Source organism: Streptomyces griseobrunneus (assembly GCF_046713465.1).
Classification (GTDB): Bacteria; Actinomycetota; Actinomycetes; order Streptomycetales; family Streptomycetaceae; genus Streptomyces; species Streptomyces microflavus.
In genome coordinates, this window is the sequence record NZ_CP177080.1 from 6191478 (window position 1) to 6304982 (window position 113505).

A 113505-nucleotide genomic window follows, 5' to 3' on the forward strand; every position below is an offset into this window, starting at 1 on the left:
TGCTCGGCCCCAACGGCGCCGGCAAGTCCACACTGGTCCGCCAGCTCACCGGGCTGATGCGCCCCGACTCCGGCTCCGTCGAAGTCCTCGGCCACGACCTCGTACGCCACCCCGAGCGGGCCTCCCGGCTGATCGGCTACCTCGGCCAGGAATCCACCGCCCTGGACGAACTGACGGTCTCCCTGGCCGCCGAGACCACCGGACGGCTGCGCGGGCTCCACGTCCGCGAGGCGCGCGCCGAACGCGATGCCGTACTGGAGGAGCTCGGCCTCACCGAACTGGCCGGGCGGCCCCTGAAGAAGCTCTCCGGCGGTCAGCGCAGGCTCGCCTGCTTCGCCGCCACGCTCGTCGGGGACCGGCCCGTGCTGGTCCTGGACGAGCCGACGACCGGCATGGACCCGGTGGCCCGCCGGGCCGTCTGGGCCGCCGTCGACCGCCGCCGGGCGGAGCGCGGCGCCACCGTCCTGCTGGTCACCCACAACGTCATCGAGGCCGAGACCGTCCTCGACCGGGTCGCCGTCCTCGAACGCGGCCGGGTCATCGCCTGCGACACCCCCTCCGGACTCAAGGAGAAGGTCGCCGGCGAGGTCCGCGTCGAGCTCATGTGGCGCGAGCGCGCCCCCCTGGACGTGCCGGAGGTCGCGGCGCTGCGCCCGTCCGCCCAGGAGTCCGGGCGGCGCTGGGTGCTGCGGCTGGGCCCCGACGAGGCCCGGGCCGCGGTCGCCGCGGTGACGGGCGGCGCTGCCTTCGCCGCGCTCGACGATTTCACCCTGGCCACACCCAGCCTGGAAGATGTGTACCTGGCGCTCGGGGGAGACGCGGCCAATGCGACCAAGGGGCTGGTGAAGGCGTGAGGATCCACGGACGCGGGGTGCGGGCTCTGAACGCCGCGCAGGCGGTGCACGTAATGGTGGGCGCGGTGGATGTGCTGGACGGGTGCAAGGAGAGCGGCCACAGGTGACGAGCATCATTCCGGCCAGGACCGCACCGTCGCGCGTCCGGCCCCTGCCCCGCCCCTCCGGCCCCGGCTCCGCCGCGCGGACCGTGCCCGCCCCTCTCGCGCCGCGCGCCCGGCTGCTGCCCTCGCTGGCCGCCGTCTACCGCGCCCAGCTCTCCCGGGCGCGGGTCGCCCGGATCCCGCTGCTCTTCGTGGCGACCTTCCAGTCCGTCGGGATCATGGTCCTGATGCGGGGCGTCGTCGACGGCGGGGCCGAGGCCCGTGCGGTGGTCGCCGGCTCCAGCGTGCTGGTCGTGGCGTTCGTCGCGCTCAACCTGCTCGCCCAGTACTTCGGCCAGCTGCGGGCCGGCGGCGGGCTCGACCACTACGCCACCCTGCCGGTGCCGCCCGCCGCGGTGGTGCTGGGGGCGGCGGGCGCGTACGCCTCGTTCACCGTGCCCGGCACGGTCTTCACGGCGATCACCGGGAGCGTGCTGTTCCAGCTCCCGATGACCCACCTGTGGATCCTGGTCGCCGTGATCCCGCTCTCCGGCGCCGCGCTGGCCGGTCTCGGGGCGGCCCTCGGGCTGCTCGCCCCGCGCCCGGAGCTGGCCACCCTGCTCGGGCAGCTGGGCATGTCCGCCGCCCTGCTGCTCGGGGTGCTGCCGGCCGACCGGCTGCCGGGGCCGGTGGGGTGGGCGCGTGACCTGTTGCCCTCGACGTACGGGGTCGAGGCGCTGGCCCGCTCCTTCGACGCCCGTCCGGACTGGGGCATGATCGGCTTCTTCCTCGCGATCTGCGCGGTGGTGGGGGTGCTGTCGCTGGCCGTGGCCACGTGGGCGTACCGGCGGGCCGCCGTACGGTAGGTGGCGCCGGTGGTGGGCCCCGTACGCACGGGTGCGGCATCCGGTGAGGCGCGGCACAGGGTGGCCTGGCACGATGGCACGGTGACCGCACCTCTGACGCCGCCTCACCAGCCGAACCCCCACGATCCGTGGCAGGCCCCGCCCTCGGGCTCCCACCTCGCGCCCTCGTTCGGCTCGCCCGACGACCCGGACACGGCGACGGAGCTCCGCCAGGCCGCGGTGGTCACCGTGCTCGTGGCGATCGCCGGTATCGCGCTCGGGCTGCTGTGGCTGTGGCTCGCGCCCCGGGTTCCCCTGGTCTCCGACGGCAGCGCCGTCTTCCTGCGGAACAGTGAGGGCGAGGAGGCGATCGGGGCGGACGGAACGTTTGTCCTGCTGGCGGTCGGGTTCGGCGTGCTGTCGGCGGCCGCGGTCTTCTGGCGGCTGCGGCGGGGCGGTGTCTTCGTGGTGGTGGGTCTCGCGCTGGGCGCGGTGCTCGGCTCGCTGCTGGCCTGGCGGGTGGGGGTCTGGCTCGGGCCGTCCTCCGACGTGGTGGCCCGCGCGCGGGAGGCGGGCAAGGGGGTCGTGTTCGATGCGCCGCTGGAGCTGCACGCGGTGGCGGTGGCGGTGCTGGTGTGGCCGTTCGTGGCGCTGGCCCTGCATCTGCTGCTGACCGCGGCGTTCGGGCCTCGGGACCCTGAGCCGGACTGGGCGGCGGGGGCGGGGTGGTCGTCGTATTACGGGGGGCCGGGGGAGGGGTCTGAGGGTGGGCCGGGTGGACCTGCTGGGCAGGGCGGGTCTGGCGGGACTGCTGGGCCTGGCGCGTCGCCTGTGCCGCCTGGGGGTTCGGGGGTGTCCTAGCGGTGCGGGTGGGGGCGCCTGCGGCGGGCTTCTCCCCTACCCATCCCCAAGCTCTCGACTTCGTTCGAGCAGGGGAGACCCCACTCTTCCCGAAACCGGGGCTCCGCCCCGGACCCCGCTCCTCAAGCGCCGGAGGGGCTGGAAGATCGGGGCGCTGCCCCGGGTCCCCTTTGTCCTCAAACGCCGGAGGGCCTACGCGTTCCGTCCGATCTCCGCGAAAACCGCCCCCGTCAGCTCCGCCAGGTCCGGCGCCGCCAGTTCGACCTCCAGGCCCCGGCGCCCCGCCGACACGCAGATCGTCGCGTGCGACCGCGCCGACGCGTCCAGCACCGTACGCAGGCGCTTGCGCTGGCCCAGGGGGGAGATGCCGCCCCGGACGTAGCCCGTCGTGCGTTCCGCCGCCGCCGGGTCCGCCATCGTGGCGCGTTTGCCGTTCACCGCGGCCGCCAGGGCCTTGAGGTCCAGGGAGCCGGCCACCGGGACGACCGCGACCGTCAGTTCGCCGTCGACCTCCGCGACCAGGGTCTTGAAGACCCGGTCGGGGGAGACGCCCAGGGCCTCGGCGGCCTCCTCGCCGTAGGAGGGGGAGGCCGGGTCGTGGTCGTAGGCGTGGACAGTGAAGGCGGTGCCCGCCGCGGTCAGGGCGACCGTGGCGGGGGTGCCGCCCGACTGCTTCTTCGGCTTCTTCGCCACCGGTGGGGAGTCCTTGTTCAGTTGGGGTGGGTGGGGGCGCGGGTCAGGTCCGGCGCGGGCAGCGAGGGCAGATGGCGGATGACCGCGGCCTCCCGGCGCAGCAGCGTCAGCTCCTCGCGCAGGCGGGTCGCGGTGTCCGGGGCCTGGAGCAGCCGCTGTTTGGTGGGGACGTCCAGGACGGTGGCCGCCGCGACCAGGTAGGAGACGACGGAGGGATCGTCGGGGAGTTCGGAGCCGGTGGCGAGGGAGCGTTCGCTCGCCCCGGCCAGGCGCTTCTGGTACGAGCGGAACGCCCGCAGGACGCCCTCCGCGAGGGCCCCGGCCTCGTCGGCCTCGTCCTCGGCGGGCGGCTCCTCGGCCACCTCCTCGACCTCGGCGCTCAGATACGGGCCGCTCGCGTCGACCGAGAGCAGCCTGACCCGGGTGGTGCCGGTGGCCAGGACCTCGAAGCTGCCGTCCGGGCGCTCGCGGATGGTCGCCGCGTCGGCGATGCAGCCGACCCGGTGGAAGGTCTGGATGGGGTCGGGGCCGAAGCCCTCGGCGGGGGCGCGCTCGGCGGGGGGTGCGGAGGCGACGGGGTCCGGCATGCCGGTGCCCGTCACCGCGGTCTCGCGGCCGTCGCGGATCGCGACCACGACGAAGCGGCGAGGTTCGTCCTCGTCGCTCTTCAGCAGCTCCCGCATCATGGCGCGATATCGCTCCTCGAAGACGTTGAGCGGCAGCACGAGGCCGGGGAACAGCACCGCGTTGAGCGGGAAAAGGGGAAGACGGGCGGTGGTCACAACGCTCAAGCGTAATGGCCGCGCGGACGTCCGCGGTCTGCGCGGCTGCGCAAGGGGGTCGCGGAGGCCACCTGGAGCCGTGCGCCGTCCCGTGCGTCGAGGAACCGGCCGAGGGCGTCGTCGGAGACCGAGGACCACGGGAACGACGTCGCGTGCTGCCCGATCAGCGTGAACTGGTCCAGCGCCTCGGCCCAGCGGCCGCGGGCGAGGAGCACGTACACGAGGAGGTTGCGGACCTCGGCGGGCCAGGGGTCGCCGGGCCGGTAGGCGGCCGACAGCCTGATGGCCGCGTCGGCCGCCGCGTCGATCCGCTCCTCCAGGACGGAGGTGGTCCGGCCCAGCGCCTGGGTGTCCAGGAGCAGGTCGAAGGCGGCCCGGACCGGGAGGGCCTGCACCAGGGAGTCGGGCAGGGAGTCCTCGGCGGCCCGCTCGGCGAAGTCGAAGCACTCGCGGTGCGAGCCGTACCAGGCGGCGGAGAGGTAGCGCAGCGCCGCCACATGGCAGCCGTAGTGGTGCGCGGAGCGCCGTATCGCCTGCTCCCACAGCGACTCGAAGACCGTGTGCGTGGCGTGGGTGCCCCGGGCGTGGTCCAGGGCGAGCCGCCAGGGAACCGGGTCGCGCGGGTCCGCCTCGGCGGCGGCGGTGATCATCGGGCCGACCTCGTGGAGCCGCTCCGCGCGGGCGGGCGACTCCCAGGCCCGGCGGACCGCGAGCTCCGCCTTGACCAGCAGGGCGTCGGGGTCGCGCGGGTCGGCGGCCAGCCAGTCGGTGAGCCAGCCGTCCCGGTGGCGGGCGAAGGTGACGAGCCGGCCGAGGTAGCGGTCGCGGTTCTCCCAGTCGGCGGAGGACCGCGTGGTGGCGAGCAGCTTGGCGGCCGGTTCGTGGTCGCCCAGGGCGGCGGCCACCAGCGCCGGGGAGAGCTGCTCATCGGGGGCGTCGAGCAGCACGGCGTCATCCGCGGGCAGTCCGGCGGACAGCGGAGGGCTGTGCCGGATCATGCGCGCGGTACTGAGCAGAGCACGAAGGAAGGCCATGGTGCAGACCATTGAAAAGCGCTGGTGAGGGCCGCGCCAGGGATGTGCTGTGAAGCTTCTGTGCCGAGTGAATGGGTTGTATCGGGCCGGGTCAAGAAAAGGCAAAGGAAACGTCCGGGGGTGGCTTGAACCTGACCTGCCCGTCACCTCGTCACTGCCGGCCCAGGAGCCCCGTCCCGCCCGCGGATACGCCGGTCCCGGGCGGCCGAACCCGGTTCCAGCTGCCCTTTCCGTCAGCCCCTGCGCAGCAGCCTGGAGGCTCCGGCGGCCACCGTCGTGGCCAGAACCCACCCCACCAGCACCAGACCGGCCGCGGCCCACTGCCAGCCGCCCTCCATCCGCCAGTAGCCGTCCTGGCCGAGGTTGATCACGGGGATCAGGAGGTCCAGCGCGTAGAGCGCGGGATTCCACAGCGGGGACTCGTCGTTCTTGATCGACGCCGGGTCGTACTGCGAGAACGCCGCCGTGCCCGCCGCCCACAGCACCGCCATCCACACCGCCGCCCGCCCCGGCCGGTACCCGTACGCCACCGTCCAGTCCTGGAGGAACCCCCACGCCTTCGCGGCCGGCGGCAGCGTCTCGCGGCGGCGGCGCTGCTTGGCCAGCAGCACCTCACGCGCGTCCGCGTCCTCGCCGCTGCCCCGCAGCACCGTCGCGAGCCGCTCGTACGGCTCGGGGACGTACTCCGGGGTCGCCGCCAGCACCCACTCCAGCCGCCGCGAGAGCGGGAAGTGGCCGTACGGGACGAGGTTCTCGTAGACGAAGCCGCCCATCGCGAGGCCGCCCGGGCCCGGCCAGCTCGTCGACAGGTCGATCAGGGTCACCACCTTCGCGCCGTTCAGCACGACCCGGCCCTCCTCGGGGCGCTCCGCGTTGAACCGCAGCTCCGGCGTGACGATCCGGCGCAGCGACAGCTCCTCCTGCCGGGTCATCGTGAACCGGGCCTTGTGCAGGTCCACCGCGTCCCCGAACCGCCCGTCGTCCAGCCGCACCCCGCCCTTGCACTCGAAGATCTGCGACCGGGTCCCGCGCGCCGGGGTCGGGGCGTAGACCACGCCGTACGGGGGAGTCGTGCCCTGGTTCCCGGTGTCGACGCTCACCCACGCCTCGGTCATGTAGAGCGTGCGCTCCACCGTCAGCTGCGGCGCGTTCAGTGCGCGGCGGTCCGCCGCGGCGCGCAGATGGCTGCCGCGCAGACTCAGCGAACCGCCCACCTTCGCCCCGCGCAGGCTCAGCTCCCCGTGCGTCTCGATCATCTCGGCCTGGAGGTCCTGCGCGACCGACATGCCGTCCCCGACGAAGGCCCGGCCGTGCCGGTCGGGCCCGGCGCTGAGCTGGTTGATCAGCAGGTCCGTGCCGATCTGGGCGTCGGTGAGCCGGATGCCCCGGTCGATCCGGCAGCGCGGCAGATGCAGATCGCCCTCCGTGTGCAGCCGGGCCGCCTCCAGCCGGGGCAGCAGACAGCCCACCATCCGCAACGTCGTGAAGTGACACTCCGGGAGCACCACCTCCTGCTCGAAGCGGCACCCCGTCAGCTCCACGTACGGAGAGACCCGGCCGCCCGCCAGGTCCAGCTTTCCGGTGATCCGCACCCCCCGGAGCTTGAGCGCGGCCACCCGGCCCGGTCTCGCCGGTGGCCCGCTCAGCAGCAGCCGCGCCACCGTCCGCGCACCGACACTCCGCTCGGGGCCCCACACATGCGGGGCGAACGGATCGTTGCGGGCGGAGTCGTAGGTGCGTAAGTCGTAGGTCGTCCCGTTGCGGAAGGACTGCCACATGCCCAGCTCCGCTGCGCTGAGGCCGTCCGGGATATCGCCTTCGTGCGGCTCGGTCACGGCCGCTCCCTCCGTGCACACATGCTGTAGTGCTGTTCTTCCCTCTGTGTGACGGTATGAAAGCTATCGGTCAGCAGTGACAGCGGGAGTTGGCCGAGACATGTATCAGCCAGTGATACGGGCGACCGGGCGTCCTGAGCGGTCTGCGAGAATTGCGGTGTGATCTCTCGAATCGATCTGCGCGGCGACGCCCTCCCCGAGGGTGCTGCCCTGCGCGACCTGCTGCCCCGTGCCGAGTTCGACGTTGAAGCCGCCCTGGAGACGGTGCGGCCCATCTGCGAGGACGTACGCCATCGTGGCTCCGCGGCAGTGATCGAGTGGGGCGAGAAGTTCGACGGTGTCCGGATCCCGTCGGTCCGGGTGCCTGCCGACGCCCTGACCCGGGCGCTCCAGGAGCTGGACCCGGCCGTCCGCGCGGCGCTCGAGGAGTCGATCCGCCGGGCCCGCCTCGTCCACCGCGAGCAGCGCCGCACCACGCACACCACCCAGGTCGTCCCCGGCGGCACCGTCACCGAGAAGTGGGTCCCCGTCGAGCGCGTCGGGCTCTACGTCCCCGGCGGCCGCTCGGTCTACCCCTCCTCCGTCGTGATGAACGTCGTCCCGGCCCAGGAGGCGGGCGTCGAGGGCATCGCCGTGGCCTCCCCGCCGCAGAAGGACTTCGACGGGCTGCCGCACCCCACGATCCTCGCCGCCTGCGCCCTGCTCGGCGTGGACGAGGTGTACGCGGCGGGCGGCGCCCAGGCCATCGCGATGTTCGCGTACGGCACCGAGGACTGCCTCCCGGTCAACCTGGTCACCGGCCCCGGCAACATCTACGTCGCCGCCGCCAAGCGCCTCCTCAAGGGCCGCATCGGCATCGACGCCGAGGCCGGGCCCACCGAGATCGCGATCCTCGCCGACGCCGGCGCCGACCCGGTGCACGTGGCCGCCGACCTGATCAGCCAGGCCGAGCACGACCCGATGGCCGCCGCCGTCCTGGTCACCGACTCCGCGGAGCTGGCCGCCGCCACCGAGGCCGAGCTGGCCCCGCAGGTCGCCGCCTCCAAGCACATCAAGGACCGCATCGAGCCCGCCCTGGCCGGCCGCCAGTCCGCGATCGTCCTGGTCTCCTCCATCGAGGACGGCCTCAAGGTCGTCGACGCGTACGGCGCCGAGCACCTGGAGATCCAGACCGCGGACGCCGCCGCCGTCGCCGACCGGGTCCGCAACGCCGGAGCGATCTTCGTCGGCCCCTGGTCGCCCGTCTCGCTCGGCGACTACTGCGCCGGCTCCAACCACGTCCTGCCCACCGGCGGCTGCGCCTGCCACTCCTCGGGCCTCTCCGTGCAGTCCTTCCTGCGCGGCATCCACATCGTCGACTACACCCGCGACGCGCTCGCCGAGGTCACCCACCATGTCGTGACCCTCGCCGAGGCGGAGGACCTCCCCGCCCACGGCGCAGCGCTCAAGGCAAGGTTCGGCTGGAAGGTTCCGCAGCAGTGACGAACGGCAGCACCACCCGCAACGCAGGGGACGCCGGGGACGGGCTCCCCGACCGCAAGGCCCTCAACCCCTGGGACGAGCTCCCCATCCGCGACGAACTCCGCGGCCAGTCCCCGTACGGCGCACCCCAGCTCGACGTCCCCGTACGCCTCAACACCAACGAGAACCCCTACCCGCTCCCCGAAGCCCTGGTCGACCGGATCGCCGAGCGGGTCCGCGAGGCCGCCCGCGGCCTCAACCGCTACCCCGACCGGGACGCCGTCGAGCTCCGCACCGAGCTGGCCCGCTACCTGAGCCGCACAGCGGGCCACCCGGTCACGGCGGCCCACGTGTGGGCCGCCAACGGCTCCAACGAGGTCCTCCAGCAGCTGCTCCAGACCTTCGGCGGGCCCGGCCGTACCGCGATCGGCTTCGAACCCTCGTACTCCATGCACGCCCTGATCTCCCGGGGCACCGGCACCGGCTGGATCTCCGGACCGCGCAACGACGACTTCACCATCGACGTGGCGGCCGCCCGCGCCGCCATCGCCGAGCACCGCCCCGAGGTCGTCTTCATCACCTCGCCCAACAACCCCACCGGCACCGCCGTCGACGCCGGCACCGTCCTCGCGCTGTACGACGCCGCCCAGGCCGCCGGGCCGTCGGTCGTCGTCGTGGACGAGGCGTACGGCGAGTTCAGTCACCACCCCTCGCTGCTCCCGCTCATCGAGGGCCGCCGCAACCTGATCGTCTCCCGGACTATGTCCAAGGCGTTCGGCGCCGCCGGACTGCGCCTGGGCTACCTCGCCGCCGACCCCGCCGTGGTCGGCGCGGTCCAGCTGGTGCGGCTGCCGTACCACCTCTCCTCCGTCACCCAGGCCACCGCGCTCGCCGCCCTGGAGCACACCGATACGCTGCTCGGGTATGTCGCGCAGCTCAAGAGCGAGCGCGACCGGCTGGTGGCCGAGCTGCGCGCCACCGGCTACGAGGTCACCGAGTCGGACGCCAACTTCGTCCAGTTCGGCCGCTTCGACGACAGCCACGCCGTCTGGCAGCAGATCCTCGACCGGGGCGTCCTGGTCCGGGACAACGGCGTACCGGGATGGCTGCGGGTCACCGCAGGAACCCCGGCAGAGAACGACGCGTTCCTCGATGCGGTACGCGAACTGAAGAAGGAGCACGACGCATGAGCCCCCGCGTAGGCCGCGTGGAACGCACCACGAAGGAAACATCCGTGCTGGTCGAGATCAACCTCGACGGCACCGGAAAGGTCGATGTCGCCACCGGGGTCGGCTTCTACGACCACATGCTCGACCAGCTCGGCCGCCACGGCCTCTTCGACCTCACGGTCAAGACCGAGGGCGACCTGCACATCGACAGCCACCACACCATCGAGGACACCGCCCTCGCCCTGGGCGCCGCCTTCAAGCAGGCCCTCGGCGACAAGGTCGGCATCTACCGCTTCGGCAACTGCACCGTCCCGCTGGACGAGTCGCTCGCCCAGGTCACCGTCGACCTCTCCGGCCGCCCCTACCTCGTGCACACCGAGCCCGAGAAGATGGCGCCGATGATCGGCGAGTACGACACGACGATGACCCGGCACATCCTGGAGTCCTTCGTCGCCCAGGCGCAGATCGCTCTGCACGTCCACGTGCCGTACGGGCGCAACGCCCACCACATCGTCGAGTGCCAGTTCAAGGCGCTCGCCCGCGCCCTGCGGTACGCCTCCGAGCACGACCCGCGCGCCGCCGGCATCCTGCCTTCCACGAAGGGCGCCCTGTGACCGGCCTCAACACCATCCTGATCGTCGTCGGCCTCTTCCTGGCCGGCGGCGTCTACTCCTTCGCCAAGCAGGGGATGCCCAAGGGCGTCATCGTGCTGCTGTCGATCGGCTCCGTGATGTGCCTGGTGGCGGGCATCCTGCGGATCCAGGGCCTGTGGGACTGAGGGGCACGCTGTGACTGACACGAAAAAGGTCGTGGTCTTCGACTACGGCTTCGGCAACGTCCGTTCCGCCGAGCGGGCCCTCGCCCACGTCGGCGCGGACGTCGAGATCACCCGCGACTACGACCGCGCGATGAACGCCGACGGGCTGCTCGTCCCCGGCGTCGGCGCCTTCTCCGCCTGCATGGACGGGCTGAAGCGCGCCCGCGGCGACTGGATCGTGGGCCGCAGGCTCTCCGGCGGCCGCCCCGTGATGGGCATCTGCGTCGGGATGCAGATCCTCTTCGAGCGCGGCATCGAGCACGGCGTGGAGACCGAGGGCCTGGACGAATGGCCCGGTACGGTCGGACCCCTGAAGGCCGACATCGTCCCGCACATGGGGTGGAACACCGTCGAGGCCCCCGAGGACTCCCGGCTCTTCGCGGGCCTGGACGCCGACGCGCGGTACTACTTCGTGCACTCCTACGCGGCGCACGACTGGTCCCTCGAAGTCACCAACGCCAAGATCCGTGCCCCCAAGGTCGCCTGGGCCACGCACGGCGAACGGTTCGTGGCGGCCGTGGAGAACGGCGCGCTGTGGGCCACCCAGTTCCACCCCGAGAAGTCCGGCGATGCCGGCGCCCAGCTGCTGACCAACTGGATCGAGACGCTGTAATGCCGAAGCTTGAACTGCTCCCCGCCGTCGATGTCCGTGACGGCCAGGCCGTCCGCCTCGTGCACGGCGAGTCCGGCTCCGAGACCTCCTACGGCTCCCCGCTGGAGGCCGCCCTCGCCTGGCAGAGCGCCGGCGCCGAGTGGCTGCACCTCGTCGACCTGGACGCCGCCTTCGGCACCGGTGACAACCGGGACCTGATCGCCGAGGTCACCGGGGCCATGGACATCAAGGTCGAGCTCTCCGGCGGCATCCGCGACGACGCCTCGCTCGCCGCCGCCCTCGCCACCGGCTGCCGCCGCGTCAACCTCGGCACCGCCGCCCTGGAGACCCCGGAGTGGGTCGCCAAGGTCATCGCCGAGCACGGCGACCAGATCGCCGTCGGCCTCGACGTCCGGGGCACCACCCTGCGCGGCCGAGGCTGGACCCGCGACGGCGGCGACCTCTACGAGACCCTGGCCCGCCTCGACGCCGAGGGCTGCGCCCGCTACGTCGTCACCGACATCGCCAAGGACGGCACCCTCGAGGGCCCCAACCTGGGCCTCCTGCGGGACGTCTGCGCCGTCACCGACCGCCCGGTCGTCGCCTCCGGCGGCGTCTCCTCGCTCGCCGACCTCCGCGCGATCTCCCTCCTCGTCCCCGAAGGCGTCGAGGGCGCGATCGTCGGCAAGGCGCTGTACGCGAAGGAGTTCACGCTGGAAGAGGCGCTCAAGGCGGTAGCCGCATGACGGAGCCCACTGCTTCGGCCTCCGTACGCCGGATCTCCACCGGCGCCCCCTGGGAGGACAAGTTCGGCTACTCCCGCGCCGTCGAGCTCCCCAACGGCCTCGTCCTGGTGGCCGGCTGCACCTCCGTGGTGAACGGCCAGATCGCCGGAGGCTCCCCGTACGAGCAGACGGTCACCTCCTTCGACGTCGCGTTCGCCGCGCTGGAGCAGGTGGGACTCGGCCGCGAGGACGTCGTCCGCACCCGGATGTACATCACGCACGCCCGGGACGTGGACGACGTCGGCCGCGCCCACAAGGAGCTGTTCGACGCCGTACGCCCCGCCGCCTCCATGATCATCGTGTCCGGGTTCGTCGACCCGAGCCTGGTCGTCGAGGTAGAGGTAGAGGCCTACCGGGGAGGCTCCCAGTGACTCTCGCCGTACGTGTCATCCCCTGCCTGGACGTCGACAACGGCCGGGTCGTCAAGGGCGTCAACTTCCAGAACCTGCGCGACGCGGGCGACCCCGTCGAGATGGCCAAGCTGTACGACGCCGAGGGCGCCGACGAGCTGACCTTCCTTGACATCACCGCCTCCAGCGGCGACCGCGAGACGACGTACGACGTGGTCCGCCGCACCGCCGAGCAGGTCTTCATCCCGCTCACCGTCGGCGGTGGCGTCCGCACCCCCGACGACGTCGACAAGCTGTTGCGCGCCGGAGCGGACAAGGTCGGCGTCAACACCGCCGCCATCGCCCGCCCCGACCTCATCCGCGAGATCGCCGAGCGCTTCGGACGCCAGGTCCTGGTGCTCTCCGTCGACGCCCGCCGCACCCCGGAGGGCACCTTCGAGGTCACCACGCACGGCGGCCGCAAGGGCACCGGCATCGACGCCGTCGAGTGGGCCCACCGGGCCGCCGAGCTGGGCGCGGGCGAGATCCTGCTCAACTCGATGGACGCGGACGGCACGAAGGACGGCTACGACACCGAGATGATCGAGGCGGTACGCAAGCACGTCACCGTCCCCGTCATCGCCTCCGGCGGCGCGGGCCGGCTCGCCGACTTCGCCCCGGCCATCGAAGCGGGCGCCGACGCGGTACTGGCCGCGTCCGTGTTCCACTTCGGCGACCTGCGGATCTCCGAGGTCAAGGGCGCGCTGAGGGAAGCGGGACACCCGGTCCGCTGAGCGGGTGAGCAGTCGAGGCGGTATCACCGGTCTGCCGAGACCGGTGATACCGCCGATGCGTGACCACGGGACGCACCGTGAGAGTGGCGACCGCCGACGGACGACGACGGCAGCCACGCGGTGCACCCCCGACAGCCCCTGGACGACGGGCTCGTGGGCCTCGCGTGGTGTGGTTCCGCCACCACCGAGAGGATCCCCCCGTGCAGCAGCACCTCCTCCCCTCACGCCAGCACCCCCCACGCCCGAGCCGCCCCCGTACGCTCGCAGGCCTGCTGACCGCCGCCGCGGCCACCGCCGGCCTCCTGATGACCGCCCTGGTCCCGGGCGCCCAGGCCGCCGCCAACCCCTACGAGCGCGGACCGGCCCCCACCAACGCCTCCATCGAGGCGAGCCGCGGCTCGTACGCCACCTCCCAGACCTCCGTCTCCTCGCTCGCCGTGAGCGGATTCGGCGGCGGCACCATCTACTACCCGACGTCCACCGCCGACGGCACCTTCGGCGCGGTCGTCATCTCGCCAGGCTTCACCGCCTACCAGTCCTCCATCGCCTGGCTCGGGCCGCGCCTGGCATCGCAGGGCTTCGTGGTCTTCACCATCGACACCAACACCACGGTCGACCAGCCCGACAGCCGGGGCCGCCAGCTCCTGTCCGCGCTGGACTACCTGACCCAGCGAAGCTCGGTACGGACGCGGGTCGACGCCACCCGGCTCGGCGTGATGGGCCACTCGATGGGCGGCGGCGGCTCACTGGAAGCGGCGAAGAGCCGTACATCCCTCAAGGCGGCGATCCCGCTGACCGGCTGGAACACCGACAAGACCTGGCCCGAACTGCGCACGCCCACCCTGGTGGTGGGTGCGGACGGCGACACGGTCGCCCCGGTCTCCAGCCACTCCGAGCCGTTCTACCAGTCGCTGCCCGGGTCGCTGGACAAGGCGTACCTGGAGCTGCGGGGGGCCTCGCACTTCACGCCGAACTCGTCCAACACCACGATCGCGAAGTACAGCATTTCGTGGCTGAAGCGATTCATCGACAACGACACCCGCTACGAGCAGTTCCTCTGCCCGATCCCGCAGCCGAGCCTCACCATCGCGGAGTACCGGGGCAACTGCCCGCACTCCTCGTAGAACCGGCGTAGCCGGTACGGAACCGGCGCGGGACCGGTCTTCCCGGCGGCTCCGGCACTGTGCCCGTGCACAGCGCCGGAGCCGTCCGGCTGGGAGCCCGCACCGCCCCGGCCAGGCGGCCGGACGCGGACCTTCCGCCCCCGCTCGCACGGTCCTACCGTGCCGATGTGACCTCATCGACGACCGTGCACAGTCCGCTCCGGCTGTACGGCCGCAGCGGTGAACTCGCCTTCCTGCAAGGCATGCTGGCCCGGCTGCGGCAGGACGACGGCGGCGCCCTCGTGCTGACGGCACCGCCCGGCCTCGGCCGGACCGCACTGCTGCGCGAGGCCGCCGCCGCGCACCGGCCCCGGGGGCCGGTGCTGTACGCCACCGCCGCCCCCGACGAACGCGGTCTGCCCCACAGCGGACTGCACGCCCTGCTCTGGTCGGCCCCGGGCCCGCCCGGGCCGCGCCCCCTTTCCGGCCTCACCCCCGACGCGCTGCTCGCCCGCTTGCGGGAGCTGGGCCGGGAACGGCCGCTGCTGGTCTGCGCCGACGACGCCCACGCCTGGGACCCGGCCTCCCGGACCGCCCTCAACTTCGCGGCCCGCAGACTGGGCGCGGGCAGCCGGGTCGCGGTCCTGATCGCGGCGGACGACGGCCCCACCTTCGCCGGACTGCCCGCGCTCCGACTCGGCCCCCTGGACGAGGACGCGGCGGCCGCGCTGTTGGACCGGCTCACGGGGGGCGGGGAGGGACTTTCCGGCGTTACGGAGGGACTCGACCCGGTCGTCCGCGCCGAGCTCCTCCGGGAGGCGGCCGGCAACCCCCGCCTGCTCGCCGGGCTCACCGGCCGCCTCACCCCGGACCAGCTCGCCGGGCGCACCCCGCTGCCCTGTCCGCTGCCGGGCGCCGAGGGCGTGCTGGCCGCGCACGCGGACCGCCTGGACGGGCTTCCGGCGCACACCCGCGCGCTGCTCCTGCTGGCCGCCGCCGCCCAGGAGCACGAGCCGGCCGGGGCGGGGGCGGACGCCCTGCTCCTGCTGCGCGCGGGAACCCGGACCGGGCTGCCCCGGGACTTCCTGGACGGCGTCCTGTTCGGCTCCACCGCGACCGAGGGCCTGCTGCAACGGGCGGGCAGCCGGATCCACTTCGGCCACCCGCTGTTCGCCCGCGCGGTCCTGCACCACGCCCCGCCCGCCCGCCGCCGCGCCACCCACGAGCTGCTCGCCGCCCTGCTGGCGGAGACCGGCGACCGCGCCATCGCCCCTGCCGCGTCGGCCTTTTTCGGTGGCCACCCCGCCTCGCCGGGCGCGTCGGTGCGCCACGGCGAAGGGCCCGGCCCGACGCCGCACTCCGGCGCCCGTGCCGCCTCGCCCCGCGCGTCGGCGCACCCCGGCGACGGGCCCGACCCGACGTCGCAACCTGTCGCCCGTACCGCCTCGTCCGCCCGCCCGGCGCACCCCGGCGCCCGCCCGGCCACGTCGACCACCCAAGCGGCGACCTTCGCCGAACACCCCGCCCCGCTCGCCTCCCTCGTCCAGCTCTCCTGCGCGGCTCCCGGCCCGGACGCCCGCCTCGCCGCCCGGCTGGAGGCGGCCGCGACCAGTCCGTACCCGCATGCCGAACGCTCCTCGGCCCTGTCCCGCGCCGCCGCGCTCACCGCCGACCAGACCCTGCGCTCGGCCCGGTTCGCCGCGGCAGCCGAACAGGCCGCCCTCGCCGGCGACCCGGCCCGGGCCCGCGCCCTGCTGGCCCGGACCGGGTCGGCGGGGGAGCACACCACCGCGCCCGGCCTCGCCCCCTACGTGCACGGCCTGCTCGCCCTGCGTTCCGGGCCCGCCGCCGACGCCCATGAAGCCCTCCTCGCCGCGGCCGCGCTGCTCGGCCCGCACGACCCCCGGCGGGCCCTCGACGCCCTCCTCGGGGCGGCCGAGGCGGCCTGGGTGATGGGCGACGCGCCCGGCTACCTGGCGGCCATGGACCGCGTCGACCCCACCCCGTACGACCGTGCCTTCGCCTCCTACCGGGCTGGGATGCGTTCGGTGCTCGCCGGACGCACGGAGGCGGGGCACGCGCTGCTCCGGCAGTGCCTGGACCCGGCGGACGCGGTGGACCGGGCGGACCCTGCGTACCCGGTGAGTCGGAACGACCCCGCCGCCCTCCTCCGCGCCGGGGTCGCCGCCCTCGTCCTCGGGGAGGTCGCCGTCGCCTGCCGGACCGGGGCGCGGGCGCTCGCCGCCGTGCGGACGCGGGGGCCCGACGCCCTGTTGCCGCAGGCCCTGGAGCACCTCGCCTACGCCGAGCTGCGGGCCGGGCTCCACGCCGGGGCCCGCGCCCATGCCCTGGAGGGGCTGCACGCCGCACGCCGTACCGGGCAGCCCAACAGCTCCGTCCATCTCCACGCCGTACTCGCCCTCGCCGCCTCCGTGGAGGGGCCCGCCGAGGCCTGCACCGCCCACTGTGATGCCGCGCTGGCCGGTGCCGGGCCCCACGGCCTCGCCCAGCCCGCGACCCTCGCCACCTGGGCCCGGGCGCGGGCCGACCTGGCCGCGGGGCGGTCCGAGGAGGCCGTCGCCCGGCTCGGCCCGCTGGTGCGCCCGGGGCCCCGCCAGGGCCACTTCGCCGCCCGGATGCTCGCCGTGCCCTGCTACGTCGAGGCCGCCGTCCTCGGGGGCCGCGCCGTCGAGGACGGCGGTGAACTCCAGGCCGCCGTGGCCGAGTTCGCCGGGTGGACCGCCCGGACCGCCGACCCGCAGGCCCCCGCCCAACTGGCCCGCTGCCACGCCCTGCTGGCCACCGCGGAGGAGGCCGACGCCCGGTACGCGGAGGCCCTCGCCCACCACGACCGGGCGGGCGGCGACTTCGAACGGGCCCGTACCCAGCTCCTTTACGGGCAGTGGCTGCGCCGCCGCCGGCGTACCCGCGAGGCGCGCACCCCCCTGCGCGACGCCCTGGTCGCCTTCCAGCGGTGCTCGGCCCGCGCCTGGGCCGAGCGGGCGGGCGGCGAGTTACGGGCGGCGGGGGAGCCGGTCGGGGCGGTGCGGGACACGGAGGACGGGGCGCTCTCCGCGCTCACCCCGCAGCAGCAGCGCATCGCCCGCTGCGTCGCCGAAGGAGCCACCAACCGCGAGGTCGCGCTCCGGCTCTCGCTCAGCCCGCGCACGGTCGACCACCACCTCCGTAACGTCTTCGCCGCCCTCGGCATCCGCTCCCGCACCGAACTGGCCCGGCTCCTGGGTCCCGAGGGCCCGTGAAGGCCGGTGGTTGCGAGACCGTGATGACAAGTTCCGCGCAGACCTCTAGGTACCGACCGGGCGGTATGCCATTCTGCGGGCGTCAGGATCATTCGGCTGTGCTCGCGCCCTGCCGGGCCGGGTGCTCCGAGCCGGCCGATCGCGCAGCCGGCCGATTCCCGGTGGAGGCCGCCATGCCACAGGTCGTACGTCCGCGGATCGCGGTGCTGCACGGCACCCACCCCGCGTCGCCGTTGCCCCAGCGCTTCCGTTCCCTGGCCGACCGCGACGCCGTCGAGGTGCTGCACCGGGCCGCCCGGGTCCTCGTCGCGTCGCTCCCGGTCCTCACCGACCGGCTCGTCGAGGCCCTGTACGAGCAGGAGCCCGGCTACCGGGCGGCGATCGAGTCGGACCGGGCCGAGATCTGGCAGGAGGTCCACCACTCCCTGCGGCACAACGTCGGCTCGCTGATCCAGCCCCGGGAGTTCCGCGAGGCCGCCCACCGCACCTCCCGCCGGATCGGCGAGATCCGCGCCGAACAGGGCGTACCGCTCGACGCCGTCCTGCACGCCTTCCGGATGGGCGGCGCGATGGTCTGGCAGGACCTCGTGGACGAGACGGCCCGCCGCGACCCCGACGACGTACGGCTGCTCGTCCATGTCGCCGCCGACGTGTGGAACTTCGTCGACGAGCACTGCGGGATCGTCGGCGACGCCTACCGGCAGGCCGAGCGGCGGCTGTCCTGGCGGCGCGAGAACCAGCAGCGGCTGATGATCGCGGCGCTGCTCGACGGGACCGCCCGGATCGCGGACCTCTGCGAGGCGGCGGCCATGCTCGGCCTGCCGGAACAGGGGCGGTACGCCGTACTCGCGGTGGCCTCCGCACCGCGCGGGCCGCAGCGGCCGGGGCCCACCCGGCCATCGCTGAACCTGCCGGCCGCGCTGCCAGGCGCGGCTCCGCACGGGCAGTCGGGACCGGACGGCCTGCCCCACACGCGGCCGGACACCGCCCCGCTGCCGGGCGCGATTCCGGGCACCGCCCCCCTCTGGCACACCGGCCCCGACGCAGAGTTCGCCATCCTCCGGCTCACGCGCGGCCCCGGTGACCCCGGCGAGCTGCACGCCATCGCCGCCGCCCTGGACGCCCCCGCCGGAACCCGGGCCGGGATCGGCTCCGCCGTCGAGGGCCTGGCCGCGCTCGGCGACGCCCGGCGGCTGGCGGAGACCGCCCTGCGCGCCTGTCCCGCGTCCGGCGGCACGGTCCTGCTCGACGAGCACCTCCCCGACGCCCTCGTCGTCACCTCCCCGGCCCTCGGCTCCGCGCTCGCCGACCGGGTGCTGGGGCCGCTGGACCGGCTCGACCCCTCGGACCGGGACGTCATCCTGGAGACCCTGACGGCCTGGCTGGACGCGGACGGATCGGCGCAGCGGGCGGGCGCGCGGCTCTACTGCCACCGCAACACCGTCCTCAACCGGCTGCGCCGCTTCGAACAGCTCACGGGCCGCTGCCTCACCCGCCCCCGGGACGCGGTCGAGGTCTCCCTCGCCCTGGCGGCCCGGCGGCTGCTGGGAACGTAGAAGCAGCTACATCCCCAGCTCGGCTACATCCCCAGCTCGGCCCGGTTCAGCCGCTCCACCGCGTCCTTGTCGCCCTCCACCTGGACGTCCGCCCCGTCCTGCCGGCCGAACGCGAACAGCAGCAGCTCGGAGGGCTCCCCGGTCACCGTCACCACCGGGGTGCCCTTGTGGGCCACCGCCGTCCGGCCGTCCGGGCGGCGCAGCACCAGCCCCACCGGGGACCGGCGCCCCAGCAGCCGGGCCGTCTTCTCGGTGCGCGACCAGAGCACATCGGCGAAGACCGGGTCCAGCTCACGCCGCGACCAGTCCGGCTGGGCCCGGCGCACGTCCTCCGCGTGGACGAAGAACTCGACGGTGTTCGCCGCCTCGTCGATCTGTTTGAGGGACATCGGCGAGAACCGCGGCGGGCCCGTACGGATCAGCTGGATCAGCTCCTCGTACGGCTTCGCCGCGAACTCGGCCTGCACCCGCTCCAGCCGGTTCTTCAGAGCGCCGATCACCAGCCCGCCCGCCGCGTCGGCGCGGCGTTCACGGACCACCACATGGGCGGCCAGATCACGGGTCTTCCACCCCTCGCACAGGGTCAGGGCCTCGGGACCGGCCGCCTCCAACAGATCGGCGAGCAGAAGACGTTCACGCTTCGCATGGGTCGACATGCCCGCCAGCGTACGGCCGTCACCCGGGGTCCGCCCAGTGGACGTCCGCCCGGAAAGCGCCCGTCACCACGGCACAATGGGTCCATGACCAGCACGCCCGGCCCCACGCCGCCCTCCAGCAGCCTCGACCCCGCGATCGCCGCCCGCCTCAAGCGCGGCGCCGACGGTCTGGTCCCGGCCATCGCCCAGCAGTACGACACCGGCGAGGTGCTGATGCTCGGCTGGATGGACGACGAGGCGCTGCACCGCACCCTCACCACGGGCCGCTGCACCTACTGGTCGCGCAGCCGCCAGGAGTACTGGGTCAAGGGCGACACCTCCGGCCACATCCAGCGGGTGAAGTCCGTCGCCCTGGACTGCGACGCCGACACCGTGCTGGTCAAGGTCGACCAGACCGGCGCCGCCTGCCACACGGGCGACCGCACCTGCTTCGACGCCGACGTCCTCTCCCTTCTCGACCAGTAAGGTCACCGGCCATGGATCTCGACACCTTCCGCAAGCTGGCCGTCGACCGGCGCGTCGTCCCCGTCAGCCGCCGCCTCCTCGCGGACGGCGACACCCCGGTCGGCCTGTACCGCAAGCTCGCCGCGGAGCGCACCGGCACCTTCCTGCTGGAATCCGCGGAGAACGGCCGGACCTGGTCGCGCTACTCCTTCATCGGCGTCCGCAGCGACGCCACCCTCACCGCCCGCGACGGCGCGGCCCACTGGCTCGGCACCCCGCCCGTCGGCGTCCCGGTCGACGGCGACCCGCTGGACGCCCTGCGCGCCACCGTCGAGACCCTGCACACCCCCCGCGACCTGGTCGGCGACGCGGGCCTTCCCCCCTTCACCGGCGGGATGGTCGGCTACCTCGGCTACGACGTCGTACGCCGCCTGGAGAAGATCGGCGAGCACGGTGGCGACGACCTGAAGCTCCCCGAGCTGACCATGCTGCTCACCTCGGACCTCGCCGTCCTCGACCACCAGAACGGCACCGTCCTGCTGATCGCCAACGCGATCAACCACAACGACCTCTCCACCGGGGTCGACGAGGCCTACACGGACGCCGTCGCCCGCCTGGACGCCATGGAGCAGGACCTGCGCCGCCCGGTCGAGAACGCCCCGGCCGTCCTGCCCCCGTCCGAGCTGCCGCCGTGCACCGCGCTCTGGGGCGGCGAGGCCTACCAGGTCGCCGTGGAGGACATCAAGGAGCGCATCCGCGCCGGGGAGGCCTTCCAGGTCGTGCCCTCCCAGCGCTTCGAGACCCCGTGCACCGCGAGCGCCCTGGACGTCTACCGGGTGCTGCGGGCCACCAACCCGTCCCCGTACATGTACCTCTTCCGCTTCGACGGGTTCGACGTCGTCGGCTCAAGCCCCGAGGCCCTCGTCAAGGTCGAGGACGGCCGCGCGATGGTCCACCCGATCGCCGGCACCCGGCACCGCGGCGCCACCCCGCAGGAGGACCAGGCGCTCGCCGAGGAGCTGCTCGCCGACCCCAAGGAGCGCGCCGAGCACCTGATGCTCGTCGACCTCGGCCGCAACGACCTGGGGCGGGTCTGCGAGCCGGGCAGTGTGGAGGTCGTCGACTTCATGTCGATCGAGCGGTACTCCCACGTGATGCACATCGTCTCCACCGTCACCGGCCGCGTCACCGAGGACCGCACCGCCTTCGACGTCCTCACCGCCTGCTTCCCCGCGGGCACCCTCTCCGGCGCCCCCAAGCCCCGCGCCATGCAGATCATCGAGGAGCTGGAGCCGAGCCGCCGCGGTCTGTACGGGGGCTGCGTCGGCTATCTCGACTTCGCCGGGGACTCCGACACCGCCATCGCCATCCGCACCGCCCTGCTCCGCGACGGCACCGCGTACGTGCAGGCCGGGGCGGGCGTCGTGGCGGACTCGGACCCGGTCGCGGAGGACAACGAGTGCCGCAACAAGGCCGCCGCCGTGCTGCGCGCCGTCCATACCGCCAACCGCCTCCACGACCGCTGAGGCCGTAAGGGATAGTGGACGACGTGAGTGCTGTCCCCGTACCCCAGCCCCGTGCCCGAACCGCCGCCTCCGGCGCCGCGCCCGACGCGCCTTCCGGTTCCGCGCCGGACGCGACGCCCAGTTCCGTGTCCGACGTGCCTTCCGGTTCCGTGTCCGACTCCACGGGCGGCCGCCGGTCGCTCGCGGCCGGGCTGCTCCTGGGCGCGGTCGGTGCCACCGTCGTCCTCCTGGCCTCCGGCCAGGTCTGGGCCGAGGGCAGGGCGGCAACCGGCGGCGGCGCCCTGCCGCTGACCGCCGACGGCCAGGACGTCACCGGCGCCCCGGCCGCCCTCGCGATCGTCGGCCTGGCCGCCCTCGTCGCCGTCTTCGCCGTCCGTGGCGCGGGCCGCCGCGTCGTCGCCGCCCTGCTCGCGCTCAGCGGCCTCGGGGCCGGGCTCAGCGCCTGGGCGGGCGCGTCCGACAGCACTGCCCTCGACGAGGAGGCCGCCCGCACCACCGGTGACGCGGCGGCCACCATCGACGCCCTCACCCACACCGCCTGGCCGTACGTCACCGCCGCCGGGGGCCTGCTGATCCTGCTCGCCGGGGTGCTCGCCCTGCGTTTCGGCAGCCGCTGGCCCACGATGTCGGGACGGTACGAGCGCGACGGCACCCCGCGCCCCCGCAAGGCGCCCCGCACCGCCCCCGACCCGGACCGCCCCGAGGAGCTGTGGAAGGCCCTGGACCGGGGCGAGGACCCGACGAGCGAGGGGTGACCCCCCGCTCACCTCCCCCCGTCCCGTACGGGACAATGGAGGCGAGCCGTCCCCCGAGCGACAGCTGCAGCGATACCCCCAGCGCAACACCAACAAGGAGCAACTCATGGCGGGCACGAGCCACGGACACACCCCGGCCGCCTGGACCGGTGTCATCATCGCCTTTATCGGCTTCTGCGTCGCAGGCGTCTTCATGGTCGCGGCCAACCCGCTCGGCTTCTGGGCCGGTATCGCCGTCATCTTCGCCGGTGGCATCGTCGGTTACGCCATGAAGCTGGCCGGTCTCGGCATGCCGAAGGAGTCCTCCGAGCTGGTGGAGGCCCGGGCGCGCGCCGGAGAGGCGCAGGTCTCCCACTGACCCGCGCGGCCGACACGCAGCGAGGCGCAGCCCCACCAGGGCTGCGCCTTTCCCTATGAGCGGGGACAATCACCGGGTGGACGCCACCCCGACCCCCGCCGCCGCCCAGCCCCCGAACTCCGACCCGACCCCGGGGGCGGGTCCCGGTCCCGCCGACCAGGGCCGCCAGGAAGCCGCACCACAGGGCGTCGGCCCCTGGAACATGCCGCTGACGGTCTGCCCGACCCCGGACATGGCCCGGCCCATTTCAGCCGGTCCGTCTCCCGGGGACGAGACCCTCGCCACCCCAGCCGGCCCGGTGTCCGGGGACGAGACCCTCGCCACCCCAGCCCGTCCGGCGTCTGGGGACGGAGCCCTCGCCGGGGTGGGCCCGGCGCTCACAGGCCCCTCGGGCGAGGGGCCCTCGCAGGTGCCCGGCCCCCACGGCCACGTTTCCGTCCTCAAACGCCGGACGGGCTGGTTGGGCCGACTCGCCACCCCCCTCGGCATCCTCGCCGCCGTCACAGCCGCCTTCGCATACGTCGGCACCGTCGACCCCAACGAGCCCGGCCACTACCCCGTCTGCCCGCTGCTCAAGCTGACCGGCGTGTTCTGCCCCGGCTGCGGCGGCCTGCGCAGCGCCCACGCGTTCATCCACGGTGATCTCGGCGCGGCCCTCTCCGCCAACGCCGTCGCCACCGCCGGGTACGTCCTCTTCGCCGCCGTCTGGGGCCTCTGGCTGGTCCGGGCCTGGCGCGGTCGGCCGCTGCGGATCAGCCTGGCCCCCGCCTGGTGGTGGGGCATCGGGGCGCTGCTCCTGATCTTCACCGTCGTCCGGAATCTGCCGTTCGGCTCGGCGCTGGCGCCCTGAACGCCCAGGTAGTGGGATGCGGCGTGGCCTGATGCGGGCCCCGGGGCCTCCTGCGGATACCATCGGTATGGCTGATCCTGTTCACCGTCAACCGTTCCGGAAGGGGGCCGCTCGCGTGAGTGTGCTCGACGAGATCATCGACGGCGTTCGCGCCGACCTCGCGGAGCGGCAGACGCGCGTCAGCCTCGACGAGCTGAAGGAGCGCGCGGCCCGCGCTCCCCAGGCCAAGGACGGAGTCGCCGCCCTGCGCGGCGAGGGCGTCACCGTCATCTGCGAGGTCAAGCGCTCGTCCCCGTCCAAGGGGGCCCTTGCGGCCATCGCGGACCCCGCCGCGCTCGCCGCGGACTACGAGGCGGGCGGCGCGTCCGTCATCTCGGTCCTCACCGAGGAGCGCCGCTTCGGCGGCTCGCTCGCCGACCTGGAGGCCGTCCGCGCCAAGGTCGACACCCCGATCCTCCGCAAGGACTTCATCGTCACCTCTTACCAGCTGTGGGAGGCCCGGGCGTACGGCGCCGACCTCGCCCTGCTGATCGTCGCCGCCCTCGACCAGGAGGCCCTCGTCTCCCTGATCGAGCGCGCCGAGTCGATCGGGCTCACCCCGCTCGTCGAGGCGCACGACGAGGAGGAGGCGGAGCGGGCCGTGGACGCCGGAGCGAAGATCATCGGTGTCAACGCGCGCAACCTCAAGGACCTCAAGGTCGACCGCTCCACCTTCGAGCGCGTCGCCCCCGAGATCCCCGACCACATCGTCAAGGTCGCCGAGTCCGGCGTCCGGGGCCCGCACGACCTGATCGCGTACGCCAACGCCGGCGCCGACGCCGTCCTGGTCGGCGAGTCCCTGGTCACCGGCCGCGACCCGCGCGCCGCCGTCGCCGACCTGGTCGCCGCGGGCGCCCACCCGGCGCTCCGCCACGGCCGCGGCTGACCGGGAGACCGACGACCATGACCGACCGTCCCGTGCCCCGCACCCGGCCGGGCCTGCGCTCCGCCGGGGCCCCGGCCCGGGATCCGCACGCCCCGCTGGCGCGCGGCTGCCGCCCCCGTGGCTGCCGCGCCCCCGCCCGGCGTGTGCACGGCCGGCGGGTGCGGTACGTGATCGGTGACGAGCCCGGCCAGGTGAACGGGATGCGATGGCGCCCGGGGTCCGCGCTGTAGGCGAGCCCCGGCCGACGTACCGCACCACCCCCTTCTCCTCGTACGTACGACCGCACCGCCGCGACCGCATGCCGGTCCCGGTGGCGCTCCGCTCTCGGCGCATACGGTGAACCCACCCGTTGCCATGCCAAGGAGCACGTCCCATGACGTCCGAATTCTTCATCCCGGACCCCGAGGGTCTGATCCCCAGCGCCGAGGGCTACTTCGGCGCCTACGGCGGCAAGTTCATCCCGGAGGCGCTCGTCGCCGCCGTGGACGAGGTCGCCGTCGAGTACGACAAGGCCAAGTCGGACCCGGCCTTCGCCGCCGAGCTCAACGAGCTCATGGTCAACTACACCGGCCGGCCCAGCGCGCTGACCGAGGTCCCGCGCTTCGCCGAGCACGCGGGCGGTGCCCGGATCTTCCTCAAGCGCGAGGACCTGAACCACACCGGCTCGCACAAGATCAACAATGTGCTGGGCCAGGCGCTCCTCACCAAGCGCATGGGCAAGACCCGCGTCATCGCGGAGACCGGAGCCGGTCAGCACGGCGTCGCCACCGCGACCGCCTGCGCCCTCTTCGGCCTCGACTGCACCATCTACATGGGCGAGATCGACACCGAGCGCCAGGCGCTGAACGTGGCGCGGATGCGGATGCTCGGCGCCGAGGTCGTCGCCGTGAAGTCCGGCTCGCGGACCCTGAAGGACGCCATCAACGAGGCGTTCCGCGACTGGGTCGCCAACGTGGACCGTACGCACTACCTCTTCGGTACGGTCGCGGGCCCGCACCCCTTCCCGGCGATGGTCCGCGACTTCCACCGGGTCATCGGCGTCGAGGCCCGCCGCCAGCTCCTGGAGCGCGCCGGCCGCCTCCCGGACGCGGCGGTCGCCTGCGTCGGCGGCGGCTCCAACGCCATCGGCCTCTTCCACGCCTTCATCCCGGACGCCGGGGTCCGCCTGGTGGGCTGCGAGCCGGCCGGGCACGGTGTGGAGACCGGTGAGCACGCGGCGACCCTGACCGCGGGCGAGCCCGGCATCCTGCACGGCTCGCGCTCCTACGTCCTCCAGGACGACGAGGGCCAGATCACCGAGCCGTACTCGATCTCGGCGGGGCTGGACTACCCGGGCATCGGCCCGGAGCACTCCTACCTCAAGGACATCGGCCGCGGCGAGTACCGCGCGGTCACCGACGAGGCGGCCATGCAGGCCCTGCGCCTGCTCTCCCGCACCGAGGGCATCATCCCGGCCATCGAGAGCGCCCACGCGCTCGCCGGTGCGCTGGACCTCGGGAAGGAGCTGGGCAAGGACGGGCTGATCCTCATCAACCTGTCCGGGCGCGGCGACAAGGACATGGACACCGCCGCCCGCTACTTCGGGCTCTACGACACCGACGCCGCCGTCGAGGCGGACGCGGACAGCGACCGCGCCGAGATCGAGGGGGACGCCAAGTGAGCGGCAACATCGAGCTGTTGAACACCACCCTCGCCGCCGCCAGGGCCGAGGACCGGGCGGCGCTCATCGCCTACCTGCCGGCCGGCTTCCCGACCGTCGACGGCGGCATCGAGGCGGTCAAGGCCGTCATCGCGGGCGGCGCCGACGTGGTGGAGGTCGGGCTCCCGCACAGCGACCCGGTCCTCGACGGGCCGGTCATCCAGACCGCCGACGACATCGCCCTGCGCGGCGGCGTCCGCATCGCCGACGTGATGCGTACGGTCCGCGAGGCGTACGAGGCCACCGGGGTCCCGATCCTGGTCATGACGTACTGGAACCCCATCGACCGGTACGGCGTCGAGCGCTTCACCGCCGAACTGGCCGAGGCGGGCGGCGCCGGGTGCATCCTGCCCGACCTGCCGGTCCAGGAGTCCGCGCTGTGGCGCGAGCACGCCGACAAGCACGGCCTCGCCACCGTGTTCGTCGTCGCCCCCAGCAGCCAGGACGCCCGCCTCGCCACCATCACGGCAGCGGGCAGCGGCTTCGTCTACGCGGCCTCCCTGATGGGTGTCACCGGCACCCGCGCCTCCGTCGGCGCCCAGGCCCAGGAGCTGGTGGGACGCACCCGCGCCACCACCGACCTGCCGGTCTGTGTCGGCCTCGGCGTCTCCAACGCCGGGCAGGCCGCCGAGGTCGCCGGATTCGCCGACGGCGTCATCGTCGGCTCGGCCTTCGTCAAGGCCATGCTGGACGCCCCCGACGAGGCCGCCGGTCTCGACGCCGTCCGCTCGCTGGCGGGCGAGCTGGCGCAGGGCGTTCGAAAGCGGTGACCCTCGAAGTCACCTGAATGGGTGGAATATGGGCCGGGGAGGCGCGTACGTGCCTCCCCGGTTCGTTGCTGCGGGTGTGAGCGACAAGATTCCTGAGGGAAACCGAAGTGCGCGTGAGCGCCTGGCCCAGCAGCGCGAGCGGGAGAAGGGCCGCGAGAAGCGCCGCCGTACGCTGATCGTCTCCTCGGCCGTGGTCGGCGTCCTGGCGCTGGCCGCCGTGGTCGGCCTGATCGCGGCCAACGTGGGCAAGGACAGCGGCGGCGACAGCGCTTCCGGGCCCGCCATCACCCCGTCCGGAGCGACCGGCGAGGACTCCCTGACCCTCCCGGTCGGCGCCTCCGACGCCCCGTCCACGCTCACGATCTGGGAGGACTTCCGCTGCCCGGTCTGCGCCCAGTTCGAGAACGCCTTCCGGGACACCATCACGGAGCTGGTGGAGGCGGGGCAGCTCAAGGTGGACTACCACCTGGCCACGATCATCGACGGCAACCTCGGCGGCAAGGGGTCGCTGCGCGCCGCCAACGCCGCCGCCTGCGCCCAGGACGTCGGCAAGTTCGCCCCGTACCACGACGTCCTCTTCCGCAACCAGCCTCCCGAGCCCGACGACGCCTTCGCCAAGAACAGCCGGCTGATCGAGCTGGCCGGGGAGGTCGAGGGGCTCGACACGCCGGGATTCCGCAGCTGTGTGGAGGGCGGCGAGCACGACAGCTGGGTCCAGAAGTCCGACACGGCGTTCCGCGAGGGCGGCTTCCAGGGCACCCCGACCGCGCTGCTCAACGGCGAGTCGATCTTCCCGAAGAAGGGCGACGAGCAGATCTCCGTGGAGAATCTGAAGAAGTGGGTCCTGGAGGCCAACAAGGGCAAGAAGCCGGGTACCGCCACCCCGTCCGCGCCCGCTTCCTGACGGGGTCCGGGGAAGTCCCGGAAAGGGCGGGTGCAGGGGCCCGTGACCGTGCCCTCGTTACCCAGACGTTGCCGGGCGGCTTGCCGTACCCACCGCCCGGCAGGGTAGCGTCGACCCCGTCATGAACCTTGCCTCCATTCCCAGCCCGTCGACCGGCGTGATCGAGCTCGGCCCGATCCCGCTGCGCGGCTACGCGTTCTGCATCATCATCGGTGTCTTCGTCGCCGTCTGGATCGGCAACAAGCGCTGGGTCGCCCGTGGCGGCAAAGCCGGCACCGTCGCCGACATCGCCGTCTGGGCCGTGCCCTTCGGTCTCGTCGGCGGCCGGCTCTACCACGTGATCACCGACTACCAGCTCTACTTCAGCGACGGCCAGAACTGGGTCGACGCCTTCAAGATCTGGGAGGGCGGCCTCGGTATCTGGGGCGCGATCGCCTTCGGTGCCGTCGGCGCCTGGATCGGCTGCCGCCGCCGGGGCATCCCGCTGTCCGCCTGGGCGGACGCGCTGGCCCCCGGTATCGCCATCGCCCAGGCCATCGGCCGCTGGGGCAACTGGTTCAACCAGGAGCTGTACGGCAAGCCGACCGACCTGCCCTGGGCGCTGGAGATCAGCGAGGGCCCGAACCGGGTCGCCGGGACGTACCACCCGACCTTCCTCTACGAGTCGCTCTGGTGCATCGGCGTCGCGCTGCTGGTCATCTGGGCCGACCGCCGCTTCCGGCTCGGCCACGGACGGGCGTTCGCGCTGTACGTCGCCGCCTACTGCGCGGGTCGCGGCTGGATCGAGTACATGCGGGTCGACGAGGCCCACCACATCCTCGGCCTGCGGCTGAACGTGTGGACCGCGATCATCGTCTTCGTCCTCGCAGTCGTCCACATCGTGATCTCCGCGAAGCTCCGCCCGGGCCGCGAGGAGATCGTGGAACCGGACAAGGACGCCGAGGCCGCGAAGGCCGCGAAGAAGGACGACGCGGACGGCACGGACGCCACCGGGAAGGACGGCGACCCGCTGAAGAAGGACACGGCGGACACCGACGCCCCGGGCACCTCGGCCGACGACACCCCGGCCGAGGGCGCCGCCCCCGAGGCAGCCGACAAGAGCTGACCGCTCGCGCCCTGCAGCACGGCGCACCCGCACTCCCCCGATCGCCGGGCGGACCTGAGAAACCTCAGGTCCGCCCGGCGATCGCCAGTGTGCGGCGGGCCGAGGCCACCACCGCCGCGTCCACGAACCGGCCGTCCGGCAGCGCCAGCGCCCCCGCCTCCACCACCGACGCCGCGACGATCTCCTCGGCCGCCTCGATCTCCCGGTCCGTCGGCCGGAACGCCCGCTCGATCACCTCCAGCTGACGCGGATGGATCGCCGCCCGGCCCAGCAGCCCGAGCCCCCGCCCCCGTACGCACGAGGTCCACAGCCCGTCCAGGTCGCGGACGTCCGGGAACACCGACTGGGCGGGCGGTGGCAGCGCGGCCGCCCGGGCCGCCACCACGAGCCGGCTGCGCGACCAGTCGAGCCCGAAGTCCTCCCGTACGCCGAGATCGGCCCGCAGGTCCGCCTCGCCCAGCGCGATGCCCCGGACGGCGGGGTCGGCCGAGGCGATCGAGTACGCGTGCTCCAGGGCGAGCGCCGACTCCAGCAGCGGGTAGAGCGGTACGCCGGGGGCCACGGCCGCCACATGGTGAACGGAGACGGCATGGGTGATCTTGGGCAGCCGAAAGCCGGAGAGGCCCGGGAGTTCCATCAGCGCCCGGATGTCGTCCTCGCCGTGCACCCGGACATGGACCGGTACGGCATCGGAGGCGGCGGTCACCGGGTCGGCGAGGAGTTCGGCGGTGGCCGTGCGCGCGTACTCCTTGCGGTCGGGGGCGACCGCGTCCTCCAGGTCGACGATCACCACGTCCGCCCCGCAGCCGAGCGCCTTGGCCACCACCTCCGGCCGGTCCCCGGGGACGTACAGCCAGGTGAGCGGCGGTCGGCCGACCGGCGGAGGCGGTCCCTCCGGCAGCGGCGGGCCCGGGATCGGCCGGCCGGTCACAGCGCCCCCTGGTCACGCAGCGACGCGATCCGGGTCTCCGAGAGGCCGAGCCCGCCCAGGATCTCCTCGGTGTCCGCACCGTGCGGGCGCCCCGCCCACCGGATACCGCCCGGGGTCTCCGAGAGGCGGAAGAGGACGTTCTGCATCCGCAGCGGGCCCAGCTCCGGGTCGTCGACCTCGGCGAGGGTGCCCAGGGCCCGGTACTGCGGGTCCTCCATCACCTCCCGTACGTCATGGATGGGAGCCACGGCCGCCTCCGCCTTCTCGAAGCCGTTGAGGACTTCCTCACGGCTGTGCCGGGAGATCCAGTGGCCGACCGCCCCGTCCAGTTCCTCGGTGTGCTCGGCCCGGGTGGTGCCCGCGCCGAACCAGGGCTCGTCGATCAGGTCCGGGCGGCCGACCAGGCGCATCACCCGCTCCGCGACGGACTGCGCGGAGGTGGAGACCGCGACCCAGTGGCCGTCGGCGGTGCGGTAGGTGTTGCGCGGGGCGTTGTTGCGGGAGCGGTTGCCGGTGCGCGGCTGGACGTAACCGAGCTGGTCGTACCAGAGCGGCTGCGGGCCCAGCACGGTGAGGATCGGCTCGATGATCGCCAGGTCCACCACCTGCCCCTCGCCCGTCTTCTCCCGCCCGGCGAGCGCGGCCATCACCGCGTACGCCGTGGCCAGCGCCGCGATGGAGTCCGCGAGCCCGAACGGGGGCAGCGTCGGCGGCCCGTCCGGCTCCCCGGTGATCGCCGCGAACCCGCTCATCGCCTCGGCCAGCGTGCCGAACCCGGGGCGGTGCGCGTACGGGCCGAACTGGCCGAAGCCGGTGACCCGCGCCAGCACCAGCCGCGGGTTGACGGCGTGCAGCTCCTCGGGGCCCAGACCCCAGCGCTCCAGGGTCCCGGGCCGGAAGTTCTCGATGATCACATCGGTCTCGGCGGCCAGCTGGAGCAACACGTCCCGGCCGCCGGGCGCGGACAGATCCAGGGTGAGGGTGCGCTTGTTGCGGCCGAGCATCTTCCACCACAGGCCGATGCCGTCCTTGGCGGGTCCGTGCCCGCGCGAGGGGTCCGGTTTACGGGGGTGCTCGACCTTGATCACATCGGCGCCGAAGTCCCCGAGCATGGTGGCGGCGAGCGGTCCGGCGAAGAGGGTGGCGAGGTCGATGACCTTCAGCCCGGTCAGGGGTCCGGCTTCCGTGCTGGTCATGCTGCCTCGATCTCGCTGCGGTACGGCATGGACGTGGAGGCGCCGGGCTTCTGGACGCAGAGCGCGGCGGCCGACGAGGCGAAGGCCAGCGCCTTCGCCACCGGCCTCCCCTCACCGAGCGCCACCGCCAGCGCCCCGACGAAGGTGTCCCCGGCCCCGGTCGTGTCGACGGCGTTCACCTCGGGCGCCGCGAACAGCACCGGCTCGCCGCCCCGGGCCGCGTACAGGGACCCCTTCGCACCGAGCGTGATGATCACCTCGGGCACCTGCCGCAGCAGGATCTGCGCCGCCGCATGCGGCTCCGCCTGCCCGGAGAGCTCGGCGGCCTCGTGCTCGTTGGGGATCAACAGGTCGATGTGGTCCCAGAGTTCGTCGGGCAGTGGCTGTACGGGGGAGGGGGTGAGGATGGTCCGTACGCCCTGGGACCGGGCCGCGCGGGCGCCCTCCACGACGGCGGAGAGCGGGAGTTCGAGCTGCATCAGCAGCAGGTCGGCGGCGGCGATCGCCGCGATCTCCCCGGGGCCGATCGCGGTGACGACGCCGTTGGCGCCGGGGATCACCACGATGGCGTTGGACCCGGAGTCGTCCACCACGATGTGCGCGGTGCCGCTGGGGCACTCGGCGGTGTGCAGCAGGTCGGTGTCGACCCCGGCGTGTTCGAGGCCTTCGCGCAACTGTGTGCCGTACACGTCGTCGCCGACCGCGCCGATCATCGTCACCTCCCCGCCCGCGCGGGCGGCGGCGACGGCCTGGTTGGCGCCCTTGCCGCCGGGGATCGTCCGGAACTCCCGGCCGGTGACGGTCTCCCCGCGTTCCGGGGCGCGGGCGGTGTAGGCGACGAGGTCCATGTTGGTGCTGCCGAGCACCGCGATACGGGTCATGGGCGCAGAGCCTCCTGATGGGTCAGTGCGGCGAGGGTGTCGAAGCCGGTCCGGTCGAAGCCGGGTACGGAGGTGGCGAGGCGGTTCTTCAGCGGGGCCGTCCAGTGGTCGGGCAGGGCGGTCGGGGCGCCCGCGAGGAGTCCGGCGAGAGAGCCTGCGGTTGCCCCGTTGGAGTCGGTGTCCCAGCCGCCGGAGACCGCGCACCCGATCGACCGGGTGAAGTCGCCGTCGGCGTGGGTGAGGGCGGCGGCGAGCAGCGCGGCGTTGGGCAGCACATGCACCCAGTGGTGGGTGCTGTCGTACGCGGCGTGCAGCCGGTCCACCACCGCGTCGAACTCCCCCTCCGTGCGCGCTGTTTCGACCCCGAGCCGGACCGCGCGCGCGTACCGCGAGTGCGGCGGCACCACCCGCAGCCCGGCGGCCAGGCAGCCGTGCACATCGCTCTCCCCGCCCGCCGCCACAGCGAGCGCCGCCGCCGTGAACATCGCGCCGTAGACCCCGTTGGCGGTATGGGTGAGGACCGCGTCGCGGTGGGCCTGTGCGGCGGCCCCGGCCGGGTCGCCGGGGTGGGTCCAGCCGTGCACGTCGGCCCGGATCTGGGCGCCGATCCACTCACGGAACGGGTTGCGGCGGCGGGCCGTCCCCGGGGGCTCGACGCCCGCGAGGAGATTGCCGTACGCGATCCGCTCGGCGGTGAAGGTGCGGCCCGCCGGGAGTTCGTCGAGCCAGAGCCGGGCCAGGTCGGCCGTGGTGAAGGTGCGGCCGTGCCGCTGGAGCAACAGCAGCGTGAGGATCGGGTAGTTGAGGTCGTCGTCCTCCGGCATGCCGTCGATGTTCTCGGCCAGGGACGTGGGGGCCGAGCGGCGGTTCCAGGGGTGGGCGGCGAGCAGTTCCGGGGGCACCCCGTGTTCGGTGAACCAGGTGGCCAGGGGCCAGTTGCCGGCCGCGCGGGCGAGGGCGCGGATGCCGGTCAGTGGCAGCTTCTCCACGGGCTTCCCGAGCAGGCAGCCCGCCGCCCGGCCCAGCCAGGCGGCGTGCAGCCGGTCCCGGCCGACGGTGGCTGTGGCGTCGGGTGGGCCGGGCCAGTGCGGGCAGGCGGCCACGATCTCGGCCAGTCCGGTGGGCTCGTCGGCGGCCAACGGCGACTCCAGCAGGGCGAGTTCGTCGAGGAGCTGCCCGGCCATTTCGCGCAGGCGCGGCGACGCGGGCGGCTCGGACGCACCCGCGCGGTCCGGGGCGGGCGCGCCCCCGGCCGCGTACCACCGCTCCTCGATCTCCCGGGCGTCCCGGCCGTCCTGCGCGGCCTGCCGCAGCTCGTGCCCGACCAGATCCTCGGGCTGCACCCAGGTCAGGCGGACGTTCACCGCGTACCCGCCAGCGCGGCGAACGCCTCTTCGTGGGACCGGCGGCGCTCCAGGTCCCGGGCGAAGACCTCCCGGGCCACGCGCGCCAGCGTCCGGGCCGGGGCGTGCAGGTCCAGCCGGCTCGCCTCCGCGACCGTGGCCGCCCAGTCCGCCGGGACCTCACTGCCCAGAGCGCCCGCGATCGCGCCGCCCATCGTGGCGATGGAGTCGCAGTCCCGGCCGTAGTTGACCGAACCGAGCACCGTACGCCGGTAGTCGCCGCCCCCGACCAGCAACATGCCGAGCGCGATGGGCAGTTCCTCGATGGCGTGCAGCCGGGAGGGGCGGCGGGCGCCGAGCGAGGGGGAGCGGTAGTCGGGGCCGACGGTGTCGAACGGCTCCACGGCGGCACGCAGCGGGGCGAGCGCGGACTCGAAGTCGTCGTGGTGCGAGGCGACTTCGCAGACCTCCTCGATCGCGGACCGGGTGCCGTCCTTCGCCAGGGCGAGGGCGGCGCCGATCACCCCGTCGGGGGTCGCGCCCGGGTGGCAGGCGGCGGCGACGGCGGCCGCGAAGACCCCGGCGGCCTCCCGCCCGTAGGAGGACTGGTGGGGTGCGGCGATCTCCAGCGCCTCGGCGTACGCGGCCTCCGGGTGCCCGGCGTTGACCAGGCCGACCGGGGCCATGTACATCGCCGCCCCGCAGTTGACGATGTTGCCCGCACCGGCCTCGCGCGGGTCGACGTGCCCGTAGTGCAGCCGGGCCACGATCCACTTCTCCGCCAGGAAGATCCGCTGGAGCGGCAGCGCCTCGGCCTCCAGCTCCGGGATCCAGCGGGGGGAGAGCAGATCCGCTACGAGGTGGTCGGCGACGGCGTACGCGTCGAGGTGGTCGCGGACGCGGTCGTAGACCCGGACCAGGGCGTGGGTCATCAGGGTGTCGTCGGTGACGTGCCCGTCGCCCTTGTGGTAAGGGGCGATGGGGCGCGCGGTGCGCCAGTTCTCGCCGTGCCAGGGGCCGACGATCCCGGTCACCCGGCCGCCGTGCCGCTCGGCGATCTGCTCGGGGGTCCAGCCCTCGACCGGGCCGCCGAGGGCGTCCCCGACGGCGGCGCCGACGAGGGCCCGGGCGACGCGTTCATCGAGGCCGGGAGGGGAGTGCGGTGTCGAGGGGGCGGGGGCGGGCTCGGCTGCCGTGGCCGTTGTGGGCGTCATATCGGAATTGTCCACCCGGGGTGGCCGGTTCCGTGGCTGCCAGCAGCCCGGCGAGTTCGACCAGATCCGTGCCCGCGAGCCGGGGCAGCGCACAGCCCGCGAGTGTCCGGCACGCCTCGCGCCAGCCCGCCGGTACGGAGGTGACGGAGCCGATCGCCCCGGTCAGCGCCCCGGCCAGGGCGGGCGCGGAGTCCGCGACCCGGGACAGACAGGCGGCGGCCGGGATCGCCTGGGCGATCTCGCCCCGGGCGGCGGTGGTGAGGGCCAGGGCGACGGGCACGGTCTCGGCCGCCGCGATCCCGTAGCTGTAGACGTGGTCCACGATCTGGTGCTCCAGGACCGGGACCAGGGCGAATGCCCCCGCGGGCTCGTCCGCGAACTCCCGGGCGAGGCGGACCGCGTGTGCGGCGTTGCGGGCGATCTCGGTGCCCTCGGGGAGCTGGGCGAGGGCCGCGTTCACCACCGTGTCCACGTTCGCCCCCGCCAGCGCCACGGCGATGGCGGCGGCCATGGCCCGCGCCCCGTGCACCCCGTCGCCGTCCTGGGTGTAGCGGGCGTCGAACTCCGCGAGCGCCGCCGCCTCCTCCGGGTCGCCCGGATGTGCCACGGCGAGCACGGCGGCCCGTACACAGGCGGCGTCGTCGAAGTAGTGCGGGTTGTCGTGCCCGGTGGCGGGCGGCCGCAGCCCGGCGGCCAGGTTGCCGAGCCCGGCCCGCACCGAGATCCGGGCCCGCAGCGGGAGCACCGCCGCCTCCACCTCGGGGGCCCGGGCACTGGCGGCGGCGACGGTGGCGGCCAGCGCGTTCCAGGCCCGGTCCACCGCGTCCCGCATGTGGCGGCCGGGGGAGAGGCCGTCCGCGTCGTCGGCCGCCGCCAGCACCGTACGGGCGGCGAACGCGGCCCACTCGGCGTCGTCGGACGGGCCGAGCCGCAGTGGCTCGGGCGGCTGGTTGAGGGCGATGGGCACCGGGAGCGTGGTGGTGGCGTTCTGCTCGGCGAAGGTGTCCAGCTCCCGGGTGAGCCGCCGGGTCCACTCGGGCATCCGGGCCGCCCGGTGCCGGGCCGCCGGCCACCCGGCGGCGTCCCCGGAGGCGAGGCCGAGCAGCAGGCCCTCGATCCGGGCGCGGCGGGATGGGGCGGGGGCGGTGGCCCCTGGGACAGCGGCCGGGTCGGCCCGTCCGTGTGCAGTGGCCGCCACCGGTTCCTCCGTGGTGGTTGCGCGTCGGGTCGTCATCGCCGGTCCTCCCGTACGGGCTCGAAGGACGCGGACGCGGACACGGACGCCATGTCCCGTACGGCGGAAGGCTCACGCCCGCCGCCGCGCTCCTGAACGCTGTCCGCGCTGTCCGCGCTGTCCGTGGTCCCAGGGCCCTCCGTGCTGTCCGGGCCTTCCGGGTCCTCCGTGGCGTCCTGGCCCTCCGGCGTCAGAAGGTCCGCGATGTCCAGCACGTGGTAGCCGCGCATCGAGGGCAGGCAACTGCCCCGCACCGGCCCGATCGCCGCCGCCCACTCCGGCGGGATCGCGCCCGCCCCGTGCAGCGCCCCGGCCAGGGACCCCGCCACCGCCGCCGTCGTATCGGCGTCGCGCCCCATGTTCACGGCCGTCAGCACCGCCGTACGGAAGTCGCCGCGCGCCGCCGTGAACGCCCCGAACGCCAGGCCCACCGCCTCCGGCGCGAGGTCCGTCCACGGGTAGCCGCCGATCACCACCGCCGAACGCACCGCCCGCTCCATCGTGAGCCGGTCCGGGTACGGGCGCTGGGCCGCCGCCACCGCGCGGCGCAGCGAGCGGGCCGTCCAGGAGTCCATCGGGACCACCGACAGCGCGGCCGCGATCACCGAGGCGAGGCCCGCGCCGACCATCGCGGCGGCGACCCCGGCAGCCACCGCCTGGCCCCCGTAGATCCCCTCGCCCTCGTGGCTCACCCGGCCGTCCACCGCCACCAGCCGGGCCGCCTCGGCCGGGCGTCCCGCCGCGAACACCCCGAAGGGGGCCGCGCGCATCGCGAGACCGTCGCTCCAGGCGTGCCGGTGCTGGGCCGAGATCGGTGCCGCGAGGCCCCGGCGCAGGTTCTCCAGGGTGCCGCGCTCACTGAACCCGGCCCCCCGGAACGGCCCCTCGTCCAGATCGGCGATCCAGTGGTGCCAGGCCCGCTCCACATGGGAGACGGTGAGCGCGGAGCCGTGCCGGGCGAGCAGCAGCCCGGAGAAGATCGCGTACTCCGTGTCGTCGGTGCCGGCCGGATCCTCGCTCACGAACCCCTCGATCCGCCCCCACCGGCGGCGGATCTCCGAGGGCCGCAGATTCTCCGCCGGGGCGCCGAGCGCGTCCCCGACCGCAAGACCCAGCAGCGCACCCCTGGCCCGTTCCTTGCCGACGGCCGTGTCCATCGCGTCACCTTTCGCTCGTCGGGCGAGCTCGATCCTGAGTCCGGAGCCGAGCTCGATTCCGAGTCCGGGTCCGGGCTCTGTCCGCATCTGTGCCACGCGGAGGACGGCCGGAGGCCGGGCGGGGGCATAAAGGGGCCGGTCGGATGACGGCCAGGAAAGCTGAGCCTGTCCTTTCTTTGCAGGTCAGAGGGGTGGTAAGCCAGGCCTGCCTTGGTGGCGGAGGTCGCCCGGACGGCGTACTTTGGACTTTGTCGAAAGTTGTACGGATACCGCTCGGTGGGGGTGACAGCCCGCCGGGGGAGCAGGGGAGACGCAAGCCGTGGCCATCATCGAGACCGACGCCGTACTGCACGAGGCGCACCGGGACAACCACACCCACCGGGATGTGAACGGCGGCTGGCTGCGCCCCGCCGTCTTCGGCGCCATGGACGGTCTGGTCTCCAACCTCGCCCTGATGACCGGTGTCGCGGGCGGTGCGGTCTCCCAGCAGACCATCGTGATCACCGGTCTCGCGGGCCTGGCCGCAGGAGCGTTCTCCATGGCGGCGGGCGAGTACACCTCCGTCGCCTCCCAGCGCGAGCTGGTCGAGGCCGAGCTGGCCGTCGAGCGCCGGGAGCTGCGTAAGCACCCCAAGGACGAGATGGCCGAGCTCGCCGCCCTCTACGAAGCCCGGGGCGTCGACGCCCCGCTGGCCGGCGAGGTCGCCCGGCAGCTCTCGCGCGACCCGGAGCAGGCGCTGGAGATCCACGCCCGCGAAGAGCTCGGCATCGACCCGAACGACCTGCCCTCCCCGCTCGTCGCCGCCGTCTCCTCCTTCGGAGCCTTCGCACTCGGCGCCCTGCTGCCCGTGCTGCCCTACCTCCTCGGCGCGAGCGCCCTGTGGCCCTCGGTGCTCCTCGCCCTGGCCGGTCTCTTCGGCTGCGGCGCGGTGGTGGCCCGGGTGACGGCCCGCAGCTGGTGGTTCAGCGGGCTGCGGCAGCTCGCCCTCGGTGGCGCGGCGGCGGCCCTCACGTACGGGCTCGGCAGCCTGTTCGGCGTGGCGGTCGGCTGACGCTGGGCACGGTCGGGCGGTGTAACGGGACCGTCCGACCGGCTTAACGGTGCGGCAACCCGTGTGACGTACGTCTTGGGGCCGCCCACTGGGCGGAACGGGCCGCGCGGCCGTAAAATGAGACCCTATGCAGGGCTACACATAAGTAGCCGTTACCCGGTGGTTTCGTTTCCTTTGCCGCCGGGCATGAGCCGTAGGCACCGCAGGCAACGACGCCTGCTCTCTGCGGGTCCCCGGGCGCCGATCCATCCGACAGCGACCCACCCCCTGGTTCAGCCGGTCACCTCTGGTCACCCAGTCACTTCCGGTCACCACGGTGTCCGTATGTTGGAACAAGCCTTCCGCTTCTTGAGAAGCGCCCCATCATGTAACCTGCACGAAATTTCGCAGAGGGCCAACGTCGTCCCTCGGCACCGCAAATGCCACGACGACGACGGGAGAGCCGATGCGTATCGACGCCTGGTCGCCCATGGACGGTCGCCCCGCCCAGCAGGGGATGTACGACCCCCGTAACGAGCACGACGCCTGTGGCGTCGGGTTCGTGGCCACTCTGACCGGTGTGGCCAGCCATGAGCTGGTCGAGCAGGCGCTGACCGTACTGCGCAACCTCGAACACCGCGGCGCCACCGGCTCCGAGCCCGACTCCGGCGACGGCGCCGGCATCCTGTGCCAGGTCCCCGACGCCTTCCTGCGCGCCGAGACCCCTTTTGAGCTTCCCGAGGCCGGCGCCTACGCCGTGGGCATCGCCTTCCTCCCCGCGGACGACTCCACCGAGGCCGTCCGGACGATCGAGAAGATCGCCACCCAGGAGGGCCTGAAGGTCCTCGGCTGGCGCGACGTCCCGGTCACCCCGGCGCTCCTCGGCAACGGCGCCCGCGCCACCATGCCCACCTTCCGCCAGGTCTTCGTCGCCGACGGCGAGTCCACCGGCATCGTCCTGGACCGCAAGGCGTTCGTCCTGCGCAAGCGTGCCGAGCGTGAGGCCGGGGTGTACTTCCCCTCGCTCTCCGCCCGCACCATCGTCTACAAGGGCATGCTCACCACCGGGCAGCTGGAGCCGTTCTTCCCGGACCTCTCCGACCGCCGCTTCGCCTCCACGGTCGCGCTGGTCCACTCCCGCTTCTCGACCAACACCTTCCCGAGCTGGCCGCTGGCACACCCGTACCGCTTCGTCGCGCACAACGGTGAGATCAACACGGTCAAGGGCAACCGCAACTGGATGAAGGCCCGCGAGTCCCAGCTCGCCTCCGAGCTCTTCGGGCAGGCGCAGCTCGACCGGATCTTCCCCGTCTGCACCCCGGACGCCTCCGACTCCGCCTCCTTCGACGAGGTCCTGGAGCTGCTCCACCTCGGTGGGCGCTCGCTGCCGCACTCGGTGCTGATGATGGTCCCCGAGGCGTGGGAGAACCACGACTCGATGGACCCGGCCCGGCGCGCGTTCTACCAGTACCACGCGACGATGATGGAGCCCTGGGACGGCCCGGCCTGCGTCACCTTCACCGACGGCGTCCAGGTCGGCGCGGTCCTCGACCGCAACGGTCTGCGCCCCGGCCGCTACTGGGTCACCGACGACGGCCTCGTCGTGCTCTCCTCCGAGGTCGGCGTCCTGGACATCGACCCGGCGAAGGTCGTCCGCAAGGGCCGCCTCCAGCCCGGCAAGATGTTCCTCGTCGACACCGCCGAGCACCGCATCATCGAGGACGACGAGATCAAGGCGTCCCTCGCCGCCGAGCAGCCGTACCAGGAGTGGCTGGAGACCGGCGAGATCGAGCTGAGCGACCTGCCCGAGCGTGAGCACATCGTGCACACCCACGCCTCGGTCACCCGCCGCCAGCAGACCTTCGGCTACACCGAGGAAGAGCTCCGCGTCATCCTCGCGCCGATGGCCCGCACCGCCGGTGAACCCCTCGGCTCCATGGGCACCGACTCGCCGATCGCCGCGCTCTCCGCGCGCCCCCGGCTGCTCTTCGACTACTTCACCCAGCTCTTCGCCCAGGTCACCAACCCGCCGCTGGACGCCATCCGCGAGGAGCTCGTCACCTCGCTGCGCTCCTCGCTCGGCCCCCAGGGCAACATCCTGGAGCCGACCGCCGCCGCGGCCCGCAGCGTCACGCTGCCCTTCCCGGTGATCGACAACGACGAGCTCGCCAAGTTGATACACATCAACGCCGACGGCGACATGCCGGGCATGAAGTCCGCCACCCTCGCCGGCCTCTACCGGGTCGGCGGCGCCGGCGACGCCCTGGCCGCCCGGATCGAGGAGATCTGCACCGAGGTCGACGCCGCCATAGAGGACGGCGCCCGCCTCATCGTCCTCTCCGACCGGCACTCCGACGCCGAGCACGCCCCGATCCCCTCGCTGCTGCTCACCTCCGCCGTCCACCACCACCTCATCCGCACCAAGCAGCGCACCCAGGTGGGCCTGCTGGTCGAGGCCGGGGACGTCCGCGAGGTCCACCACGTCGCCCTGCTCATCGGTTACGGCGCCGCCGCGGTCAACCCGTACCTCGCCATGGAGTCCGTCGAGGACCTGGTCCGCGCCGGCACCTTCATCGAGGACATCGACGCCGAGCAGGCCATCCGGAACCTGATCTACGCGCTCGGCAAGGGCGTCCTGAAGGTCATGTCCAAGATGGGCATCTCCACCGTCGCCTCCTACCGCGGCGCCCAGGTCTTCGAGGCCGTCGGCCTGGACGAGGCCTTCGTCGCGACGTACTTCAACGGCACCGCCACCAAGATCGGCGGCGCCGGCCTGGACATCGTCGCCAAGGAGGTCGCCGCCCGGCACACCAAGGCGTACCCCGCCTCCGGCATCGCGGCCTCCCACCGCGCGCTGGAGATCGGCGGCGAGTACCAGTGGCGCCGCGAGGGCGAGCCGCACCTGTTCGACCCGGAGACGGTCTTCCGCCTCCAGCACGCCACCCGCAACCGGCGCTACGACATCTTCAAGCAGTACACCGAGCGGGTGAACGAGCAGTCCGAGCGCCTCATGACGCTCCGCGGCCTCTTCGGCTTCGACTCCGGCCGCGAGCCGATCTCCATCGACGAGGTCGAGCCCGCCTCCGAGATCGTCAAGCGGTTCTCCACCGGCGCCATGTCGTACGGCTCGATCTCCCGCGAGGCGCACGAGACGCTCGCCATCGCGATGAACCAGCTCGGCGGCAAGTCCAACACCGGCGAGGGCGGCGAGGACCCCGACCGCCTCTACGACCCGGCGCGCCGCTCCTCCATCAAGCAGGTCGCCTCCGGCCGCTTCGGTGTGACCAGCGAATACCTGGTCAACGCGGACGACATCCAGATCAAGATGGCGCAGGGCGCCAAGCCCGGCGAGGGCGGCCAGCTGCCCGGCCACAAGGTCTACCCGTGGGTCGCCAAGACGCGTCACTCGACGCCCGGCGTCGGCCTCATCTCGCCGCCGCCGCACCACGACATCTACTCCATCGAAGACCTCGCGCAGCTGATCCACGACCTCAAGAACGCCAACCCCGTGGCCCGTATCCACGTGAAGCTGGTCTCCGAGGTCGGTGTCGGCACGGTCGCCGCCGGTGTCTCCAAGGCGCACGCGGACGTCGTCCTCATCTCCGGCCACGACGGCGGAACGGGCGCCTCCCCGCTCACCTCGCTCAAGCACGCGGGCGGCCCCTGGGAGCTCGGCCTCGCCGAGACCCAGCAGACGCTGCTGCTCAACGGCCTGCGCGACCGCATCGTCGTGCAGACCGACGGCCAGCTCAAGACCGGCCGCGACGTCGTCATCGCCGCGCTGCTGGGCGCCGAGGAGTTCGGTTTCGCGACCGCGCCGCTCGTCGTCTCCGGCTGCGTCATGATGCGCGTCTGCCACCTGGACACCTGCCCGGTCGGCATCGCCACCCAGAACCCGGTGCTCCGCGACCGGTTCTCCGGCAAGGCCGAGTACATCGTCAACTTCTTCGAGTTCATCGCCGAAGAGGTCCGCGAGATCCTCGCCGAGCTGGGCTTCCGCACCATCGAGGAGGCCGTCGGCCACGCCGAGCTCCTCGACACCGACCGGGCCGTCACCCACTGGAAGGCGCAGGGCCTCGACCTCGCCCCGCTCTTCTATGTCCCCGAACTGCCCGAGGGCGCGGTCCGCCACCGGATCGTCGAGCAGGACCACGGTCTGACGAAGGCGCTCGACAACCAGCTGATCAAGCTGGCCGCCGACGCACTCGGTGCCGACAGCCCCGAGGCCGCCCAGCCGGTCCGGGCCCAGGTCGCGATCCGCAACATCAACCGGACCGTCGGCACCATGCTCGGCCACGAAGTGACCAAGAAGTTCGGCGGTGCGGGCCTGCCCGAGAACACCGTCGACATCACTTTCACCGGCTCGGCCGGCCAGTCCTTCGGCGCCTTCCTCCCGCGCGGGGTCACCCTCCGCCTGGAGGGCGACGCCAACGACTACGTCGGCAAGGGCCTCTCCGGCGGCCGCGTCGTCGTCCGCCCGGACCGGGGCGCCGACCACCTCGCCGAGTACTCCACCATCGCCGGCAACACCATCGGCTACGGCGCGACCGGCGGCGAACTCTTCCTGCGCGGCCGCACCGGCGAGCGCTTCTGCGTCCGCAACTCCGGTGCGACCGTCGTCTCCGAAGGCGTGGGCGACCACGGCTGCGAGTACATGACCGGCGGCCACGCCGTCGTCCTCGGCGAGACCGGACGGAACTTCGCCGCCGGTATGTCGGGCGGTGTCGCGTACGTCATCGACCTGAACCGCGACCACGTCAACGTGGGCAACCTCGGTGCCGTCGAGGAGCTCGGCGACACCGACAGGCAGTGGCTGCACGACGTCGTGCGCCGCCACCAGGAGGAGACCGGCTCCACCGTCGCCGAGAAGCTCCTCGCCGACTGGGACACCGCCGTGACCCGCTTCAGCAAGATCATCCCGACCACGTACAAGGCAGTGCTCGCCGCCAAGGACGCCGCTGAGCTCGCCGGTCTCTCCGAGCAGGAGACCACCGAGAAGATGATGGAGGCGGCGACCAATGGCTGACCCCAAGGGCTTCCTGACCACCGGACGCGAGGTCGCCAAGACCCGCCCTGTGGCCGAGCGCGTCAAGGACTGGAACGAGGTCTACGTTCCGGGCTCACTGCTCCCGATCATCAGCAAGCAGGCCGGCCGCTGCATGGACTGCGGGATCCCGTTCTGCCACAACGGCTGTCCGCTCGGAAACCTCATCCCCGAGTGGAACGACTACGCCTACCGCGAGGACTGGACCGCGGCCTCCGAGCGGCTGCACGCCACGAACAACTTCCCGGAGTTCACCGGGCGGCTCTGCCCGGCGCCCTGCGAGTCGGCGTGCGTGCTCGGCATCAACCAGCCGGCCGTCACCATCAAGAACGTCGAAGTCTCCATCATCGACAAGGCGTGGGAGAGCGGCGACGTCACCCCGCAGCCGCCCGAGCGCCTCTCCGGCAAGACCGTCGCGGTCATCGGCTCGGGCCCGGCGGGACTCGCCGCCGCCCAGCAGCTGACCCGGGCCGGCCACACCGTCGCCGTCTACGAGCGCGCGGACCGCATCGGGGGCCTCCTCCGCTACGGCATCCCCGAGTTCAAGATGGAGAAGTCGCACATCAACCGCCGCATCGAGCAGATGCGCCTGGAAGGCACCAAGTTCCGTACGGAGGTGGAGATCGGCAAGGACATCGACGCCGCCAAGCTCCGCCGCCGCTACGACGCGGTCGTCATCGCGGCCGGTGCCACCGTCTCCCGCGACCTGCCGGTCCCCGGCCGCGAGCTGGGCGGCATCCACTTCGCGATGGAGTACCTGCCGCTCGCCAACAAGGTGCAGGAGGGCGACCTCACGGTCGCCCCGATCCACGCCGGCGGCAAGCACGTCGTCGTCATCGGCGGCGGCGACACCGGCGCCGACTGTGTGGGCACCGCCCACCGCCAGGGCGCGGCCTCCGTCACCCAGCTGGAGATCATGCCCAGGCCGGGCGAGGACCGGAACGCCAACCAGCCGTGGCCGACCTTCCCGATGCTCTACAAGGTCACCTCCGCGCACGAGGAGGGCGGCGAGCGGGTCTACTCCGTCTCCACCACCCACTTCGAGGGCGACGAGGACGGGAACGTCGCGGCGCTCCACCTGGTCGAGGTCGAGTTCAAGGACGGTAAGCTGGAGCAGAAGCCCGGCACGGAGCGGCGCATCCCCGCGCAGCTCGTCACCCTCGCCATGGGCTTCACCGGAACCGACCAGTCCAACGGTCTGGTCCAGCAGTTCGGCCTGGAGCTCGACCAGCGCGGCAACGTCGCCCGCGACGAGAACTACGCGACCAACGTCGACGGCGTCTATGTCGCCGGTGACGCGGGCCGCGGCCAGTCGCTGATCGTCTGGGCGATCGCCGAGGGCCGTTCCGCCGCCCGCGGTGTGGACCGCTTCCTGACCGGGACCAGCGCCCTGCACGCGCCGATCCGCCCGACGGACCGGTCCCTGCTGGTCTGAGCACCACCCGGGTTCCCCCTGGGCCACGCGGCCCGGGGGCGAGCCCCACAGATACGTCCCGTACAACGGCGTACGGAACTGAACGCGGCGCCTGCCTGTCCCCGACCGGACACCAGCGGGCGCCGTGGCGCGTCCGGGGTCGGGCCCCTGCCCGGTAGGGGTCCTCAGCCGCCGGTCAGCGCAGAGGTCTTCACCACCACCGCCACGGCGAACAGACCCAGCAGCACCGCCCCGCCCGCGAGCTGCACGGGCCAGGTCCGCAGCTTCGCCGGGGCGTAGGCGAGCCCGTACGTCACCAGCGCCCCGGTCAGCAGCCCGCCCAGGTGCCCCTGCCACGAGGTGAACAGGGCCGAGAGCACCATCCAGAGCAGGAACCCCGCCATGAACCGGTTGACCGCCGCCATGTCACGGCCGAGCCGCCGGTTGATGATCCAGTACGAGGCGGCAAGACCGAAGACCGCACCGGAGGCGCCGACCGTCGAGGCGTCCGGCGCCAGCAGGTACACGACGACGGAACCGCCCACCGCCGACAGCAGGTACACCGCCAGATAGCGGGCCCGGCCCAGCTGCCCCTCCACCGTCCGTCCGATGTTCCACAGCGCGAACATGTTGAACAGCAGGTGCATCACCCCGAACGAGGTGTCCGGCGGCAGATGCAGAAACGCCCCGGTCACCAGCCGGTACCACTCGCCGTCCGCGATCCCCGTCAGCTCGTACCCGACGTACGTGTCGCCCCGGTAGTAGTACTGCTCCCCGTCCGGCCCGGTCAGCGCGGCACCGAGCACCGCGAACCGGTCCACGATCTCCGGCCGCACCACCTCGCCGAGGTAGGCCAGCACGTTCAGCGCCATCAGGACGTACGTCACCACCGGAGCCGTCGCCCCGGACACGGCACCGCCGAACACCGTCCGGGCCCGCCGCACCGAGCGCTGCCCCTCGTTCACGCACTCCACGCACTGGTAGCCGACCGAGGCCTCACGCATGCAGTCCGGGCAGATGGCGCGCTCGCAGCGGGTGCAGCGGACGTACGTCTCGTACGACGGATGGCGGTAACACGTGGTGGCGGCGGCCTCCATGACCGGCTCCTTCAGTGGGGGAGTGCGCGACAGGGCCGGTGTGGGCGGCGGCGATCAAGATAGCGAACCGGTGCGGGGGACCTCGGGGGCGGGGGCCCGGCCGTGGCCTACCCTCAAGGTCCGCAGTACGCAGAACGGGGGCCGTAATGCATGGTTCGAAGACGGCGGTGGGGCCGGGCCCGGCCATCAGCCTGACCAAGGTGCGGGAGACGGCTCCCGGCCTCGTCAGCCTCTACAAGAGCGCCGGCGTCTCGCTGGAGAAGCACGGACTGAACGGCCGACGCGCGGCCGTCTACCTCGTCCTCGACTACTCCGGCTCGATGCGGGACTACTACAAGGACGGCACCGTCCAGGCGCTGGCCGACCGGGTGCTGGGGCTGTCCGCCCACCTCGACGACGACGGCCGGGTGCCCGTCGTCCTCTTCTCCACCGACATCGACGGGTTCGGGGAGGCCGGGCTGAGCGACCATCACGGGATCATCGACAAGATCGTGGCGAACCTCGGGCACATGGGCCGGACGAACTACCACGTCGCCATGGACGAGGTCATCGACCACTACCTGGACAGCGGCTCCACCGAACCCGCCCTGGTCGTCTTCCAGACGGACGGCGGGCCCACCAGCAAGCTCGCCGCCGAGCGCTACCTCTGCAAGGCCGCGAAGCTGCCGCTGTTCTGGCAGTTCGTCGGCTTCGGCGACACCCGCAGCACCCAGTTCGACTTCCTGCGCAAGCTCGACGAGCTGGCCGCCCCCGCCGAGCGGGCCGTCGACAACGCCGGGTACTTCCACGCGGGCCTCGACCCCCGCAAGGTGCCGGACGCCGAGCTGTACGACCGGCTGGTCGCGGAGTTCCCGCACTGGCTGGCCGCCGCCGAGGAGCAGGGGATCGTCCGATGACCACACAGGTGCTGCGCGCCGCCGACCGTACGCCCGTCCCCTGGAGGAACGGCGGCGGGCTCACCCGGGAGGTCGCCACCGGCTCCGGAGGAGCCGACGGGTTCGACTGGCGGGTGAGCCTCGCGGACGTCACCGCCGACGGCCCGTTCTCCGTCTTCCCGGGCATCGACCGCACCCTGACCGTGGTCGAGGGCGCGGGCATGGACCTCGTCGTCGGCGGCGAGCACCACATCGTGGACGAGCCGCTCTGGCCGCACGACTTCCCCGGTGACCGGCCCACGGAGGGCTTCCTGCTGGGCGGGCCCGTCGTCAACCTCAACGTGATGTACCGCAGGGGGCGTACGCGGGCGGAGACCGCCGTGGTCTGCGGCACCGTACGGCTGATGGCACCCCCGGGCGGCGCGGTGCTGGCCCTCTCCCTGGACGACGGAGCCGTGCTCGACTCCACGGACATCCGGCTCGACCGCTACGACGCGGTGCTCTCCGAGGGCGGGGCGCCGGGGGTGCTGCGGACGATGGGCCAGGCGGTGGTGATCACGTTCTCGGACGTGTGAGCCGCCGGAGACCGACGGCGATACCGGACAGAAGATGTCGGGTATCGGGTGTTCGATGGCGCTCATGACGTCTTCCTCACCCCTCTCCTGGAGTGGCTTCGCCGCCGCCGAGCCCGTCTTCGCCGACACCGCGCGCCGGCGCTTCCAGCTCTACAAGCACCACGTCCTCGCCACCCTCCGGAAGGACGGATCGCCCCGGGTCACCGGTCTGGAGGCCGACTTCCGCTTCGGTGAGCTGCTGCTCGGCATGATGCCGGACTCCCGCAAGGCCCTGGACCTGCGACGCGACCCGCGCTTCGCCCTCCAGGCCAACCCGGGGCCCGACGCCGAGATGAACGACGGCGATGTCCGCGTCAGCGGCCGGGCCGTGGAGATCACCGACCCGGAGTTCCTCGCCCGCTTCGTCGAGGACGCCACCCCGCCGGAGCCCTTCCACCTCTTCCGGGCCGAGCTGACCGAGGTGGTCCGCATCGGTCTGGACGGCGACTCCCTGGTCATCGAGTCCTGGCGGCCCGGACAGCCGCTGCGGACCGTACGCCGGAAGTGACGGCGCTCCCTGGGCCGTAGCGTCCCCGGCCCAGGGCTGTTCACCCCGCCAGCACCCGCGCCCGGCAGGCCGACGGCGTCCCCCACGCGTCCCGCAGCGGCCGGGCCCGGCGCAGCCACCACGCCAGGTCCAGCTCCTCGGTGTACCCCACCGCGCCGTGCAGCTGGAGCGCGGTGCGGGCCGCCGCGTACCCCGCCTCGCCCGCCGCCACCTTCGCCGCCGCGACCGCCGCCCCGGCGCCGGGCGACCCCTCGGCCAGCTCCACCGCCGCCCCGTACAGCAGCGGCCGCGCGAACTCCAGGCCGAGCAGGGTGTCCGCGAGGCGGTGCTTGACCGCCTGGAAGGAGCCGACGGGCACACCGAACTGGGTGCGCTGCTTCACGTACGCCACCGTGGCCCGCAGCAACGCCTCCCCGCAGCCGAGCGCCTGGGCCGCCGTCGCGAAGGTGGCCCAGGCGCCCCCCGCCCGCGCCGCCTCGCGCACCCCGGGCCCGGCCGCCACCACCTCGCCGCCCGCCCCCGGCCGGAACAGCCGCCGCGCCGGATCCAGGGAGACCGTCGGCGAACCCGGGCCCGCCGGCGCGCGTTGGCCCGTAGACCCGCCTGGGCCCTTAGACCCGCCCGGGCCCGTCACCCCGCCCGGCCCCCGCGTCAGCCGCAGCTCGTCCCCTGTCACCGTGAGCACCGCGTCCGCCACGTCCGCGTCCAGCGCGTACGGCCCGTACCCCTCCAGGACCAGCGACACCACCGCCGTACCGGACGCGATCCCCGGCAGCCACTCCTTGGCCGCCGGGCCGCCCACCCCGCCCAGCAGCACCCCCGCCGCCACGCTCTCCACCACCGGCCCCGGCACCCCGTGGCGGCCCAGCTCCACGAACGCCACGGCCGTCTCCACCGGGAGCGGGCCGACACCCCCGTACGCCTCCGGGACCGCCAGCGCGAACACCCCCGCGTCCGCCAGCCGCCGCCAGAGGGTGAGCCCCGGGCCATGGTCGCCCGAGGCCCACCCCCGTACGACCGCAGGCGTCTCCGCCGCCGTCAGCAGCGCGTCCAGGGAGCGGGCGAACTCCCGCTGCTCGTCGTCCAGGAGGAAACGCATCAGCGCCGTCCCTTCGGCAGGCCGAGCAGCCGCTCGGCGATGATGTCCCGCTGGATCTCGTTCGTACCCGCGTAGACGGGCCCCGCCAGCGCGAAGACGTACCCCTCCGCCCACGGGCCGTCCGGTGCCTCCGCGTCCGGGCCCAGCAGATCGAGCGCCGTCTCGTGCAGCGCGATGTCGTAGTCCGACCAGAACACCTTGTTCAGGCTGGACTCCGCCCCGAGCACCGCCCCCGCCGCGAACCGGGACGCGGAGGCGGCCGTGAACAGCCGGTAGGCCCGCGCCCCGATCACCGCGTCCGCCACCCGGTCGCGCAGCGCCGTGTCCGCCGGGTCGCCCGCCGCCCGCCACAGTTCCGTCAGCCGGTCGGCGGCGGCCAGGAAACGGCCGGGGGAGCGGAGGGTCAGGCCGCGCTCGTCGCCGGTGGCCGACATGGCGATCCGCCAGCCCTGCCCCGGCTCCCCGATGACGTCCTCGTCCGGTACGAAGACCTCGTCCAGGAAGATCTCGGCGAACGCGGGCTTCCCGTCCAGCCGCCCGATCGGACGGACCGTGACCCCGGGGTCCCGCAGCCCGAACATCAGGTACGTCAGCCCCTGGTGCGGCTTGGCCGCCCCCGGGTCCGTACGGAAGATCCCGAACGCCCGGTCCGCGAACGCCGCCCGCGAGGACCACGTCTTCTGCCCCGACAGCAGCCAGCCGTCCTCCGTCCGCACCGCCCGCGACCGCAGCGCCGCCAGGTCCGACCCGGCCTCCGGCTCCGACCAGGCCTGCGCCCAGATCACCTCGCCCCTCGCCATCGGTTCCAGCACCCGGGCCCGCTGCTCCGCCGTGCCGTGGTGGAAGAGCGTCGGGGCGAGAAGGCTGATCCCGTTCTGCGAGACCCGGCCGGGGGCGCCCGCCGCCCAGTACTCCTCCTCGAAGGCCAGCCACCCGAAGAGATCCGCGCCCCGGCCCCCGTACTCCTCGGGCCAGGAGACCGCCGGCCACCCGCCCCCGTACAGCTCCGCCTCCCACTCCCGGTGCGCGGCGAACCCCTCCGCCGTCTCCAGGGAGGGGAGCGGCCGGGCGGGCACATGGTCCCGGAGCCAGGACCGGGCCTCGGCCCGCAGCGCGCCTGTCCGTGCTGTCTGCGCCAGATCCATGGGGCCTGCCTTCCGTGAGGCCGTTCCCTAACAAGTGTTTGGTAGGTTAACGTACGGCTCAAGCACCGTCGAGGAGCAGTGGGGATGGGCCGATGAGCGCACCGAACTACCTGCCGGGCCACGGCCTGCTGACCGGCCGCACCGCCGTCGTCACCGCCGCCGCCGGAGCCGGCATCGGCGGCGCCACCGCCCGCCGCTTCCTGGAGGAAGGGGCGCGCGTAGTCATCAGCGACGCCCACGCCCGCCGCCTCAAGGAGAGCGCGCACGCCCTCGCCGAAGAGTTCGGCGCCGACCGCGTCACCGCCCTGACCTGCGACGTCACCGACGAGGACCGGGTCCAGGCCCTTTTCGCCCACGCCGAGCGCACCCACGGCGGCCTCGACATCGTCGTCAACAACGCGGGACTCGGCGGCACCGCCGAACTCACCGAGATGACCGACGACCAGTGGACGAAGATCCTCGACGTCACCCTGAACGGCACCTTCCGCTGCACCCGCGCCGCCCTGCGCTCCCTCAAGGCCGCCGGCACCGGGGGAGTCGTCGTCAACAACGCCTCCGTCGTCGGCTGGCGCGCCCAGCGCGGCCAGGCCCACTACGCCGCCGCCAAGGCGGGCGTCATGGCCCTCACCCGCTGCGCCGCGCTCGAAGCGGCCGACTACGGCGTACGCGTCAACGCCGTCGCCCCCAGCCTCGCCATGCACCCCCACCTGGCCAAGGTCACCTCCGCCGAACTGCTCGCCGAACTCACGGAGAAGGAAGCCTTCGGCCGGTACGCCGAGCCCTGGGAGATCGCCAACGTGATCGTCTTCCTCGCCAGCGGCTACTCCTCGTACATGACCGGTGAGGTCGTCGCCGTCAGCAGCCAGCATGCGTGAACACCCGGGCCGCGGGCGGACAATGGCGGGGTGCCTACCAAGAAGAAGCCCCAGGTGACCCCCACCCCCGAACGGCGCAGCGAACTCCTCGCCACCGCCGCCGAGGTCTTCGCCGCCCAGGGATACAACGCCACCACCGTCCGCCGGATCGCGGACGAGGCGGGGATGCTCGCCGGCAGCCTCTACTACCACTTCGATTCCAAGGAATCGATGATCGACGAGATCCTCTCCACCTTCCTCGACGAGCTCTGGCAGGGGTACGACGCCGTCCTGGCGGCCAGACTCGGCCCCCGCGAGACCATCGAGGCACTGGTCACCGAGTCCTTCCGGGAGATCGACCGGCACCGCCCCGCCGTCGCGATCTACCAGAAGGAGTCCAGGCACCTCGCCACCCAGCCCCGCTTCGCCTACCTCGCCGACTCGCAGGCGAAGTTCGAGAAGGCCTGGCTCTCCACCCTGGAACGAGGCGTCGCCGAAGGCACCTTCCGCGACGACCTGGACATCCGCCTCACCTACCGCTTCGTCCGCGACACCGTCTGGGTCGCGGCCTCCTGGTACCGGCCCGGCGGACACCACAGCCCCGAGGAGATCGCCCGCCAGTACCTGTCGATGGTGCTGGACGGGATCGCCCTGCGCACCTAGCCGTATGCCACCTTTGCCACCTTGAGGAGCAGCAGCCATGGCCGAGGCCTACATCGTCGAAGCGGTACGGACACCCGTCGGACGGCGCAAGGGGGGCCTCGCGGCCGTCCACCCCGCCGACCTCGGCGCCCATGTGCTGAAGGAGCTGATGGCCCGCGCGGGCGTCGACCCGGCGGCCGTGGAGGACGTCGTCTTCGGCTGCCTGGACACCGTCGGACCGCAGGCCGGGGACATCGCCCGTACGTCATGGCTGGCGGCCGGGCTCCCCGAGGAGGTCCCCGGCGTCACCATCGACCGGCAGTGCGGCTCCTCCCAGCAGGCCCTCCACTTCGCGGCCCAGGGCGTCCTCTCCGGCACCCAGGACCTCGTCGTCGCCGGCGGCACCCAGAACATGACCCAGATCCCCATCGCCTTCGCCTCCCGCCAGGCCGCCGAACCCCTCGGCCTCACCCAGGGCCCGTACGCGGGCAGCGAAGGCTGGCGCGCCCGGTACGGCGACGCGCCCGTCAACCAGTTCCACGGCGCCCAGCTCATCGCCGAGAAGTGGGGGATCAGCCGCCGCGACATGGAGGAGTTCGCCCTCACCTCCCACCGCCGGGCCGTCCGCGCCGTCGACGAGGGCCGCTTCACCCGCGAGACCGTCGCGTACGGGGACGTCACCGCCGACGAGGGACCGCGCCGCGACACCACCCTGGAGAAGATGGCCGCACTCAGCCCCGTCCTGCCCGGCGGCACCATCACCGCCGCCTGCTCCTCACAGGTCTCCGACGGAGCCGCCGCGCTGCTCATCGCCTCCGAGCGGGCCGTCGCCGAACACGGCCTCACCCCGCGCGCCCGGATCCACCACCTCTCCGTCCGGGGCGAGGACCCGATCCGGATGCTCTCCGCCCCGATCCCCGCCACCGCGTACGCCCTCAAGAAGACCGGCCTCACCATCGACGCCATCGACCTCGTCGAGATCAACGAGGCCTTCGCACCGGTCGTCCTCGCCTGGCTGAAGGAGACCGGCGCCGACCCCGAGCGCGTCAACGTCAACGGCGGGGCGATCGCGCTCGGCCACCCCCTCGGCGCTACCGGCGCCAAGCTGATGACCACACTCCTGCACGAACTCGAACGCACCGGGGGCCGCTACGGGCTCCAGACCATGTGCGAAGGCGGCGGACAGGCCAACGTCACCATCGTCGAGCGCCTCTGACCCACGCGGGCGACACCGGCCGTACCCCTTCTGGTCAGCCAAGTTTTCCCTCGCGCGGTGTGGTGCGTCACTCCGCGCGAGGAGAGGACGTGCTACGGTGTTCCCGTTGCAGTTTTGGTACCCATGAACTTTATGTGCGCCTGACGGGAATGCTTCCTCAGGCGCTTTATTGTTTTCCGGCTTTCTCCGGGTGGGGCTCAATGCGGCGACTTGGAATCCGTAAAGTGCGGATTCTCGGCACTGCACCTCTTTTAGGAGAATGACATGGCTACTGGAACCGTGAAGTGGTTCAACTCGGAAAAGGGCTTCGGCTTCATCGAGCAGGACGGCGGCGGCGCCGACGTCTTCGCCCACTACTCCAACATCGCCACCCAGGGCTTCCGTGAGCTCCAGGAGGGCCAGAAGGTCTCCTTCGACGTCACGCAGGGCCAGAAGGGCCCGCAGGCGGAGAACATCGTCCCGGCCTAATTGCCGCGACGCGTACCTCTCTGACCGGGGCCCGCACCGTGAAGGTGCGGGCCCCGGTTTGTGCTGTTCGAGGAACAACCCGCTTTGTGCGCGCATCCTGGGGGCGCACGACAAGCGGTCGGACAAGCACATCGGCAGTGAACCGAATCCGCAGTTGCCCAGGAATCCCCAGGAGGGCAATTCCGTATGACTCGCTTCGAACGCCAGGACCGCACCCCCCGCTCCCGCCCGGCCCGTGGCCGCGGCCAGGGCGCGACCGCGCAGGCGGCGTCCAACCCCCGCGGCGCCGCCGCCGCCCGCTCCAAGGCTCCGGCCCGCCGCCGCGCCACCCCGCCGCAGGGCGAGTTCGCCCTGCCGGAGATGGTGACCCCCGCGCTGCCCGCCGTCGAGGCCTTCGCGGACCTGGACATGCCGGCCGCGCTCCTCAAGACCCTCACCGCGCAGGGCGTCACCGAGCCGTTCCCGATCCAGGGCGCGACCCTGCCGAACTCGCTGGCCGGCCGGGACATCCTCGGCCGCGGCCGCACCGGCTCGGGCAAGACCCTCGCCTTCGGCCTCGCGCTGCTGGCCCGCACCGCCGGCCGCCGCAGCGAGCCGCGCGCCCCGCTCGCCATGGTCCTCGTGCCCACGCGTGAGCTGGCCCAGCAGGTCACCGACGCGCTGACCCCGTACGCGACCGCCGTGAACCTGCGGATGGCCACCGTCGTCGGCGGCATGTCGATCACCAAGCAGTCCGCCACCCTGCGGCGCGGCGCCGAAGTGCTCGTCGCCACCCCGGGCCGGCTCAAGGACCTCATCGAGCGCGGCGACTGCCGACTGGACGAGGTCGCCATCACCGTCCTCGACGAGGCCGACCAGATGGCCGACATGGGCTTCATGCCGCAGGTCGTCGCCCTGCTCAAGCAGGTCGAGGCGGACGGGCAGCGGATGCTGTTCTCCGCGACCCTGGACAAGAACATCGACCGCCTCGTCAAGATGTTCCTCACCGACCCGGTCGTCCACTCCGTCGACCCGTCCGCCGGTGCGGTCACCACGATGGAGCACCACGTGCTCCACGTCATGGACGAGACGGACAAGAAGGCCGTCGCCACGAAGATCGCCGCCCGTGAGGGCCGCGTGATCATGTTCGTCGACACCAAGCGCGCCGCCGACCGCTTCGCCAAGCGGCTGCTCGCCAGCGGTGTCCGGGCTGCCGCCCTGCACGGCGGGCGCTCCCAGCCGCAGCGCAACCGGACCCTGGACCAGTTCAAGAACGGCCAGGTCACCGCGCTCGTCGCGACGAACGTGGCGGCCCGTGGCATCCACGTCGACGACCTCGACCTCGTCGTCAACGTCGACCCGCCGACCGACCACAAGGACTACCTCCACCGCGGCGGGCGCACGGCGCGTGCCGGGGAGTCCGGCAGCGTCGTCACGCTGGTGCTGCCCGAGGAGAAGCGGGAGATGACCCGGCTGATGCAGGACGCGGGCATCGCGCCGCGCACCACGCGGGTCACCTCCAGCGACGAGGAGCTGTCCCGGATCACGGGGGCGCGTGAGCCCTCCGGGATCGCGATCGTCGTCGAGGTCCCGCAGCCGACTCCGCCGAAGCAGCGGACTCGGGCGGGCGGTTCGGGTTCGGCCGGCTCCGGTGGGGGCGCGGTGCGCTCCGGGAGCCGGGGGCGGGGACGGCGTGGGACCGGTGCGGGTGCGGGTGGCACGTCCGGTGGCGCCCAGGGTGGTGGCGCGGGTCGTTCCGGCGCCGCGCGTGCCGGTGGCGAGGCCCGTGGTGCGGGTCGCTCCGGTGCGGGGCGTACCGGCGCTCCGGCGCGGGGGCGTCGGGCAGCGTAGCGGCATTTCAAGCCGTCCGGCGATTGAGGACCGGGGTCCGGGGCAGAGCCTCGGAGTGCCCCGCCTCGGTCGCCGGCCCCCGGCGGCGTCCTCAAGCGCCGGACGGGCTGGATTTTGCCGCCCGGCCGTTGAGTTCGGGTGAGGGTAGGCCCGCCAAGGCATCGTCCGCCTCGGCCATGATCCGGGCCACCAGCTCCGCCACGTTCGGCAGGTCCTCGATCAGGGCCGCCACCTGGCCCGACGCCATGATGCCCAGGTCCGTGCGGCCGTCCACCATGGACGCCTTGAGCAGCATCGGCGTGTTCGCCGCCAGCAGCACCTGGCTCCAGGTCAGGTCCTTGCCGTGCCGGAGCGCCAGACCGTCCCGCACCATGCCGGGCCAGCTCAGGCCGGAGATCCGCCGGAAGCCGGACGCCCGCCGCAGCGCGCGGTACAGCGAACGCAGCCGGCCCGCGCCTTCCAGCTCCGCCACCATCTCCGTACGGAGCATCCGGTGGGGGAGCCCGTCCACGGCGGTCGTCAGGGTGATGTCCTTCACCGTGGCCGCCAGATAGCGGGCCTTCACCGCGTCCGGCACCGTCGAGTCCGAGGTCAGCAGGAACCTGGTCCCCATCGCCACGCCCGCCGCCCCGTACGCCAGCGCCGCGACCAGCCCGCGCCCGTCGTGGAAGCCGCCCGCCGCGATCACCGGGATGTCCACCGCGTCCACCACCTGGGGCAGCAGCACCGTCGTCGCCACGTTCCCCGTGTGGCCGCCACCCTCGCCGCCCTGCACGATCACCGCGTCCGCGCCCCAGGCCGCGACCTTCTCCGCATGGCGCCGGGCCCCCACCGACGGGACGACGACCACGCCCGCGTCCTTCAGCTCCGCGATGAGCTCCTTCGACGGGGCGAGCGCGAACGACGCCACCCGCACGCCCTCCTCGACGATGATCCGCACCCGCTCCCGCGCGTCCCCGGCGTCCGCGCGCAGGTTCACCCCGAACGGGGCCTCCGTCCGCGACCTCACCTCCCGTACGGCGGAACGCAGTTGGTCCGGGCTCATGGTCGCGGAGGCCAGGATGCCGAGCGCACCCGCCCGCGCGGTCGCCGTGACCAGGCGGGGGCCGGAGACCCAGCCCATCCCGGTCTGCACGATCGGGTGCCGGACACCGGTGAGGTCGGTGAGCGCCGTGCGCATCAGGGCCGCACCTCACGGTCACGGGTGCCCGACGGGTCGATGACCTCGCGGATCAGGGCGAGTTCGGCGGGGGAGGGGTCGCGGGTGTGCGGGACGTCGGCGGGGACGGTGAGGGTGAAGCCTGTCGCCTCGCGGACCTGGTCCACCGTGACGCCCGGGTGGAGCGAGGCCAGCCGCATCGAACGGTCCGGGGTCGCGAAGTCGAAGACCCCGAGATCGCTGACGACCCGGGGGATGCGGTGGAAGCGCGTGGCCGAGGGGCCCGCCGCCTCGGCCCGGTCGTGACCGACCCCGCAGACCATGTCGACCCGCTCGACGAAGACCCGGGGGGAGTGCCGGGGGATCCAGTAACTCACCGGGTTGTTGAGGGTGTTGACCGGTGCTCCGCGCACTCCCAGGAGCTGGCGGGTCGGCTGCTCCCAGTCGCCGATGCAGGAGATGTTCTGGTTGCCGAACCGGTCGATCTGGCTCGCGCCCATCATCACGTGCCGCCGTCCCCCGGTGACCAGGGTGAGGTGCTTGCGGTAGGGGAGCCAGCCCTCCGCCTCTCCGCCCGGGCCGACGATCGTCGCCTCGCCGTCCGTCAGCAGCAGTTCGGGGGCGAAGGTCAGCCGGGCCAGCCGTGCGCCGACGGACGGGATCGCTCCCATCGGACTGGCCAGTACCTCGCCGTCGCCGCGCCAGGCCTCCGCGCAGGCGATCACGCAGTACTCGGCACGGGTGATGCTCCCGATGGCGGATGCGTTCATTTCTGCTCCTCGTGCCAGGTGCTGACCGCCTGCTGGTAGCCCTTCTCGTCGCCGTCCGGAGGCAGGAAGCGCGCGCTGAACCCGGCCCAGGCCACGGGGTCCGCCGCCGCGGCCGCGTACGCCCTCTGGAACGGCTCGTCACGCGGATGGTCGGGAACGCACGAGGTGAAGTGCGCGCCGCCCGGCGTCTCCACGACCCCGGTGACGGAGTGCCGCTGGACGAGGAGCGTCTGCGGGGCCGCGCCGGACTCTTCCATCAACTCCGCCGTCTCCACCAGGCGTTCGCAGGAGACGTACGCCGTGTCCGCCGCCTCGCAGAACAGGTCGTCGAAGTACGGGTCGGGGCCCAGGTACTGCCCGTTGCCCAGCCGGTCCGCCCGGTTCAGGTGGACCAGCGCAGCGTCCATCCGCAGGGCCGGCACCGCGACGAACTCCTCGCCGTCCTCGTACGGTGAAGTCACCGTCCGCAGCTCGGGGTTGACCCGCATCACGTCGGAGCCGAGCCCCGCCCGCACCGGCAGGAACGGCAGCCGGTTGGCGGCCGCGTGCAGCCCCCACATGAACATCGCCTCGTCGATCTCCGTGAGCGCGAACGCCCCGCGCTGCCGGGCCGCCCGGTAGTGCGGCTCCAGCGGGATCGAGTCGAGCGTCACGAACGCGGTGACCAGGCGGGAGATCCGGCCCGCGGCGGCCAGCAGTCCGACGTCCGGGCCGCCGTAGGAGATCACCGTCAGATCGGTGACGGGCGACCGGAGCAACGCCCTGACCAGGGCCATCGGCTTGCGGCGCGAACCCCAGCCGCCGATGCCGATCGTCATGCCGCTGTGCAGCCGGGCGACGACCTCCTCCGGCGTCATGGTCTTGTCGCGCGCGGGGGGCACCGTACTCATGGTTCAGGCCTCCTTGCCGAAGGTGGAGCGGACCCGGTCGGCGGTCCCCGCCAGGCTCGCCTCGAAGGTGAAGCCCTGCTCGAAGCGGTAGCTGCGCCGTACGTCGACGGGGTCGATGCCGTTGAGCGCGGCCTTGGCCAGCCGCAGCAGGTGCCCGTCCTTACGGGCGATCTCCACCGCCAAGTCCGTTGCCGCGTGCTGCAGTTCGTCCGCCGATACGACCCGCCAGACCGAGCCGTGGGCGAGGAGTTCGGCCGCCGTCACCGTGCGCGAGGTGTAGTACAGCGTCCGCATCAGGTGCTGCGGGACCAGCCGGGCCAGATGGGTCGCGGCCCCGAGCGCGCCCCGGTCCAGCTCCGGCAGGCCGAAGACGGCGTCCTCGCTCGCCACGATCGCGTCGGCGTTCCCGACGAGGCCGATGCCGCCCCCGAGGCAGAACCCGTGCACCGCGGCGACGACCGGCACCTCGCAGGCGTACACGGCCTCGAACGCCTCCGCGCAGCCCCGGTTGACGCCGATCAGGGCCGCGTTCCCCGGGTCGCGCTGCAACTCCTTGATGTCGACACCGGCGTTGAAGCCCCGCCCGGCGGCGGCCAGGACGACACAGCGCACCTCCGGGTCGCGGCCCGCCGCCCGGACGGCGTCGGCCAGGTCGTACCAGCCCTGCACGGGAAGCGCGTTGACGGGCGGCCGGTCGACGGTGACGACACGGACGCCCTCGGCGGGAGACGCGGTGGAGACAGTCATCGGAGGATCAGCTACCTTTCCACCAAACATTTGTTAGGTGGACGGTAGCAGCCCCGCCCTCGCCCGCCAACCGGCCCCACGTACACGGGAGATGAGATGAACGCATCCACTGCTGACGGGCTCTGCGCGGGCCGGGTCGTCGCCGTCACGGGTGCCGGGCGTGGCCTCGGCCGGGCCCACGCGCTCGCCTTCGCCGCCGAAGGGGCCCGGGTCGTCGTGAACGACCTCGGCGTCGGGCCCGGCGGCGACGGCGGCTCGGGCGGACCCGCCCGCCGGGTCGTCGAGGAGATCGCTGCCCGGGGCGGCGAAGCGGTCGTCCACGACGGCGACATCGCCACCACCGAGGGCGCCGCCTCCCTGGTCACCACAGCCCTGGACGCCTTCGGCCGCCTCGACACCCTGGTCAACAACGCAGGCTTCCTGCGCGACCGGATGCTCGTCAACCTGGACGAGGACGACTGGGACGCGGTGATGCGCGTCCATCTCAAGGGCCACTTCCTGCCCCTGAAGCACGCCGCCGCGCACTGGCGGGGAGAGGCCAAGGCGGGCCGGCCGCCCGTCGCCCGGGTGATCAACACCAGCTCGGGCGCCGGACTCCTCGGCAGCGTCGGCCAGGGCAACTACGCGGCCGCCAAAGCCGGAATCGTCGCCCTGACGCTGGTCGCGGCCGCCGAACTGGGCCGGTACGGAGTCCACGTCAACGCCCTCGCCCCCGCCGCCCGGACCCGGATGACCGAGCAGACCTTCGCCGCGACGATGGCGGCCCCGGGGGAGGGGCAGTTCGACGCGATGGCCCCCGAGAACGTCTCGCCCCTCGTCGTCTGGCTCGGCTCCGCCGCGAGCGAGGGCGTGACCGGCCGCGTCTTCGAGGCCGAGGCGGGCCGCATCACCGTCATGGAGGGCTGGCGCCCCGGCCCCACCGACGACCGGGGCGCGCGCAGGTCCCCGGCCGATGCGGGGGAGACCGTACACCGGCTGCTGGCGGACGCCGAGGTGCCGCAGCGGGTGTACGGGGCGTCGTAGGCGTGTCGGGGCCGCGCATATCCGGTGGCGGGACCCGGCCGCGTACGGCGAGGATCACCGTATGCGCACCTTCCTGGAGACCGGCCGGCTCGTGCTGCGCCCGTTCACGGACGCCGACGCCCCCGACCTGCTCGCCCTCGACAACGATCCCGAGGTCATGCGGTACATCAACGGCGGCCGCCCGGTCGGCGCCGGGGAGATCCGGGAGCGGACCCTGCCGAGGCTCCTCCACGACCACCCGTGCACCGGGACCCGCGGGTTCTGGGCCACGGAGGAGAAGGCCACCAGAGCCTTCCTCGGCTGGTTCGAACTCCGCCCCCTCGACGACCACGACCCGGCCGTCGTCGAGCTCGGCTACCGGCTGAACAGGGCCGCCTGGGGGCGGGGTTACGCCACCGAGGGCGCGCGGGCCCTGGTGCGCAAGGGGTTCACCGACCTCGGGGCGGAACGCGTGACCGCCAACACCATGGCCGTCAACGCGGGGTCCCGGCGGGTGATGGAGAAGGTGGGCCTGACCTTCCTGCGCGCCTACACCGAGGACTGGCCGGACGCCATCGAGGGCTCGGAGCACGGCGAGGTGGAGTACGGAGTCACCCGGGAGGCGTGGGGGCGGGGAGCGTAGAGCTCACCCGCGGACAGCGCATCGCTCACCCGGGAGGCCTGGGGGCGGACAGCGCAGAGCTCACCCGCGGGGCGCGTAGCGCTCGCCCGGCGCGCCCGAACGGGCGGCAGGGCAAAGCCCCCCGCTCACCCCCACCCCTCCAGCAGCGCCGCGATCTCCCCGTGGCCCGTGTGCCGGTCCGCCCCCGCCGTCGGTACCCCGTCCCGCAGCAGCTCCACGGCCACCGTCTCCTCGCCGTCCACCAGTTCCCGCCGGACCACCGCGTCGAGCCCGGGGCCGTACGCCTCCTCCAGCTGCCGCAGCAGCTCCCGCTCCAGGTCGAGACCGGCCGGCCGCCGCGCCTCGGCCAGTGCCGCACCCATCACCGCGTTCTGCCCCGGCGCCCCCGACCCGTACTCCAGCAGCGCCCGCACCGTGCGCAGCGAGCCCCGCTGCGCCGCCAGGACCAGCATCGGCTCCCCCTGCGGGCCGGGCAGCAACGGGTCCGCGCCCCCGGCGAGCAGCACCTCCACCGTCGAGGCGTGGCCCAGGCCCACCGCCCAGCGCAGCGCCGTGAACCCGAACTCCTCGCGCAGATCCGGCCGCGCCCCGGCGGACAGCAGCGCCTCCACCACCTCGGTGTGGCCGCCGCATGCCGCCCCGCACAGCGGCAGGTCGGCCGTCCCCTCGCCGCTCGCCCGGTCGGGATCGGCGCCCGCCGCGAGCAGCAGCCGTACCGCCCCCGGCAGGTTCTGGACCGCCGCCAGATAGAGCGCCGTCGTGCCCTCCTCGTCGCTCGACTCGGCCCGCGCACCCGCACGCAGCGCCCGTACGACAGCGTTCTCGTCCTCGTACAGCGCATCGAACAGGCTTGGTTCGTCCCTGATCGGCTCGTTCGTCATGCTTCGACCCTACGGTGGCCGGAATGACGCTCAGGTGTCGCACTCCAGTCGCGTACGGCACAGCCCGCACCGCGCGACGGTCCGGCCCCGGACGGGGAGCCGGATGCGCTGGTGGCAGGTGGGGCAGGGGAAGGAGACCCGCAGCCCCTCGCCGCCGGACTCGAACGCGTACGGAACGCTCGGGTCCGCGCCCGTGCCGGGGTGGTCCTGGGCGTACCGCCGGTCCTTGGCGTAGCGCCGCCGCCCCGCCCAGCCGGCCGCCGTCAGCGGGGGCCTGCGCAGATCGTGCAGCGCCTGCGCCCGCCCCTTCGTGTACGCCGTGTACGCCTGCGGGCTGGTGAACCAGGGCGAGGGGTCCTCGTCGAACACGAACGCCCGCTGGGCCAGGACGTACCCGAACTCCTCCGGCGTCAGATAGCCCAGCTTCTGCCGGGACGTGGCGTCCTCCCGGAAGGCGTCCAGCAGCAGCCAGCCCGCGCCGAGATAGGTGGTCACCGTGTCGGTGAGGATCTCGTTGTCCCGGGTGCCGGGGAACTCCAGGCCCAGCCGGTGCAGCAGGACATGGGTGATCTCGTGCGCGAGCGCCGCGCCGATGTCCCTGCGGTGGGTGCGGAACCGGTCGTTGAGCTCGATGAAGTACTCCGGTCCCGCCGTCAGTTCCACGCTCGCCGCGTGCTCCATCGTGCGGAAGCCGACGATCATGCGGGCGTCGGGCAGATGGAGGTGCTGGACCAGGGCCCGTGCCACCCGCTGGGCGCCGAGATGGAGATCGTCCCCGTCGGAGAAGGCGGCGTCGGCGGGGACCAGGCTGGTGCCGTAGGCGTGGACGCCGTCGGAGGAGAGCCGCCGGTACAGCGCGGTGATCGCGGACCGGACCGTGTCCAGATGCGGAAAGCCGTGGACGACCGGTGTGCCCGGACTGCTGCTGCTCACGCCCGTACCCCCATCCATCCCGTCGGAGGAACCCCCGCCCTCGACGGACCTCCACTGTAGGCCGGGGCGCCGGAGGGGCGCGGAATTCGCCGTAACGAGCTTGGCCGAAAAGTGTGCCTTGTGGCAGCGGTGACCGCATCCCGATAATCGGATGGCCTTGACGGGTTCATGACTACGTCGCCCCGTCGTGGTTCCCACGAGAACCCCCCACGAAAGAAGGCAGTCCGTGAAGCAACTCCTGCGTGCGCTGAAGAGATGTTCCGTCGTCGTCGCCACCGTCGCCATAGCCGTCGTCGGCCTCCAGCCCGTCACCGCCTCGGCCGCCCCCAACCCCATCGTCGGCGGAACCCGCGCCGCCCAGGGCGAGTTCCCCTTCATGGTCCGGCTCTCCATGGGCTGCGGCGGCGCCCTCTACGCCAAGGACATCGTCCTCACCGCCGCCCACTGCGTGAACGGATCGGGCAACAACACCTCGATCACCGCCACCGCCGGCGTCGTCGACCTCCAGTCGTCGAGCGCCATCAAGGTCCGCTCCACCAAGGTCCTCCAGGCACCCGGCTACAACGGCACCGGCAAGGACTGGGCGCTCATCAAGCTCGCCCAGCCCATCAACCTGCCCACCCTGAAGATCGCCACCACCACCGCCTACAACCAGGGCACCTTCACCGTCGCCGGCTGGGGAGCCAACCGCGAGGGCGGCAGCCAGCAGCGCTACCTGCTCAAGGCCGACGTCCCGTTCGTCTCCGACACCGCCTGCCGCTCCGCCTACGGCAGCTCATTCGTCGCCGGTGAGGAAATCTGCGCCGGCTACCTCAGCACCGGTGGCGTCGACACCTGCCAGGGCGACTCCGGCGGCCCGATGTTCCGCCGGGACAACGCCGGAGCCTGGGTCCAGGTCGGGATCACCAGCTACGGCCAGGGCTGTGCCCGACCCAACTACCCCGGCGTCTACACCGAGGTCTCGACCTTCGCCTCCGCCATCGCCTCCGCCGCCGCCGGTCTCTGACACTCCCGACCGCCCGCACCCCCGCGGGTGATCACGGCTGAACCACCCCGGGGGTGCCCGTCCGTACGGGCGCCCCCGGACCCAGCTCCACCCACGCCTCGCCCGCGCCCTCCAGCTCCAGCACCCAGACCTCGTTGACGCCCTCCCGGAGCACCGGACCCGGCACGTACAGCGTCTCCTGCGGGCCCGCGGACCAGTACCGGCCCAGGCAGAAACCGTTCACCCAGACGAAGCCGCGCGTCCAGCCGGGCAGTTCGAGCCCCGCGTGGTCCGCGCCCTCCGGCCCTTCGAAGGTGAACGTCCCCCGGAACAGTCCCGTCCGGTTCCCGTCGGCGCCCTCCGGTACCGGCCCGAACGGCACCCCCGCCACCGCGCCCGCCTCCTCGAAGGCGTCCAGCCGCAGCCCCCGGGCCCGTACACCGTGCAGATACTGCCGCTCGTGCAGCACCCCGCCCGTGATCCCCTTCGGCTCACCCAGGCGCGGCCCGTAGTTGACCCGGCCCAGCGACTCCACCCACAGCTCCACCACCGCCCCACCCGCCACCGGCTCCGGCAGCGTGGCGGACTCCTCGGTCAGCACCCCCGCCCGGACCCCGTCCACGTACACCACCGCCCGGTCCCGCAGCCCCGCCGCCGTCAGCGGATACGGGATGCGCGGCCCCGGGACCGCCACCCGGTAGCGCACCAGACCCCGGCCCACCCCCAGCTCCTCGAACGTCGGCGCCACCCCCGACTCCGGCCCCTCCGGATCACCCAGCGCCTCCAGTACGTCCCCGAGCCCGGCCCAGCCGTCCAGCTCCACCCGCACCGGATCGGCCAGGCCCTCCGGCTCCGGCGGCAGCGCGGGCAGCGGGCCCTCCGCGTACTCCTGAAGCACCTTCCGGAACAGGTGGAACTTCTCCGTGGCCCGCCCGTACTCGTCGACGGGCGCGTCGTAGTCGTACGACGTCACCGTCGGCTGGAACTCCCCGTCCTGCACCGGCCCGCCCCGGTTCGCCCCCGCCCAGCCCGCGAAGTTCGTCCCGCCGTGCGCCATGTAGATGTTCACCGACGCCCCGCACTCCAGGATCTCCCGCAGCGCGTCCGCCGCCTGCCCCGCATCCCGCAGCACCGGTTCGGCCCCCCAGTGGCCGAACCAGCCGCACCAGAACTCCATGCACATCAGCGGCCCCTTCGGCTGATGGCGGCGCAGCACCTCGAAGCCCTCCCGCGCCCCCGAACCGAAGTTCGCCGTCGCCAGCAGCCCCGGAACGGACCCACCCGTCAGCATGTGGTCCTCGGGCCCGTCCGACGTGAACAGCGGAACGCTCACCCCGCACCGACGCAACAACCCCGCCAGCCACTCCAGATACACCGCGTCCGAGCCGTAACTCCCGTACTCGTTCTCCGCCTGCACCAGGATCACCGGACCGCCCCGGTCCACCTGCCGCCGCACGACCTGCGGCAGCAGCTCCCGGAACCACCGCTCCACCACCGCCCGGTACCCCGCGTCCCGTGTCCGCACCCGCCGCCCGAACCGGCCCGTCACCCAGACCGGCAGCCCGCCGTTCTCCCACTCGGCACAGATGTACGGACCCGGGCGCACGACCGCCCACAGCCCGGCCCGCTCCACCGCGTCCAGGAACCGGCCGAGCGCCCCCACATCCCGGTACACACCCTCCCGCTCCTCGTGCAGATTCCACGGCACATACGTCTCGACGCAGTTCAGCCCCATCGCCGCCAGCATCGACAGCCGGTGCTCCCACTGCTCCTCATGCACCCGGAAGTAGTGCAGGGCACCCGACAGCAGCCGTACGGGCTTCCTGTCGAGCCGGAAGTGGTCGTCCCCCACGGTGAAGTCGGTCATCGTGCTCGTACGCTCCTGTGCTCCGCCGCACCCGGCGGCCCGGGGGTGAATTGGTCCGACCACCTTCACCCCTGGCGCGCACCGGGTCCATGGACAAAGATCGCTGCTGATTGGACGCAACGCACCGCCCAGGGAGAGGAAGGCCGCGATGTACCACACCTGGATGCGCTTCTTCACCCCCAGCCCGCTCCACCACCGCCTCGGCCTCGTCTGCCTCGGCGTCGGCCTCCAGCACGGCGCACTGCCCACCGTCGGCCCCCGCACCCTGGACCACCACGTCGCCGTGATCGTCAACTCCGGCACCGGCTGGTTCAGCGGCCCCGACGGACGCCGCACCCCCGTCACCGGCCCCACCCTCATCTGGCTGACCCCCGGCACCCCGCACCACTACGGCGCCGACCCCGGCACCGGCTGGGACGAGAGCTTCGTCGACTTCACCGGCCCCGCCACCACCACCTACACCGAGCTCGGCTGCATCGAACCCGACCGCCCCCTCGTCCCGCTCTCCGACACCGCGGGCCCCCGCGCCGCCGTCGGCCGCATCGTGCGCGCCGCCCGCCGAGGCAACCCCCTCCTGGAGGTCGAGACCGCGGCCGCCGTCCACGAACTCCTCGTCTCCCTGCGCCGCGCCCGCGCCGACCTCGGCCCCGACGGCGACCCGGTCCTGCAGTCACTGGCCCGCGACGCCTACCAGCCGCTCTCCGTCGCCGAGCACGCCGCCAAGCACGGCATGACCCCCGCCGAACTCCGCACCGCCGTACGGCGCGGCGCCGGCTGCAGCCCCAAGGACTACCTGCTCACCATCCGCCTCGGCCGCGCCAAGGAACTCCTCGCCGCCACCGACCTGCCGGTCGCCGCCGTCGCCCGCCGCGTCGGTTACGACGACCCCGCCTACTTCTCCCGCCTCTTCGCCCGCCGCGTCGGCACCGCCCCCGTCCGCTTCCGCGAACAGCAGGGGCGCAGTGTGCCCGGCGGCTGGAGCGACCAGGTGCCCGACCCGGACGACCCGCCGATGATCGGGCCGTGACGGCGGACGTCTAAGCTCGCTGACCATGAGCACGAGCGAGAACGAGGCGTCCCGGACCGTCGACGCGTCCGTCCAGGCGGAACTGGACCGGCTGCGCGAGAGCATCGACAACATCGACGCCGCTGTCGTCCACATGCTCGCCGAACGTTTCAAGGCCACGCAGCAGGTCGGCCGCCTCAAGGCCGACCACCAGCTGCCGCCCGCCGACCCGGCCCGCGAGACCCGCCAGATCACCCGGCTGCGGCAGCTGGCGCAGAGCGCCAACCTGGACCCGGCGTTCGCCGAGAAGCTGCTGACCTTCATCATCGCGGAGGTCATCCGCCACCACGAGCGCATCGCGGAGGAGGCGGGGAACGCGACCGCCGCCACCTCCGCCGACGACGAGGGCGCTACGGCTTCCGGGGCCTGACCGGGCCGCCGGGCCCCGCGCCGGCTCCCGTACGCAGCGCGGCGCCGACTCTCGTACGCAGTGCCGCGCAGATTCGCGTACGTAGCCCGGCGCCGATTCCCGTACGCAGTGCCGCGCCGAGGCCCGCGCCGGCCACCGCCCCCAGCACCGGCCCGCCCCCGTACACCCACAGCAGACCGAGCTCCCCGGAGAGCAGCGCCGGGCCGAACTGCCGGGCCGGGCCGGCCGATCCGCCGCTCAGCGGGCCGAGCACCGCGATGACGAGCGCGGTGACCATCCCGACGGCGTACGGGAGGAGTCTTCGGCCCACCGGACGCGCGAGCAGCCCGGCGAGCATCAGCGCCGACCCGGCCAGCACCCCGGCCTCGGCCGCCAGAACCGCCCCGTCGCCCCAGCCCGGACCGGGCCGCACCACCGCGTGAGAGACCGGTGGCCGGGAGACCACGGGCCCCCACACCAGCTCCGCCAGCCACGTCCCCACCACCGAGCCGCTCAACTGTGCGACGGCGTACGGCACCACATCCCGCCCCGGGAACGCCCCTAGCCGCCACAGGGCGAGGGTGACCGCCGGATTCAGATGGCCGCCCGAGCGGCGACCGGGTACGGAGAGCATGAGGGCGGTGAGCAGCGCCCCGACACCCGCCCCCAGCAGGGCGAACGCCGTCCCGCCGCCTCCGTACCCGTCCGGCGCGAAGAGCCACCGCACCCCGCTCACGACGGCCAGGAGCAGCAACGCCGTCAGCCCGAACTCGCAGCCGGCACGGTGCAGCAGGCCGGGGGAGGGGGGAACCGCAGAGGCGGGCGGGCAGAGAGGGCAGGCGGGATGGTGCGCAGGCGTGAGCGTCATGAGGACGTCCTCGGTACTCGGTGTGCCGCGCCGAGAAGATGGTAAGCGCCCACTGCCCCCAGGGGGTATCCGCCCGTCCCGGTCCGCCCGTACGCCCAGCGAGAACCCCCCTTCGCCCGCTCCACCCCGTACGGCAGCATGGGCGCATGTCCGTACTGACGCGCGACGAAGCGCAGACCCGAGCCCAGATCATCGACGTTGAGCGTTACACGATCGCCCTCGACCTCACCACCGGCGAGGAGACCTTCGACTCCAAGGCCGTCATCCGGTTCACCGCCCGCGCGGCCGGTGACACCTTCGTCGAGGTCAGGCCCGCCACCCTGCGCTCCATCGCCCTGGACGGACAGCCCCTGGACCCCGCCCTCCTCGACGGGAACCGCTACCCCCTCTCCGGCCTCACCGCCGGCACCCACGAGCTCCAGGTGGACGCCGCGATGAGCTACTCGCGCACCGGCGAGGGCATGCACCGCTTCACCGACCCCGCCGACGGCGAGACCTACCTCTACACCCAGCTGTTCATGGAGGACGTCCAGCGCGTCTTCGCCGCCTTCGACCAGCCCGACCTCAAGTCCGTCTTCGCCATCGACGTGACCGCCCCCGAAGGCTGGACCGTCCTCGGCAACGGCATCGCCGAACGCACCGGGGACGGGCGCTGGACCATCGCGCCCACCCCCCTCATCTCCACCTACCTCGTCGCCGTCGCCGCCGGCCCCTGGCACTCGGTCACCACCGAGCACGCCGGACTGCCCTTCGGCCTCCACTGCCGGCGCTCCCTCGCGCCCTACCTGGACGCCGACGCGGACGAGATCCTCGGTATCACCCGCGCCTGCTACGACCGGTACCACGAGAAGTTCGACGAGCCCTACCCGTTCGACTCCTACGACCAGGCCTTCGTCCCCGAGTTCAACGCGGGCGCCATGGAGAACCCCGGACTCGTCACCTTCCGCGACGAGTTCATCTACCGCTCCGCCGTCACCGACACCGAACGCCAGACCCGCGCCATGGTCGTCGCCCACGAGATGGCCCACATGTGGTTCGGCGACCTCGTGACGCTGGCCTGGTGGGACGACATCTGGCTGAACGAGTCCTTCGCCGAGTACATGGGCTACCAGACCCTCACCGAAGCCACCGCCTTCACCGACACCTGGGTCGACTTCGGTGTCGCCCGTAAGGGCTGGGGGTACGACGCCGACCAGCGCCCCTCCACCCACCCCGTCGCCCCCGACCCCGAGGCCGTGCCCGACACCGCCTCCGCCCTCCTCAACTTCGACGGCATCAGCTACGCCAAGGGCGCCTCCGCCCTGCGCCAGCTCGTCGCCTGGCTCGGCGAGAAGGACTTCCTCGCCGGGATCAACACCCACTTCGCCCGGCACAAGTTCTCCAACGCGACCCTCGCCGACTTCATCGACAACCTGGCCTCCGCCACCGACCGCGACGTCCACGCCTGGGCCGAGCAGTGGCTGCGCACCACCGGCATCGACACCCTCACCGCCGACGTCCACGAACCCACCGGCCCGACCGACGCCGGACAGTCCTGGACCCTCGCCGTGGAGCGCGACGGCAGCCGCCCCCACCGCATCACCGTCTCCACCTTCGACCACGCCCTCAACACCCAGGCCGGCCCCGGCCACCTCGCCCCCCGCGACCGCTTCGAACTCGACATCCCGGGCGACTCCACCCCCACCGTCCGCACCGGCCGCCGCCCCGCCCTCGTCGTCCTCAACGACGGCGACCTCACCTACGCCAAGATCCGGCTCGACGCCGCCTCCTGGGACACCGCCCTCACCCACCTCTCCGCGATCCCCGACGCCCTGACCCGAGCCGTCATCTGGAACGCGGCCCGCGACATGGTCCGCGACGGCGAACTGGACCCCGCGCGCTACCTCACCGCCGCCCGCACCCACCTCCCGTACGAGAGCGACCTCGCCCTCGTCCAGGGCGTCCTGTCCTTCGCCGACGGGCAGATCGCCGCCCGTTACGTCACCCCCGAGGCACGCCCCGCCGCGCTCGCCACCCTCACCAGCCTCTGCCGCGACCTGATCCGCCGCACCGAGGACGGCTCCCACCCGGGGCTGCGCCTCACCGCCGTACGCCACTTCATCGACGCCGCGACCCAGCCCGACACCCTCCAGGCCTGGCTCACCGAAGGCACCGTCCACGGCGGCCCGGAGCTCGACCCCGAGCTGCGCTGGCGCATCCTCACCCGGCTCGCCGTCCTCGGCGCCACCGACGAGGCCACCATCGCCGCCGAACTCGCCGCCGACCCCAGCGCCACCGGCCGCGAGGGCGCCGCCCGCTGCCGGGCCGCCCTGCCCACCCCCAAGGCCAAGGCCGCCGCCTGGCAGGCGATGTTCAGCGACGACACCCTCTCCAACTACCTGTTCGCCGCCACCGCCCAGGGCTTCTGGCAGCCCGGCCAGGGCGAGGTCCTGAACGCGTACGTGGACCGCTTCTACCCGGACGCCATCGCACTCGCCGCCCGCCGGGGCCCCGCCATCGCCGAGGCCGCCGGGCGCTACGCGTTCCCCGCGTACGCCATCGACGCCGAGAGCCTCGCCACCGGCACCCGGGCCCTCAAGGACCCGGCTCTCATCCCGGCCCTGCACCGCAAGCTGGTCGACCAGCTCGACGACCTCCGCCGGGCCCTCGCCGTACGGACCACGAACGAGTAGGCCGCGTACGGGGAGCGAAGGGGGCGGCAGCAGCCGTTACGTACCGGCCGCCCCTTCGCTCCTCGCTCCTTCGCCCCCCGGTCCTCCGTCCGCAGACTCCCCGCTCACCGCCTCGGCCTCCCGCAGCTCGGCCAGGAGCCCGTCCCGGCCCGCCAGCACCCCGGTCAGGATGCGCCGCGCCGCCCGCATCAGCTCGGCGACATCACCACCGGCCAGCTCGTACACCACCGTCGAACCCTCCCGGGTCGCCGTGACGATGCCGGACCGGCGCAACACCGCCAGCTGCTGCGACAGGGACGAGGGCTCCACCTCGATCGCCGCCAGCAGCTCCCGCACCGGCAGCGGACCGTCCTGGAGCAGTTCGAGCACTCTGATACGGACCGGATGCCCGAGCATCCGGAAGAACTCGGCCTTGGCCTGGTACAGGGGGACCGCCATCGCTATTTCGTAATTCGTTGATCAGTCAACTCCCAGTGGCAACTCTCGCCGGCAACTCCCGGCAGTAACTCCCAGTGGCAACTTGCATCGAGCCCCCGCCCCTGCGCCCGGCCCCGCCCCGCCGGAAACACCCGTACGCCCGTCCCGGAACCGCACACCCATACCACCCGAACCCCTGGCAAATGGCCCACACCGGCCACCAGTACCCCTTTCGAGTTCAGATCGTTGGGCTCTTCGGCCGCGCCGCCCGAAACCCGGGACAAGCTGGCATGTCCACCCCCGCCCTCCCGAAGGACCACCTCACCCATGCCCACCCCACCCCTCGCCGGAGGCACCGCAGGCCCCGCCGCGCTGCGCCCCCTCATCGACACCGTCCTCACCGCACTCCACGACGGCGCGGCCCTGCGCAACGGCCCCCTCCCCGCCGGCGGACCCGACACCGTCACCCCCCGCACCCGCACCGCCACCCACCCCCTCATCCCCGACCACGGCACCGGCGCCCACCACGCCCTCCGCTCCCTCGTCACCGCCCTCACCGAAGGCGCCGCCGACCCCGCCCACCCCCACTGCGCCGCCCACCTCCACACCCCACCCCTCGCCCTGGCGGCCGCCGCCGACCTCGCCGCCAGTGCCCTCAACCCCTCCATGGACTCCTGGGACCAGGCCCCCGCCGCCGCCGCCCTCGAAGCCGACCTCACCACCGCACTCGCCGCCGAGATCTACCCCCACGCCCCCTCACCCGACGCCGTCATCACCACCGGCGGCACCGAAGCCAACCAACTCGCCCTCCTCCTCGCCCGCGAACGCCACGGCCCCGTCCAGACCCTCTGCGCCACCAACGCCCACCACAGCATCGCCCGCGCCGCCTGGCTCCTCGGCCTCCCCGAACCCGTCACCGTCCCCGCCCCCACCGGCACCCTCGACCTCGCCGCCCTCGACGAAGCCCTCACCCACCTCCACCGCCCCCTCCTCGTCGTCGCCACCGCCGGAACCACCGACACCGGCCAGATCGACCCCCTCGACGCCATCGCCGACCTCTGCGCCACCCACGGCGCCGAACTCCACATCGACGCCGCCTACGGCGGACCCCTCCTCTTCAGCCCCACCCACCGCCCCCTCCTCCACGGCCTCCACCGCGCCCGGAGCGTCACCCTCGACCTCCACAAACTCGGCTGGCAACCCGCGTCCGCCGGCCTCTTCGCCGTCCCCGAACGCCACCACCTCAGCCCCCTCCACCACCACGCCCCCTACCTCAACGCCGACGACGACACCGAAGCCGGCCTCCCCGACCTCCTCGGCCGCTCCCTGCGCACCACCCGCCGCCCCGACGCCCTCAAGATCGCCGTCACCCTCCAGGCCCTCGGCCGCACCGGACTCGCCGACCTCATCGACCGCACCCTCGCCACCGCCCACCACCTCGCCGACCTCATCACCAAAACCCCCACCCTCGACCTCTACGACCGCCCCACCATCTCCACCGTCCTCTTCCGCCCCACCGGCACCGACGACCACACCGTCGCCACCCTCCGCCGCACCCTCCTCAACCGCGGCCACGCCGTCCTCGGCCGCGCCCACGCCGAAGGCCGCCTCTGGCTCAAGGCCACCCTCCTCAACCCCCACACCACCCCCGAAGACCTCCAGGCCCTCATCGACCTGGTCACCGCCACCACCATCGACGTGACCAGCCGCCCCGCCCCCCAGCCGGCACCCACCCCCACCCCCGCCGGCCCCCGCACCACCCCCGTAGCGCCCCACATCACCACCCCCGCAACCCCCACCACCTCCCTCACGGAAGGCGACACTCCGCGATGACCGACCGGCCCGCCCCCGAACCCGACCAGCCACACGACCTCGTCGGCATCGGCATCGGCCCCTTCAACCTCTCCCTCGCCGCCCTCGCCCACAACATCCCCGCCGCCCCCGGCGACCCCCGCCCCCTCGCCGCGACCTTCTACGAACAACGCCCCGCCTTCCACTGGCACCCCGGCCTACTCCTCGACGGCGCCAGCCTCCAAGTCCCCTTCCTCGCCGACCTCGTCACCCTCGCCGACCCCTCCAGCCCCTGGAGCTTCCTCAACTACCTCCGCACCCGCGACCGCCTCTTCCCCTTCTACTTCGCCGAGCGCTTCCACATCCAACGAGCCGAATACGACGCGTACTGCCGCTGGGTCAGCGAACAACTCCCCGGACTCCACTTCGGCCACCAGGTCGACGCCGTCCGCTGGAACACCGAACGCGCCCTCTTCGAAGTCGACTTCACCCAACTCGACCGCGACGGCGAAGCCGAAGCACTCGGCCGTGCCTACTCCCGCCACATCGCCCTCGGTATCGGCACCGAACCCTTCGTCCCCGAACCCCTCAAACCCCTCGCCGAAGCCCCCAACGTCCCCGTACTCCACTCCGCCGACTACCTCCGCCACCGCGAACGCCTCCTCGCCGCCGACCACATCACCGTCATCGGCTCGGGCCAGTCCGGCGCCGAAATCTTCCTCGACCTCCTGCGCGCCCGCCCCGAAGGCGCCGAGAGAATCCACTGGCTCGCCCGCACCCAGGCCTTCGCCCCCATGGAATATTCCAAGCTCGGTCTGGAGCACTTCACCCCCGACTACAGCCGCTACTTCCACGCCCTCCCCGAATCCGCCCGCGACGAACTCGTCCCCCGGCAATGGCAGCTCCACAAAGGCATCGACGCCGACACCATCGCCGCCATCCACGACGAGCTCTACCGCCGCACCCTCCACGGCGGCTGGCCCGACGCCACCCTCACCCCCGGCGTCCACGTCCGCACCGCAGGCCGCGTCGCCAACACCCGCGTCGAACTCCACCTCGAACACACCCAGCAAGGCACCCGCTCCCGCCTCACCACCGACGCCGTCATCCTCGCCACCGGCTACCGCGAACGCCCACTCGACGCCCTCCTCGGCGGCCTCGACCCCTACCTCCGCCGCGACGCCTCCCACCGTCCCCGCATCGACGACCAGTACCGCCTCGTCCTCGACCGCAACGTCACCGGCCACGTCTACGTACAGAACGCCGAACGCCACACCCACGGAGTCGGCGCCCCCGACCTCGGCCTCGCCGCCTGGCGCAGCGCCACCATCCTCAACAACCTCACCGGCACCACCCCCTACCCCCTCCCCGAACGCACCGCCTTCACCACCTTCGGCCTCACCCCCCACCCCCCGAGAGTCCCCGCCCAGGCCCCCGCCCTCATCCCCCTCAGCCAGTCCGTCTAGCCGCCGGACACAGAACGGCCCGGGACTCCACGCACGGAGACCCGGGCCGAACGAACAGCACACCCCACAGAGTTACGGGAACACCGGCGTCCCCTCACGCGTCAGCCGCCACCCCACCGAAGCGAACGCCGCCGGATCCACCGACCCCTTCGCCTGCACCCACCCGATGATCGTGTTCCGGATCTCGTCAGAATTCGCCCACAACTGCTTCGCCCCCGGCACATGCGGGAAATTGCCCCCACCGCTCGCCCGGTAATTGTTCACCGCGAACACGAACCGCGCCGCCGGATCCACCGGCTTCCCCTCGAACGAGAGCCCCACGATCCGCGACCCCACCGGCTGCGCGATATCGATGTCGTACGTCACCCCGGACACCGCGTCATAGTTGTAATCCGGAATGCCGTCCGCATTCGTCAGCTTCGCCGTATCCACCGGACCACCCGCCGCCGTCCGCACGTAATACCGCGCCGAATACTCCAGATAATCCTTCAACTGCGCCCCCGTCAGCAGCCGCGCCTCCAGCGTGTTCTCGAACGGATACAGCCCCGCCGCATCCCGGATCGTCACATCACCGGCCGGGATCCCCGCCGTACGCGAGAAGCACGACGCCTGCGACAGCACCGGCAGCGCCGCGTACTCCCCACCCGCCAGCGCCGCCGCCACCGTCTCCGCCTGCACCTGGTTGATCAGATCGATGATCGGCTCGTCCTTCCACGGCGCATCCGCAGTCGACATCGCCACCACCGACGTACCGATCACCTGGTTGACGTACGCCACCACCTTCCGGTGCTCGTCCCGCAGCAGCGACACCACCTTCCGGTCCTCCGCCACCGCATTCGAATTCAGCACCTGCGAACCGGCCTTCTCGACCGCCCAGCGCCCCTTCTCCCACACCAGATCGAAATCGAACAACGTCAGCCGCTGCCCCCACTTCGCCGGCTCCGAAAGCACGACCCGCTTCCCCGTCACCTTGTTCGTGACAAAGTGCTCGGCGATCTCCACATGCGCGTGCCCCACCAGAATCGCGTCGATCCCCGGCACCTGCTCCGCCACCAGACCCGCCGCATTCTCGACGTACGGCAACTGATCCCCGTACGACGACGTCCCCGACGAACCCGAATGCGCCGACACGATCACCACATCAGCACCCATCGAACGCAGCTTCGGCACCCACTTCGCCGCCTGCTCCTCCAACCCCGGGAACACCATCTTCCCGCCCACGTTCGCCTTGTCCCAGATCGCGATCCCCGGATTCGTCAACCCGAGAACCGCCACCCGCACATCACGCCCGAACGGCGTCCGCAACCGCTTGATCACATACGGCGCGAACGCCGGCCGCAACGTCTTCGCGTCCAGCGCATTCGCCCCCAGCAGCGGAAAATCACACTGCTCCTCGAACTTCCGCAGCACCGGAATCCCATAATTGAACTCGTGATTCCCCAGCGCCGCCGCGTCATAACCGATCGCGTTCATCGCCTGCGCCATCGGATGCACCGGACCGCGCCGCGCGGTGATCGGATCGACCTTCGCGTAGTAGTACGACAACTGCGTGCCCTGGATCGTGTCACCCGCATCGATCAGCAACGTGTTCCGGCGCCCCTTCTCCCGGCGCACCTGATCCACCAGCGTCGAGATCTTCGCCAGACCGACGTCGTTGTGGGCCGCGTCGTCGTACTCCTTGTCGGTGAAGTAGTCCCAGTTGAAGACGTTCCCGTGCAGATCCGTCGTCCCCATCACCGTGAACGAGTACCGCCTGCCCGGCCGCCCATGACCGTGCCCATGCCCGTGGCCGTGCGCCTCAGCCGTACCCGCCGCCCCCACGACCGCACCGCCCGCCAACGCCACCCCCGCACCGGCGGCAGCCGAACGGCCCAGAAACGTCCTGCGGTCCAAGGGGTTCAACGACATCGCTCACTCACTCCTCGTTCAGTACGGGCAACGCGCGTAGATTCTGACCCGCCCCCGTTCCACGCAACACCCCACACAGGTTTCGATCCGATGACCCCCCGACACACCTCCTCCACACCCACCCCCGTGCCACAGTGAACGCATGACCGAAACCCCCACGCCCGCGCCCGCCACCACCCACCACTCCTACGGCACCCCCGACACCCCCCACGTCACCGTCCGCGGCCAGGCCCACCTCGAAGTCGACCCCGAGACCGCCCACATCACCGTCACCGTCACCGCCCGCTCCACCGACCGCCGCACCACCCTCGACGACCTCACCCGCCGCAACACCACCACCCTCGACCTCATCAAGAGCTACGGCGACACCATCGAAAAACTCGAAACCGGCACCCTCACCATCAACCCCGAACTCACCCGCCACGGCCGCGCCGAACGCATCCGCGCCTACCAGGGCCACATCCAACTCACCATCACCATCAACGACTTCACCACCCTCGGTGAACTCATCACCCGCCTCGCCGACCAGGAACTCACCCGCATCGACGGCCCCTGGTGGTCCCTGCGCCCCACCTCCCCCCACCACGCCACCGCACGCCGCCAAGCCGTCCGCGAAGCCCTCCAACGCGCCCGCGAATACGCCGAAGCCCTCGACACCCGCCTCGGCGCCCTCCTCGAACTCAGCGACACCGGCACCCACCACAGCCCCCTCGGCCGCGCCGCCTTCGCCGAGTCCATGCCCTATGCGGCAGCCGCAGGCGGAGCCGGCGCCGCCGACGCCGCCCCCATCAACCTCGAACCCGTACGCCAGAACATCGACGCCCAGGTCGAAGCGTCCTTCACCCTCATCCCGCCGGCCCTCGGATAGACGCTCATCAGAGCGGACCGCTGCACAATTCAACACTTGTCAATAACCCTTCACCCAAAGGTTGTTGAGGTGTCTTGAGGAGCCAAATACCTACCCGTAGGTAAGGTTTAGGCTCGAACCATGCGCCGAGCGAAAATCGTTTGTACCCTGGGACCGGCAACCGACACATACGACCAGATCAAGGCCCTGGTCGAAGCGGGAATGGACATCGCCCGCTTCAACCTCAGCCACGGCTCCTACGCCGAACACGAGCAGCGGTACCACCACGTCCGCAAAGCCTCCGAAGAGACCGGCCGCAGCGTCGGCATCCTCGCCGACCTTCAAGGCCCGAAGATCCGCCTCGGACGCTTCCGCGAAGGCCCCGTACTCCTTGAACGCGGCGACACCTTCACCATCACCGTCGAACCCCTCGAAGACGAAGGCAACGGCGACATCTGCGGCACCACCTACGACGGCCTCGCCGCCGACGTCACCACCGGCGAACGCATCCTCGTCGACGACGGCCGTGTCACCCTCGAAGTCACCGACGTCGACGGCCCCCGCGTCCACACCACCGTCATCGAAGGCGGCATGGTCTCCGACAACAAGGGACTCAACCTCCCCGGAGTCGCCGTCTCCGTCCCCGCCCTCTCCGAGAAGGACATCGACGACCTCCGCTGGGCCCTGCGCACCGGCGCCGACCTCATCGCCCTCTCCTTCGTCCGCACCGGACGCGACATCGACGACGTCCACCGCATCATGGACGAGGAAGGCCGCCGCCTCCCCGTCATCGCCAAGGTCGAAAAACCCCAGGCCGTCGAGAACATCGACGACATCGTCGCCGCCTTCGACGCCATCATGGTCGCCCGCGGCGACCTCGGCGTCGAAATGCCCCTGGAACAGGTCCCGATCGTCCAGAAGCGCGCCATCAAGCTCGCCAAGCGCAACGCCAAACCCGTCATCGTCGCCACCCAGATGCTCGACTCGATGATCGACAACTCCCGCCCCACCCGCGCCGAAGCCTCCGACGTCGCCAACGCGATCATCGACGGCACCGACGCGGTGATGCTCTCCGGCGAGACCAGCGTCGGCAAGTACCCCGTCGAGACCGTGCGCACCATGTCCCGCATCGTCGAAGCCGCAGAGGAAGACATCCTCGCCAAGGGCCTCCCACCCCTCACCGACCGCAACAAGCCCCGCACCCAGGGCGGCGCCGTCGCCCGAGCCGCCGCCGAGATGGGCGACTTCCTCGGCGCCAAGTTCCTCGTCGCCTTCACCCAGAGCGGCGACACCGTCAAGCGCCTCTCCCGCTACCGCTCACCCATCCCGCTCCTCGCCTTCACCCCCGACGAAGCGACCCGCGCCCAGCTCAACCTCACCTGGGGCGTCGAGACCTTCCTCGGCCCGCACGTCGACTCCACGGACGCGATGGTCGCCCAGGTCGACGAGGAACTCCTGCGCATCGGCCGCTGCGCGAAGGGCGACATCGTGGTGATCACGGCCGGCTCCCCGCCCGGCGTGGCAGGCTCCACCAACCTGGTCCGCGTCCACCACATCGGCGAGGACGACAGCCCGAAGTAGGGCGGCTCAGTATTTAGGCCCGACGTGCGCATCCATGAGGGCGACGGATGCCCGTCGGGCTACGGAGATGTTGTAGGGCTTGCCCGCACGTGTGCAGTGCGTCCAGACGATACCGAGCGCGTCGAGGGTGGCGGTGTAGAGCCCGCGGATGTCGTCGGAGACGTTGGTGAAGTAGTACCGCGGATACTCGTAGCGCTTCTGTTCGCCTTTGACGATCCGGGTCGTCCAGTTCATGTTCCGGCATCCGTCGGAGTGGATGAGGCCCCGGACGAAGCGCCAGGGATGCGCGTCGACGATCTCCTGTTGCCACGTTTCGAGAACGATGGGGCGTTCGTGCTTCTTGCCCGGCCCGTGCTGAGGAAAGGCGCAGGTCCAGTGCTTGCTGTACGACTTCACTTCAACGCAGTTGTTCCGCTGCCGCCGACCGGTGCGCGGCATGGGCATGACCTTGCGCATGGCCGCTTCCGCCTCATCGATCACGCCCGGCCAGATGGCGTCGCAGAAGACCGACAGATGGTGCTGCTTGGGCTTCGACGTGATGTGGCCGTCACCGAGGTACAGCCCCAGTAGGTAGGCGTACGCGGCGTGGTCGAGTTCTCGGCCCGTGCACACGGGGCAATCGGTGGGCTGTTCGTACTGCACTCCGCGTCGCTTGCGGTCCTCGTGCAGCCACCAGCCGACGGTTCCGCGTGGGACGTTCAGGTGCTCCGCGACTGCTCGATTGGCGGTCCCGCCCCGCAGGAGGGCAAGCGCTTCGTCACGTATCGAGGGGTTGTGCTGCTCCATGCAGCGCAGTTTCCTGCGACCTTCGAAGGCGCGTGCCTGGATCGAAGGTGCGTTCACCGGCAAGGGTGAAGATCGCCAAATTATTGCTCGACCTTGGAATCCAAGGAGAAGTGCCCCGAGTCGGATTCGAACCGACGCTGTATGGGTTTTGAATCCATCGCCTCTGCCGCTGGGCTACCGGGGCCCCTTCGAAACGAAGGATACCGAGGGCCCTCCGTGCCTCAAACATACCGTAACTAGGTAGGCTCTTGGGAGCTGCACCCCTGTCCTTCCCAAGGAGCCCCGTGACCACCCCCGAGTCGCCCCAGCCCGTAGACGCCGTCGACGACGACAAGTCGCACGTCCCGCCGCTGACGACCCGTGTCGTCATCGCCGAGGACGAGGCCCTCATCCGCCTCGACCTCAAGGAGATGCTGGAGGAGGAGGGCTACTCCGTCGTCGGAGAGGCGGGCGACGGGCAGCAGGCCGTCGAGCTGGCCCGGGAGCACAAGCCGGACCTGGTGATCCTCGATGTGAAGATGCCGGTCCTCGACGGCATCTCCGCCGCGGAGAAGATCGCCGAGGAGTCCATCGCGCCCGTCCTCATGCTCACCGCCTTCTCGCAGCGCGACCTGGTCGAGCGGGCCCGGGACGCCGGGGCGATGGCGTACCTGGTGAAGCCGTTCAGCAAGAGCGACGTGGTGCCGGCCATCGAGATGGCCGTCTCCCGGTTCGCGGAGCTGAAGGCGCTGGAGAGCGAGATCGCGGACCTCTCCCAGCGGCTGGAGACCCGCAAGCTGGTGGACCGGGCGAAGAGCATCCTGCAGACGGATTACGGGCTCTCCGAGCCGGCCGCGTTCCGGTGGATCCAGAAGACGTCGATGGACCGCCGGATGTCGATGCAGCAGCTGGCGGAGGCGCTGATCGAGGACGCCGAGGAGAAGAAGAAGGCGGCCGAGTAGCCCCGTACCGCTTACGTACGCGTAAAGAAAGAGGCCCGCACACCGCTTGGGTTCCAGGGGTCATCGCAACACCACTTGGTTTTAGGTGGTGAGTAGATCACGTAGACGCTCGGCTGGGGTATCCCAGTCGAGCGTCTTGCGTGGGCGGCCGTTGAGTTCCTGGGCGACGTGTTCGAGGTCTTCGGGGCTGTGGAGGCTGAGGTCGGTGGCTTTGGGGAAGTACTGGCGGAGCAGGCCGTTGGTGTTCTCGTTGGAGCCGCGTTGCCAGGGTGAGGCGGGGTTGCAGAAGTAGACGGGCATGCCGGTGGCCAGGGTGAACTGCTGGTGGCGTGCCATCTCGCTTCCCTGGTCCCAGGTGAGCGATCCCCGCAGATGTGCGGGCAGGGTCTGGATGGTGCGGACGAGGCCGTCACGGACGGTTTCGGCGTCGTGGGCTCCGCCGGGCAGGTGGACCAGCATGGTGTAGCGGGTGCTCCGCTCGACCAGGGTGGCGATCGCGGAGCGGCTGCTGGCTCCGATGATCAGGTCGCCTTCCCAGTGCCCGGGAACGGCCCGGTCCTCGATAGCGGCGGGACGATCGCTGATCATGACCATTGGGTCGGTGAACCGTGGCGTGCGCCGCTCGGGGTCCCGGCGTGCTTTGCGGCGGGTGCGACCGGAGCGGATTGCTGCCTGCACTTCCCGCTTCAGGCCGCCACGGGCCTGGAAATACAGTGCCTGGTAGATCGTTTCCACGCTCACCCGCATGCTCTGGTCGTCGGGATGCTCCTTGCGCAGAGCGTGGCAGATCTGCTCCGGCGACCATCGTGTCCGCAAGCCGTCCTGGACGAAGCGGCGCAGCCGGCTCTCGCGTAGCAGCTTGCGGTCCTTGGGCCGGGGCCGGCGTGCTGCGGCTGCGCGGTGGGCCGCATAGGGCTGATAGCCCTCGACGCCCGAGTTCGCATCGATCTCCCGCTTGATCGTGCTGGCGGGCCGGCCCAGGGCGCGTCCGATCGCCCGCAGCGAGTGGCCCACCGCGAGCAGATCCCGGATCCGCTCGCGCTCGGAAAGAGCCAGGAACCTGGGGTGCAGCTGCTTGTCCAGGGTCGCCAGACCCATCGATGCTGTGGTCACACCGAACATCGTGGCGGTCCCCGCCGCGTAATCGACACGGCGGCCGTCGGCGTAGGTCCGCGTGGTGCGAGTTTTCTTGACGCCCTGGTCCCAGTCCCTGGCTGTGCGCCTGTTCACCCCGATGCGCCGGGCCGCCTCGGACTGCGAGGCGCCCGTGGCCCGCAATTGCTCGTACTCCTCCCGCCGCGGATGCCGCCGCGGCAGACGTACCGACCCGCGACCGGATCTCCGAGCCCAACCGAACGCCGTGTTCCGGTTCACACCCAGCTCACGCGCCACCACCGTCACGTTCCCCACGGCATCCAGCCGTGCAAGGAAACGCTCCTTCAACCCCGCAAGATCAACCCGCTCAACGGCCACGGTCCTCGCAACTCCCACAGATCGTGGGTGTTGCGAGGACCGTTAGAACCCAAGCCGGGGTGAACCGGGTGCGGACCTCTTCGCGTACGGGGGGAAGGACGTCAGTCCTCGCCCAGGTACGCCTTGCGGACCGAGTCGTCGTGCAGCAGGTCCTGGCCGGTGCCGGAGAGGACGATGTTGCCGACCTCCATCACGTGCGCGTGGTTGGCGAGCGAGAGCGCCGCCTGGGCGTTCTGCTCGACGAGCAGGATGGTGGTGCCCTGCGCGCGCAGTTCGGTGATGGTCGCCATGATCTTCTGCATCATGATCGGGGAGAGGCCCATGGAGGGCTCGTCGAGCATGAGCAGCTTGGGCTGGGACATCAGGGCACGGCCCATGGCGAGCATCTGCTGCTCGCCGCCGGAGAGGGTTCCGGAGGCCTGCTTCCGGCGTTCCCCGAGGATGGGGAAGAGGTCGTAGGCGCGCTGGATGTCCTTGTTGATCCCGTCGCTGTCCTTGCGGAGGAACGCGCCGAGGCGCAGGTTGTCCTCGATGGACATGCGGGGGAAGATGTGGCGGCCCTCGGGGGAGTGGGCGAGTCCGAGGGAGACGACCTGGTGGGCCGGGACCTTGCGGAGGGACTTGCCGTTGAACTTGATCTGGCCGGTGAGCGGCTTGATCAGTCCGGAGAGGGTGCGCAGCGTCGTCGTCTTGCCGGCGCCGTTGGTGCCGATGAGGGTGACGACTTCGCCTTCTTCGACCTTGAACGAGATTCCCTTGACGGCCTCGATCTTGCCGTAGGCGACGCGCAGGTCCTCGACTTCGAGAAGTGCGGTCATCGGTCGTTCTCCTTGCTGGTGCTCTCGCCGGGGGCGGCCGGGGCGTCCTCGGTCGTGGCCTCTGCCGCGGGGGCGGTGGCTTCCGGGGTGGTGGCCTCGGTGGTCTCCGCCGCTGCTGCGGCTTCGGCGGCTTCGACCTCGGCGACTTCGGCCGCGCCCGGGTCGCCTTCGAAGGGCTCGCCGAGGTAGGCGGCGACGACGCGGTCGTCGCCCTGGACCTCGGCGGCGGTGCCTTCGACCAGTTTCTCGCCCTGGACGAGGCAGGCGACGCGGTCGCAGAGGTTGAAGATGAAGCGCATGTCGTGCTCGATGACGAGGACGGCGATGCCCTTGTCGCGGATGGCGAAGATGAGTTCTTCGGCCGCGCGGGTCTCCTGCGGGTTCATGCCTGCGGTGGGTTCGTCGAGCAGGAGGAGGCCGGGCTCGCTGGCGAGCGCGCGGGCGATCTCCAGCTTGCGCTGTTCGCCGTAGGGGAGGTTGCGGGAGAGGTGTTCGGCCTTGTGGCCGAGGCCGACGAACTCCAGCAGTTCCATGGCCCGGGCCTTGGATTCCGCCTCGGCACGGTGGAAGCCGGGGCCGCGGAGGAGGGCGGACCAGAGGCCTTCCTTGGTGCGGGTGTGGCGTCCGACGAGGACGTTCTCCAGGACGGTCATGTTGGAGAAGAGCCGGATGTTCTGGAAGGTGCGGGCGATGCCGGTCGCCGTGATCTTGAAGGATTTGGCGGGGAGGACGTTGCCCTTGTAGCGGACTTCGCCCTCGGTGGGGATGTAGAGGCCGGTGAGGCAGTTGAAGAAGGTGGTCTTGCCTGCGCCGTTGGGGCCGATGAGGCCGACGATCTCGCCGGAGTTGACGGTGAGGTCGACGGACCGGACGGCGGTGAGGCCGCCGAACCGCATCGTGACGCCGCGGGCGTCGAGGACGGTCTCGCCGGGTGCGCTCACGGCTGCTGCCTCGGCGGTGGTGGTGTCGGTGGTCATCGTCAGGCCCCTGCCTTGGTGAGAGTGGCGGGCGCTTCGTCCTTCTCGTGGAATTCGAGCTGTCGGCGGCGGTTGGCGATGAGGCCCTCGGGGCGGAAGCGCATGAGCAGGACCAGTGCGAGGCCGAAGGCGAAGAGCTGGTAGTCGCTCATGAACTGGAGCTTGGCCGGGATGAGGAAGAGCAGTGCGCCGCCGACGAGCGGGCCGCTGATGGTTCCCATGCCGCCGAGGACGACCGCTGCGAGGAGGAAGGCCGAGTTGGGCGGGACGGCGTGGGCGAACTGGTACTGCTCGGGGGTCACGGTGTAGGTGACGTGTGCCTGTACGGCCCCGGCGAGGCCGGCGAGGGTGGCACCGAGGGCGAAGGCGACGAGCTTGGTGCGGAAGCCGTTGATGCCCATGGCTTCGGCGGCTGTCTCGTCCTCGCGGATGGCGACCCAGGCGCGGCCGATGCGGGATTCCGAGCTGCGGCGGAAGACCACGACCACGACGAGGGTGACCAGCAGCATCAGGAAGAAGTAGTTCGCGAAGCGGCCGATGGTGAACCCGGCGATGGAGTGGCTGGCGCCGAAGTCGAAGCCGAACATGGTGAGGTTCGGGATCGAGGAGATGCCGTTGGAGCCGTTGGTGACGTCGGGTCCTGAGGTGCCGTCGAGGTTGAGGACGGCGATGCGGAAGATCTCTCCGAAGCCGAGGGTCACGATGGCGAGGTAGTCGCCGCGCAGTCGCAGGGTGGGGGCGCCGATGAGGACGCCGAAGACCATGGATGCGGTGGCGCCGACCAGGATGGCCTGCCAGAACGGCAGCTGGATGCCGAGCGGGGAGGTCGGGGAGCCGGAGACCAGGGCGGCGGCGTAGGCGCCGACGCCGAGGAAGGCGACGTATCCGAGGTCGAGGAGGCCGGCGAGGCCGACGACGATGTTCAGACCGAGGGCGACGGTGGCGAAGATGAGGATGTTGACGCCGATGGTCGCGTACTGGTCGTCGGACTGGGTGAACGGGAAGGCCGCGGCGGCGACGAAGGCGCCGACGAGGGTCACGTTGCGGTGGCGTGCGGTGAGGGTGGAGACCCGCTGGATGAGGCCGGCTTTCTGGATCGCCGCGAAGCCGAAGCCGGCGGTGATGAGGAAGCCGATGAACAGCTGGTCGTACTCGGTGGTGATGCCGTAGGTGAAGACGGCGAGGCCGAGTGCGAGGACGACCGCGACGATCAGGATCTCGATGTACGAGGGGAGGGTCTTCGCGGGCGGGGCGGGGGTGCTGGCGAGGGTGCCCTTGTAGACGGACCAGCGGTTGTTGAGGTTGTGCTTGAACCGGTCGAAGGCGCTGTCGTCGGGGTCGGCCGGGCTGGTTTCGGGCCGCTCGTAGGGCAGGGAGCGGGCGCCGAGCCAGCCGATGAGGGTGGCGGCCAGGGCGACGTAGGCGCCGGGTTCGAGGTTGACCGCGCCGCCGAGCTTGGTGCTGATGGCGCCCATGGTGAACCAGGCGGTGGCGAAGGCCGCGTAGGCGGCGAGCCGGATGGCCGGGTCGGCGCCCTGCGGGGTGAGCCAGGCCAGGCCCTTGATCCCGTAGGAGGAGAGGCCGAAGAGGGTGAGCAGTACTCCGCTGACGAGGACGAGCCACTGGAGGCCGCCGGGGTAGCCGTAGACCGTGAGGTCGCCGGGGAAGGCGGAGGTCCAGGTCCAGGCGAGGAAGGCGGAGACGACGGTGAGTACGCCGCCTGCGGTCGCTGTCGCCCGTGCGATGTGGGGCGGGAGGAGGGAGCCGCGGGTGGCCGGGGTGGCCGGTGCGGGTGCGGTGACCGTGGTGGTCTGTGTAGTGGTCATCGTGGTCACGCCCTGTCCGCGACGCGCTCGCCCATGATGCCCTGGGGCCGGAAGAGGAGCACGAGGATGAGGAGTACGAACGCCCAGGCGTTGGCCCAGGACTGGCCGCCGAGCTGTTCGAGGCCGGGTATTTCGGCGACGTAGGCGGCGGCCATGGTCTCGGCGACGCCGAGGGTGAGGCCGCCGATCATGGCGCCGTAGATGTTGCCGATGCCGCCGAGGACGGCTGCGGTGAAGGCCTTGAGGCCGAGGAGGAAGCCCATGCGGAACTGGACTTCGCCGTACTTGAGGCCGTAGGCGACGGCTCCGATGGCGGCGAAGGTGGCGCCGAGGGCGAACGCGACCACGATGATGCGGTCGGTGTTGATGCCCATGAGCTTGGCGGTGTCCGGGTCCTGCGCGGTGGCCTGCATGCCGCGGCCGGTGCGGGTCTTGACCACGAAGTAGCCGAGGACGGCCATCGACAGGGGGGCGGCGATGAGCAGGAAGACGTCACCGGTCTGGATGGTGACGGGGCCGAGCTCGAAGGGGCCGCCGGGGATTTCGGGGAAGGTGCGGGCGGACTTGGCGCCCGGGTACCAGGCCCATACGGCTTGCTGGAGGGCGAGCGAGAGGCCGATGGCGGTGATGAGCGGTGCGAGTCGTGGTCCGCCGCGCAGTGGCCGGTAGGCGAATCGTTCCGCTCCGACCGCGATGGTGGTGGCGACGACGATCGCGCCGATGAGCATGAGGGGGAGTGCGAGCAGCACGCTGGTGCCGCTGGGGAGTATGAGCCAGACCGTGAGGGCCCCGAAGCCGCCGGTCATGAAGATCTCGCCGTGGGCGAAGTTGATGAGCTGGACGATGCCGTAGACCATCGTGTAGCCAATTGCGACCAGCCCGTACATCGATCCGAGTAGCAGGCCGTTGACCAGCTGTTGCGGCAGTTCGTTCACCGCGGGTCCTCCGTGTCTTTCGCCGGGTATAGAGCAGCGCGGGGCGCCTGGTGTGCGGCCCCCCGCGCTGCCGGTGGTAGGTCAGGCTGGTGGTGTCAGCTGGTGAGCTCGCCGGACTTGACCGCGGCCCAGGCGCCGTCCTTGTACTCGTAGACGGTGAGCTGCTTGTTGGTGGTGTCACCGAACTCGTCGAAGGAGACCTTGCCGGTCACGCCTTCGAAGTCGACCTTGCCGACGGCCTCGGCGACCTTGGCGCGGGCGTCGCTCGGGAGCTTGCCGTCGTTGGCCTCGACGACGGCCTTGACGGCCTCGATGATCGACCAGGCGGCGTCGTAGGAGTAGCCGCCGTAAGCCTCGAAGGGCTCCTTGTAGCCGGCCTTCTCGTAGTTCGCGACGAACTCCTTGGCGGACGGCAGGGTCTCGATCGGTGCGCCGACGGAGGTGGCGAGGTCGCCCACGCCTTCCGCGCCGGAGAGCTTGATGTACTCACCGCTGTAGATGCCGTCGCCGCCGACGAGCGGGATCTTGGCGCCGGCCTTCTTGATCTGCTTGCTCAGCGGGCCTGCGGCGGGGTACTCGCCGCCGTAGTAGACGACGTCGGCGCCGGAGCTCTTGACCTTGGTGGCGACCGAGGAGAAGTCCTTGGTCTCGGGGTCGATGTGCTCGGTGCCGGCGATCTTGCCGCCGAGCTTCTCGAACTCGGCCTTGAAGGTGCCGGCCAGGCCTGCGCCGTAGGTCTTCTTGTCGTCGATGACGAAGACGTTCTTCTTCTTGGCGTCGTTGAAGAGGTACTGCGCCGCGAAGGGACCCTGGACGGCGTCCGTGGTCGCGGTGCGGAAGTAGGAGGCGAACGGGCGGGCCTTGGTGCCGCCGTTCCAGTCCTGGCCCTGGGTGAGGGAGGGCGAGGTGTTCGCCGGGGAGACCTGGACGAGCTTGGCGTCGGCCAGGACCTTCTGCATGGACTCGCCGACGGACGAGTTCAGCGGGCCGACGGTGCCGAGGACGTCCTTGTTGGCGACGAACTTGCTCGCGTTCTGCTGGCCCGATGACGGCTGGGCCTGGTCGTCGAGGGCTTCGATCTTGAAGGTGATGCCTTCGACGTACTTCTTGGAGTTGGCCTGCTTGACGGCGAGGTCGGCGGAGTTCTTGATGCCGAGGCCGAGGGCGGACAGGTCGCCGGTGAGCGGGGCGTCGAGGCCGATGACGACGGTCTGGGTGCCACCGTCGCCGCCGCTGCCGCCGCCGTTGCTGTCGTCGCGCGATCCACAGGCGGTGAGGGTGAGTGCTCCGGTGGTGAGCACGGCAGTGAGTATGAGCAAAGAACGGTGTCGCACGAAAAGTCCTTTCCCTGGCGCGGCCTCCTCTGCTTGAGGTGCCGTGTCGGTCGCCGGGCCGTACTGAGTGGTGCGAGGGGGCTGTGCAGCAGACGTGCCCGGCGGCGCGGTGACTGGCGGTGACTCTAAGCGCAGCTGGGGGCCTCCGGGACGGGTCGGCGACGGATGTGACGCTCTTGTTATGCCGTTGAGCAAGGCTTGAGGTTCCTGGGTGTGGATGTGTGGCTTTGGCACGGAGTGCGGAATGACCACATGCTGAGAACGCGCAGCTCTGCTAAGGGGCTTGGGGTGATCTTGGTGCTGACGCGGGGTGGGGGTGGCGTCGGGCGTGCCGGTGCTCCCCGGGGGCCTCTGGCCGGGGTGGGCGGCTGGGTCTCGCATTTCGTGCTTGTTACGCAGTGTTACGGCTGCGAAGGTGCGTTCGAGTCCGCTGAGGCCAATGTGGCTGCTGAGTGCCTCATGGAACGTCGTGTGCCGTCAAGGGTGTTGACCGAGTGTGGTGATCAAGGTGGTTGGAATTGGTGGGGATATGGCGCTGCCCGGCCGGAATGCGAGGTGCGATTTCGGCCGGGCAGTGGGGCCTTGCGGCGGTGGTACGGGGGTGGTGCGGCGTGCTGTCGGGGTGCGGGTGTCAGCTCGCGTCGGGGCGGGGGGCGTCACGGAGGAGGCAGGTGAGGCGGGCGGTGCAGACCCGCTTGTCCTGTTCGTCGGTGATGACGATCTCGTACGTGGCGGTCGAGCGGCCGCGGTGTACGGGGGTGGCGACGCCGGTGACGAGGCCGCTGCGGGCGCCGCGGTGGTGGGTGCAGTTCAGGTCGACGCCGACGGCGATCTTGCCCGCGCCGCCGTGGAGCATGGAGCCGATGGAGCCGAGGGTCTCGGCGAGGACGGCGGAGGCGCCGCCGTGCAGGAGTCCGTAGGGCTGGGTGTTTCCTTCGACGGGCATGGTGCCGACGACGCGGTCGGCGGCGGCCTCGACGATGGTCACGCCCATGCGTTCGCCGAGGTGACCTGCGGAGAAGAGGGCGGGCAGGTCGATGCCGAGTGCCGCGTACTCGTCGATGACTTCCTGCGGGAAGAGGGGTGCGGTGTGCTCGCCCATGGATCCGGCTCCGATCGTCTGCGCTGGTTCATTGCTGTGTGCACTGTTCTTACCAGACGGCTGAGCAAACGCTTAGAGGGTGGCGGTTCTCAGTCGCCCCGGGGGTTCCCGGAGTCGCTCCGGGGGTTCTCGAAGCGGACGACGACCGACTTGCTGGCCGGGGTGTTGCTGGTGTCCGCGGTGGAGCCGAGCGGGACCAGGACGTTGGTCTCGGGGTAGTAGGCGGCGGCGCAGCCGCGGGCGGTGGGGTAGTGGACGACGCGGAAGCCCTCCGCGCGGCGTTCCACGCCGTCCTTCCACTCGCTGACGAGGTCGGTGTAGGAGCCGTCGGTGAGGCCGAGGGCTTCCGCGTCGTCGGGGTTGACCATGACGATGCGGCGGCCGCCCTTGATGCCGCGGTAGCGGTCGTCGAGGCCGTAGATGGTGGTGTTGTACTGGTCGTGGGAGCGCAGGGTCTGCAACAGGAGCCTGCCTGAGGGGAGTTCGGGGAACTCGACGGGGGCTGCGGTGAAGTTGGCGCGTCCGGTGGCGGTGGGGAAGCGGCGTTCGTCGCGGGGGGCGTGGGGGAGGGTGAAGCCGCCGGGGCGGGCGATGCGGGCGTTGAAGTCCTCGAAGCCCGCGACGACCCGGGAGATCCGGTCGCGGATGGTGGCGTAGTCCCGCTCGAACTCCTCCCATTCGGTACGGGAGTTGGCGCCGAGGACCGCGCGGGCGAGGCGGGCGACGATCGCCGGCTCCGAGAGGAGGTGGGGGCTCGCGGGGGTGAGGTTGCCTCGGGAGGCGTGGACCATGCCCATGGAGTCCTCGACGGTCACGAACTGCTTGCCGCTCGCCTGGGTGTCCTTGTCGGTGCGGCCGAGCGTCGGCAGGATCAGGGCGCGGGTGCCGGTGACGGCGTGCGAGCGGTTGAGCTTGGTCGACACGTGGACGGTGAGGCGGGCGCGGCGCATCGCGGCCTCGGTGACGGTGGTGTCGGGGGTGGCGGCGACGAAGTTGCCGCCCATGGCGAAGAAGACCTTGGCCTCGCCGTCGCGCAGGGCCTGGATGGAGCGCACCACGTCGTAGCCGTGGTGGCGGGGCGAGGTGATGCCGAACTCCTTGTCGAGGGCGTCGAGGAAGGCCGGGGCGGGCCGTTCGAAGATGCCCATGGTGCGGTCGCCCTGGACGTTGGAGTGGCCGCGCACGGGGCAGACCCCGGCGCCGGGGCGGCCGATGTTTCCGCGCAGGAGAAGGAAGTTGACGACTTCGCGGATGGTGGGCACGGAGTGCTTGTGCTGGGTGAGCCCCATGGCCCAGCAGACGATGGTGCGCTCCGAGGCGAGGACCATCGCGAGGGCCTGCTCGATCTCGGGGCGGGTGAGACCGGTGGCGGCGAGGGCCTCGTCCCAGTCGGCGGCCTCGGCGGCCTTCGCGAACTCCTCGTAACCGTGGGTGTGTTCGGTGACGAACGCGGTGTCGACGGCGCCTTCGGTGCCGAGGATCAGCTTGTTGAGGAGGCGGAAGAGGGCCTGGTCGCCGCCGATGCGGATCTGGAGGAAGAGGTCGTTGAGCGCGGTGCCCCTCAGCATGCCGTGCGGGGTCTGCGGGTTCTTGAACCGCTCCATGCCGGCTTCGGGGAGCGGGTTCACCGAGATGATCTTCGCTCCGGAGGTCTTCGCCTTCTCCAGGGCGGAGAGCATCCGGGGGTGGTTGGTGCCGGGGTTCTGTCCGGCGACGATGATCAGGTCGGCCTGGTGGATGTCCTCCAGGGAGACGCTGCCCTTGCCGATGCCGATGGTCTCGTTGAGCGCCGAGCCGGACGACTCGTGGCACATGTTGGAGCAGTCGGGGAGGTTGTTGGTGCCGAACTCGCGGGCGAAGAGCTGGAGGAGGAACGCGGCCTCGTTGCTGGTGCGTCCCGAGGTGTAGAAGAGGGCCTCGTCGGGGGAGGCCAGGGCGGTCAGCTCCTCGGCGATGATGGCGAAGGCGCGTTCCCAGGTGATGGCCTCGTACCGGTCGGCGCCTTCGGGGAGGTACACCGGCTGGGTGATCCTGCCCTGCTGGCCCAGCCAGTAGCCGCTGCGCTCGGCGAGGCCGGCGACGGGGTGCGCGGCGAAGAAGGCGGGGGTGACGCGGCGCAGTGTCGCCTCCTCGGCGACGGCCTTCGCCCCGTTCTCGCAGAATTCGGCGGTGTGCCGCTTCTCGCCCTCGGGCCAGGCGCAGCCGGGGCAGTCGAAGCCGTTCTTCTGGTTGACCTTGAGGAGGGTCTGAGCGGTGCGGCGCACGCCCATCTGCTGCTGGGCGATGCGCAGGGAGTGGGCTACGGCGGGCAGTCCGGCGGCGGCGTGCGGGGCCGCTTCGACCTGCGGGGCGTCCTGGACCGGGTCACCGGTCGGCGGCTTGCTGGCCATGATGCTGCTCCCCTTCGAGCGCTCTTCCACGTGGCGAGGTATTGCATGTCCTCACCATCGATCCTGTCACGGTCACGCAAGGCCGTGCCGGTCCGGATTGTCAGTGGGGCGTGGCAGGATCGGGGGCGTGGCTGAGACGGCATCGAAGAAGACGGCAGACAACCGACCGCGCCTGCTCCTCATGGACGGGCACTCCCTGGCGTACCGGGCGTTCTTCGCCCTGCCCGCGGAGAATTTCACGACGGCGGTGGGGCAGCCGACGAACGCCGTGTACGGCTTCATGTCGATGCTGGCGAACACCCTGCGTGACGAGGCGCCCACGCACTTCGCGGTCGCGTTCGACGTGTCCCGCAAGACCTGGCGTGCGCAGGAGTTCCCGGAGTACAAGGCGAACCGCTCCAAGACCCCCGACGAGTTCAAGGGGCAGGTCGAGCTGATCGGCGAGCTGCTGGACGCGATGCACGCGGACCGGTTCGCGGTGGACGGGTTCGAGGCGGACGACGTCATCGCGACGCTGGCGACCCAGGCCGAGGCGGCCGGGTTCGAGGTGCTGATCGTCACCGGTGACCGGGACTCCTTCCAGCTGATCACGGAGAACGTGACCGTGCTGTACCCCACCAAGGGGGTCTCCGAGCTGACCCGGTTCACCCCGGAGAAGGTCGTCGAGAAGTACGGACTGACCCCGCAGCAGTATCCGGACTTCGCCGCGCTGCGCGGCGACCCGTCGGACAACCTGCCGGGCATCCCCGGCGTCGGTGAGAAGACGGCCGCGAAGTGGATCAACCAGTTCGGTTCGTTCGCGGAGCTGGTGGAGCGGGCCGACGAGGTCAAGGGCAAGGCCGGGCAGAATTTCCGGGATCACCTGGACGCGGTGAAGATGAACCGGGTCCTGACCGAGATGGTCCGGGACGTGGAGCTGCCGAAGTCCCCGGCCGAGCTGGAGCGCGCTCCGTACGACCGCACGGCGGTCACCGGTGTCCTGGACATCCTGGAGATCCGCAACCCGAGCCTGCGTGAGCGTCTTCTCGCCGTCGACCCGGGTGCGGCGGAGGCCGAGCCGCCCGCGCCCGCCGCCGGGATCGAGCTGGACGGGGTGGTGCTCGGCTCGGGTGAGGTCTCCCCGTGGCTGGAGGCGCACGGCGCGCAGCCGCTCGGCGTGATGACCGTCGACACCTGGTCGCTGGGCGCCGGCACGGTCACCGAGGTCGCGCTCGCCGCCGCCGACGGGGCCGCCGCCTGGCTGGACCCGACGCAGCTGGAGGAGGCCGACGAGCGGGCGTTCGCCGCCTGGGTGTCGGACCCGGAGCGGCCCAAGGTCCTGCACAACGCGAAGAACGTGATGCGGGTCTTCCCCGAGCACGGCTGGCAGCTCGAAGGCGTCGCGATGGACACCGCGCTCGCCGCGTATCTGGTGAAGCCGGGCCGCCGCTCCTTCGCCCTGGACGCGCTGGCCGTGGAGTATCTGGGCCGCGAGCTGGCCCCGGCCGCCGCCTCCGACGGGCAGCTGGCCTTCGGCGCGGACGACCGGGCCGAGGCGGACGCCCTGATGGCGCAGGCCCGCGCGGTGCTGGACCTGGGTGACGCGTTCACCACCCGCCTGAAGGAGGTCAATGCCACCGAGCTGCTCCATGACATGGAGCTGCCGACCTCGATCCTCCTGGCCCGTCTCGAGCGGCACGGGATCGCTGCGGACCGGGCCCATCTGGAGTCCATGGAGGAGCAGTTCGCCGGGACCGTGCAGCAGGCGGTGAAGGAGGCGCACGCGGCGGTGGGCCGGGAGTTCAACCTCGGTTCGCCCAAGCAGCTCCAGGAGATCCTCTTCGGTGAGCTGGGCCTGCCGAAGACGAAGAAGACCAAGACCGGATACACGACGGACGCGGACGCGCTGGCCTGGCTGGCCGCGCAGACCGAGCACGAGCTGCCGGTCCTGATGCTGCGCCACCGCGAGCAGGCGAAGTTGCGGGTCACGGTCGAGGGCCTGATCAAGACGATCTCGGCCGACGGCCGGATCCACACCACGTTCAACCAGACGGTGGCGGCGACCGGCCGGCTCTCCTCCACCGACCCCAACCTGCAGAACATCCCCGTCCGCACGGACGAGGGGCGGGCGATCCGCCGGGGCTTCGTCGTCGGCGAGGGCTTCGAGACGCTGATGACGGCGGACTACAGCCAGATCGAGCTGCGGGTGATGGCGCACCTCTCCGAGGACGCCGGTCTCATCGAGGCGTTCGCCTCCGGCGAGGACCTGCACACCACGGTCGCCTCGCAGGTCTTCGGCGTCGAGAAGAGCGCTGTCGACGCGGAGATGCGCCGCAAGATCAAGGCCATGTCGTACGGACTGGCCTACGGTCTCTCCGCGTTCGGGCTCTCCCAGCAGCTGAACATCGACCCGGCCGAGGCCCGGGTGCTGATGGACACCTACTTCGAGCGGTTCGGCGGGGTCCGGGACTATCTCCACCGGGTCGTCGAGGAGGCGCGGGCCACCGGGTACACGGAGACGATCCTCGGCCGCCGCCGCTATCTCCCCGACCTGAACAGCGACAACCGCCAGCGCCGCGAGGCCGCCGAGCGGATGGCGCTCAACGCCCCGATCCAGGGCACCGCCGCGGACATCGTGAAGGTGGCGATGCTGCGGGTGGACCGGGCGCTGCGGGAGGCGGAGCTGACCTCGCGGATGCTGCTCCAGGTCCACGACGAAATCGTGCTGGAGATCGCGAAGGGCGAGCGGAAGCAGGTGGAGCAGATCCTGCGCCACGAGATGGCGAACGCGGTCGAGCTGCGCGCCCCGCTGGACGTCTCGGTCGGCGTCGGCGAGGACTGGGAGTCGGCGGCCCACTGAGCCAGGGGAAACGGTAAGGGCCCGGAACCGCATCGCGGTCCCGGGCCCTTACCCGTGCGGCTACTCCCGGCCGGCGGACGCTCCCGTACGGGACTCCTGCGCCCCGGGCACCCGCCCCGGGCCGTCGTCCGCCGGCCGCCGCCTGCGCGGCACCCGCATCCACACCCCGTACAGCAGCAGTCCGGCTGCAAGTCCCGCGCCCGCGCCGAAGCAGGCGGTCGGGATGATGTCGAGCGGGTTCTCGATGCGCCCGAAGCGGGCGTACCAGCGCAGGCACCGGTGGACGACGCCCAGCACCACGCAGCCGGCCAGCAGCCCGAGCGCGCCCCACCGTTCGCCCCGGCCGAGCGACGGGAGTGCCGGGGGCACCGGCACCGGGGCGTCGGCGGTGCGCCGCAGCCCGGTGGCGACGAACCAGCCGAGCGCCACCAGCGCCAGCGCCGAGCTGCCGTACTGCGCGAACTGGTAGAGCGGGAAGCCGCCGACGCTCCGGTTGAGGAACGGCAGCAACTCCGTGCCCCACCGGCTGTGATGGGTGAACGCGTCCCACACCACATGCGTGGCCGCACCGAGTGCGGCGGACCGCACGAACCACAGCCAGGCGGACGGCCCGAACGATTCCCGGGTCCACCGCTGTCCCCGTACGAAGGTGTGGACGCGGCCCCGTACCCGTACCGGAAGCAGTGCCACCAGCGGCTCGCGCAGCGCCGCCCACACCGCCACCAGCACGGCCGCGATCAGCACGTTCACGGTGACCACACCGAGGAAGGTGTGCGTGAAGTCGCCGAACTCCATGGCCCCGGGGATCACCGTGTCCGCGAAGTAGGTGACGTCGGGCGCGAACGAACCGGCGACGAGCGCCGAGGGGAACAGCCCCCAGCGGGCGGTCCCGTTCCGGCGGACCGCCGGGAGCACGGCGGCGGCATGGCTGAGGGTGAACGGCATGGCGGCAAGTATGCGCGAACGTCAGGTACGGCACGTCAGGGCACCCTCCGTTGCCCTCCCGGACCACGTGTGTGCGGGAACGTGAAAAAACAGTAAGAAGCGGTCAGGGTGCGGTGCCCGGGCGTCATGAGGTGCCGTAGGGTCGCTTGAGTCTTGCGCTGGGGAGCGCGAGCAGCCTTCGAGGGGGAGGGACCGGAACGTATGGCAGCGCACATTCGACGACGTCTGCGCAAGGGGGCCACGACCACCGCGGTGGCGGCGGCCGCCGTGGCGGCGCTCGCGGCTTCCCAGGCCCCCGCGGCCCCGCTGACCGAAGGGTCCACGGGCGGCGACCAGCAGACCGCCGGCGGTGAGTCGGGCGGCCCGGAGGACGATGCCGCCACGGGCAACTCGCCGTACTACACCGACCTTCCGCCCCTCGTCACGCCCGACCGGCCCGGTTCGTCCAGTAATCTCCCGGCCGCGACCGGCAGTGCGGAAGCGGGCATTCCGGCGTCGATCCTGGCCGCGTACAAGCAGGCCGAGCGGACCGTGGCGGGCACCGACCCGGCCTGCCGGCTGCCCTGGCAGCTCCTCGCCGCGATCGGCAAGGTCGAGTCCGGCCAGGCCCGCGGCGGCCGGGTCGACGCGAACGGCACCACCCTTTCCCCGATCCTCGGCCCGGCCCTCAACGGCCAGGGCTTCGCGCTGATCAAGGACACCGACGGCGGGGCGTACGACAGCGACGCCGTCCACGACCGCGCGGTCGGCCCGATGCAGTTCATCCCGTCCACCTGGGCCACCTGGGGCCAGGACGCGAACGGCGACGGCAGCAAGGACCCCAACAACATCTACGACGCGGCGCTCGCCGCCGGGCGCTACCTCTGCGCGGGCGGCCGGGACCTCGCCGTCGCGGCCGATCTCGACCGGGCCGTCCTGAGCTACAACCAGTCGACGGAGTACCTGCGTACGGTCCGCTCCTGGTTCGCGTACTACCAGCGCGGCACGCACGAGGTGCCCGACGGCAGCGGAATCCTCCCCACCTCGCCCAGCACCCCGACGCCGAGCCCCACCCCCGGCGGGACGACGAGCCCGACGCCGACCCCGTCCCCCTCCGAGCCCGGCGGTACGAAGCCGAGCCCCGGCCCCTCGAAGCCCGGCGGCGGCTCCAGCCCGACCCCGAAGCCCACGCCGACGCCGACCCCCACACCGACCCCGACCCCGTCTCCGTCCGAGACCTTCGGCTCCCTGGAGAACGCCGGCACCGGGCCCCTCACCGCCACCGCGGGCGGGACGTTCGACGAGCGGGTCTCCGTCCGCGCCCGCAACGCACTCGGCGCGGCGATGGCCAAGGTGCCCGTCACCTTCACCGTCACCGGGTCCACCGGCACGCTCTTCGAGGGCGGCAGGAAGACGGTCACGGTCCTCAGCAAGGCCGACGGCACCGCCACCGCACCGGCGCTCAAGGCGGGCGAGAAGTCCGGCGACTTCACCGTGACCGCCACGGCGGGCACCACCCGGCCGCGCACCCTGACGTACGCGGCCAGCGTCACCGCCCGCCAGGCCGACGCGATCATACGGACCGGCGACAAGGCGCTCGTCGCGGCGCCCGGCGAGAAGTTCGCGGACGCGGTCACCCTCAAGGCCACCTACAAGGGCGCCGCAGCCGCCGGAGTGGCCGTCACCGCCACGCTGGTCGCGGATGCCGACAAGCCCGTCGAGAACGACAAGGGCCCGCACTTCAAGGACGCGGCGGGCAAGCCGCTGCGCACCCTGGCCCTCACGACGGACGCCGACGGCCTGCTCCAGCTCCCGGACCTCTTCGCCGACGAGAACCCGGGCACGTACCAGCTGGTGCTGACCGCCGAGGGCGGCGCCACGGTCGTCGTCGAGCTCTCCGTGGAAGCGGCCGAGGAGACGGCGCCCCCCGAGGCCTGACCCGCCCGCTCTCCCGACAGCCCCCGCACCCACCCGGTGCGGGGGCTGTCCGCTCTGTTCTCATCTCGCGCCCGGGTTGCTACGGTGCCCCAGCCCTGACGCTCCATCAGATCACCGTCCCGGGAGGCCGAGCATGCGTGCCCTCGCCGCCGCCGCCATCGGACTGGCCGCCGCCCTCGCGCTCGCGTTCACGATCTCCGCCGTGGGCTCCCCGCCGGGCGAGACCTCACCGAAACCCCTGCTCACCACCGTCCCGGGCCCCAAGAGGTAACACCGCAGAGGGAGAGGTCACCACCATGCGCCGCCGAGCCGGTCTCGTACTCCTGGCCTTCGCCGTCTTCTTCGCCGCCCTGTCGCCGCTGCTGCGCTGGTACGCCTTCCCCCGTCTGGCCAAGGTCCCGCCGAACCAGTACCAGGAAGTCGTGCTGGAGGCGAAGCCCGCGACCCTCCTCGACTACACGACCCTCAAGGCGAAGGAGGTCGAGAAGGTCACCATCGTCCAGACGCTCAAGGGCAACGTGGAGGAGTCCGAGAAGATCGAACGCAGCGCCGGGCGGGACGTCGTCGTCTGGGACGCGCTCTCCTACATCGAGGGCCCCGACGGCAGGATGGTCTCCGAGATCCCCGAGCGCTACATCTTCGACGCCCACACCCAGGCCCCCGTCAACGCCACCGGTGAGATGGTCGACGGCGACCCGGTCCGCCGCAAGGGCATCGAGTTCAAGTGGCCCTTCCTCACGGAGAAGCGGGACTACGAGTACTTCGACGCCCAGAGCCGCACCACCGCCCCCATCCACTACCGGGGCACCCGCACCTTCCGCGGCCTGGAGGTCTACTACTTCGAGCAGACGATCCCGTGGACCAAGGTCCCGATGCCGAAGAAGATGCCCATCGAGGGCGTCACCGCCGAGCAGATCACGCGGACCGGCATCACCCGCTGGTACACCACGAAGCGCATGTTCTGGGTCGACCCCGTCACCGGTGCCCCGGTCAACGGCGAGGAGATCCACCGGGAGGAGCTGCGCAACGCCAAGAAGATGGGCATGTCCAAGGACACCGTCACCGCGTTCTCCGGCCATGTGAAGATGCGCGAGGACTACATCGTGGACACCGTCGGCCTGGTGAAGTCCCAGCGCGGCCTGGTCCTCCTCCTCACCTCCTACCTGCCCTGGGGCTTCCTGGGCCTCGGCATCGGCCTGCTCGCACTGGCCCTGTGGCTGGAGGCGAGATCGCGGCGGCCGGAGGCTTCTAGCGGCTCTGCCGCTTGAGCCTGGCCGAGGTGTACCGCGTCGCCTGTACGGTCGTGGGATCCTCCGGCCACGGGTGCTTCGGGTAGCGGCCGCGCAGCTCCGCCCGTACGGCCTTGTACCCCTCCTGCCAGAACGACGCCAGGTCGGCGGTGACGGCCGCGGGCCGGCCGGCGGGGGAGAGCAGATGGACCAGGACCGGCACCCCGGCCACCCGGGGCGTCTCCCGCAGCCCGAACAACTCCTGGAGCTTCACCGCCAGTACGGGCTGCTCACCGCCGTACTCGACCCGGATCCGGGAACCGCTCGGCACCTCGATCCGCTCCGGCGCCAGCTCGTCCAGCCGTACCGCCTCACCCGTCGCCCACGGCAGCAGCCGGCGCAGCGCCTGGCCCGCGTCGATCCGGCCCAGGTCCGAGCGGCGCCGGGCCCGCGAAAGCTCCGGCTCCAGCCACGCCCCGGTCTCCGCCAGCAGCGCCTCGTCCGAGACGTCCGGCCACGGCGCGCCCAGCACCCGGTGCAGGAACGCCAGGCGCAGCCGGAACTGCTCACTGTCCCGGGTCCACCGCAGCAGCCCGAGCCCCTCCCGGCCGAGCCCCTCCACCAGGGCCCCGCGCACCAGCTCCGGATCCGGCTGCTTCAGCGGCCGCACCGACAGCTCCACCGCCCCCACCCGGTCCACCGACCGGGCCACCACCTCGCCGTCCACCCAGCGGACCTCCTCGCCGCGCACCCGCAGATGGCCGGCGGCCAGGAGCGCGGTGGGCTCGTCGACCACCGCCGCCAGCCGCACCCGGGCGGAGGCCGCGTGGGAGGGCCGGTCCGCGACGGCGACGGCCAGCCAGGGTGCGCTGCGCAGCCGCGACCCGTCCCGCAGCTCCGCGCCGGTCCCCGACACCATGAGGAAGGCCCCGTCGCCCCGGGCCCGCGCCACCCGCTCGGGGAACGCCAGCGCGGCGACCAGCCCCACGACGGCGTCATCGGAGCCACCGTCCTTGGTGCCCCCGGAACCCGAGCCCCCGGAACCCGAGCCCCCGGAATCGGATCCCAGCGACGACGACAGCCGCCGCACCTCCTGCTTCCACCGCGCCGCGTACCCGTCCTGACCCCGGCGGGCGGTCCGCAGCGCCGCCGCGAGATCGTCCCCGTACTCCCTCGGCGGCTCCTCGCTGAGCAGGGCCACCACCTCCGCGGCCCGCCGCGCCCCGGCCTCCTTCGCACCGTCCAGCAGGGCGCGGGCCAGCCGGGGGTGCAGCCCGAGCCGGGACATCCGTACGCCGCGTGTCGTGACCCGGCCCTCCGCGTCCACCGCGCCGATCGCCTCCAGCACCTCGCGGGCGGCGCTCATCGCCCCGGCGGGCGGCGGGTCCAGCAGCGCCAGCGAGGAGGCGCCCGGGTCGCCCCAGCACGCCGCCTGGAGCGCGAACGCCGCGAGGTCGGCGACCTTGATCTCGGGGGAGGGGAAGCGCGCGAGCCGCCCGTCCTCGGCCTGCTCCCAGCACCGGTACACCGCCCCCGGCGCCTCCCGCCCCGCCCGGCCGGCACGCTGCCGCCCGGCCGCCTGCGAGGCCCGGACGGTGGTCAGGGCGCTGAGGCCCCGGGCATGGTCGGTACGGGGTTCCCTGGCGAGGCCCGAGTCGACGACGACCCGCACACCGGGCACGGTCAGGGACGACTCCGCCACCGAGGTCGCCAGGATCACCCGCCGCCCCCCGGAGGACCCGGCGAGCACCGCGTCCTGCACCGCGGCCGGGGCGCGCCCGTGGACCTGGAGCACCTCGGAGTCCGCCCCGGCGAGCTGCCCGGCCACCCGCCCGATCTCCCCGACGCCGGGCAGGAAGCAGAGCACGTCCCCCTCCCGCTCCGCGAGGGCCCGCCGGACGGTGGCGGCCACATGCGTGAGCAGCGCCGGGTCGACGCGCATCCCGTGCGGTGGCTTGACCGGACGGGCGGGCGGCGCCCAGACCACCTCCACCGGATACGAGACGCCCTGCGCCTCGACCACCGGGGCGTCGCCCAGCAGCCTCGCCCACCCCTCCGCGTCCGTCGTCGCTGAGGCCGCCACCAGCCGCAGATCGGGCCGGATCGCCTCCCGTACGTCCAGGAGGAAGGCGGCCACCGTGTCCGCGTCCAGATGGCGCTCGTGGCACTCGTCGATGATCACCACGTCGACCCCGGCCAGCTCCTGGTCGCGCTGGAGCCGCTGGAGCAGCACCCCGGTCGTCACGACCTCGACCACCGTGTCCCGCCCCACCACGCGCTCGCCGCGCACGGTGAAGCCGATCCGCCCGCCCGGCTGCTCGCCCAGCAGCCACGCCATGCGCCGCGCCGCCGCCCGTGCGGCGATGCGGCGCGGCTCGGCGACCACGACCCGGCGCACCGGGCCCTCGCCGGTCAGCCCGCCCAGGACCAGCGGTACGAGAGTCGTCTTGCCGGTGCCGGGCGGGGCGCAGAGGACGGCGACGCCCCGGTCGTCGAGCGCACGCCGGAGGGCGGGCACGGCGGTGCGGACGGGCAGCAGGTCCAGGGCTTCGGTGCGGATCACGCCCCCAGTGTCGTACGGGCGCTTCCGTCTGCGAACGGTCAGTCCCGCTCGCAGACTCAGTCCCGCTCGCAGACGAAGATCGCCGTGCCCGGGATCAGGTTGCCGCGCAGCGGGGACCAGCCGCCCCACTCCTGGTTGTTCCACGCGGGCCACTCCGGTTCGACCAGGTCGACCAGGCGGAACCCGCCCGCCACCACGTCCCGGACCCGGTCACCGAGCGTGCGGTGGTGCTCCACGTAGACGGCGTCGCCCTGTTCGTCCTGCTCGACATAGGGGACGCGGTCGAAGTAGGAGGCGGCGACGGAGAGGCCCTCGGGCCCCGGCTCGTCCGGGAACGCCCACCGGATCGGGTGCGTCACGGAGAAGACCCAGCGCCCGCCGGGCCGCAGCACACGGTGGACCTCGCGGAAGACCTGCACGGGGTCGGCGACGAACGGCACCGCCCCGTACGCGGAGCAGGCCAGGTCGAAGGAGCCGTCCCGGAACGGGAGCCGGCCCGCGTCCGCCTCGACGAGCGGAATGCCCTCCCCGATCCGCAGGGCGTGCTGGAGCTGGCGGTGGGAGAGGTCGAGCGCGACCGGGCGGGCGCCCTGTGCGGCCAGCCAGCGCGAGCACTGCGCGGCCCCGGCGCCGATCTCCAGGACGTCGAGGCTTTTGAGGGAGGCGGACGGCCCCAGCAGGGCGGCCTCCGCCTCGTCGAGCCCTTCCGGTCCCCAGACGAAGCGGTCGTCCCCCAGGAAGCCGCCGTGATCGCTCTGGTACTCGTCCGCGTTCCGGTCCCACCACCCCCGGCTGGCCCGGCTGCTCTCGCCCTCGTCCGCCGCGCGGCGGGTCGCTTCGGGTTCTGCGGGTTCCGCGGGTTCGTCGGAGTGGGTTCCGTGGATCTCTTGGCTCATCGTGCCCGTCGTTGTAGTTTGCCTTCACTCGCCGCACGCGGTACGTACCAGAGGTGGTACCGGGATACGGACGCGTGCGCGCGACGCCTTGCCGCACTGCCGTATTGTGTTCGGGTCGATCGGCCCGAACGCGCCTCGGAGAACAGGAGTTGCTCCGGTACAGGGCCGATGAGGGGCCGTTGTGTCCCCGGTTCGCGCCTGCGCGCATTGACCCTGTCCGGCTGCCCCCGTATGCTACAAGTTGCGCTGCGAGCCTGCGCGCCTCAGACCTAGCAGGCCGCGCTCGCGTCTGTTGCATGCCCCCTCGGTTGTCGAGGCGTCTCTCCGGAAACGGATTGCGCGCTTTCCAGGCTGTCCGGCTTCTGCAGAGGCGATACGGGCTTTCGGCGTAGCAGTACCTACGACTCTCTGTCCGTACCGGAGCCCTTTCCCACATGACGAGCAGCACCGAGACCACCGCCACCACTCCGCAGGTTGCGGTCAACGACATCGGCGACGCGGACGCGTTCCTCGCGGCGATCGACGCGACGATCAAGTACTTCAACGACGGCGACATCGTTGACGGAATCATCGTCAAGGTTGACCGGGACGAAGTTCTCCTCGACATCGGTTACAAGACCGAAGGTGTCATCCCGAGCCGCGAGCTCTCGATCAAGCACGACGTCGACCCGAACGAGGTCGTCAAGGTCGGCGACGAGATCGAGGCCCTGGTTCTCCAGAAGGAGGACAAGGAAGGCCGCCTGATCCTCTCGAAGAAGCGCGCTCAGTACGAGCGTGCCTGGGGCACCATCGAGAAGATCAAGGAAGAAGACGGCATCGTCACCGGTACCGTCATCGAGGTCGTCAAGGGTGGTCTCATCCTCGACATCGGCCTCCGTGGCTTCCTCCCGGCGTCGCTCGTCGAGATGCGTCGCGTCCGCGACCTCCAGCCCTACGTGGGCAAGGAGCTCGAGGCCAAGATCATCGAGCTGGACAAGAACCGCAACAACGTGGTCCTGTCCCGCCGTGCCTGGCTCGAGCAGACCCAGTCCGAGGTTCGCCAGACGTTCCTCACCACCCTGCAGAAGGGTCAGGTCCGCTCCGGCGTCGTCTCCTCGATCGTCAACTTCGGTGCCTTCGTGGACCTGGGTGGCGTCGACGGTCTCGTGCACGTCTCCGAGCTCTCCTGGAAGCACATCGACCACCCCTCCGAGGTTGTCGAGGTCGGCCAGGAAGTCACCGTCGAGGTCCTCGACGTCGACATGGACCGCGAGCGCGTCTCCCTGTCGCTCAAGGCGACGCAGGAAGACCCGTGGCAGCAGTTCGCCCGGACGCACCAGATCGGTCAGGTCGTCCCGGGTAAGGTCACGAAGCTCGTTCCGTTCGGCGCGTTCGTCCGCGTCGACGAGGGCATCGAGGGTCTGGTCCACATCTCCGAGCTGGCCGAGCGCCACGTGGAGATCCCGGAGCAGGTCGTCCAGGTCAACGACGAGATCTTCGTCAAGGTCATCGACATCGACCTCGAGCGCCGCCGCATCAGCCTCTCGCTGAAGCAGGCCAACGAGTCCTTCGGTGGCGACCCGGCCTCGGTCGAGTTCGACCCGACGCTGTACGGCATGGCCGCGTCGTACGACGACCAGGGCAACTACATCTACCCCGAGGGCTTCGACCCCGAGACCAACGACTGGCTCGAGGGCTTCGAGGCGCAGCGCGAGGTCTGGGAGACCCAGTACGCCGAGGCGCAGACGCGCTTCGAGCAGCACCAGGCCCAGGTCATCAAGTCCCGCGAGGCCGACGAGGCTGCTGCGGCCGAGGGCGCTGCTGCCCCGGCCGGCGCTGCTCCGGCCGCCTCCGGCGGCAGCGGTGGCGGCGGCGGCTCGTACTCCTCGGAGTCGGCGGACAACTCCGGCGCCCTGGCGTCGGACGAGGCCCTTGCCGCCCTGCGCGAGAAGCTGGCGGGCGGCCAGAGCTGACGCTCCGACCCCTGACAGCTCATCGGCTGCGGTAAAGCTGTAGAGCACTGAGTGAGGCCCGTCCCCTTCGGGGGGCGGGCCTCACCCATGTGTTCAGCCCGTCATGGCGTGACGGTGATGTTGGTCAGCCCCCTGCCGCCGGTGACGGTGTTGCTCGCGTACACCGTGGTGCGGCAGTTGGCGCTGTTGTTGGTGACGTTGACGGCGAGCTGCCGGTCGCCGGTGGCGCCGGACAGGTTCGAGGTGTTGCCGCGGAAGACGGTGCCGCAGCCCCAGCCGCTCTGCTGGGTGTGGGTCTCGTAGCCGTTGTTGGTGGTACGGGTCCCTCTGTTGCCCTCCACCAGCACGTTGTTGCCCTTCACGTCGACCCAGGAGTCGTCGTAGTTGGCGCCGGTGAGCCCGTTGCCGTCGAAGGTGTTGCCGATGATCCGGGCGCCGGTGGTGCCCTCCTTGATGTCGACGTTCTCGCCGCGGACGTCGGGCCCGATCGTGTTGTTGAGGATCTGCGCGTTGTCGCTGCGGTCGGAGAGGTCGTTCGCCGTCCCGACGTAGACGCCCTCGCCCATGCCGCGCCCGTTCTGCCCGGTGTCGTAGATGCGGGAGTTCTTCAGTACGCCGTCCCGGGAGGACTTGCGGAAGTGGACGCCCTCCATGTCGAGGTCGTGGACGGTCACCGAGTCGATGACGACGCCGTTCGCCGCGTCGGTCATGATGCCCTTCTGGCCGCCCTTGACCGTGACCCCCTGGACCGTCCAGTAGGAGGCGCCGTTCAGGTGCAGCCCGTTGCCGCCGCCCGCCGTCAGGACGGCCCTGCTGGAGCCGGTCAGGGTGATCCGGGCGCCGGAGGTGCCGGGCCGGGTGGCCTTGAAGTTCCCGGTGTACGTGCCGTCGGCGAGCCGGATCGTGTCGCCGGGGGAGACCGCTGTGAGCGCCGACTTCAGCTGGGCCGCGGTGGACACGTCGATCACGGCCGCCGCCTTCACGGCTCCGGCGTTCGCGGTCCCGGCGCCGGTCAGGGCCATCCCGCCGGTGGCGAGGGCTGCGGCGAGCAGAACGGTGAACGGAGTGCGGGTGCGCATGGGGGTGCCTTCCCGTCGAAGGGGTCCAGAATGTTCCGGTACATGAATGTGGAATACATCTCTGAACGTGTTGCCCAGTGACGGTAGAGACGGCGGCGGGGCGCGTCAAGGTCTGGACCAATAACTGATGTGCCGTGAAGCTCCGTTGCCGGAAAGTGCGGTCGCGGGGAATGCTCATTGAGCCGACCGCGTTCTTCCCAAGGAACACGAGGAGGAGCGGTAACCGTGCCTGATCCGCAGAGTTTGTACGAATGGGAGCCGAAGGGCCTGGCCGTCGTCGACATGGCGCTGGCCCAGGAGTCGGCCGGCCTGGTCATGCTCTACCACTTCGACGGATACATCGACGCGGGCGAGACCGGCGAGCAGATCGTCGACGGCCTGCTCGAAACGCTGCCCCACCAGGTCGTGGCCCGCTTCGACCACGACCGGCTCGTCGACTACCGCGCACGGCGCCCGCTGCTGACCTTCCGCCGCGACCGCTGGACGTCCTTCGAGGCCCCGACCCTGGAGGTCCGGGTCGTCCAGGACGCCACCGGAGCGCCCTTCCTGCTGCTGTCGGGCCCGGAGCCGGACGTGGAGTGGGAGCGGTTCGCCGCCGCCGTCGAGCAGATCGTCGAGCGCCTCGGCGTACGCCTCACGGTGAACTTCCACGGCATCCCCATGGGCGTCCCGCACACCCGCCCCGTCGGCATCACCCCGCACGGCAACCGCACGGACCTGATGCCGGGCCACCGCAGCCCCTTCGACGAGGCCCAGGTCCCCGGGTCGGCGGAGTCCCTCGTCGAGTACCGGCTGATGGAGTCGGGCCACGACGTCCTCGGGGTGGCCACCCACGTCCCGCACTACGTCGCCCGGTCCGCCTACCCTGACGCGGCCCTGACCGCGCTGGAGGCCATCACCGCCGCGACCGGCCTGGTCCTGCCCGCCCTCGCGCACTCCCTGCGTACCGAGGCCCACCGCACCCAGACCGAGATCGACCGGCAGATCGGCCAGGGCGACGAGGAGCTCGTCTCCCTCGTCGAGGGCCTTGAGCACCAGTACGACGCCGTCGCCGGCTCCGAGACCCGCGGCAACCTCGTCGCCGAACCGGTCGACCTGCCGTCCGCCGACGAGATCGGCCGCGAGTTCGAGCGCTTCCTCGCCGAGCGGGAGGGCGACGGCTGAGCCCCGGGACGGGAGGGAGACGGCTGAACCACCGAGCCGGAGGGTGGCGGCGGGGCGCCCCGGCCGGACCCGTAGGCTGCGGCCCATGCTGAAAGTGGGCCTGACCGGCGGGATCGGCGCCGGCAAGAGCGAAGTGTCACGGCGACTCGTCGAGTACGGCGCCGTGCTGATCGACTCCGACCGGATCGCGCGCGAGGTCGTCGAGCCCGGAACCCCCGGGCTCGCGGCCGTGGTCGAGGAGTTCGGGCCGGACGTCCTGACCGCCGACGGCGCTCTGAACCGCCCGGCGCTCGGCGCGATCGTCTTCGCCGACCCGGACCGCCGCGCCGCGCTGAACGCGATCGTCCACCCTCTGGTCGGCGCCCGCGCCGCCGAGTTGGAGCGGGAGGCCGGCGCGGACGCCGTCGTCGTCCACGACGTACCGCTGCTGGCGGAGAACGCCCTCGCCCCCTTCTACGACCTGGTCGTCGTCGTGGACGCGTCCCCCGAGACCCAACTCGACCGGCTGGTCAACGTGCGGGGGATGACCGAGTCCGACGCCCGCGCCAGGATGGCCGCCCAGGCGACCCGCGAGGAGCGCCTGGCCGTCGCCGATCTGACCGTGGACAACGACGGGCCGCTGGAGGCGCTGGAGCCGCAGGTCCGCGGGGTCTGGGAGGAACTGCTGCGCAGGGCGGCCGCCACCACCAGCTGACCCCGCGCCGGCCGCTCGTACCGACCACCCGTGCCGGCCTCGCCGGAATACCCGCACCGGGGTGGACGTTGGAAACCCGGAGCGAAGGGAAGGATGCGACCGTGCCCGAGAGCAACCCGGAAACCCATGTCATCGACTTCCGCGCGGCCGAGCAACTGCTCGACGCCCGGGACCCCCGGGGCGCGGTCAAACTGCTCGACTCGGTGATCGCCGCCCACCCGGAGAACACCGCCGCCCGGCTGCTGCGGGCCCGCGCCTTCTTCGCGTCCGCCCAACTGCGCCCGGCCGAGCTGGAGTTCGAGCTGGTGCTGGAGCGGGAGCCGGACAACGCCTTCGCCCACTACGCGCTGGCCCGCACCTTCCAGCGGGCGGGCCGCCCGGAACAGGCGATGCGCCACTTCCGGCTCGCGGCCGCGCTCGACCCGAAGCCGGAGTACCTGAAGGCGGCCAGGTTCGACGCCGGAGGCTGAGCTTCCGGCGCCTCCCGGCCGTCACGGCGGTTTCGTACGGTCCCGCGGGTCGGGCCTGCGCCACCGGGGGCGCCCGCCCCGGTCGGGTTCGTACGGGGGCACATCCCGGCCCGGTTGGAAGTGCGCCCCCTGACGCATGCGGTACGTGACCACGCAGAGGTCCAGGACCGTGAGGACCAGGAGCACCGCACAGGCCACCGCCCACCCCGGCCGCCCGGTCAGGGAGAAGGCCAGCAGACCGAAGAGCGCCCAGAACGTCCCCCACAGACTCAGCCAGAACCGCATCCGCAGCGGACTGCGGGCGGTCGCGGGCTCACTGCCGGTACGCATGCCGATCACCTCACCCTCCAGCATGGACCCGCGAGGCCCGCGGCGGGAACCGCGGCCACCGGGCGGCACGTTGGTGCTTCATGGGTGAATCACTGGTTCGTGAGGGTTACGCGGGGACGGGGCCGGGAGCCATCACGCCGGACGGATGCGCCGTCGAGCTCTACCGGAGGCTGTCCGCCGGCGAGGAGCCCGACGTGATCGCGGGGGCCGCCCCCGCCGGCGCGAGCATCCTCGAACTGGGCTGCGGGGCGGGCCGGGTGACACACCCGCTCGTCGAGCGCGGCTTCACCGTGACCGCGGTGGACGAGTCGGCGGAGATGCTGGAACAGATCGTCGGGGCGCGCACGGTGCGCAGCGCCATCGAGACCCTGGACCTCGGCGCCGAGCGTTTCGACGTCGTGCTGCTCGGCTCGTTCCTGGTCCACGCGGGCGAGCACCGGGTGCGGGACGGCATGCTGCGCGTCTGCCGCGCACGGGTGAAGGACGGCGGGATCGTCCTCATCCAGCGCGAGGGCGCGGCACACCGCTCGGAGCTGCCGTGGGAGCGGGTCGATCCGTCCGGCGGCCTGATCCGCATCGTCTCGGCCGAACCGGTGGGGGACGGGGTGCGCTCGGTGCGCGCGGAGTACGACTTCGGCGACGCCCGGTGGACGCAGACGTTCCTGTCGCGGGAGCTGTCCGAACGGCAGCTCGCCGGGCACCTGGAGGCGGCGGGACTCACGGTGGACCGCACCCTCACGGATGACGGGACCTGGCTGCTGGCCCGCCCGGTGCTCTGACGGTCTGCTTCCGTTTGCGCGGTCCGCTCAGTGCACGAAGGTGTAGCTGCGCCACGGCGGGCCGCTCTCGGCCGCCACATCGCTGAACCGGGTGGCCACGTACGCCGCCCCGCGGCCGGTGCAGTCACGGGTGGGGTAGACGACGATGTCGACCAGCGTGCCGTTCTCGATCTCGCGGGCCCCGGCGGGGGCCAGCCGGTGGCAGCCGCGCACCGAGGGGCTGTTCACCTGCACCACCGCCTCGCGGTCGGTCGTGTACGTCACCGGGCCGACCGCGGTGCGGCCCAGGCCGGAGCAGCCCGAGACGGTGAGGGCCAGGAGCGAGGCCGCGGCGACGGCACCCAGACGGCGTCGGCGGCGGGGATCGGGCGCGGTCACGGACATGGGCGGGTCCTCGTCTGCTCGTCCGGTGCTCGTCCGGCTCTCTTCGGTACGCCTCCGGCCCTCATAGGTACGCAGGGGAGACGTGCTGGCGCTGGCCACCCTGCCCGCTCCCCACCGCACCGGCATCCGGTGCGCGGCCGACCGGGCGACGGGAGGGGGCTCGGAGGTTCACGGGGCATCCGGACGGGGTGCCGCCCATCCATCACTGGGCGTGTCCGTCGCCGGACAGGTTCCGAGTGCGCCGAATACCGCTCCGAACTGCGGTGAAGCGGCTGCGGGACGTGTTGTCACACCCCCCGCCTAGACTCGCAGAGTCAGCACGGACCGTGCTGGGCGTACTGGGCGGATCGGGCGGAAGGGGGTGGCCGTGATGGCGGCACGGGATGCACACGACCTGGGCGGTGGCGAGCTGCGCACCGCCGACGTCGGCCGCCTGCTGCGCTGCGCTGCGGTCTTCCTGCCGGGCCAGGTCCCGAGAGAGGGCCGGATCGCCTTCTGGGACCCGCACGCGGACGCCGGAGCGGCCGCTGGGGACGGGTCCTCCTTCGCCTACGTGGACGGGGCCTACGCGGACGACCGGGCCCCGGCCGACGGTGTGCCCTACAGCGCGGCCGAGCTCACGGTCGTCCGGCGGGATGCTCAGGGCGGGGCGTCCGCCCCGGGGAAGCCCGGCGTCCGGAGCGTCGAGGTGCCCGCCGCGCTGCTCTCCGTGGCCGACGCGCTGCCCGTGCTCGTCCGCGCCCGCCACCTGGCGTCCGCCCACGCCGCCACCCGCTGCTGGGGCGCGGCCGCCCTGCACGCCCTCCACCTGGTCGCACGCGGCAGGCTGCTGCCCGGTCTCACGGCGGGCGGCCACGACGCCTGGCGGGCTGGCCCCCGGGACGCCGAGGACATCGCGCACCTGCGGGCCACCGCCGCGGCGCTGCCGCCCGAGGGGTACGCGGTGCCGCTCCCGGGGCTCGATCCGCCCCGGCTCCCCGACCCGGAGGCCCTCATCGGGTCCTTCCTGGACGCGGTCGCCGACACGCTCCCGCGCACCCCCGCCGCCGCCTTCGCGATGGGCGCGCCCTTCGCCGCCCGTGAGCCCCAGCACCTGCCCCACGCCGCCGCCTGGGCCGTCGAGGTGGCCTCCGGCCTGGACGCGGGGGTGCGGGTCTCGCTGCGGCTCGACCTCTCCGCCTACGAGTTGTTCGACACCGCCGACACCTACGCCGTCACCGCCTCCCGGGAGGACCCCGACCAGGGTGCCCCGGAGCACCCGGACGACCCGGCGGCCCGCCATGCCGCCGCGGCCGTCGTCCAGGTGCACAGCCTCGCCGACCCGACGTACGTGGTCGACGCGGCAGCCCTCTGGAACGGCCTGGCGGGCGAGCCGTTCGGGCCGCGCGCCATGGTCGACGCGGTGCTGGCGCTGCGCCGCGCCGCCCGGGTCTGGGCCCCGCTGGAACGACTGCTGGGGCAGCCCGTCCCCGACGTGCTCGCGATCACCGAGGACGAGCTGTACGAGCTGCTGAGCGATGCGGGGGCCCGGCTGGCGGCGGCGGGGGTCCATGTCCACTGGCCTCGCGAGCTGGCCCGTTCGCTGACGGCGGCCGCCGTCGTGCGGCCCGCGCCCGGATCGGCCACCGACGGCACGTCGTTCTTCGACGCCGAGCAGTTGTTCGCCTTCAACTGGCAGCTGTCGCTGGGCGACGAGCGGCTGACCGAGGCCGAGATGGACACCCTCGCCGAGGCGCACCGCCCGGTGGTGCGGCTGCGCGACCAGTGGGTGGTCGTCGATCCCGCGCTCGTCCGCAAGGCGCGCAAGCGGGAGCTGGGGCTGCTGGACCCGGTGGACGCGCTGGCCGTCGCCCTCACCGGCAGCGCCGAGGTGGACGGGGAGCAGGTCGAGGCCGTCCCGGCCGGAGCCCTCGCCGCCCTCCGTACGCGGATCCTCGCCGACGACACGGTGATCGCACCGCCGCCCGGACTCGACGCGACCCTGCGGGACTACCAACTGCGCGGCCTGGCCTGGCTGGACCGGATGACCTCGCTCGGGCTCGGCGGCTGCCTCGCCGACGACATGGGCCTCGGCAAGACGATCACCCTCATCGCCCTCCACCTGCACCGCGCGCGCAAGGCCCCCACCCTGGTGGTCTGCCCCGCCTCCCTCCTCGGCAACTGGCACCGGGAGATCAACCGGTTCGCGCCCGGCGTCCCGGTCCGCCGCTTCCACGGCACCGACCGGACCCTGGGCGAGCAGGACGGCGGCTTCGTCCTCACCACATACGGCACCATGCGCTCCAGCGCCGCCCAGCTCGCCGCGCACACCTGGGACCTGGTCGTCGCCGACGAGGCCCAGCATGTCAAGAACCCGCACTCCTCCACCGCGAAGGCCCTGCGCACCATCCCCGCCCCGGCCAGGGTCGCCCTGACCGGCACCCCCGTGGAGAACAACCTCTCCGAGCTCTGGGCCCTGCTCGACTGGACGACCCCCGGACTGCTCGGCCCGCTCAAGGCGTTCCGGGCCCGGCACGCCCGGATCGTGGAGAACACCGGGACGGCCGCGGGCCTCGGCAACGAGGAGGCGGTCGAGCGGCTCGCCCGGCTGGTCCGCCCCTTCCTGCTCCGCCGCAAGAAGTCCGACCCCGGCATCGCTCCCGAGCTGCCGCCCAAGACGGAGACCGACCACCCCGTCTCCCTCACCCGGGAGCAGGCCACGCTGTACGAGGCGGCCGTGCGCGAGACGATGGCGCAGATCGAGGGGGCCGAGGGCATCGCCCGCCGCGGTCTCGTCATGAAGCTGCTGGCCTCGCTCAAGCAGGTCTGCAACCACCCGGCGCAGTATCTGAAGGAGGAGCCCACCCGGCTCACCGGCCGTTCCGGCAAGCTCGCCCTGCTGGACGAGCTCCTCGACACGATCCTCTCCGAGGACAGCTCGGTCCTGATCTTCACCCAGTACGTGACCATGGCCAAGCTCCTCTCCGCCCACCTGGCCTCCCGCGCCATCCCCTCCCAGCTCCTCCACGGCGGTACGCCGGTGCCCGAGCGGGAGCGGATGGTGGACCGCTTCCAGTCCGCCGAGGTCCCCGTCTTCCTGCTCTCCCTCAAGGCGGCCGGCACCGGGCTGAACCTGACCCGGGCCGCCCATGTCATCCATTACGACCGCTGGTGGAACCCGGCCGTCGAGGAGCAGGCCACCGACCGGGCGTACCGCATCGGGCAGACCCAGCCCGTGCAGGTCCACCGCCTCATCGCCGAGGGCACGGTGGAGGACCGGATCGCCGAGCTGCTGGAGTCCAAGCGGGCCCTCGCCGACGCGGTTCTCTCCACCGGTGAGACCGCCCTCACCGAGCTCAGCGACCGTGACCTCGCCGACCTCGTCTCGCTGCGGAGGCCCGCATGAGCCCGCGACCGACGTCCGGACCGGCAGCTCGTACGACGCCCGGTCCGCCATCCCGCAGGGCACCCGGTCCCGCCTCGCGCCCCGGCTCGGCTCCTCGCGCACGGCCGGGCCCCGACGATCTGCGGCGCACCTTCGAGGCGGTGCCCGCCCGCACCTCCCAGCAGGGCGAGCCCTTCGCGGACAGCTGGTGGGGCCGCGCCTGGGTGGCCGCGCTGGAGTCCCTGTCGATGGACGAGGCCCGGCTCGCCCGCGGCCGCGCGTACGCCGACGACGGCAAGGTCGCCGCGATCACCGTCACCCCCGGACGCGTCGTCGCCTATGTGCACGGCAGCCGCGCCCGCCCCTACCGCGCCGAGCTGCGGCTGCGCACCTTCACCGACACCGGCTGGGACACCCTGCTCGACGCGGTCGCAGTCCACCCCGGCCACCTCTCCGCGCTGCTGGCGAAGGAGATGCCGCACTCCCTGGCCGACACCGCGCGGGAGGCCGACGTCCGGCTGCTGCCCGGCTCCGACGACCTGGACCCGAGCTGTACGTGCCCCGACCTCGGCCGGCCGTGCAAGCATGTCGCCGCCCTCTGCTACCAGACGGCACGGCTCCTCGACAGCGACCCGTTCGTCCTGCTGCTGATGCGGGGCCGGGGGGAGCGCGAGCTGCTGGACGAGCTGGGCCGCCGCAACGCCGAACACTCCGCCCGCGAGCGCCCCGCCGCCCCCGCCGTCCCTTCGGTCGCCGCGGCGGATGCCCTCGCGGACCGGTACCTGCCGCCGCTCCCGGCGCCCCTTCCCGTACCGCCGAATCCGGGTCAGCCGCCGTCCTACCCGGACCTGCCGGGTGCCCGCGACCCGCTGGGCCTGGACCACCTCGCCACCGACGCCGCGGCCCGCGCCCACGCGCTGCTGACGTCGGGCCGCGATCCGCTCGCCGGGCTCGCCCCCTGGCAGGACGCGGTCCGTATCGCCGCCTCACGCCCGACCGCAGGACTCACCGCCACCACCCGTGCTCTCTACCGGGAGCTCGCCCACGCCACCGGCCGCAACACCACCGACCTGGCCCGCGCGGTGGCCGCCTGGCGGCAGGGCGGCGCCGAGGGCCTCGCCGTCCTGGAGACACCCTGGGACCCGCCGGCCGGCCCCTTCGACCGGGCCAGGCCCCTGCTGGCCGCCGCCGAGTTCCCACGCCTGACGCCCTGGCGCAACCACCTCACCCACCCGGCCGGCACGTTCCAGCTCCGCTTCGGCCACGACGCCCGGTGGTACGGCTACGAGTCCGACCCCGGCGCCGACGACTGGTGGCCGCGCGCCGCCCCGGACCCGGATCCGGTCGCCGCCCTCGAAGCGCTGCTGACCGGTGACCCCGCCCCGGACCCGGAGGCCGACCCTCCGTATGTCCGGTAGGCCGCACGCGCGGTAAAACCCTTGGCCACAGCCCAGTTGGCGCTGTTAGCGTCCTCGACGTGGCGAAACTCAATCAGATCATCGCAGTGGAGAAGGGCGTCAAGTCCAAGGCGCACCAGGACCTGACGGCAGCGCACCACGGCCTGCAGAAGGCCGGACTGCTGGCCGGGATCTCCCGCACCTACCAGCCCAAGGACGAGGAGGGCGAACAGCTTCCGCCCGAGTCGACGCTGGTCCAGGTCAAGGCCGAGGACGTGCTGCGGTCCACCGCCGCCACGCTCACCCGGCTCTTCGATGTGACCGCCACGAAGGACTGGGCGAACTGCTCGGCCAGGGCCGATGTGAAGGTCGACGGCCGGGTGCTGGTGAGCGAGGTGCCGGTGTCGTATCTGCTCTTCCTGGAGAAGCAGTTGACCGACCTCAACACCTTCATCCGCAAGCTGCCGGTGCTGGACGCCGCCGAGTCCTGGGTGCAGGACCCGTCGACCGACTCCTGGAGGACCGAGCCGGTCAGGACGCTCCGTACGAAGAAGGTGCCCCGCAACCACGTGAAGGCGGAGGCCACCGAGAAGCACCCGGCGCAGGTCGAGGTGTACTACGAGGACATCCCGATCGGGTACTGGACGACGGTGAAGTTCTCCGGGGCGCTGCCCGCGCGGCGCGTCAACGAGCTGCTGGACCGGGTCGAGAAGCTCCAGCAGGCCGTGAAGTTCGCCCGCGAGGAGGCCAACGGCGCAGACGTCACCGACCAGCGGGTGGGTGATGCGGTATTCGGTTACCTCTTCGGGTGACCGACCATGGATTCCCCGGCAGCCGGTCAAGGCGGCCGGGGTGCGCGAGGAGCGCAAGCTGAAACTGAGGCTTGTCGTGAAGGCGCGGTTCCAGTGGAGGTTCGACTCCTCCCTCCGGCACGGGCCGGAGTAGCCCAAGCCGGCAGAGGCAGACCGCCGTCAATCTCAGACTATTGCTCCAGACTCAGCATTCGCCGCCGATCGCCGGATCGAACGGGCCCGGGCCCGCGCGCGTCGAGATGCCGGTTCAAGTCCGGCCCGCAGAGCTTCGATCTGCGGTGGTCCAAAGGCAGGACGCGACGACATCATGACTGACCCGGACCCTTAAACGTGCCGGCGTGCCCGATGGGCGGCACACTCAGGGCCCGGAGGCCGGCTACGCCTCCGGGCCCGCTCCCGTTTCCGGAGGTTCCGGTTCCGAGGGCCGGCGCCTCACGTCAGCGACACGCCCCGCCCCGCGAAGAACCGCTCGAACTCCGCCACCGGCAGCACGGCCGACCGCGTCCCCGCGTCCGTCCCCGACGGGTTGTGGAAGTGGAGGCCCGACCCGTCGGCCGTGCGCGCGGTCACCAGCACCAGATGCCCGCCCCGCCCCGGAGCCGGCCGCTCCGGATGCCGGATCCCGTAGTG

At 72.2% G+C, this 113505-nt stretch carries 100 protein-coding genes and 1 tRNA gene (2 of these 101 running past the window's edge); 59 read left to right on the forward strand and 42 right to left on the reverse strand.

Going from position 1 to position 113505, the window contains the following annotated elements:
- From ACK8N7_RS28165 to ACK8N7_RS28175, 3 genes are all read left to right on the forward strand, one after another.
- Nucleotides 1-854, forward strand: the 3' portion of a protein-coding gene (locus tag ACK8N7_RS28165; protein ID WP_403209095.1) for an ABC transporter ATP-binding protein. It extends 130 nt beyond the left edge of the window; 854 of the gene's 984 nt are visible here — the last part of the coding sequence; its start codon lies beyond the left edge, outside the window; it ends in the stop codon at nt 852-854.
- A gap of 103 nt (nt 855-957) precedes the next feature.
- Nucleotides 958-1803, forward strand: a complete 846-nt coding sequence (locus ACK8N7_RS28170; RefSeq protein ID WP_403208945.1) for an ABC transporter permease — start codon at nt 958-960, stop codon at nt 1801-1803.
- A 60-nt stretch (nt 1804-1863) separates the two neighbouring features.
- Entirely contained in the window at nt 1864-2643 is a 780-nt protein-coding gene (locus ACK8N7_RS28175; protein WP_403208947.1) for an ABC transporter permease, read from the forward strand.
- Between the two features lie 192 nt (nt 2644-2835).
- Here the strand turns inward: ACK8N7_RS28175 and ybaK are convergent, their stop codons facing one another.
- The 4 genes from ybaK to ACK8N7_RS28195 form a co-directional block, all read right to left on the reverse strand.
- Entirely contained in the window at nt 2836-3336 is a 501-nt protein-coding gene (ybaK, locus tag ACK8N7_RS28180) for a Cys-tRNA(Pro) deacylase (RefSeq protein WP_500444458.1), read from the reverse strand.
- Between the two features lie 17 nt (nt 3337-3353).
- Nucleotides 3354-4118, reverse strand: coding sequence for an LON peptidase substrate-binding domain-containing protein (locus ACK8N7_RS28185; RefSeq protein ID WP_403208951.1), 765 nt, complete (start codon nt 4116-4118; stop codon nt 3354-3356).
- Nucleotides 4119-4123: 5 nt separating this feature from the next.
- Nucleotides 4124-5164, reverse strand: coding sequence for a hypothetical protein (locus tag ACK8N7_RS28190; RefSeq protein ID WP_403208953.1), 1041 nt, complete (start codon nt 5162-5164; stop codon nt 4124-4126).
- A gap of 221 nt (nt 5165-5385) precedes the next feature.
- The gene (locus ACK8N7_RS28195) at nt 5386-6987 is read right to left on the reverse strand and encodes an oxidoreductase (RefSeq protein WP_403208955.1); all 1602 of its coding nucleotides are present in this window, start codon (nt 6985-6987) and stop codon (nt 5386-5388) included.
- 159 nt (nt 6988-7146) lie between these two features.
- Between ACK8N7_RS28195 and hisD the strand changes: the two genes are divergently transcribed.
- From hisD to ACK8N7_RS28250, 11 genes are all read left to right on the forward strand, one after another.
- Entirely contained in the window at nt 7147-8469 is a 1323-nt protein-coding gene (hisD, locus tag ACK8N7_RS28200) for a histidinol dehydrogenase (RefSeq protein WP_403208957.1), read from the forward strand.
- Nucleotides 8466-9638: a histidinol-phosphate transaminase gene (locus ACK8N7_RS28205; protein ID WP_403208959.1), complete on the forward strand. Its 1173-nt coding sequence runs from the start codon at nt 8466-8468 to the stop codon at nt 9636-9638. The genes hisD and ACK8N7_RS28205 overlap by 4 nt, the downstream gene beginning before the upstream one ends.
- Nucleotides 9635-10231 (forward strand): imidazoleglycerol-phosphate dehydratase HisB, encoded by a 597-nt coding sequence (gene hisB, locus ACK8N7_RS28210; RefSeq protein ID WP_015607963.1) that lies wholly within the window; start codon nt 9635-9637, stop codon nt 10229-10231. Before ACK8N7_RS28205 ends, hisB begins: the two co-directional genes overlap by 4 nt.
- The gene (locus ACK8N7_RS28215; protein ID WP_003969742.1) at nt 10228-10395 is read left to right on the forward strand and encodes a CG2302 family histidine operon protein; all 168 of its coding nucleotides are present in this window, start codon (nt 10228-10230) and stop codon (nt 10393-10395) included. Before hisB ends, ACK8N7_RS28215 begins: the two co-directional genes overlap by 4 nt.
- Nucleotides 10396-10405: 10 nt before the next feature.
- Nucleotides 10406-11047 (forward strand): imidazole glycerol phosphate synthase subunit HisH, encoded by a 642-nt coding sequence (gene hisH, locus ACK8N7_RS28220; RefSeq protein WP_500444459.1) that lies wholly within the window; start codon nt 10406-10408, stop codon nt 11045-11047.
- Nucleotides 11047-11772 carry a bifunctional 1-(5-phosphoribosyl)-5-((5-phosphoribosylamino)methylideneamino)imidazole-4-carboxamide isomerase/phosphoribosylanthranilate isomerase PriA gene (gene priA / locus ACK8N7_RS28225; protein WP_403208961.1) on the forward strand — a complete coding sequence of 242 codons (726 nt, stop codon included), beginning with the start codon at nt 11047-11049 and terminating at the stop codon, nt 11770-11772. Before hisH ends, priA begins: the two co-directional genes overlap by 1 nt.
- Entirely contained in the window at nt 11769-12182 is a 414-nt protein-coding gene (locus ACK8N7_RS28230; RefSeq protein ID WP_403208963.1) for a RidA family protein, read from the forward strand. Before priA ends, ACK8N7_RS28230 begins: the two co-directional genes overlap by 4 nt.
- Nucleotides 12179-12934 carry an imidazole glycerol phosphate synthase subunit HisF gene (gene hisF, locus ACK8N7_RS28235; RefSeq protein WP_015607959.1) on the forward strand — a complete coding sequence of 252 codons (756 nt, stop codon included), beginning with the start codon at nt 12179-12181 and terminating at the stop codon, nt 12932-12934. Before ACK8N7_RS28230 ends, hisF begins: the two co-directional genes overlap by 4 nt.
- Nucleotides 12935-13134: 200 nt before the next feature.
- Nucleotides 13135-14058, forward strand: a complete 924-nt coding sequence (gene bdeA / locus ACK8N7_RS28240; RefSeq protein WP_403208965.1) for a bis(hydroxyethyl) terephthalate hydrolase — start codon at nt 13135-13137, stop codon at nt 14056-14058.
- Between the two features lie 167 nt (nt 14059-14225).
- Nucleotides 14226-17297, forward strand: coding sequence for a helix-turn-helix transcriptional regulator (locus ACK8N7_RS28245; RefSeq protein WP_500444460.1), 3072 nt, complete (start codon nt 14226-14228; stop codon nt 17295-17297).
- Nucleotides 17298-17470: 173 nt separating this feature from the next.
- The gene (locus ACK8N7_RS28250; RefSeq protein ID WP_500444461.1) at nt 17471-18853 is read left to right on the forward strand and encodes a PucR family transcriptional regulator; all 1383 of its coding nucleotides are present in this window, start codon (nt 17471-17473) and stop codon (nt 18851-18853) included.
- A gap of 23 nt (nt 18854-18876) precedes the next feature.
- Here ACK8N7_RS28250 and ACK8N7_RS28255 read toward each other — a convergent pair whose 3' ends face one another.
- Nucleotides 18877-19509, reverse strand: coding sequence for a TIGR03085 family metal-binding protein (locus ACK8N7_RS28255; protein WP_403208969.1), 633 nt, complete (start codon nt 19507-19509; stop codon nt 18877-18879).
- A gap of 84 nt (nt 19510-19593) precedes the next feature.
- On the opposite strand from ACK8N7_RS28255, the gene hisI reads away from it, so the two are divergent.
- The 11 genes from hisI (at nt 19594) to lgt (ending at nt 28845) form a co-directional block, all read left to right on the forward strand.
- The gene (gene hisI / locus ACK8N7_RS28260; RefSeq protein WP_403208971.1) at nt 19594-19974 is read left to right on the forward strand and encodes a phosphoribosyl-AMP cyclohydrolase; all 381 of its coding nucleotides are present in this window, start codon (nt 19594-19596) and stop codon (nt 19972-19974) included.
- Between the two features lie 11 nt (nt 19975-19985).
- Complete coding sequence (locus ACK8N7_RS28265) at nt 19986-21479, forward strand: anthranilate synthase component I (protein WP_500444462.1); 1494 nt, start codon at nt 19986-19988, stop codon at nt 21477-21479.
- Nucleotides 21480-21493: 14 nt separating this feature from the next.
- Nucleotides 21494-22234, forward strand: coding sequence for a TIGR02234 family membrane protein (locus ACK8N7_RS28270; protein ID WP_500444463.1), 741 nt, complete (start codon nt 21494-21496; stop codon nt 22232-22234).
- Nucleotides 22235-22340: 106 nt separating this feature from the next.
- A complete protein-coding gene (locus ACK8N7_RS28275; RefSeq protein WP_015607951.1) occupies nt 22341-22592 on the forward strand; it encodes an HGxxPAAW family protein in 252 nt (83 codons plus the stop codon).
- Between the two features lie 364 nt (nt 22593-22956).
- Nucleotides 22957-23442 carry a DUF2752 domain-containing protein gene (locus ACK8N7_RS28280; RefSeq protein ID WP_500445862.1) on the forward strand — a complete coding sequence of 162 codons (486 nt, stop codon included), beginning with the start codon at nt 22957-22959 and terminating at the stop codon, nt 23440-23442.
- Nucleotides 23443-23557: 115 nt separating this feature from the next.
- Nucleotides 23558-24367 (forward strand): indole-3-glycerol phosphate synthase TrpC, encoded by an 810-nt coding sequence (trpC, locus tag ACK8N7_RS28285; protein ID WP_265602195.1) that lies wholly within the window; start codon nt 23558-23560, stop codon nt 24365-24367.
- A 17-nt stretch (nt 24368-24384) separates the two neighbouring features.
- Nucleotides 24385-24597 carry a tryptophan biosynthesis modulator TrpM gene (gene trpM, locus ACK8N7_RS28290; RefSeq protein ID WP_319340544.1) on the forward strand — a complete coding sequence of 71 codons (213 nt, stop codon included), beginning with the start codon at nt 24385-24387 and terminating at the stop codon, nt 24595-24597.
- A gap of 143 nt (nt 24598-24740) precedes the next feature.
- Nucleotides 24741-26027, forward strand: a complete 1287-nt coding sequence (gene trpB, locus ACK8N7_RS28295) for a tryptophan synthase subunit beta (RefSeq protein ID WP_403208977.1) — start codon at nt 24741-24743, stop codon at nt 26025-26027.
- Complete coding sequence (gene trpA, locus ACK8N7_RS28300; RefSeq protein WP_031122029.1) at nt 26024-26836, forward strand: tryptophan synthase subunit alpha; 813 nt, start codon at nt 26024-26026, stop codon at nt 26834-26836. The genes trpB and trpA overlap by 4 nt, the downstream gene beginning before the upstream one ends.
- Before the next feature lie 76 nt (nt 26837-26912).
- The gene (locus ACK8N7_RS28305) at nt 26913-27740 is read left to right on the forward strand and encodes a DsbA family protein (protein WP_500444464.1); all 828 of its coding nucleotides are present in this window, start codon (nt 26913-26915) and stop codon (nt 27738-27740) included.
- Between the two features lie 121 nt (nt 27741-27861).
- Nucleotides 27862-28845 (forward strand): prolipoprotein diacylglyceryl transferase, encoded by a 984-nt coding sequence (gene lgt, locus ACK8N7_RS28310; protein WP_500444465.1) that lies wholly within the window; start codon nt 27862-27864, stop codon nt 28843-28845.
- Between the two features lie 64 nt (nt 28846-28909).
- Here lgt and ACK8N7_RS28315 read toward each other — a convergent pair whose 3' ends face one another.
- The 7 genes from ACK8N7_RS28315 to ACK8N7_RS28345 are packed head-to-tail and all read right to left on the reverse strand — an operon-like array spanning nt 28910 to nt 36801.
- A complete protein-coding gene (locus ACK8N7_RS28315) occupies nt 28910-29776 on the reverse strand; it encodes an HpcH/HpaI aldolase/citrate lyase family protein (RefSeq protein ID WP_403208983.1) in 867 nt (288 codons plus the stop codon).
- Nucleotides 29773-30972: a CaiB/BaiF CoA transferase family protein gene (locus ACK8N7_RS28320; protein ID WP_403208985.1), complete on the reverse strand. Its 1200-nt coding sequence runs from the start codon at nt 30970-30972 to the stop codon at nt 29773-29775. Before ACK8N7_RS28320 ends, ACK8N7_RS28315 begins: the two co-directional genes overlap by 4 nt.
- Nucleotides 30969-31853, reverse strand: a complete 885-nt coding sequence (gene rbsK / locus ACK8N7_RS28325; RefSeq protein WP_403208987.1) for a ribokinase — start codon at nt 31851-31853, stop codon at nt 30969-30971. The genes ACK8N7_RS28320 and rbsK overlap by 4 nt, the downstream gene beginning before the upstream one ends.
- Nucleotides 31850-33217, reverse strand: coding sequence for an ADP-ribosylglycohydrolase family protein (locus ACK8N7_RS28330; protein ID WP_500444466.1), 1368 nt, complete (start codon nt 33215-33217; stop codon nt 31850-31852). The genes rbsK and ACK8N7_RS28330 overlap by 4 nt, the downstream gene beginning before the upstream one ends.
- Nucleotides 33214-34410: an ADP-ribosylglycohydrolase family protein gene (locus ACK8N7_RS28335; protein ID WP_500444467.1), complete on the reverse strand. Its 1197-nt coding sequence runs from the start codon at nt 34408-34410 to the stop codon at nt 33214-33216. The genes ACK8N7_RS28330 and ACK8N7_RS28335 overlap by 4 nt, the downstream gene beginning before the upstream one ends.
- On the reverse strand, nt 34334-35644 hold the full coding sequence (locus ACK8N7_RS28340; RefSeq protein ID WP_403208993.1) for an ADP-ribosylglycohydrolase family protein: 1311 nt from the start codon (nt 35642-35644) through the stop codon (nt 34334-34336). The genes ACK8N7_RS28335 and ACK8N7_RS28340 overlap by 77 nt, the downstream gene beginning before the upstream one ends.
- Nucleotides 35641-36801 carry an ADP-ribosylglycohydrolase family protein gene (locus ACK8N7_RS28345; RefSeq protein WP_500444468.1) on the reverse strand — a complete coding sequence of 387 codons (1161 nt, stop codon included), beginning with the start codon at nt 36799-36801 and terminating at the stop codon, nt 35641-35643. The genes ACK8N7_RS28340 and ACK8N7_RS28345 overlap by 4 nt, the downstream gene beginning before the upstream one ends.
- A gap of 319 nt (nt 36802-37120) precedes the next feature.
- Here ACK8N7_RS28345 and ACK8N7_RS28350 point away from each other — a divergent pair, with 319 nt between their 5' ends.
- The 3 genes from ACK8N7_RS28350 to ACK8N7_RS28360 all read left to right on the forward strand — a co-directional run bounded on the left by ACK8N7_RS28350 (nt 37121) and on the right by ACK8N7_RS28360 (nt 44310).
- The gene (locus ACK8N7_RS28350; protein ID WP_403208997.1) at nt 37121-37852 is read left to right on the forward strand and encodes a VIT1/CCC1 transporter family protein; all 732 of its coding nucleotides are present in this window, start codon (nt 37121-37123) and stop codon (nt 37850-37852) included.
- 445 nt (nt 37853-38297) lie between these two features.
- Nucleotides 38298-42857, forward strand: a complete 4560-nt coding sequence (gltB, locus tag ACK8N7_RS28355; RefSeq protein ID WP_403208999.1) for a glutamate synthase large subunit — start codon at nt 38298-38300, stop codon at nt 42855-42857.
- Entirely contained in the window at nt 42850-44310 is a 1461-nt protein-coding gene (locus tag ACK8N7_RS28360) for a glutamate synthase subunit beta (protein ID WP_500444469.1), read from the forward strand. Before gltB ends, ACK8N7_RS28360 begins: the two co-directional genes overlap by 8 nt.
- A 164-nt stretch (nt 44311-44474) precedes the next feature.
- On the opposite strand, the gene ACK8N7_RS28365 is transcribed toward ACK8N7_RS28360, so the two are convergent.
- The gene (locus ACK8N7_RS28365) at nt 44475-45386 is read right to left on the reverse strand and encodes a rhomboid family intramembrane serine protease (RefSeq protein WP_403209003.1); all 912 of its coding nucleotides are present in this window, start codon (nt 45384-45386) and stop codon (nt 44475-44477) included.
- A gap of 146 nt (nt 45387-45532) precedes the next feature.
- On the opposite strand from ACK8N7_RS28365, the gene ACK8N7_RS28370 reads away from it, so the two are divergent.
- From ACK8N7_RS28370 to ACK8N7_RS28380, 3 genes are read left to right on the forward strand one after another with little or no spacing between them, the layout of a single operon-like run.
- The gene (locus ACK8N7_RS28370; RefSeq protein WP_403209005.1) at nt 45533-46282 is read left to right on the forward strand and encodes a vWA domain-containing protein; all 750 of its coding nucleotides are present in this window, start codon (nt 45533-45535) and stop codon (nt 46280-46282) included.
- Nucleotides 46279-46836, forward strand: a complete 558-nt coding sequence (locus tag ACK8N7_RS28375) for a HutD/Ves family protein (RefSeq protein WP_403209007.1) — start codon at nt 46279-46281, stop codon at nt 46834-46836. The genes ACK8N7_RS28370 and ACK8N7_RS28375 overlap by 4 nt, the downstream gene beginning before the upstream one ends.
- Before the next feature lie 55 nt (nt 46837-46891).
- On the forward strand, nt 46892-47383 hold the full coding sequence (locus ACK8N7_RS28380) for a pyridoxamine 5'-phosphate oxidase family protein (protein ID WP_403209009.1): 492 nt from the start codon (nt 46892-46894) through the stop codon (nt 47381-47383).
- Between the two features lie 40 nt (nt 47384-47423).
- Here the strand turns inward: ACK8N7_RS28380 and ACK8N7_RS28385 are convergent, their stop codons facing one another.
- Both ACK8N7_RS28385 and ACK8N7_RS28390 read right to left on the reverse strand, forming a co-directional pair.
- Complete coding sequence (locus tag ACK8N7_RS28385; RefSeq protein WP_403209011.1) at nt 47424-48482, reverse strand: acyl-CoA dehydrogenase family protein; 1059 nt, start codon at nt 48480-48482, stop codon at nt 47424-47426.
- Nucleotides 48482-49627: an acyl-CoA dehydrogenase family protein gene (locus ACK8N7_RS28390; RefSeq protein WP_403209013.1), complete on the reverse strand. Its 1146-nt coding sequence runs from the start codon at nt 49625-49627 to the stop codon at nt 48482-48484. The genes ACK8N7_RS28385 and ACK8N7_RS28390 overlap by 1 nt, the downstream gene beginning before the upstream one ends.
- A 92-nt stretch (nt 49628-49719) precedes the next feature.
- On the opposite strand from ACK8N7_RS28390, the gene ACK8N7_RS28395 reads away from it, so the two are divergent.
- The 5 genes from ACK8N7_RS28395 to ACK8N7_RS28415 all read left to right on the forward strand — a co-directional run bounded on the left by ACK8N7_RS28395 (nt 49720) and on the right by ACK8N7_RS28415 (nt 54637).
- On the forward strand, nt 49720-50502 hold the full coding sequence (locus ACK8N7_RS28395) for an SDR family oxidoreductase (RefSeq protein WP_500444470.1): 783 nt from the start codon (nt 49720-49722) through the stop codon (nt 50500-50502).
- 30 nt (nt 50503-50532) lie between these two features.
- The gene (locus tag ACK8N7_RS28400; RefSeq protein ID WP_500444471.1) at nt 50533-51144 is read left to right on the forward strand and encodes a TetR/AcrR family transcriptional regulator; all 612 of its coding nucleotides are present in this window, start codon (nt 50533-50535) and stop codon (nt 51142-51144) included.
- Between the two features lie 37 nt (nt 51145-51181).
- Nucleotides 51182-52339: an acetyl-CoA C-acetyltransferase gene (locus ACK8N7_RS28405; RefSeq protein ID WP_403209017.1), complete on the forward strand. Its 1158-nt coding sequence runs from the start codon at nt 51182-51184 to the stop codon at nt 52337-52339.
- A 264-nt stretch (nt 52340-52603) separates the two neighbouring features.
- Nucleotides 52604-52807, forward strand: coding sequence for a cold-shock protein (locus ACK8N7_RS28410; protein WP_015607926.1), 204 nt, complete (start codon nt 52604-52606; stop codon nt 52805-52807).
- 186 nt (nt 52808-52993) lie between these two features.
- Nucleotides 52994-54637 (forward strand): DEAD/DEAH box helicase, encoded by a 1644-nt coding sequence (locus ACK8N7_RS28415; RefSeq protein ID WP_403209019.1) that lies wholly within the window; start codon nt 52994-52996, stop codon nt 54635-54637.
- Between the two features lie 91 nt (nt 54638-54728).
- Here ACK8N7_RS28415 and ACK8N7_RS28420 read toward each other — a convergent pair whose 3' ends face one another.
- The 4 genes from ACK8N7_RS28420 to ACK8N7_RS28435 are packed head-to-tail and all read right to left on the reverse strand — an operon-like array spanning nt 54729 to nt 58203.
- Nucleotides 54729-55817 carry an NAD(P)H-dependent flavin oxidoreductase gene (locus tag ACK8N7_RS28420; RefSeq protein WP_403209021.1) on the reverse strand — a complete coding sequence of 363 codons (1089 nt, stop codon included), beginning with the start codon at nt 55815-55817 and terminating at the stop codon, nt 54729-54731.
- A complete protein-coding gene (locus ACK8N7_RS28425; RefSeq protein WP_403209022.1) occupies nt 55817-56566 on the reverse strand; it encodes a CoA-transferase subunit beta in 750 nt (249 codons plus the stop codon). Before ACK8N7_RS28425 ends, ACK8N7_RS28420 begins: the two co-directional genes overlap by 1 nt.
- Entirely contained in the window at nt 56563-57456 is an 894-nt protein-coding gene (locus ACK8N7_RS28430; protein WP_500444472.1) for a CoA transferase subunit A, read from the reverse strand. Before ACK8N7_RS28430 ends, ACK8N7_RS28425 begins: the two co-directional genes overlap by 4 nt.
- A gap of 3 nt (nt 57457-57459) precedes the next feature.
- Nucleotides 57460-58203, reverse strand: coding sequence for an enoyl-CoA hydratase family protein (locus ACK8N7_RS28435; RefSeq protein WP_500444473.1), 744 nt, complete (start codon nt 58201-58203; stop codon nt 57460-57462).
- A gap of 96 nt (nt 58204-58299) precedes the next feature.
- On the opposite strand from ACK8N7_RS28435, the gene ACK8N7_RS28440 reads away from it, so the two are divergent.
- Nucleotides 58300-59226: an SDR family oxidoreductase gene (locus ACK8N7_RS28440; protein WP_500444474.1), complete on the forward strand. Its 927-nt coding sequence runs from the start codon at nt 58300-58302 to the stop codon at nt 59224-59226.
- Nucleotides 59227-59287: 61 nt separating this feature from the next.
- On the forward strand, nt 59288-59848 hold the full coding sequence (locus ACK8N7_RS28445; protein ID WP_500444475.1) for a GNAT family N-acetyltransferase: 561 nt from the start codon (nt 59288-59290) through the stop codon (nt 59846-59848).
- Between the two features lie 125 nt (nt 59849-59973).
- Here ACK8N7_RS28445 and ACK8N7_RS28450 read toward each other — a convergent pair whose 3' ends face one another.
- Nucleotides 59974-60729 (reverse strand): ankyrin repeat domain-containing protein, encoded by a 756-nt coding sequence (locus ACK8N7_RS28450; RefSeq protein WP_403209031.1) that lies wholly within the window; start codon nt 60727-60729, stop codon nt 59974-59976.
- A 30-nt stretch (nt 60730-60759) separates the two neighbouring features.
- Nucleotides 60760-61662: a hypothetical protein gene (locus ACK8N7_RS28455; RefSeq protein WP_403209033.1), complete on the reverse strand. Its 903-nt coding sequence runs from the start codon at nt 61660-61662 to the stop codon at nt 60760-60762.
- A 226-nt stretch (nt 61663-61888) separates the two neighbouring features.
- On the opposite strand from ACK8N7_RS28455, the gene ACK8N7_RS28460 reads away from it, so the two are divergent.
- On the forward strand, nt 61889-62668 hold the full coding sequence (locus ACK8N7_RS28460; protein WP_055562078.1) for a S1 family peptidase: 780 nt from the start codon (nt 61889-61891) through the stop codon (nt 62666-62668).
- 31 nt (nt 62669-62699) lie between these two features.
- Here ACK8N7_RS28460 and ACK8N7_RS28465 read toward each other — a convergent pair whose 3' ends face one another.
- On the reverse strand, nt 62700-64514 hold the full coding sequence (locus tag ACK8N7_RS28465; RefSeq protein WP_403209035.1) for a glycoside hydrolase family 35 protein: 1815 nt from the start codon (nt 64512-64514) through the stop codon (nt 62700-62702).
- A 148-nt stretch (nt 64515-64662) separates the two neighbouring features.
- On the opposite strand from ACK8N7_RS28465, the gene ACK8N7_RS28470 reads away from it, so the two are divergent.
- Together ACK8N7_RS28470 and ACK8N7_RS28475 are read left to right on the forward strand one after the other, a co-directional pair.
- The gene (locus ACK8N7_RS28470; RefSeq protein ID WP_015607914.1) at nt 64663-65541 is read left to right on the forward strand and encodes an AraC family transcriptional regulator; all 879 of its coding nucleotides are present in this window, start codon (nt 64663-64665) and stop codon (nt 65539-65541) included.
- A 25-nt stretch (nt 65542-65566) separates the two neighbouring features.
- Complete coding sequence (locus ACK8N7_RS28475) at nt 65567-65950, forward strand: chorismate mutase (protein ID WP_403209037.1); 384 nt, start codon at nt 65567-65569, stop codon at nt 65948-65950.
- Here the strand turns inward: ACK8N7_RS28475 and ACK8N7_RS28480 are convergent.
- The gene (locus ACK8N7_RS28480) at nt 65931-66797 is read right to left on the reverse strand and encodes an MIP/aquaporin family protein (protein WP_403209039.1); all 867 of its coding nucleotides are present in this window, start codon (nt 66795-66797) and stop codon (nt 65931-65933) included. The two genes, ACK8N7_RS28475 and ACK8N7_RS28480, sit on opposite strands and share 20 nt — an antisense overlap.
- Nucleotides 66798-66943: 146 nt before the next feature.
- Between ACK8N7_RS28480 and pepN the strand changes: the two genes are divergently transcribed.
- Nucleotides 66944-69469: an aminopeptidase N gene (gene pepN, locus ACK8N7_RS28485; RefSeq protein WP_403209041.1), complete on the forward strand. Its 2526-nt coding sequence runs from the start codon at nt 66944-66946 to the stop codon at nt 69467-69469.
- 36 nt (nt 69470-69505) lie between these two features.
- Here pepN and ACK8N7_RS28490 read toward each other — a convergent pair whose 3' ends face one another.
- Entirely contained in the window at nt 69506-69907 is a 402-nt protein-coding gene (locus ACK8N7_RS28490; protein ID WP_403209043.1) for an ArsR/SmtB family transcription factor, read from the reverse strand.
- 306 nt (nt 69908-70213) lie between these two features.
- Between ACK8N7_RS28490 and ACK8N7_RS28495 the strand changes: the two genes are divergently transcribed.
- Both ACK8N7_RS28495 and ACK8N7_RS28500 read left to right on the forward strand, forming a co-directional pair.
- Entirely contained in the window at nt 70214-71719 is a 1506-nt protein-coding gene (locus ACK8N7_RS28495; RefSeq protein ID WP_403209045.1) for a pyridoxal phosphate-dependent decarboxylase family protein, read from the forward strand.
- On the forward strand, nt 71716-73143 hold the full coding sequence (locus ACK8N7_RS28500; RefSeq protein WP_403209047.1) for a lysine N(6)-hydroxylase/L-ornithine N(5)-oxygenase family protein: 1428 nt from the start codon (nt 71716-71718) through the stop codon (nt 73141-73143). Before ACK8N7_RS28495 ends, ACK8N7_RS28500 begins: the two co-directional genes overlap by 4 nt.
- A 72-nt stretch (nt 73144-73215) precedes the next feature.
- On the opposite strand, the gene ACK8N7_RS28505 is transcribed toward ACK8N7_RS28500, so the two are convergent.
- The gene (locus tag ACK8N7_RS28505; RefSeq protein ID WP_403209049.1) at nt 73216-75051 is read right to left on the reverse strand and encodes a bifunctional metallophosphatase/5'-nucleotidase; all 1836 of its coding nucleotides are present in this window, start codon (nt 75049-75051) and stop codon (nt 73216-73218) included.
- Between the two features lie 142 nt (nt 75052-75193).
- Between ACK8N7_RS28505 and ACK8N7_RS28510 the strand changes: the two genes are divergently transcribed.
- Both ACK8N7_RS28510 and pyk read left to right on the forward strand, forming a co-directional pair.
- The gene (locus ACK8N7_RS28510; RefSeq protein ID WP_403209051.1) at nt 75194-75919 is read left to right on the forward strand and encodes an SIMPL domain-containing protein; all 726 of its coding nucleotides are present in this window, start codon (nt 75194-75196) and stop codon (nt 75917-75919) included.
- Between the two features lie 120 nt (nt 75920-76039).
- Nucleotides 76040-77479 carry a pyruvate kinase gene (pyk, locus tag ACK8N7_RS28515; RefSeq protein ID WP_403209053.1) on the forward strand — a complete coding sequence of 480 codons (1440 nt, stop codon included), beginning with the start codon at nt 76040-76042 and terminating at the stop codon, nt 77477-77479.
- A 6-nt stretch (nt 77480-77485) separates the two neighbouring features.
- On the opposite strand, the gene ACK8N7_RS28520 is transcribed toward pyk, so the two are convergent.
- On the reverse strand, nt 77486-78265 hold the full coding sequence (locus ACK8N7_RS28520) for a helix-turn-helix domain-containing protein (RefSeq protein ID WP_403209055.1): 780 nt from the start codon (nt 78263-78265) through the stop codon (nt 77486-77488).
- Nucleotides 78266-78376: 111 nt separating this feature from the next.
- Nucleotides 78377-78449 (reverse strand) — tRNA-Leu (locus ACK8N7_RS28525).
- Between the two features lie 100 nt (nt 78450-78549).
- Here ACK8N7_RS28525 and ACK8N7_RS28530 point away from each other — a divergent pair.
- Complete coding sequence (locus ACK8N7_RS28530) at nt 78550-79206, forward strand: ANTAR domain-containing response regulator (protein ID WP_030567928.1); 657 nt, start codon at nt 78550-78552, stop codon at nt 79204-79206.
- 81 nt (nt 79207-79287) lie between these two features.
- On the opposite strand, the gene ACK8N7_RS28535 is transcribed toward ACK8N7_RS28530, so the two are convergent.
- From ACK8N7_RS28535 to ACK8N7_RS28570, 8 genes are all read right to left on the reverse strand, one after another.
- Complete coding sequence (locus ACK8N7_RS28535) at nt 79288-80523, reverse strand: IS30 family transposase (protein ID WP_500445639.1); 1236 nt, start codon at nt 80521-80523, stop codon at nt 79288-79290.
- 257 nt (nt 80524-80780) lie between these two features.
- Complete coding sequence (locus tag ACK8N7_RS28540; protein ID WP_015607899.1) at nt 80781-81497, reverse strand: ABC transporter ATP-binding protein; 717 nt, start codon at nt 81495-81497, stop codon at nt 80781-80783.
- The gene (locus ACK8N7_RS28545) at nt 81494-82474 is read right to left on the reverse strand and encodes an ABC transporter ATP-binding protein (RefSeq protein ID WP_500444476.1); all 981 of its coding nucleotides are present in this window, start codon (nt 82472-82474) and stop codon (nt 81494-81496) included. Before ACK8N7_RS28545 ends, ACK8N7_RS28540 begins: the two co-directional genes overlap by 4 nt.
- A 2-nt stretch (nt 82475-82476) precedes the next feature.
- Nucleotides 82477-84309: a branched-chain amino acid ABC transporter permease gene (locus tag ACK8N7_RS28550; RefSeq protein WP_500444477.1), complete on the reverse strand. Its 1833-nt coding sequence runs from the start codon at nt 84307-84309 to the stop codon at nt 82477-82479.
- Nucleotides 84306-85235 (reverse strand): branched-chain amino acid ABC transporter permease, encoded by a 930-nt coding sequence (locus ACK8N7_RS28555; RefSeq protein ID WP_015607896.1) that lies wholly within the window; start codon nt 85233-85235, stop codon nt 84306-84308. Before ACK8N7_RS28555 ends, ACK8N7_RS28550 begins: the two co-directional genes overlap by 4 nt.
- A gap of 95 nt (nt 85236-85330) precedes the next feature.
- Nucleotides 85331-86569 (reverse strand): branched-chain amino acid ABC transporter substrate-binding protein, encoded by a 1239-nt coding sequence (locus tag ACK8N7_RS28560; protein WP_403217907.1) that lies wholly within the window; start codon nt 86567-86569, stop codon nt 85331-85333.
- Between the two features lie 631 nt (nt 86570-87200).
- Complete coding sequence (locus tag ACK8N7_RS28565) at nt 87201-87671, reverse strand: PaaI family thioesterase (RefSeq protein ID WP_015607894.1); 471 nt, start codon at nt 87669-87671, stop codon at nt 87201-87203.
- A gap of 89 nt (nt 87672-87760) precedes the next feature.
- Nucleotides 87761-90061, reverse strand: coding sequence for an FdhF/YdeP family oxidoreductase (locus tag ACK8N7_RS28570; RefSeq protein WP_500444478.1), 2301 nt, complete (start codon nt 90059-90061; stop codon nt 87761-87763).
- A gap of 127 nt (nt 90062-90188) precedes the next feature.
- On the opposite strand from ACK8N7_RS28570, the gene polA reads away from it, so the two are divergent.
- The gene (gene polA / locus ACK8N7_RS28575) at nt 90189-92900 is read left to right on the forward strand and encodes a DNA polymerase I (protein WP_403217909.1); all 2712 of its coding nucleotides are present in this window, start codon (nt 90189-90191) and stop codon (nt 92898-92900) included.
- Between the two features lie 60 nt (nt 92901-92960).
- Here the strand turns inward: polA and ACK8N7_RS28580 are convergent, their stop codons facing one another.
- The gene (locus tag ACK8N7_RS28580) at nt 92961-93845 is read right to left on the reverse strand and encodes a DUF4184 family protein (RefSeq protein ID WP_403217910.1); all 885 of its coding nucleotides are present in this window, start codon (nt 93843-93845) and stop codon (nt 92961-92963) included.
- 201 nt (nt 93846-94046) lie between these two features.
- Here ACK8N7_RS28580 and ACK8N7_RS28585 point away from each other — a divergent pair, with 201 nt between their 5' ends.
- From ACK8N7_RS28585 to pgfA, 3 genes are all read left to right on the forward strand, one after another.
- The gene (locus ACK8N7_RS28585; protein WP_500444479.1) at nt 94047-95762 is read left to right on the forward strand and encodes a lytic murein transglycosylase; all 1716 of its coding nucleotides are present in this window, start codon (nt 94047-94049) and stop codon (nt 95760-95762) included.
- A gap of 133 nt (nt 95763-95895) precedes the next feature.
- The gene (locus tag ACK8N7_RS28590; protein WP_403217912.1) at nt 95896-96033 is read left to right on the forward strand and encodes an SPW_0924 family protein; all 138 of its coding nucleotides are present in this window, start codon (nt 95896-95898) and stop codon (nt 96031-96033) included.
- A gap of 25 nt (nt 96034-96058) precedes the next feature.
- Nucleotides 96059-97030 (forward strand): cell envelope lipid trafficking protein PgfA, encoded by a 972-nt coding sequence (gene pgfA / locus ACK8N7_RS28595; RefSeq protein WP_500444480.1) that lies wholly within the window; start codon nt 96059-96061, stop codon nt 97028-97030.
- Here pgfA and hrpB read toward each other — a convergent pair.
- Both hrpB and ACK8N7_RS28605 read right to left on the reverse strand, forming a co-directional pair.
- Complete coding sequence (gene hrpB / locus ACK8N7_RS28600; RefSeq protein WP_500444481.1) at nt 97011-99554, reverse strand: ATP-dependent helicase HrpB; 2544 nt, start codon at nt 99552-99554, stop codon at nt 97011-97013. The two genes, pgfA and hrpB, sit on opposite strands and share 20 nt — an antisense overlap.
- Before the next feature lie 56 nt (nt 99555-99610).
- Nucleotides 99611-100450, reverse strand: coding sequence for a class I SAM-dependent methyltransferase (locus ACK8N7_RS28605; protein ID WP_403217915.1), 840 nt, complete (start codon nt 100448-100450; stop codon nt 99611-99613).
- 434 nt (nt 100451-100884) lie between these two features.
- Between ACK8N7_RS28605 and rpsA the strand changes: the two genes are divergently transcribed.
- On the forward strand, nt 100885-102402 hold the full coding sequence (rpsA, locus tag ACK8N7_RS28610) for a 30S ribosomal protein S1 (protein WP_403217916.1): 1518 nt from the start codon (nt 100885-100887) through the stop codon (nt 102400-102402).
- A 101-nt stretch (nt 102403-102503) separates the two neighbouring features.
- Here the strand turns inward: rpsA and ACK8N7_RS28615 are convergent, their stop codons facing one another.
- Nucleotides 102504-103481 (reverse strand): right-handed parallel beta-helix repeat-containing protein, encoded by a 978-nt coding sequence (locus ACK8N7_RS28615; protein ID WP_403217917.1) that lies wholly within the window; start codon nt 103479-103481, stop codon nt 102504-102506.
- A gap of 225 nt (nt 103482-103706) precedes the next feature.
- Between ACK8N7_RS28615 and ACK8N7_RS28620 the strand changes: the two genes are divergently transcribed.
- The 3 genes from ACK8N7_RS28620 (at nt 103707) to ACK8N7_RS28630 (ending at nt 105809) form a co-directional block, all read left to right on the forward strand.
- Nucleotides 103707-104645, forward strand: a complete 939-nt coding sequence (locus ACK8N7_RS28620) for a PAC2 family protein (protein WP_015607883.1) — start codon at nt 103707-103709, stop codon at nt 104643-104645.
- Nucleotides 104646-104730: 85 nt separating this feature from the next.
- On the forward strand, nt 104731-105339 hold the full coding sequence (coaE, locus tag ACK8N7_RS28625; RefSeq protein WP_403217918.1) for a dephospho-CoA kinase: 609 nt from the start codon (nt 104731-104733) through the stop codon (nt 105337-105339).
- A 101-nt stretch (nt 105340-105440) separates the two neighbouring features.
- Nucleotides 105441-105809 carry a tetratricopeptide repeat protein gene (locus ACK8N7_RS28630; RefSeq protein ID WP_403217919.1) on the forward strand — a complete coding sequence of 123 codons (369 nt, stop codon included), beginning with the start codon at nt 105441-105443 and terminating at the stop codon, nt 105807-105809.
- 21 nt (nt 105810-105830) lie between these two features.
- On the opposite strand, the gene ACK8N7_RS28635 is transcribed toward ACK8N7_RS28630, so the two are convergent.
- Nucleotides 105831-106163: a DUF6343 family protein gene (locus ACK8N7_RS28635; RefSeq protein WP_403217920.1), complete on the reverse strand. Its 333-nt coding sequence runs from the start codon at nt 106161-106163 to the stop codon at nt 105831-105833.
- 56 nt (nt 106164-106219) lie between these two features.
- Here ACK8N7_RS28635 and ACK8N7_RS28640 point away from each other — a divergent pair, with 56 nt between their 5' ends.
- Complete coding sequence (locus tag ACK8N7_RS28640; protein ID WP_403217921.1) at nt 106220-106918, forward strand: class I SAM-dependent methyltransferase; 699 nt, start codon at nt 106220-106222, stop codon at nt 106916-106918.
- 27 nt (nt 106919-106945) lie between these two features.
- On the opposite strand, the gene ACK8N7_RS28645 is transcribed toward ACK8N7_RS28640, so the two are convergent.
- Nucleotides 106946-107302, reverse strand: coding sequence for a hypothetical protein (locus ACK8N7_RS28645; RefSeq protein WP_500444482.1), 357 nt, complete (start codon nt 107300-107302; stop codon nt 106946-106948).
- Nucleotides 107303-107672: 370 nt separating this feature from the next.
- On the opposite strand from ACK8N7_RS28645, the gene ACK8N7_RS28650 reads away from it, so the two are divergent.
- Genes ACK8N7_RS28650 through ACK8N7_RS28660 form a run of 3 tightly spaced genes read left to right on the forward strand, consistent with a single transcriptional unit; the run spans nt 107673 to nt 112875 of the window.
- The gene (locus ACK8N7_RS28650) at nt 107673-110687 is read left to right on the forward strand and encodes an SCO1167/SCO6262 family helicase (protein WP_500444483.1); all 3015 of its coding nucleotides are present in this window, start codon (nt 107673-107675) and stop codon (nt 110685-110687) included.
- Nucleotides 110684-112084, forward strand: coding sequence for an SWIM zinc finger family protein (locus ACK8N7_RS28655; protein WP_500444484.1), 1401 nt, complete (start codon nt 110684-110686; stop codon nt 112082-112084). The genes ACK8N7_RS28650 and ACK8N7_RS28655 overlap by 4 nt, the downstream gene beginning before the upstream one ends.
- A 59-nt stretch (nt 112085-112143) precedes the next feature.
- A complete protein-coding gene (locus ACK8N7_RS28660; RefSeq protein ID WP_403217925.1) occupies nt 112144-112875 on the forward strand; it encodes a DUF7873 family protein in 732 nt (243 codons plus the stop codon).
- A 432-nt stretch (nt 112876-113307) separates the two neighbouring features.
- Here ACK8N7_RS28660 and ACK8N7_RS28665 read toward each other — a convergent pair whose 3' ends face one another.
- On the reverse strand, nt 113308-113505 hold the end of the coding sequence (locus ACK8N7_RS28665; RefSeq protein WP_500444485.1) for a cysteine peptidase family C39 domain-containing protein. 411 nt of this gene lie beyond the right edge of the window; only the last 198 of its 609 coding nucleotides appear in the window; the start codon falls outside the window, past its right edge — the gene reads right to left on this strand; its stop codon occupies nt 113308-113310.

Excerpts from the sequence above, each read along its gene's own strand:
- ACK8N7_RS28190 (WP_403208953.1), bottom strand. The coding sequence starts at position 5,164 with ATGGTCTGCACCATGGCCTTCCTTCGTGCTCTGCTCAGTACCGCGCGC.
- hisB (WP_015607963.1), top strand. The coding sequence starts at position 9,635 with ATGAGCCCCCGCGTAGGCCGCGTGGAACGCACCACGAAGGAAACATCC.
- priA (WP_403208961.1), top strand. The coding sequence starts at position 11,047 with ATGCCGAAGCTTGAACTGCTCCCCGCCGTCGATGTCCGTGACGGCCAG.
- ACK8N7_RS28230 (WP_403208963.1), top strand. The coding sequence starts at position 11,769 with ATGACGGAGCCCACTGCTTCGGCCTCCGTACGCCGGATCTCCACCGGC.
- ACK8N7_RS28250 (WP_500444461.1), top strand. The coding sequence starts at position 17,471 with ATGCCACAGGTCGTACGTCCGCGGATCGCGGTGCTGCACGGCACCCAC.
- ACK8N7_RS28255 (WP_403208969.1), bottom strand. The coding sequence starts at position 19,509 with ATGTCGACCCATGCGAAGCGTGAACGTCTTCTGCTCGCCGATCTGTTG.
- hisI (WP_403208971.1), top strand. The coding sequence starts at position 19,594 with ATGACCAGCACGCCCGGCCCCACGCCGCCCTCCAGCAGCCTCGACCCC.
- ACK8N7_RS28265 (WP_500444462.1), top strand. The coding sequence starts at position 19,986 with ATGGATCTCGACACCTTCCGCAAGCTGGCCGTCGACCGGCGCGTCGTC.
- ACK8N7_RS28275 (WP_015607951.1), top strand. The coding sequence starts at position 22,341 with ATGGCGGGCACGAGCCACGGACACACCCCGGCCGCCTGGACCGGTGTC.
- trpM (WP_319340544.1), top strand. The coding sequence starts at position 24,385 with ATGACCGACCGTCCCGTGCCCCGCACCCGGCCGGGCCTGCGCTCCGCC.
- trpB (WP_403208977.1), top strand. The coding sequence starts at position 24,741 with ATGACGTCCGAATTCTTCATCCCGGACCCCGAGGGTCTGATCCCCAGC.
- lgt (WP_500444465.1), top strand. The coding sequence starts at position 27,862 with ATGAACCTTGCCTCCATTCCCAGCCCGTCGACCGGCGTGATCGAGCTC.
- ACK8N7_RS28320 (WP_403208985.1), bottom strand. The coding sequence starts at position 30,972 with ATGACCAGCACGGAAGCCGGACCCCTGACCGGGCTGAAGGTCATCGAC.
- rbsK (WP_403208987.1), bottom strand. The coding sequence starts at position 31,853 with ATGACCCGTATCGCGGTGCTCGGCAGCACCAACATGGACCTCGTCGCC.
- ACK8N7_RS28335 (WP_500444467.1), bottom strand. The coding sequence starts at position 34,410 with ATGACGCCCACAACGGCCACGGCAGCCGAGCCCGCCCCCGCCCCCTCG.
- ACK8N7_RS28340 (WP_403208993.1), bottom strand. The coding sequence starts at position 35,644 with ATGACGACCCGACGCGCAACCACCACGGAGGAACCGGTGGCGGCCACT.
- ACK8N7_RS28345 (WP_500444468.1), bottom strand. The coding sequence starts at position 36,801 with ATGGACACGGCCGTCGGCAAGGAACGGGCCAGGGGTGCGCTGCTGGGT.
- gltB (WP_403208999.1), top strand. The coding sequence starts at position 38,298 with ATGCGTATCGACGCCTGGTCGCCCATGGACGGTCGCCCCGCCCAGCAG.
- ACK8N7_RS28360 (WP_500444469.1), top strand. The coding sequence starts at position 42,850 with ATGGCTGACCCCAAGGGCTTCCTGACCACCGGACGCGAGGTCGCCAAG.
- ACK8N7_RS28365 (WP_403209003.1), bottom strand. The coding sequence starts at position 45,386 with ATGGAGGCCGCCGCCACCACGTGTTACCGCCATCCGTCGTACGAGACG.
- ACK8N7_RS28370 (WP_403209005.1), top strand. The coding sequence starts at position 45,533 with ATGCATGGTTCGAAGACGGCGGTGGGGCCGGGCCCGGCCATCAGCCTG.
- ACK8N7_RS28375 (WP_403209007.1), top strand. The coding sequence starts at position 46,279 with ATGACCACACAGGTGCTGCGCGCCGCCGACCGTACGCCCGTCCCCTGG.
- ACK8N7_RS28380 (WP_403209009.1), top strand. The coding sequence starts at position 46,892 with ATGGCGCTCATGACGTCTTCCTCACCCCTCTCCTGGAGTGGCTTCGCC.
- ACK8N7_RS28385 (WP_403209011.1), bottom strand. The coding sequence starts at position 48,482 with ATGCGTTTCCTCCTGGACGACGAGCAGCGGGAGTTCGCCCGCTCCCTG.
- ACK8N7_RS28390 (WP_403209013.1), bottom strand. The coding sequence starts at position 49,627 with ATGGATCTGGCGCAGACAGCACGGACAGGCGCGCTGCGGGCCGAGGCC.
- ACK8N7_RS28395 (WP_500444470.1), top strand. The coding sequence starts at position 49,720 with ATGAGCGCACCGAACTACCTGCCGGGCCACGGCCTGCTGACCGGCCGC.
- ACK8N7_RS28405 (WP_403209017.1), top strand. The coding sequence starts at position 51,182 with ATGGCCGAGGCCTACATCGTCGAAGCGGTACGGACACCCGTCGGACGG.
- ACK8N7_RS28410 (WP_015607926.1), top strand. The coding sequence starts at position 52,604 with ATGGCTACTGGAACCGTGAAGTGGTTCAACTCGGAAAAGGGCTTCGGC.
- ACK8N7_RS28415 (WP_403209019.1), top strand. The coding sequence starts at position 52,994 with ATGACTCGCTTCGAACGCCAGGACCGCACCCCCCGCTCCCGCCCGGCC.
- ACK8N7_RS28420 (WP_403209021.1), bottom strand. The coding sequence starts at position 55,817 with ATGCGCACGGCGCTCACCGACCTCACCGGTGTCCGGCACCCGATCGTG.
- ACK8N7_RS28425 (WP_403209022.1), bottom strand. The coding sequence starts at position 56,566 with ATGAACGCATCCGCCATCGGGAGCATCACCCGTGCCGAGTACTGCGTG.
- ACK8N7_RS28430 (WP_500444472.1), bottom strand. The coding sequence starts at position 57,456 with ATGAGTACGGTGCCCCCCGCGCGCGACAAGACCATGACGCCGGAGGAG.
- ACK8N7_RS28435 (WP_500444473.1), bottom strand. The coding sequence starts at position 58,203 with ATGACTGTCTCCACCGCGTCTCCCGCCGAGGGCGTCCGTGTCGTCACC.
- ACK8N7_RS28440 (WP_500444474.1), top strand. The coding sequence starts at position 58,300 with ATGAACGCATCCACTGCTGACGGGCTCTGCGCGGGCCGGGTCGTCGCC.
- ACK8N7_RS28445 (WP_500444475.1), top strand. The coding sequence starts at position 59,288 with ATGCGCACCTTCCTGGAGACCGGCCGGCTCGTGCTGCGCCCGTTCACG.
- ACK8N7_RS28450 (WP_403209031.1), bottom strand. The coding sequence starts at position 60,729 with ATGACGAACGAGCCGATCAGGGACGAACCAAGCCTGTTCGATGCGCTG.
- ACK8N7_RS28465 (WP_403209035.1), bottom strand. The coding sequence starts at position 64,514 with ATGACCGACTTCACCGTGGGGGACGACCACTTCCGGCTCGACAGGAAG.
- ACK8N7_RS28470 (WP_015607914.1), top strand. The coding sequence starts at position 64,663 with ATGTACCACACCTGGATGCGCTTCTTCACCCCCAGCCCGCTCCACCAC.
- ACK8N7_RS28475 (WP_403209037.1), top strand. The coding sequence starts at position 65,567 with ATGAGCACGAGCGAGAACGAGGCGTCCCGGACCGTCGACGCGTCCGTC.
- ACK8N7_RS28480 (WP_403209039.1), bottom strand. The coding sequence starts at position 66,797 with ATGACGCTCACGCCTGCGCACCATCCCGCCTGCCCTCTCTGCCCGCCC.
- pepN (WP_403209041.1), top strand. The coding sequence starts at position 66,944 with ATGTCCGTACTGACGCGCGACGAAGCGCAGACCCGAGCCCAGATCATC.
- ACK8N7_RS28490 (WP_403209043.1), bottom strand. The coding sequence starts at position 69,907 with ATGGCGGTCCCCCTGTACCAGGCCAAGGCCGAGTTCTTCCGGATGCTC.
- ACK8N7_RS28495 (WP_403209045.1), top strand. The coding sequence starts at position 70,214 with ATGCCCACCCCACCCCTCGCCGGAGGCACCGCAGGCCCCGCCGCGCTG.
- ACK8N7_RS28500 (WP_403209047.1), top strand. The coding sequence starts at position 71,716 with ATGACCGACCGGCCCGCCCCCGAACCCGACCAGCCACACGACCTCGTC.
- ACK8N7_RS28505 (WP_403209049.1), bottom strand. The coding sequence starts at position 75,051 with ATGTCGTTGAACCCCTTGGACCGCAGGACGTTTCTGGGCCGTTCGGCT.
- ACK8N7_RS28510 (WP_403209051.1), top strand. The coding sequence starts at position 75,194 with ATGACCGAAACCCCCACGCCCGCGCCCGCCACCACCCACCACTCCTAC.
- pyk (WP_403209053.1), top strand. The coding sequence starts at position 76,040 with ATGCGCCGAGCGAAAATCGTTTGTACCCTGGGACCGGCAACCGACACA.
- ACK8N7_RS28520 (WP_403209055.1), bottom strand. The coding sequence starts at position 78,265 with ATGGAGCAGCACAACCCCTCGATACGTGACGAAGCGCTTGCCCTCCTG.
- ACK8N7_RS28540 (WP_015607899.1), bottom strand. The coding sequence starts at position 81,497 with ATGACCGCACTTCTCGAAGTCGAGGACCTGCGCGTCGCCTACGGCAAG.
- ACK8N7_RS28545 (WP_500444476.1), bottom strand. The coding sequence starts at position 82,474 with ATGACCACCGACACCACCACCGCCGAGGCAGCAGCCGTGAGCGCACCC.
- ACK8N7_RS28565 (WP_015607894.1), bottom strand. The coding sequence starts at position 87,671 with ATGGGCGAGCACACCGCACCCCTCTTCCCGCAGGAAGTCATCGACGAG.
- ACK8N7_RS28570 (WP_500444478.1), bottom strand. The coding sequence starts at position 90,061 with ATGGCCAGCAAGCCGCCGACCGGTGACCCGGTCCAGGACGCCCCGCAG.
- ACK8N7_RS28580 (WP_403217910.1), bottom strand. The coding sequence starts at position 93,845 with ATGCCGTTCACCCTCAGCCATGCCGCCGCCGTGCTCCCGGCGGTCCGC.
- ACK8N7_RS28585 (WP_500444479.1), top strand. The coding sequence starts at position 94,047 with ATGGCAGCGCACATTCGACGACGTCTGCGCAAGGGGGCCACGACCACC.
- ACK8N7_RS28590 (WP_403217912.1), top strand. The coding sequence starts at position 95,896 with ATGCGTGCCCTCGCCGCCGCCGCCATCGGACTGGCCGCCGCCCTCGCG.
- pgfA (WP_500444480.1), top strand. The coding sequence starts at position 96,059 with ATGCGCCGCCGAGCCGGTCTCGTACTCCTGGCCTTCGCCGTCTTCTTC.
- ACK8N7_RS28605 (WP_403217915.1), bottom strand. The coding sequence starts at position 100,450 with ATGAGCCAAGAGATCCACGGAACCCACTCCGACGAACCCGCGGAACCC.
- rpsA (WP_403217916.1), top strand. The coding sequence starts at position 100,885 with ATGACGAGCAGCACCGAGACCACCGCCACCACTCCGCAGGTTGCGGTC.
- ACK8N7_RS28615 (WP_403217917.1), bottom strand. The coding sequence starts at position 103,481 with ATGCGCACCCGCACTCCGTTCACCGTTCTGCTCGCCGCAGCCCTCGCC.
- coaE (WP_403217918.1), top strand. The coding sequence starts at position 104,731 with ATGCTGAAAGTGGGCCTGACCGGCGGGATCGGCGCCGGCAAGAGCGAA.
- ACK8N7_RS28635 (WP_403217920.1), bottom strand. The coding sequence starts at position 106,163 with ATGCTGGAGGGTGAGGTGATCGGCATGCGTACCGGCAGTGAGCCCGCG.
- ACK8N7_RS28640 (WP_403217921.1), top strand. The coding sequence starts at position 106,220 with ATGGGTGAATCACTGGTTCGTGAGGGTTACGCGGGGACGGGGCCGGGA.
- ACK8N7_RS28645 (WP_500444482.1), bottom strand. The coding sequence starts at position 107,302 with ATGTCCGTGACCGCGCCCGATCCCCGCCGCCGACGCCGTCTGGGTGCC.
- ACK8N7_RS28650 (WP_500444483.1), top strand. The coding sequence starts at position 107,673 with ATGGCGGCACGGGATGCACACGACCTGGGCGGTGGCGAGCTGCGCACC.
- ACK8N7_RS28655 (WP_500444484.1), top strand. The coding sequence starts at position 110,684 with ATGAGCCCGCGACCGACGTCCGGACCGGCAGCTCGTACGACGCCCGGT.